The organism is Acinetobacter sp. CS-2 (assembly GCF_016599715.1).
Classification (GTDB): Bacteria; Pseudomonadota; Gammaproteobacteria; order Pseudomonadales; family Moraxellaceae; genus Acinetobacter.
On the sequence record NZ_CP067019.1, the window covers coordinates 2,007,664 to 2,123,006 of the forward strand.

Here is a 115,343-nt window from a genome sequence, read left to right on the forward strand (position 1 = left end):
GCTGTGCATAGGCAATATGCTGATCATTCAGCGCATAAGCATCCAGTCCGGTATACACATCCCCCTTAAAGGCAAATAAAGCCTGACGTGCATTAGAAAAGTTCAGCTCAGGCTGCCAATCATTAAAACGCTCGACATTCAACTTGGCAATTTTTTCACTCACGCTCATTAAATTGGCGATATCTGCTGCAGAAAGCTTACGACTCACATTTACAAGTTCTTGTGAATGTTCTAGCAATCTTGGCAGTGTATGTGCATCGGTTGGAAGTGCAGATTCGTAATCTAAAGTCTTGGCTGGAGAAATTAAGGCAAGCATGAATAACCTGGTCAAAAAACAATTAAACAGACTATAACAGTAGCATTGTCTTATTGCCAATGTGTGTTTTTACTGGGTCTTAACGCTAAAATAGCCCTCTCTTCTGTCATGAGTCGGTTATTACATGTCCGAGCAAATTTTCATTCAAGGTCCTGCAGGTCAACTGGAAGTTTTTGTTGATTATCCACAGGGTGAAGTGAAAGGATTTGCGCTGGTATGTCATCCTCACCCCCTACAAGGCGGCACTCCGCAGCATAAAGTTCCAGTTCTGCTTGCTCAGATGTTTCTTGAACGCAGCTGTATTGTCTATCGTCCAAGTTTCCGAGGCTCTGGCCAGAGTACGGGTTTGTAACTGCTAATTGAAATCTACTTATTTCTATACTATTATATACAACATGAGTAAATATGTAAGCATTAGCGTTGCAGCTAAAACATTAGGTGTTTCCATTCAAACATTAAGGCGTTGGGATGAAGAAGGCACTTTGGTTGCAGATCGAACCCCTAAAAATCATAGACGATATGATCTGAGTAAGATCACGCCTGAGCAAATACACAAGCCCGATAGTCAACTTCAAAGGAAAACCATTGCATACGCAAGGGTATCGAGTCATGACCAAAAAGAAGATTTAATTCGACAGCAACAAGTTCTTGAAATGTACTGTGCAAATCAAGGTTGGACGTTTGAATTAATCTCCGATCTTGGTTCGGGTATGAACTATAGAAAAAAAGGCTTAAATAAGCTGCTAGAAGCAATCATGAATGATGAAATCGGACGTTTGGTTTTAACGCATAAAGATCGCTTATTGCGGTTTGGTGCTGAGTTGGTTTTTGCCTTATGTGAAGCTAAAAGCGTGGAGATCGTCATTCTTAATAAGGGTGAAAATTTGTCTTTTGAGGAAGAACTTGCTCAAGATGTTTTGGAAATCATTACAGTGTTTTCGGCAAGATTATATGGTAGTCGTAGTAAGAAAAACCAAAAGTTAATACAGGCAGTCAAAGACGCACTATGAGCCGATTCATACGAGGGCATGTAATCCAATTACTGCCAAATAATAAGCAAGCAAGTCATTTCGCTCAAGCGAGTGGTGTTGCTCGTTTGTCGTATAATTGGGCTTTAAAAGAATGGCAACGTCAATATAAAGCAGATAAGGAATATAGAGATCAGTGTGACTATTATGGCGTTCAGGTGGATAAAAAACTTCTAAATAAACCATCCGAAGCTAAAATAAGAAAGCACTTAAACTCGTTCAAGCGTGAGAAATACCCTTTCATGCTTAAAGTGACCAAATGTGCGCCACAACTTGCGATTAAGCAATTGGGTAGTTCATTTGATCGTTTTTTTAATGGTCAATCCAAATATCCAAAGCCTAGAAAAAAAGGCGTAGATGATCGCTTCTCATTATCAAATGACCAATTCAGCATTAAAGATAGAAAAATTAGTATCCCAAACTTGGGTTGGGTAAAAATGACTGAGGATTTGCGTTATCAAGGAAAAATATTATCAGCGAAAATATTTAAACAGGGTGGTAAGTGGTTTGCTTCGATTGCTGTTGAATTAAATCAGCCTGAGAAACTTCACCCCAAAACAGGTTTATCTGTTGGTATTGATTTAGGTGTTTCCAGTCTTGCCACTTTATCTAATGGCGAGGTTGTTCCATCAAGTGCGCCACTAAAGAAACAGCTTGCCAAGTTAAGACGACTTGCTAAGTCTTTTAGCCGTAAAAAGAAAGGTAGTCAAAACAGAGAAAAAGCGAAAACCAAGCTCTCTCGTTTGCACTACAAAATATCATGCTTGAGAAAAAACAATCTTCATCAAGTCACATCTGATTTAGTTAAGCGATTCGATCTGATTGCGATTGAGGATTTAAATGTGAAAGGTATGGTACAAAACCGTAAGCTCTCAAGAGCCATATCGGATATGGGCTTTTATGAGTTCAAGCGACAGTTGATTTACAAGGCTAAACAGCATGGCAAATCAATACTTTCTGTTGGACGATTCTTTCCAAGCAGCAAGATGTGTTCGAATTGTGGTGAATTAAACCAAAACCTGACACTTGCAATGCGTGAGTGGCGATGTTCATGTAACACCCTGCATCACAGGGATATTAATGCTGCCATCAATATTCTAAAACATGCAGATAAAGAATTGGTGGCTACATAAGCCACCAATGGCGGTGAGTTACACCGTGACAGCCTATGGAATTGAGGTAATCCCAAGCGCAATAGCAATTGGTTCTTGATGATGAAGTAGGAATTAAACATTAAACCCACGTAAGTAGGTTTAAGTAGGTTTTAAATAACGGTGAGCACGATAAAGGCCATGGCGAAACGGATGATATTCTAGAAATTATTCAACAGATTCGCTGTAAGCATATCAATTTGCCTTTTTATGCAGCAGGCTTTAGTTTTGGTGCCCATGTCATGGCAAAGTGTTTTCATGTATTGCCCGATGAAATTAAACCCAAACAATTGATTTTATGTGGACTACCGACTGCAACAGTTGCAGGTGTACGTCATTATGTTACACCACACATTCAAGGTGATATTCTGTTCCTGCATGGTGAAGCGGACGAAGTGACCTTGTTGTCCGACTTGATTGAATGGGCTAAACCGCAACGCCATTTACTCACCATCTTACCCGGTGCAAATCATTTCTTTACTGGATATTTAAAGCAATTACGCGTTGCTATCTCCCGCTTTCTTGTAGACGAATAAGCAGACAATAGCAGCATAGAGCATCCATTTATATGTAGTTTCTGCATGGCTGCAAATAAAAAGAGGAGGCTAAGCCCTCCTCCTGTTTTACTCATGGGGTCAAAATAAATATTTAACCTTTCCATGTAAAGCCACTAAAAGATTCGTCTTCTTTTAAGGTATTTTCTACCGCTTGGGCCAATTGATTCAATAAACTTTGTTCCGTAATACGATCTAGCCAGTCCTGATCTTCAGCTGGGTAAGAAGTAATCTCGCAGACCAGGTGCCCTTCTGCATCACGACTCTGGCAGGTGACAGATAATGGCAAAGATTGATTGTCTACACTTACCGCAACCTGATCACCACTTTGCGACAAGGTCTGGAAACCGTATTGACCGAGTTCTTTAGACAATAAATCCGCAACATATTCCTGAGTCACATGGCAGTCATTCGATTGCTGTGACACATGATTATGCTTTTCACAGTTTGCAGTAAATTGTAATTTTCTCATCTGTGTATCCAAAGACATTATTGTTGTATGGTTTTAGCATAAGCAATAAAAACAAAACAGCCAAGCAAAAGCTTGGCTGTTGTTTAACAAATACACAAAATTAGACTAATTATTCACTGACTTGAATGGCTAAACCAGCTTGATTGGCCAACTCAGTGAAAGTTGGAAAACTGGTTGCTACAGTTTCGGTGCCAATAATTTTAATTTCGCCGGAAGTACGCAAGCCCGCCATGGAAAAACTCATGGCAATACGGTGGTCATGATGCGATTCAATTTCACCACCTGTGAAAATTGCAGACCAGTCACCAGACTTGCCCTTACCTTCAATGATGATGCCATCATCGGTTGGCGTACAGTCAATGCCCATAGTCTGCAAGCCATCTGCCATCACCTGAATACGGTCAGATTCTTTTACCCGAAGCTCGGCAGCACCAGTCAAAATGGTTTGACCTTCAGCACAAGCCGCCGCAATAAATAAAGCTGGGAATTCATCAATGGCCAACGGCACCTGATCTTCCGGCATATGAATACCTTTTAAGGTGCGCGTGCCGCGAATACGAATGTCTGCAATCGGTTCACCGCCTGCGATACGTTCGTTTTCAACAGTCAAATCTGCACCCATCTGTTTCAGGATTTCAATGACACCGGTACGGGTCGGGTTAATCCCTACCGCTTCCAAAGTGACATCGGAACCTTCGGTAATGGCAGCACCCACCATAAAGAATGCAGCGGATGAAATATCAGATGGAACCTGAATATCAGTACCGACCAATTTACCGCCACCTTGCAGGGAAATACGGTTACCCTCGGTTTTTACTTCATAACCAAAGGCACGCAGCATACGTTCGGAGTGGTCACGGGTCGGTTCCGGTTCAGTCACCGATGTTTCCCCTTCTGCCCAAAGGCCCGCCAGTAAAATCCCTGATTTCACCTGAGCCGAAGCCATTGGTAAGTCGTAATGAATACCTTTAAGTTTTTGATTGCCGGTAATGGAAACGGGCGGCGTACCACGCTCACCTGTAGTCTGAATCTGCGCTCCCATTTCACGTAACGGTTTAGCAATACGTTCCATTGGACGTTTAGACAATGACGCATCACCGGTCATGACTGAATCAAACTTCTGTGCACAGAGCATACCGGAAAGCAGGCGCATGGAAGTACCCGAGTTGCCCATGTATAAGGCACTTGCAGGAGCTTTTAAACCATTCATTCCTACGCCATGAATAGTCACTTCACCATTTTTAGGCCCTTCAATACTCACGCCCATATCACGGAATGCTTGAAGTGTTGCCAATGCATCTTCGCCTTCAAGGAAACCTGTAACATGGGTAGTTCCTTCAGCAATCGCACCAAACATGATAGAGCGATGTGACACAGATTTGTCACCTGGCACGGTAAATTTACCTTTAAATGTCTTATCACCCGGCAAAATGGTAAATTGTTGTGTCACGTTATCGTTCTCCATCAAAGGTTTTTTAGCGAGCATATGATTGAAATGCTGTCGTGCTGCCTGTGCATGCTCTAATAGTCCAATCAATGCTTTGGAATCTTCATTTTCAATCAGTTTTCGAATTTGAGCCAGTTGCTGCTCAAAACCGTCTACAGCATTCAAAATGGCTTTTTTATTGGCAAAAAAGATGTCATGCCACATTTGCGGGTCACTCGCCGCGATTCGGGAAAAATCACGGAAGCCCCCAGCGGCATAACGGAAAATATCCAGATTATCTTCCCGGTTGGCCAGTTGCTCAACCAGGTTAAAGGCCATCAAATGCGGAAGATGACTGGTATGGGCCAGCACTTCATCGTGCTTGTCCACATCCATACAAATCACTTCTGCCTTGGCAGCTTGCCACAGTTGAACCAGTTTATCCACAGCCCAGTCAGCACTGCTTGGTAATGGCGTCAAAATGACTTTATGATTGGCAAACAAATCGACCTTACCTGCATGTACGCCAGTATGTTCCGCACCTGCAATCGGATGACCCGGAACAAAACCTGCCGGCAGGTTTTCACCATATACGGCTTTGGCTGCATCCACTACATTGCCTTTGGTACTGCCCACATCGGTAATGATGGTGTTGTCTGACAGATAAGGCTTGATGGTTTCTAACACCTTTTGCGTTGCCCGCACAGGTAAAGCCAAAACCACCAGATCTGCACCTTGCACCGCATCTACGGGATTGCTATAGCCCTCTTGAATTAGTCCAAGCGCTTTTGCATCATCCAGAGTTTTTTGCGAACGCGTTGAGGCAACAATTTGCTTTGCCAGTTTTTCAGCAATGATGACACGAGCCAGACTTGAGCCAATCAGCCCAAGTCCAATAAAGGCAACTTTTTCAAACAGTGGCTGAGACATGGCTTAGGCTTTTTCCTCTACCGCATCAGGAGCTAAATCGAGTACTTTCGCCAGTGCTGTCAGGAATTTAGCATTTTCCGCTTCCGTACCAATCGATACACGCAGGTGATTTGCAATACCCACAGGACGTACAATCACGCCTTCTTTTAACAAGGCATTGAACGTTTGCGCAGGATCAGCCTGTACATCGACTAAAATAAAGTTGGCACGAGAAGGTACATAGTTCAGACCCAAAGCTTTAAAACCAGCTTCCAGCTGAGCCATACCCGCCTTGTTCACTTCACGAGATTTCTCGATAAATGCTTCATCTTTCAGTGCAGCAACCGCAGCTACCATGGCAAGATGATTGACGTTAAATGGCTGACGAATACGGTTCAGGTAATCTGTTACTTCTGGCGATGCCAAGGCAAAACCAACACGCAGTGCAGCCAGACCATAACACTTAGACAAGGTACGGCTGACAATCAGGTTTGGATACTGCTCAAGGAATTTCAGGCTGTTGAAGTTTTCCGGGAAATATTCCACATAAGCTTCGTCCAGAACAACAATGATATTTTCCGGAACTTTTTGCATGAAAGCTTCAAATTCGGCTTCTTCAAACCAGGTTCCCGTCGGGTTATTGGGATTGGCAATAAAGATCAGTTTGGTATTGTCTTTAATTGCCGCTGCCATAGCATCCAGATCGTGAGCAAAACCTTTGGCCGGCACTTCAATCGCTTCTGCATTAATCGCTTGAGTCACCAAAGCATATACGGCAAAAGCATGCTGGCTATAAATTACCGAGTCTTTCTCTGAAACGAATGCGCGGGCAAACATTTCCAGTAAGTCGTTTGACCCATTACCTAAAGTAATACGGTCAGCAGTTACACCAAATTGTGCCTGAATCTGGTCTTTCAAGATAAAACCGCCACCATCCGGATAGCGACCAATTTCTGCCAGTTCAGCCGCCACAGCCTGTTTGACTTTTTCAGAACAGCCCAACGGATTTTCGTTTGAGGCTAATTTGACAATATCAGTAATCCCTAACTCGCGCTCAAGTTCACTAATAGGTTTACCTGGTTGATAAGGCTTTAACTTTGAGATGCCTTCATTGGCAGGGACAAACGACATGTTACTCTTCCGCTATTTCAAGTGATAAAAGGGATCAGCCTAAAATTAAAAAATCAAGCCGATCACCAGAATGATTTATAAAACTGCGATCGGATATGAACCCAATACGCGAACTTCTTTGACCAAAGGACGAATTTCTTCAATTGCCGCTTTCACATTTTCTTGCTCGATATGGCCTTCCAGGTCAATAAAGAATACATAAGCCCATTTTTCCGGCAATGCAGGACGGGTTTCAATACTGGTTAGACTAATATTGTGTTTGGCAAAGGGTGCCAGAATTTCCAGTAATGCACCGGCACGGTCATGTGCAGAAATCAGCAATGAAGTTTTGTCATTGCCACTTGGCGGCACTTTTTCACGGCCAATTACCAGGAAACGGGTGGTATTTTCCGGATTATCTTCAATATTGCTGTGCAGGATTTCCAGGTCATAAATATTGGCAGCCACTTCTGACGCAATCGCTGCGGAATGCCATTCATTGCGAATACGGCGTGCCGCTTCGGCATTGGAACTTAAGGCAACACGTTCCACGCCTGGATAATGGGCATCTAACCATTTTCGGCATTGTGCCAAGGTCTGCTGATGGGCATAAATCTGTTTAATGCTGTCTTTACGGGTATTGGAGGACACCAGAAACTGGTGATGGATACGCAGTTCCACTTCACCAATCACGTTTAAATGCGAAGATTTAAAACAGTCTAAAGTATGGTTCACCACACCTTCAGATGAGTTTTCGACCGGCACCAAACCATAATGTGCACTGCCTGCTTCGACTTCACGGAACACTTCATCAATGGTAGGCAATGGACGGACAATAGCATCCTGACCAAAATGTTTAAGTACTGCCGAGTGGGTATAAGTGCCCACAGGCCCTAGAAATGCAATACTTTGTGGTGCTTCCAATGCCAGACATGCCGACATGATTTCACGGAATAAACGCGCCATGGTGACATCAGACAATGGGCCTTCATTACGCTGCATAACATTACGTAAAACTTGTGCTTCACGTTCAGGACGGTAAAACAATGGATTCTCTTCAGCAGCAAATTTTGCTTTTGCGACAGCTTCAGCCAGTTTTGCTCTTTTATTGATAAGCTGTTGAATCTGTTGGTCTACAGAATCAATATCCTGACGGATTTGAGCCAGATCAAGAGAAGTCGATGTGTTTTGATCGTCGTTGATCATTGTTATGTTGCCCTTCAAAAACGTTATGCAAACAGTATAACAATAGTTAGCTTTCAAATGTTACGCAATAAGACTTTGATTGATTCAGTCTTAAAAACATACAGTTGATTTAATCAGCAATTTTATTGCTGATGTTTTTGCCCTGAGTATTTTAAATTGCTGAGCTTTTGCCAATTCGCTAAAAAAGACACCACGGCTATACATCTGTAATTCAGCAATCCGGCTCGCAATTTTATGTCATTTCATTGAATAAATTTATTGCTATTTGCAAATAAGCTCATCGTTAAAAACGCTTAATACTGAATTATTTTTAGTCATTTTTCTTGTTTTAAAAGATTCGATTAAGCGATTCTGGTCGAGTATCTTCAAGTTCTGCAAGCAACAGTGATCAGTATTGTAGATAAACACATTCAGGAGCCGCTTCAAACCTGGATAGCCACGATAGCTTTTCATCTTGCAATGAATAACATCACAAAACGCAATCACGCCCATCTGACCGCATACAAAGTCAAAAAATCCACAGCCATTTTGAAATAATTAATAAAATCAATCATCGGAAAAATTTTGCATGCTGACCATTTGACACATGTAGAAACAAAAGTTTTTAGTTTAATTTTTTAATATTTACAAATACTTGAAAATACTCATCTAGGTTAATTACAGATATTCTACAGATGCAAGAGTCCTTTACCAAACTCCATCACAAAAGTTTAATGTTTAATTTATAGTCTGTGAACAAAGCAATTCGGAGAAAAATAATGTCCAAAAGAATCGCCGTGCTAGTGACTCATGATTTTGAAGATGTCGAATATTCAGAACCTGTGCAAGCGTTTCGTGCTGCACGGCATAGTATTTTAAATATTGAAAACAAAGCAGGCAATATTGTCTATGGTCATAAGCGAAAATCAGCCGTCACCATTGACCAAAGTATAGATGATGTGACCGTGCATGATTTTGATGCTTTGCTCATTCCTGGCGGTTATTCTCCAGACCGGCTCCGTGGCGATGACCGCTTCGTGGATTTTGTACGTAAATTTGCCCATGCAGAAAAACCCATTTTGAGCATTTGTTATGGTCCGCAGTTACTGATTACAGCCAAAGTCGTCAAAGGCCGCTTAATGACTACCATTAAAACGGTTGCCAAGGATCTGATTAATGCCGGCGCAGTCTATTATGATGTCGCTGTGGTCAACGATAATAATCTGTATATCTCATCACGCTCTCCTGATGATTTACCTGCGTTTATAGAAGAAAGCTTAATGGTTTTGAATCAATAAAAAGCACCCTGCAAAGTCAGATCTAGTGTCCAGCTTTTAGGGTGCCATTCTATTTATTTAACTATTTTTATTGCAGCATCTTATTCATGAATTAACGCCCCAATAAGCTACGCGCTACAATCTCTTTCATAATTTCATTGGTTCCGCCGTAAATTCGCTGAATACGGGCATCTACAAAGAAACGTGAAATTGGATATTCTGTCATATAGCCATAGCCACCAAACAGCTGTAACAGCTTATCCGCTATTTTCATCTGCATGTCGGTTGCGAAACTTTTTAAAGCTGCTGCCGTTTCCACATCCAGTTTACCCTGCATATATAACTCAACGTTCTGGTTATAAAAAGCAGCAGTCGCCTGTTCCTCAATTTTCGCCTGAGCCAAAACAAAACGGGTATTCTGGAACTGGCTAATTGGCTGACCAAAGGCTTGTCGTTCTTTGACATAAGCAATGGTGACATCAATTGAACCACGAATAGCACCAATGGCTGTTGCAGCAATCGCGGTGCGCTCACGTGGTAATTCCTGCATTAAATAGGCAAAACCTTGTCCTGGCTGACCCAGCAGCTGATCTTTAGGCACCTTGATATTATCGAAGAACAGTTCAGAAGTATCTTGTGAATGCAAACCAATCTTGTTGAGGTTGGTGCCCTTTTTAAAGCCTTCCAGGTGTGTATCTAAAAGCAATAACGACACGCCTTTTGCACGGGCTTGCGGATCAGTTTTTGCTGCCAAAACCACCAGGTCAGCATGTTGACCATTCGAGATAAAAGTTTTGGAACCATTGAGCAGATAGTGATCTCCCTGCAGGATGGCATTGGTGCGCATCGCCTGCAAGTCTGAACCGGCACCAGGCTCCGTCATGCCAATCGCCCCTACCACTTCACCCGTCACCATTTTGGGTAACCAGTACTGCTTTTGTTCTTCTGTCCCAATATGCAAAATATAAGGTGCTGCTATTTCAGAGTGGCAGGAAATACCGGTGGATAGTGCACTAAATCCGGCACGTGCAGATTCTTCTACCAGCATCAGTGAATAATGGGTTGGCACGCCATAACCGCCATATTCTTCAGGAACATCCACGCACAGGAAACCGTTCTCACCCAGCAAGTTCCAGACTGAACGCGGCATAATGCCTTCCTGTTCCCATTGTTCATAATGTGGAGCAATATGCTCATTCATAAAGCGTTTGAAATTGTCGCGGAATAATTCTAAATCAGCATCATAAGCCAACATACGGCATCCTTATATTGAGTTGTTGTAGTTCTGTCCCTTTCTCATGCTATCCACTTTATAGATATCTGTCATGTCGTATAGGCTTTATATTTTATGACCTTAGGGTCAATAAAAAAGGAAGCCGTAACTTCCTTTTTAAATCTGCATCGATTAAGCGTGTGTTTGAGCCGCTTCTTCCTGCATTTTTTGGTCAACCATTTCAGGATTGTTTAATGCCTCATTTAATTTAACTGTATCTAATTGACCGACCCATTTTGCAACGACAATCGTTGCCAATGAGTTACCCACAAGATTCGTCAAGGCACGTGCTTCTGACATGAAACGGTCAATACCCAGAATCAATGCCAGACCTGCGACAGGGATATTTCCTACAGCAGACAATGTTGCCGCCATGACAATAAAACCAGAACCTGTTACACCTGCCGCACCTTTAGAAGATATCAACAACACCGCTAAAAGTGTAATTTCATGTGCTAAATCAAGCTGAGTATTAGTTGCCTGTGCAATGAAGATTGCAGCCATGGTTAAATAGATTGAAGTACCATCTAGGTTAAATGAATAACCGGTAGGAATCACCAGACCCACAACTGACTTTTCACACCCGACAATTTCCAGTTTTTTCAACATGCGTGGAAGTACGGATTCAGAAGATGATGTCCCCAGGACAATCAAGAGTTCTTCACGAATCATACGAATCAATTTCAGGATACTAAAACCACTGAAACGCGCAATACTACCCAATACAATGAAGATAAACAGCAAACAGGTAATATAGAAACAGATGATGAGTTGAGCTAACTGAGCAAGTGAACCAATACCATATTTACCAATCGTAAATGCCATCGCACCGAACGCACCGATCGGTGCAAGTTTCATGATCATGTTTACGATATTGAAGAATACATGCGAAATTTGATCGATGAATTTAAGGACCGGTTTACCTGCATCGCCCAATTTATGTAACGCAAAACCAAACAGCAATGCAAATAAAAGGACTTGAAGAATTTCACCTTCGGCAAAGGCACCCACCACCGTATTCGGGATGATGTTCATAAAGAAATCAACGGTCGATTGTGAAGCACCGGATTCCACATACTTGGCGATACCTGAAGTATCTAAAGATGCAGGATCAATGTTCATCCCTACACCCGGTTTTGCAATATTGATCACCAGCAAACCGATAATTAATGCTAGTGTTGAGACAACCTCAAAATAAAGCAGCGCGATACCACCTGTTTTACCCACAGATTTCATGCTTTCCATACCTGCGATACCGCTAACCACAGTACAGAAAATCACCGGTGCAATAATCATTTTGATGAGCTTAATGAAGGCATCACCTAATGGTTTTAATTGCTCGCCCAAGCCTGGAACACTTTGCTTAACGCCGTCAACGATTACAGATGAACTTGGGTAAAAATGCCCAACAATCACACCTAAAATGATGGCAACAATCACTTGAAAATACAGTGACTTATAAATTGGTTTCTTAGCCATAACATTACTTCTTTAGATATTTCAGACTAGAAATATTCAGTTTTGCCTATTCTTACGAATACACAGCCTTTAATCCTTTTGTATTCATCACAAAAGAACATACAAAAAGTATTGAGTAAGCTCAAATACTGGGATATAAAAAAAATCATAAACTTATCATCATGAATGAATTGAATTTATAAAAAATCCACCTATTCGGTCACACATGCTGATAAGCAAATCTACATAATTTTACCTAATGTTAAATTTTACCTAATTTTTATTTATTGATGCGGTCTATATTGTTAAGTTTGTTTAAAATACCATCGCTACTCATTAGACATTAGTCGAAATAACTAAAGTTACTTTTATTTAAATTAGGCTGAAATATTTACCTTATCTTTATAAACTATTATCCATCCTATTTTCCTTTGCCAAGAAATACTCCTTATGCAAACCAAAAGAAATATCTACAAAGATGCTGAACATCCTTTCGCACAATATGTCCGTATTATAGGCAAAGGAAAAAACGGTGCCCGTTCGCTGACTTTTGACGAAGCCTATCAGGCATTCAGCATGATCCTGAAAAATAAGGTTTTGGATGTTCAACTGGGGGCTTTCCTCATGCTACTGCGTGTTAAAGAAGAGTCTGTCGATGAGCTGGCCGGTTTTGTACAAGCCACCCGTGATCAGCTCAGTTTTAAAGCTTTAGATGTGGATCTGGACTGGTCATCTTATGCTGGCAAACGCAAACATTATCCCTGGTTCTTATTGGCAGCGCTGACCCTGGCACAACACGGCTATAAAGTCGTGATGCATGGCGCATCTGGACATACCATTAATCGCCTTTATACCGAACAGGTTCTGGAATATCTGGGTTATCCAATTTGCCAGAATGACAGCGAGGTGGAACAGCAGTTACAGCAACGCAATTTTGCTTATATGCCCTTAGCAGCGATTTCACCTATTTTGAGCGATCTAATTTCTTTACGTAATGTGATGGGCTTGCGCTCACCTATTCATACTTTAGCCCGTTTAATTAATCCTTTTAATGCCAAAGCTACAGTGCAGGCTATTTTCCATCCGGCTTATCGTACTTCACACCAGCAGGCGGCATTTAAACTGGGCTATCAAAATAGTGCAGTGATTAAAGGCGAAGGTGGTGAATTTGAACGGAATCCGGATGCTAAAACCTTAATCTGTGGGATTAAAAATGGCGAGCTGTACGAACATGAATTACCGAAATTAACTGAAAACCGTAGTCCTGTTGAAGAAGAACTGGATTTAGCAGTTTTTAAAGCGGTTTGGGAAGGCAAGCAAGATCATGAATATGGCGAAATTGCTGTCACTGAAACCATGGCAATTGCTTTATACACGATGGGAGCTTGTGCTTCTTATGAAGAGGCGATATTAAAAGCAAAAGAGCTATGGCTAAATCGTAAGTCTAAAATCTAATTTGATGCAGAGTATTGGATACGTGACAAAGCCATTCGCAACTGTTCGAGGCAGGACTTCATTTGATAAAAATGGTTCTGCGAAACATTCATCCCATGACACTATTAATCGAGTTTTGCGAATGGCAATGCCTTTGGTTACTTTGGGCTTATCCAAAGTAACAGAATGAGCTTCTATAAATTGAGGTTTATCGGGAAGATACAATCGCGCCTTTCAAAAAATTAAAATATAAAAAAGACACCGCAGTGTCTTTTTTATTACAAATAAATATTTAAACAAAACGAATCGGCTTGAATTCTTCGTCTTGCTGCGGGTCATGTGAATCGCAGTGTTCATCTTCTTCTTTGGTACCGCGGTCAATATAGCCACTGCGTTCAGTCTCAGGTAAATTTTTTATTTCCCAAGCATAAACCGATTGCATACAGATTTGACGCTGCTCTTGAGTAAGTGCTACGCCATTCGGCCATTTACCAATTTCCACTGCTGTCTTTAAACGCGCAACAATTTCAGGATCGAGTACGGCCAGCATTTGTTCAATATTCATCATTTAATCCTGCTGTTGTAAAGAGTCAAAATCTTGGTTCCAGCCCAGCTTGGTACGACAAGCAATATAAAAATCATAACCGGGTGGATGAAGTAAATTCAATTTAAATGGATGTTTGCGGATATGCAAACTATCCCCGACACTGAGTGAAACGCTGTGTTGACCATCGGCACTGACCATCGGTAAAACACGGTTTTCACGAATGATAATCTTAATTTCACTATGTCCACCGACCACAATCGGGCGTGAAGACAAAGTATGCGGGTGCATCGGCACCAAAGAGATGGCATCCATACTCGGATGGACAATCGGTCCACCACCAGAAAGTGCATAAGCGGTAGAGCCGGTAGGCGTCGAAACAATCAAACCGTCACTATGCTGACGATAGACATATTGACCGTCAATATTCAGTTCAAAGTCAATCATATGAACCGACTTGCCGGAATGTAAAACCACATCATTCAAGGCAATCGCATCATAAATGCTTTCACCTTTGGAGCGGATTTCCATTTCCAGCAAGAAACGGCGGTCGAGCTGAAATTCGCCTTTAAGCACCTGATCCAGCTTAAAAATAACCTCAGTCGGCTTGATATCGGTTAAAAAGCCCAAACGCCCACGGTTGACCCCAATGACAGGGGTATTATGTCTGACCAGGGCTCGTGCGGCATGCAGCAAAGAACCGTCACCACCGACCACAATGACCAAATCCACCACTTCACCCAGTAAACTGCGGCTTACCGTTTGCGTATTGCTATAAGGGACGAGGGCTGCTGTTTCCGAATCAAAAACAGGATGTAAACCCAAACTTAAAAGATGGTCATGAATAAGACTTAAAGTTTCCACGACGGAGGATTTATCTGGACGTCCTATTAGTCCAATGTTACGAAAAGTTTTATGTGAAATTTGCACCTAGGTCATCGCTCCGCTACGATTCCTGCCTATCATAGCATTAACCCTGTTCATTTTAAAAAGCTTTAAGTTCAGATTGCATTGACCATCCAGTGATTTCAAAAACTAAACCTGATTTTAGCCAGTAATTCAGATCTGTTCGCCTTGCATGAACTTAAAGCCATAATCAACCTGATTTTTTATGCTAAAAGCCACCCGGTTTACAAAATTGCTTTAAGTAGAATAACTCAGAGGTATAGTGCTGTTCACTTGCTTTAATATGAACATATTTATTTGCAAATACGGTTTGAATACTAAAAATAATATCTTTTATAAAATCAAAGACTCATTACAAATATTTTGTGCGGTTTATTGTTATATTTTCTCTTCATTCACAGATTAATTATTGCAAAAAAATGAAAAGCTTCGCATGATTAGCACAATTTATTTGGATCTTATAATCATTGATGAAGTCTGAACGCGGTATCGGTTTAGTGGCCCTTATTTTCTCAATATTAGTCATTGGCATCTTCTTAGCTTTTAGTATCTATTTAATCCGAATGGATAATATTGTACGCAATAAATTTGAAGGTCAACGCTGGGACATTCCGGCAAAAGTTTTTGCCCGTCCTTTGGAAATTTATAGCAATGCGCCGGTCAACCAGACAGACTTCTCTCAGGAACTCAAACTGCTGGGCTATAAAAGTTCTGATAGCTATGCCCAATCCGGCAATTATGTAAGCTCCGGTGATGCAATCTATGTGCATACCCGCGGCTTCGACTTTGGTGACAGCGTTGAACCTGAGCAGGTGTTAAAAGTTACCTTTAATGATAATCAGATTGGTGAAGTCAGTGCAACCAAACCTTCTTCTACCGGCATTGCACGTTTAGAACCCTTACTGATTGGCGGAATTTATCCGCAACATAATGAAGACCGTGTGCTGATTAAGCTTAATAATGTGCCTAAACCGCTCATTGAAGCCCTGATCTCAACAGAAGACCGTAATTTTTATCATCATCATGGCATATCGGTTCGTGGTACAGCGCGTGCTGTAGTCAGCAATCTCACTGGTGGCAAACGTCAGGGCGGTTCTACCCTGACCCAGCAGCTGGTGAAGAATTTCTATTTAAGTCCGGAAAGAACCTTAAAACGTAAAGTCAATGAAGCGCTGATGGCCATGCTGATTGAGCTTCATTATGACAAAGATGAAATTCTGGAAGCGTATTTAAATGAAGTGAATCTGGGGCAAAATGGCAATTATTCAATTAATGGCTATGGTCTGGCTTCACAGTTTTATTTTGGCTTACCGCTACGTGAACTGAATATTGCCCAGCAGGCTTATTTAGTCGGTCTGGTACAAGGACCGTCCCTGTTTAATCCATGGAAAAATCCGGAAGGTGCCAAAAAACGTCGCGATATCGTGTTACACAACATGCTGGTGATGGGGTATCTGACCCAAGAACAGTATGAACGAGAAGTTGCACGACCATTAAATGTCATTGCAAAACCTACTTTGGGACCTGCCCGCTTCCCGGATTTCATGGATATTGTACGTCGACAGCTACGCACCGAATATCAGGAAGGCGACCTGACCAATCAAGGGTTAAAAATCTTTACCACGCTGGACCCGATTGCCCAAACCAAGGTACAGGAAGCATTTAAAGCATCTGTTTCCAATTTGGCCAATGCCAACCCGCAACGTTTAAAAGATTTGCAAGGTGCTGTTTTAATCTCTCATCCTGAAAATGGCGAACTGGTTGCCGCTTTAGGTTCGACTCAGGACTTTACTGGCTTTAACCGTGCGCTGGATGCAAAACGTCAGGTCGGTTCCTTGCTTAAACCGGTCATTTACTTAAGTGCAATCGAGTCTGGACGCTATAATTGGGCCAGTCCCATTGAAGATAGTGCCATCAGCATCTTAAGTGAAGGTAAAAACTGGACGCCTAGGAATTACAGTGGTGGTGCACACGGTGTTATTCCAATGTCGGAAGCCCTGGCAAACTCCTATAACCTCGCGGCAGTACGTTTGGGTCAGGAATTTGGTATTTCCACCTTTAGCAATCATCTGAAAAAATTTGGCGTGACTGCCAATATTCCAAACTATCCGTCGATCTTCCTGGGTGCAATTGATATGTCACCGATGGAAGTGATGAGTATTTACGGCAATTTTGCAACCGGCGGTTTCAAATATCCTATCAAGTCCATTCGCTCAGTGGTCGATTCCAATGGACGCCTGCTCGATCGTTATGGTCTGACGCCACAACAAACCATCGATGCTTCTGCAGCTTATATCTTAAACTATGGCCTACAACAAGTGATGAGCTCAGGTACGGGGCGTGCCGCTTATAGCGCTTTCCCTGCCGACTTGAAACTGGCAGGCAAATCAGGTACCACCAATGATACCCGTGACTCATGGTTTGCAGGCTATTCAGGCAATTATCTCAGCGTAGTCTGGCTGGGTCTGGATAATAACAAGGTGACTGGTCTAACCGGTTCTTCAGGTGCACTTCCGGTCTGGATTAATGTCATGAAACAGTTGCGTCAAAAACCGGTTAACTTGCGTCAAACTGACAGTGTGCAATGGCAATGGATTGATCGTTCGACGGGTCATCTATCCGCACAAGGCTGTGAAGGTGCGATGTACATTCCCTTACTACGCAGTAACATGCCACGTCAGGCCACCGGTTGTGGTATACCGCATTATCAGGTAGAACCTGCTGACACACCTAATACTGAAAACAATCAGACACCCGTAGATCAAAACGATAGTATTGGTAACTATATTCGTGAAAGTGAGACTGAAACCCAGAACGATGGTTCTACCAATCAGGTCATTTCAAGCGGTAGTTATAACAATTAAGGGTGATAATTGAGCATGAACAGGCAATCTAAACGGCATAAACACGGGCTGATTATTCTGAGCTTGATCGCTTTGGCGGGCTGTCAAAACCTGCCTGCTCCCGAGAGCAAACAGCCACCAAAACCTGCCCAGACAGAAAAGCGGGACATTAAAACCCCTGCAGGCGTGGTCATTACCCCTTATGAACGTGAAGAAATTCAACGTAAAAAGATGCAGGTGATTGTTCCTGAACAACAGAGCAAACAGCAGTTTGATGATGGCCGCCAGCTACCTGTATTTCAAAAGCTCATGCAAAAAACTCAACTCGCCTATAAGCAAGGGCAATGGAATGAAGCTGAAGCTGCGGCATTGCAAGCTCAACGCCTTGCGCCGCAATCCGCTGAAACCTTCTTGTATCTGGCCCTGATTGCCAATAAAAAGAATCGGCCAGCAAATGCTCAAGCTTTGGCACAACGCGGGCTTAGTTATGCACAAACCAATGCGATGAAGAAACAGCTTTGGCAGGTCATTTTAAAAGCTGCACAACAGCAAAAAGATCAAAAAACCATTCAACAAGCGCAAAAAGCCCTGCAAGGCTTATAAACTTGAGGAGATATTGAACCGATCGTCTCAATACATCCTCTGTCTTTGTTTTATAAAAATCTCATTCCGGCAATGCCATAGCCACCCTGCTCTTTAGCAATGGCAAGATCACCCGCCTGCATGCCGCCCAAGGCAAAAACCGGTATATCGACCTGTGAAACCCAGCACTTGAACTGTTCCCATCCCAATGCTACAGCTTCTGGATGGGTGGCTGTAGGCAGAACCGGACTCAGCAAGATTGCATCACAACCGATGTTTTGCGCCTGTTGCATTGAAGCCAAATCATGACATGCCGCAATGTAACGTTTACCGATCTGCAAATCACCCGGCTTTAATGCCATCAGTTGTGGCTGTTTTAAATGAATGGCGGAAATGGCTTGCTGTTGAATCAAGTTTAATTGTTCAAAAATATCAACATTGACAATCAGCTGAGATAAATGCTCCACACTGCGCTTAGCCAGTTCCGTGAGCTGCTGCTGAGTTCCCTCGACACGCCAATATAACAACTGATCCTGTTTTAACTGTGCCAAATCATCCAGCTGCGCTGAAATTTTAATCTGATGGGGCCAATACAGGCGCTGAATTATGGCTAAATTGGCTTTAGGGAAATTTAGATTCAACAATTCTTCACGGCTGTACCAGCTCCACGGCTGTTGAATTTCATTCAATAAAGCAGTCGGTACAACGGCATGAAATAAATGCAGCTTGACGATTACATCATCATATTCATGAACAATCACATCAAAGGCATGCCATTCATGCAGACCAATTCCCACTTCTTCATAAATTTCACGGCGGCATGCCGCCAAAGGCGTTTCACCCTCCTCCACTTTTCCTCCCGGAAATTCATGTTTATTGCCCTGATGCTGTTTCGCTTCACGCCAGCCGACCAGCACATTGTTCTGATGGAGTAAAATTGCAATGGCAACATCAATGATGGGTTTAAACATTCCCTGTTCCTCGGCATGAAAATATTACAGAGTGTAAGCAAATTTAAGTTTTTTATAAAATCTTAAATAATTAATTGACAGAATTATTTGATAATGATTATCATTTAAATAATTTAATACCTACCACGGAATCGACGGAATGAACGCACCATTTAGCCTATTTACCCGTAATAACGATACAGCTCACTCACTTCCCATGCTGCACTCGAACAACCTGTTTGCTCTGGGACGAGAAATCAGGATTATGCATGCCGGAGAAGAATACCGTCTACGTTTAACCCGTAACAATCGTCTTATTCTGACCAAATAAAAATAATTCACTCAACAATAATAAACGTGGAAACAAGCAGTATGATCGCAAACATACTGCTTTTTAACGCTGGATATGCACCGGAAATTGCAGCTCAACTTTTAATCCACCATGTACTGATCGAGAAAAATGAATTTCACCGGTATGTAATTCAATAATCTTTTTACAAATCGACAGCCCCAGTCCTGAACCTTGTGTCTTGGTACCCAATGCCCGATAAAAGCGCTCACCCAGTCGTTCTAAAACATCTTCTGTCACAGCTTGTCCATCATCTTCAATCACGATGCTGATGTATGATTGCTTGTGCTGCATCTCAATCCATACATGACCATTTTGCCCAGCATAACGGATGGCATTGTCAAGCAGATTGCGCAGGCAACTGAAAATGAGTTTGTCATTGCCAGTAATCACTAGATTTTCGGCGAATTGTGTCTGGATTTGAATATTTTTCTCGGCTGCAAAGGGCTGTAAGGCTTGCAAGACCTCATTGATCACCCTGTTCATATCCATTTCAGACTTGGGCAGTTGACCCGTATGGGCCGGGTCCAGTCGTGCCAGTAACAGCAAGTTTTCTAACACCTGTGTACCACGGTTGACATCATTTTGAATACTCGCCAAGTCTTGGTCGAGGTCCGGATATTTACGTTTCAGTACCTGCAAACGCATTTGAATAGCCGATAAGGGCGAACGTAATTCATGCGAAGCATCTGCAGTAAAACGCTGTTCTGCCACCAGAGATTGTTCAAGCCGCTGTAATAACTGGTTCAGCTGCCATACCATCGGCTGTAATTCTTTTAATTCAGGTACTTGCTGCTGAATCGGTGCGAGATCATCCGCACTTTTAGCTGAAATTTCTCTGGACAGTTGATGAATGACTTTAAATTGGCGTTTCACGGCAAAGTGTAAAATCAGCCACTGAATGAACCAGAGCACAATTAAAATCAGGCCATAGCCCATGACATTTTGAGCCAAAGCTTTAAAGCGCTCTCCCATCGGCTGCAATAGCAATACCGAAGTATTCAGTTCAGGATTTTGCGAGGTGTAGATACGCCACAACTGCTGATCGTGCCAAATCAAATCATAACCTTCATCGGCATTATTTTTGAACGTTGAAGACAGATGGTCCAAATGGAAATTTTCTGATTCGCTCAGCACCTGTTGCTGATCTTTTAACTGGTATTGAATGTCAAATTCATCACTGAGTTCATCGACCTGTTGTCCTGAACTCGTACTTAGATCTGACATCAACAGCATATCTGCAATTTCATCCATGATCTGGTCTTGTACCTGCATGGTCTGGTACAGCGAAATCCCCACAAAAAGCAGCAAGGCCAAAACCCCAGCCAACATGGAACTGAATAATGAGGTCTTGATTAACCTGGTTTGTAGAGAAATGGCTTTTGACATACTAACCCTGACTCATGCGATAGCCCAAACCACGAAGGGTCTTGATATACTGGCTGCCAATCTTTTTACGCAATTGATAGATAAACACTTCTATGGCATTGCTTTCTATTTCATCGCCCCAGGCATAAAGTGAATCTTCCAGCTGTTCACGGGTAATTACATGCTCCGGCTTTTGCATTAGTTTATGTAAAATCTGAAATTCTTTGGCGGTTAGGTTGATGCTCTTTCCATCCTGAATAAGCGTTTTGGCCTGTGGATCGAGGACTAAATTTGCATAGCGCAGATATTGTTCGGCACTGCTTTGATGCTGGCGTAATTGCGAACGTACACGCGCAGAAAGTTCTTCCAGGCTAAAAGGCTTGACCAGATAATCATTGGCACCCAAATCCAGCCCTTCAACACGGTCATGAATACTATCCCGTGCAGTAATAAAAATCACAGGGGTTTGTTGCTGATGCGCACGTAGAGCTTTAAGAATGTCGTCACCACTGGCTTGGGGTAGCCCACGATCGAGCAGAATACAGTCATACTGATGCTGTTCAATGGCTAAAATGGCATGATCGCCACGTTCCACCCAGTCAATATTGTAGCCATCCATTTCCAACCATGTTTTGATGCTTTCTGCTTGGGAAGCATCATCCTCTGCCACTAAGATTCGCATGTCTTGTTCTCATGTCTGGATATGTTTTTGTTTAAGATAACAGTTTTTTAAACCACATGATTGCAAAAAAACCACATGACATGCATGTGGTTTTGGGGAGAAATCAGGAAGAATCTCTTACATCTTGATCTATCATGGCATCACTTAAAAACGGATGGCATCCACATCAATTTCAATGCGTTTAGCCGGTTTGTAATCGATGTCGACTTCACCGATGATGGTCACTGGCGTTTTGGCATTTACGGATTTACCTTGCCATAACTCATCGTCAATCTCGACGGTCATAGTGCCGGTATTATCACGAAACTGGTATTTTTCATCCCCGACTGCTTTTACCACATAGCCTTTAAGCTGTACCTTGCTGTCATCTTTTAAAGTTAAAGCCTGTTTAACCGTAGTGGCTTTTTGTGGTGCAATTGCAGCTTGATTTACGGTAGTATTTGCCACGGCGAATGTTGTTGCACCGACCAAAGCGGTCATTAAAGCTGCTTTAGAAATCATGTTCATGCTCAAACCCTCATTAAGTTGTTGCTCATTTCGATAGCATGATTAAAACAAATCAAGATGAGGTGAATCTTAAGATAGCTTCATTTTCAAACAGTATTTCAATTCAGTGGAACAACGCGTAACACCTCTTCCAAAGTGGTCATTCCTGCCAGTACTTTACGCGCCCCCGCGATACGTAGCGGCTCAATCCCCTCTTTCTTAGCCTGATCACGGAGCTGGTTTAAAGTCGCATCTGCACCAATCAGCTGTTTGGTCGCAAGGCTTAAAGGCATAAACTCATAAATGCCGACACGTCCTTTATAGCCGGTATGGCGACATTCTTCACAACCCACCGCCTGAAATACGAAGTTTGGCATTTCCAGTGCATAATCAAAGGTTAAATGCTTCCATTCCTGTTCATTAATAAAGGTTTCCTGTTTGCAATGCGGGCAAAGTTTACGTACCAGACGCTGTGCCAGTACACCTAAAATCGTGGCTGAAGTTAAAAAGGGCTGTACCCCTAAATCATGCAGTCGGGTCAGACTGGATGGTGCATCATTGGTATGCAAGGTGGATAACACCAGGTGACCGGTTAATGCGGCCTGAATCGCCATATTGGCGGTATCCTGATCACGAATCTCGCCGACCATAATGATATCCGGGTCTTGACGCATCAGCGCACGCACACCGTCGGCAAAACCTAAATCAATCCCCTGATTCACCTGCATCTGGTTAAAGCTCGGTTCCAGCATCTCGATCGGATCTTCAATGGTACAGACATTGACTTCTTCAGTTGCGAGCTGTTTGAGTGAAGAATACAGCGTGGTGGTTTTGCCTGAACCGGTCGGACCCGTGACTAAAATAATGCCATGACTGTGTGCAGTTAAAGCCTGCCAATCATTCAGTAACCCGCCTTCAAAACCGAGCTGCTGAAAACTGCGTACCAACACTTCCGGGTCAAAAATACGCATCACCATTTTTTCGCCAAAAGCGGTCGGCAAGGTGGATAGACGTAACTCAGTTTCCTGTCCTTTAGGCGTACGGGTTTTTAAACGGCCATCTTGCGGTTTGCGTTTTTCCGCCACATTCATGCGGCCTAAAATTTTAATGCGCGAAATCACGGCGGTCAGGGTATTGGCCGGCATTTTATAAATGGTATGTAATACCCCATCAATACGGAAACGCACCTTGCCGGTATCTTTACGGGGTTCCAGATGAATATCACTGGCACCCTGTTCAAAGGCAAACTGCAACACCCAATCCACCAGCTTGACAATATGTTGGTCATTGGCATCCGGGTTTTGCGTATCGCCCAGTTGCAATAGTGCTTCTACGCCTTTGTTATCACGGTCATAAGCACTGTTTTTTTGCGATGAATTAACCGCCCGGCTCACCTGATAATATTCCACCAGATAGCGCTGCAACTGATCCGGACTGAGCAGTACACGCTGAATTTTTTTCGGGGCAATACTATGTTCAAGATTGGCCACCCACTCCGTTTTAAACGGTTGATCGGTGGCAATCAGGACTTTATCCGGCTGAATTTCAACGGCCAGAATTTTATTACGCACAGCAAATTCTTGCGACATGATATTGGTCAAAGCACCAACATCGGCCTTCAAGGGATCAATAATATAAAAAGGAATATTGGCTTTGTCTGCAATCCACTGGCACAAGCGGTTTAAGGTTAAGGTCGATTGTGGATGCGCCTGATCGACCAGATTAAAATGTGCGATCCACTGCAAGGGATGCCATTTCAGTTGCTCACGTTGACGGTGTGTGGTTTGGATCAGTAGCTTGTTACGTTCGGTAATACGTCCGTCTTTTTGTAGTTGTTCCAGACACCAAGATTTATCCATTTCAAAATTAAACTTCATTATTATATGCCCCAAAACATTCACACACTATAACAAACTAAAGATCATCTCGCTTCAGTCCGTTGTTAGAAAAAGATATCCCCATATCTTTTTCTAAACTGATTTATATAACCGTTTACTGCAAAATAAACTATAGCTGTTTTTCATCAGCATTATGCTTTTACTTTCGGACATTTATAGCCAATAATGCCGAATATGCTGTTTAATTCAGCAGCTGAATATGCATAACCCGATAATTGGATTTTTCCTGTGAATAATATGCTGAATCTGCCCCTTCAAAGTACATCATTTCAAGCCTTGCTGATGATTATGGCAGCAGCATTGGGCTGTGGCTTGCTGATTGGTCTGGAACGTGAACGTAGCAAGCAACGTGAAAATCAGCATAGCTTTGCCGGGGTTCGCTCATTCGCAATCTGTGCTCTACTGGGAGCCTTGTGTTTTGCTTTTGGCGATATCTTTGGCGTGATTGGTGCACTGATTGTTGGTGGTATCGGTATTTTCTCCCTTAAAAATCAGCTGCAAGATCCCGGGGTTACCACCGAACTGGCTTTTGTCATGACTTATTTCATTGGTGCGCTGTGTGTGTGGAATATTACGCTAGCTGCCAGTCTCTCTGTGATACTGACCTTCATTTTAATGATGAAACAGTCCATGCATGGGATTGCTGGAAAATGGATTACCGGGGCAGAACTTAAAGATGGTGTATTTTTACTGGCCCTAATCTTAATCGCTTTACCGCTGACCCCTGATACGCCTTTATGGGGCAACGTGCTTAATCCGCATATTATTTTAAAACTGCTCACCCTGATTCTTGTCGTGCAAGCATTGGCACACATTGCCAAACGTTTACTTTCAAGTAAGAAAGCTCTCATACTTTCTGCAATTGCTTCCGGATTTGTTTCCAGTACAGCAATGATTGCACATTTAGGCATACAAGTACGCAATGAAGAAGCCGATGCCAGATCCAATGCAGGTGCAGCACTGATGTCATGTATATCCACTTTGGTACTTTTATTGATTGTGGTAGGAGGAGTCTCCTTAATCTGGCTAAAGCTGCTGATATTTCCCTCGCTCATTGCCATCAGCATTTTAGCACTGTGTGCTTACTGGCTTTTACGTAAAGCAGGGCCTGTCGAAGAAACAGAACCTGTAGATAGTGCCATGTTCAGTCTAAAAGAAGCAGCCATTATTGCAGGGACATTAACGGTCATTCAGGCGGGTGTACATGGCCTAGAACTCTTACTGGGTGATTCCGGATTAATTGCAGGTACACTACTGGCTTCACTGTTTGAAATTCATGCCGCTGCAGCCGCTGTAGTGATTCAGGGTGAACCGACAAATGCCAGCTTGCTCTATGCAATGATGTTAGGTCTGGGTGCTCATGCCGTTTCTAAATGCATTAATGCAACCATAAGCGGAGGATTAAAATTTGCACTTTATTTTGCACCGGTACAAATTCTGCATATGGCTTTTTTGATCGGTGTACTTTGGTGGCTGGTACAACATTAAGCTGAAAGTTCAACAATTTCTATGACTGTAATGCCATCCAAGTCCACCCTGAAACTGATATCAAAATCGGAAAACTTCATTTTATAAATCCGCTCCGCATCATTTTGATAAGCCGGCCTTGGATCGAGCGATAAAACCTGTTCCAGTTCGTTTACAATTTGCGCTGTCAGTGTCTTTTGCTTGAGCAAAGTCTGCTTTTGCCGTTCGGCATTTTCTGTCCAGATCACAGAATTTCGTTCAGGTTCATCCTGTGCATAACCACTTTGCGCCGTAACGACAGCATCTGAATATTGGATATAAGGTTTAATATCGACAATCGGCGTGCCATCCAGAAGATCGCTCCCTGTCACATACACACGTACAGACTTGCCAACTTTTTTCACTGTCTTCAGCTGGACAACGGATAGACCTATCGGTGATGGACGGTACATACTGCGTGTTGCAAATACCCCGATTTTTGTATTCCCCCCCAGACGCGGCGGACGAACTTGTGGTCTAAACTTTTGACTTTCCTGCTTATTTTTATTTTCATGAAACTGCCACAACAGCCAGAGATGACTAAATTCCTCGATTCCTTCAAAAGCCAGTAAATCATTATAAGGTTCAACCATCTCAATATAGGATTCAACCTGTACCAGATTGGGTTGGCGTGGAATGCCAAATTTTTCTTTATAGGGCGATCTCATATACCCAATTATTGGCATTTTAAGCTCAGTCATAATCACTTTTTCTGATAAGTTCAATTAAATATATTCAGTTTATCGAGAATGTTTTTAGATTAGAATAGTAAGCTGTTCTAATTTGATAACTTATTGAGACCTTTAATGGCTGCTTTCAACGTCGAAAAGATTACTCACGTCCACCACTGGAATGACACTTTATTCTCTTTTAAAACAACTCGTGATACTGCATTACGTTTTAAAAACGGACAATTTGTGATGATCGGTCTTGAAGTGAATGGTAAGCCTTTAATGCGCGCTTATTCAATTGCAAGTGCTAACTACGAAGAAGAACTCGAGTTTTTCTCTATTAAAGTTCCAGATGGTCCTTTAACTTCTATTCTGCAAAAAGTAAAAGTGGGTGACGAAATTCTGGTTTCTAAAAAACCTACAGGTACTTTGGTTCTGGACGATTTGAACCCGGGTAAAAACTTGTACCTTCTTTCTTCTGGTACTGGTCTTGCTCCATTCCTGTCTGTGATTCGTGACCCTGAAACTTACGAACGTTTCGAAAAAATCATCGTGGTTCACGGTACACGTTTTATCTCAGAATTGGCTTACCAAGATTTGATTCTCAACGAAATTCCAAACCATGAATTCTTTGGTGAGTTAGGTGCTAAAGAAAAATTAGTGTATTACCCAACTGTAACTCGTGAAGAGTTCCATACTCAAGGTCGTGTAACCACTGCCATTGAATCTGGTCAATTGTTCGAAAAAATCGGTCTGCCACGTTTCAACCCGGAAACTGACCGTGCCATGCTTTGCGGTAGCCCGGCATTCCTGGACGACGTAGCGGCTCTTCTTGACCAGCATGGTCTAAAAGAATCTCCACGTATGGGCGTTTTAGGCGACTACGTAATTGAACGTGCATTCGTTGAAAAATAAGATTCCTTGAATCTAAAAAACCGAGCTTAGTAGCTCGGTTTTTTAGATTTTTTCCTTTAATTACTCAGATGCATGTACAAAAGGCTTATTCTCTTTGCGCTCTTGTAAAGATTTTTGAATGACTTGATATCCTGCTGTTAAACCTAAACTTGCCATAATTAAAGCGACGACAATATCAGGCCACATGCTCCCTGTACCAAACACACCGACGGCAGCCAAAATCACCGCGACATTACCAATGGCATCATTACGGCTACACAGCCAGACCGACTGCATATTTGAATCACCATCACGAAAGGCATATAAAATCACTGCCGCAGTGACATTGGCAATTAAAGCAAGCAGACCAATTGCCCCCATAGTCATGGCTTCAGGCGGAATACCTTGTAGATAGGCATAAATAGCTTTACCCATAACCACGAAACCAAACAGCGTCATGGTCGCGCCTTTTAACAACGCCACCGTAGCACGCCAGTATAGGCTTGCACCCAATACGGCAAGTGATACCCCATAGTTCACCGCATCCCCAAAGAAATCGAGTGCATCTGCCCACAATGCCGATGAATGGGCATATGCTCCTCCAATCAATTCTACGATAAACATCACAATATTAATAATGAGCGCAATCCACAAAGCAGTCCGAAATTTACTATGTGGCTTTTGCGGTGCAGGTTCATGACTGCAAGTACATGCCATTTTTCACCACCTCTATGACTTTATTTAAAACCTTGTTTGTATTATTGTTATTCAAAACTATGGAGTAACTCCAAGGTCAAGCATGAATACACCTAAATATTATTTAATTAAAGAATTAGCCAATAAAACCCAGCTCAGCACTGACACGATCCGTTTTTATGAGAAGAAAAATCTGCTCCAACCCAGCTTTCGTGGCGACAATAATTATCGCTATTATGATGAAAATACATTCAAACGACTGATGTTTATTAAACGCTGTCGCACGCTCGATATTTCACTCAGCGAGATTGAAGCCTTGCTTGAACTAGAACAGCAGCCCTCGCAAAGCTGCCATGCAGTGAATCAGCTAATTGAACAACATATTGAACAAGTTACTGATAAAATTATAGAATTACAAAAATTTCAACAACAGCTCATCCAGCTACGCGCCTCTTGCAGTAGCACCAAAACCATTGACAGTTGCCAGATTTTAAAACAACTCGAAGCCGAAAATAAGGAAATATCCAACTAATTTACTGGGTTGAATCTAATTTTTAAATCCATACAATTAAGCCATATTTTTAATATGCCTTTAATTTTGTCATGAGCATTACTCACGTTACAGAACTTCTTTCACCTGCCGGCTCACTAAAAAACATGCGCTATGCTTTTGCCTATGGTGCCGATGCGGTATATGCAGGTCAGCCACGTTATAGTTTACGTGTGCGTAACAATGCTTTTGATCATGACAATCTGGCCATTGGCATTGCCGAGGCACACGCTTTAGGTAAAAAGTTTTATGTGGTGGTGAACATTCAACCGCATAACTCCAAGTTAAAAAACTTCATTCGTGACCTGGAACCAGTGGTTGCCATGAATCCGGATGCACTGATTATGTCTGACCCGGGTCTGATTATGATGGTGCGTGAACATTTTCCCGACATGCCTGTACATCTGTCTGTACAAGCCAATGCCGTGAACTGGGCAACAGTCAAATTCTGGAAAAACATGGGTCTGACTCGTGTCATTCTGTCACGTGAACTTTCTATCGAAGAAATTGAAGAAATTAAAAATAATGTCCCAGACATGGAAATTGAAGTTTTCGTGCATGGTGCATTATGTATGGCTTATTCCGGTCGTTGCTTACTTTCTGGCTATATGAATAAACGTGATGCTAATCAAGGCGCCTGCACCAATGCCTGTCGCTGGGACTATAAAATTCACGAAGCAGCTGAAGATGAAACTGGAGATGTGATTCCAGTTCAACAAATTGAAGAATCATCATCATGCTGCAAAAACAAAGATGCCGATGAGCAACACGCCCTAGAACAACACCAATTTGGCGAGCCGGTTTTATTACAACGCAATGAAGAAGACATGTTTGCAGCTGAAGAAGACGAACATGGCACCTACTTCATGAACTCTAAAGATTTGCGTGCGGTACAGCATGTCGACCGTTTAACCAAAATGGGCATTCATTCCTTAAAAATTGAAGGTCGTACCAAATCATATTTCTACTGCGCGCGTACTGCACAGATCTACCGTAAAGCGATTGATGATGCGCTAGAGGGTAAACCGTTTGATCCATCCCTGATGACTCAGCTGGAAGGCCTGGCGAATCGTGGTTATACCGAAGGTTTCCTGCGTCGTCATGTACATACTGAATATCAAAATTATGAAACCGGTTCATCGCGTTTTGACCATCAGCAATTTGTTGGTGAAGTATTAGAGCGTAACGGTGACTATATCAAGATTGAAGTAAAAAACCGTTTTGTGGTGGGTGACTCGCTTGAGCTGATGACCACTTCAGGCAATATCACTTTTACTTTAACAGAAATGAAAGATAAAAAAGGTAACCTGATTGAAGATGCCAAAGGTTCAGGCCATGTCGTGGATATTCCTGTTCCTGCGGATGTAGATATGAACTATGCCCTGTTGATTCGCAACTTACCGAATTCAACAGCAGATATTTCAGCATCTTCTTTGGCTTATCAAGCCATCTAGTTTGAGAGATCAGGATGGCTTTACTGATTACCGATAAATGTATCAACTGCGATATGTGTTTGCCTGAATGTCCGAATGAGGCCATTTATGAGGGTGACAAGGTGTATGAAATTGATGTGAAGCGCTGTACAGAATGTGTCGGCTTTTATGAGCACCAAACCTGTATAGCCGTGTGTCCAATTGAGTGCATTATTCCGCATCCTGAACATGTGGAAACGCAAGAACAGTTGATTCAGAAGTTTAAGAGCTTGAATTTATTCAAATCTTAAAAATATTTGAAAATGGCATATAACTTGCTTAATTAAATTTAAAAAGCTTGGGGAAAGAACAATAAAAAAGCAAAACAAAAAATGCAGAAGAACAGAATAACCATGGAAATGGTCATAATAAAAAAAGGAACCCAGAGTTAGCATGCTGAGTTCCTATAAACAGGGTAAAACAAAAACTTGGGGAACTAAAGCCAAAGTGTCTATGTTTACATAGCCACTTTGGCTTTTTTAATTACTGTCCCGAACGGATAATGTAATCAAAGGCAGATAGCGATGCCTTGGCACCTTCACCTGTAGCAATGATGATTTGCTTGTACGGCACGGTAGTACAGTCACCGGCAGCAAACACACCCTTGACATTGGTTTCATTGCGCTCGTTAATCACGATCTCGCCACGATTGGTCAGTTCAACAGCTGTTTCTTTCAGGAAGTCCGTGTTTGGCAACAAACCGATCTGTACAAAAATTCCCGCCAGTTCAATCGTATGTTCTTCATCCGTTGCACGGTCCTTGTATTTCAGTGCAGTGACCTGTGAACCATCACCGACTACTTCAGTCGACAGCGCATTCTTGATCACGGTGGTATTTGGCAAGCTGTTGAGCTTGTCTTGAAGCACCTGATCGGCACGCAGTTTGGTATCGAACTCCACCAAAGTTACATGCTCGACAATCCCGGCCAGGTCAATCGCAGCTTCCACACCCGAGTTACCGCCACCAATCACCGCAACGCGTTTGCCTTTAAACAGTGGGCCATCACAGTGCGGACAGTATGCTACACCACGGGTTTTGTATTCCTGCTCACCCGGAACGTTCATCTCTCTCCAGCGTGCACCAGTCGATAGAATGATGGTTTTCGATTCTAACTTCGCGCCATTTTCCAAAGTGACTTCAACTAGGCCATTCGCCGTTTCATCTGCACCTTTAATGTTAGCAACACGTTGCAGGTTCATGATGTCCACACCATACTCACGTACATGCGCTTCCATTTCGGCGGCAAATTTCGGACCCTGGGTTTTCTGTACGGAAGTGAAGTTTTCAATGTCCATGGTATCCATGACCTGACCGCCCATGCGCTCCGCCACGATTCCGGTTTTAATGCCTTTACGCGCCGCATAAATCGCTGCGGTGTTGCCGGCAGGGCCGCCACCAATCACCAGTACATCAAACGCGTCTTTGGCATTTAACTTGGCGGCGTCTTTGGCTGCAGAATTGCTGTCCAGTTTGGCAATGATCTCTTCCAGGGTCATACGGCCCTGACCGATGTGGGCGTTGTCCTGGAACACCATTGGTACCGCCATGATCTTGCGCTGTTCCACTTCATCCTGGAAGAAAGCACCGTCAATCATGGTGGCCGTGGTGCCTGGGTTATAGATCGCGATAAGGTTTAGAGCCTGTACCACGTCCGGACAGTTATGGCAGCTGAGCGAGACAAACACTTCAAAATCAGCTGTTAAATTTAAACCCTTGATCTGTGCCAGGACTTCATCTGACACTTTTGGGGCATAACCTGACACTTGTAACAAGGCCAGAATCAGGGTGGTAAATTCATGTCCCATCGGCAAGCCGGCAAAGAAGACACGCGGTTCTTCACCTTGTTTTGCCACCCCAAAGCTTGGGGCACGTTTATTTGTACCGTCGAAGCGTGCAGTGACTAAATCAGATAAGGCTGCAACTTCAGTCACCAGTTCTTTAATCTTGTCAGACTTATCTGAAGCATCCAAAGTCGCGACCAGTTCAATCGGGCCTTCCAGACGTTCCAAGAGTGTTTTAAGTTGTGCTGAAGTATTTTGGTCTAACATGGCTAACGTCTCCAAGGGAGTAAATGCTGATTTAATAAAGCTATAGTAGAATAAATATTTAAATAGGTAAAACAGTTTGTTTTTATGATTATAATCGAAATATTAAATTAAATAAGTTTTACCCTGTTTTGGTCTATCCTGCTCTTCAGCATTGCCTGAATCATCTCACTAAAAGAAGGCATCAAAAATAATAAAAGCCCATTCCAGGGCTTTTGAAATGCATCATTTAAGCTGCATACGCTGCTCAACTCTGAAGATCCGCCTTTTTAAATACTGCGACAGCAGCAGTAGAATTGCACTTAACATTCCGAACAGTATGGAAGCAGCAATAATCAAAATTTGCACCACTGAACTCATCTGCTCTGCCTGAGTCACCTGTCTGGAAACAATTTTTGCCATTGGCGTTAGACTTTGCCCATAAAGCTGATACTGCATGGTCCAGAGCTGTTCAGGCTTAAAACCATATTCAAAAAAATCAGGATCTGTTTTTTCCGCTTTAACCAGAGCTAAAACTTGTGGAATAGCCGCATCCTTATCCACTGGTTGATGTAGTAATGCTGTCTGAGCCAGCAGATAAGCTTTGACTGGCTCATCGACTTCACTACGCTGTAAATATTGTGCCAGCTCGCTTTGCTGAATATTTTTATCATAGTTAATCGCTTCCCTATAAGCATCATTCTCTTTATTATTTAAATCATATTGCCGATAGGTCAGACCTGACCACAGCACAATAAAAGCAATCAACCAGCCGACAAACTTCAAAATAAAAGACTGAAAACGGACATAGAAGAAACGGATTTTTTTCAAAAAATGAATGACAAAAAATGCGCCCATAAAAGAAACGAACAGCTTTAGAATCAGCCAGCCAAACCATGACAACAGGTTACTAAAATAATCCCGATGCTGGCCAAGTTCAGTAAGGTTTGCATCTACACTGAGCGGTATATGCAATTGTTTCAGTTCCGTCGTAATACCGAAAAAACTATAGACAAAATCATGCTGTAGAAAAAAAGCCACCACTGAAGCAAGGAAAATGGTGCTGCTGGTGATCGCCCATAACATCACATTGCGTTGACGCTTCTTTAGCATCACCACACCATTTTCGATCTGTTGCGAATTCACAGCATATTCATCCAAGGGAGGCAAACGCTTTCTCCTAAAGTGCTGGCAATGAACTTAAACGAATAGTTAAGATTTATTCATTCCACTGTTACTCGATTCTATCACCAGATGATTCAGATTTTCCTGCAAGGCACGTAAACACGTTGTCGCTTCAGCACGTTTCTGCATCCCCTCTTTTTGTACCTGAATCACGTCATTCACTGTTTTAATGAGGGTATTCTGCACATGTTCAAGCGTTTCGATATCAATCACTGAACGCTGGTTGGCTTTGGCCGTAGCCACCGAATTTTGATGCAGCAAGTCGGCATTACGGCGTAACAGGTCATTGGTGGCATCATCTATACTATTCGCCAGCTGGACACTGTTTTTCTGTTCATGCAGGGAAATAGCCAAGCTGATCTGGTTTTTCCAGGCCGGTAAAGTAATGTTTTTAATGGCATAAAACTTATCGACCAGCATCAGGTTATTGGACTGGATAATCCGGATCATCGGCAAGGTTTGCATGGCAGACTGCTGCAAAATCTGTAAATCACTGACCCGTTTTTCCAGATTATTGACCAGATGATTCAGGTCATAGATCTTTTGCACCGTAGGCTGATCTTGGGCTTGGGCCGCTAAATGTGCAATTTGCTGTTGAATTTCCTGCTCTTTTAATTTCCCCGCTGCAATATAGATACCCAGCTGTCGGTATTCCTCCTGCACCCCCTGAAACATTTTATCCAAAGTGTCCACTCGGGTTTTCAAGCCCGATTGGGACGTTTCAATTTCCTTGACCAGCACATCAATCTGTTCTTGGGTGCTATTAAAATGCTGATCAAAACTTTGCTTGGCACCTTTCATTTTACTGATCAGGCCACCTAAAAAACCCGTACTTTGTTTCTTGTTCAAAATACTGCTGCTATTCAACTGCTGGGCAACCTGCACCACCTGATTTAACTTTTGACCGGTCGTGTCCAGGTCTTTATTTTGTACCAGATTCAGCAGTTCATCGGTATAACCCGACGTTTTTGTTGCAATATTTTTCCCATATTCCGCAACTGCATTATGGCTCATTTCAGCCAGTTCCTGATGTGCATTCATCACTTCATTAAAATCTGAATCCTGCAAACCAATTTCCTGTAAATTCAGTTGCTGGAACTTTTGCTGAACAAGATCTTGAGTGACTTCAGCGGGTAAATCTTTAGATTCAAAATCGGTCATGCTTCACCTGAATAGTATGTTCAATGTATGGGTTTCTCGAGTGATTTTCTTAAAATATGAATTAATTTCTCTCTGCTATGCTCCAGCTTGTCCAGTTCAATGCCCGAACTGTTCTGGTGACTTTGTTTAACATGATATTGCCAGGCAGGAATCAGTACTTGCTGCGCTTCTTTAAAACGGTCCAGCAAAGTAAAAGAAAGCTGCTGCGATAATTGCATCTGTGTAATTGCAATATCATTACTAGCTTGTAAAGTTTGTAATGAATTGATTTTTTTCGATAACCTTTCAGAAAAGTTATCCAGAGGATGTACATTCTTGACGAAATTTGGATATTCCAGCAAAAACTCTTGCGCTGCCCGAATGTATTTTGCCATTTGCTCACGATGCCCGAGTAACTGCTGAAAACGTGCCTGAGACTTTTGTATTTCAATCTGCAATTTTTGACTTAATTGATTGGCCCGATGAAGCAATTGGTCCAGGTTTTTATAATACTCGACCTGCCCGGAACCATATTCCAGATCAATCCCCAACCACTTTTGCAAGACATTAAACTTGCGGCGGGTCAGATATTTTTTTGAATCGGCCAATGCCTGAATCAGCTGTTCTATGGTGCTACTTAATTGCTGGGTCAGATGTGGATCAACCCCGTTTAATAGCACCGACTGAGCCTGAATGACTGAATCGGCATAATGATTCAGACGATATTGATCCTGCAGCAAAGGGACCAAATCATTCTGCTGAATAGACAGCAGTTCAGCCCGATTCACTTCAATGTCGGCTAAGGCAACAAGCATATCTATCTGAGACATAATATTGGAAACTCAACAAAATCATTTTTATAGTACGACTTCTGTATAAAAGATCATGTAGTGTTTTGCAATTTTTCCGTACCTCCATCAGAGATGTGGCTAAAAGCTAAAATAGGGTTTGGCAATCCGTCGGAAAAACAATCTGCTCTGTACTCATAATAAATTTATTATTCAAATGTTTATAAAATAAAAGACACTTTCAGGTCATTTTTAGCGCGTGTTTTTATCGGATTATCCAAGATTTGATAGTTGAATTCTTTATTCTATGCTTCAGCGAATACAGGAGTATTCAGCGGCAATGAAAATTCAAATAAAAAATCGATTTCATGGATCTGAATCGGAGAATAATGAGATGAAAAACAAAAATCTTTTCCTCAAATGGAGTGTAAATGCGTTATTTGCATCAATCGCATTCACATCCCTGAATAGCCATGCCACGACATCTTCAATGCCTGCCCCGGCGAATAGCCAACAGGTATTTTTTGTGGGCAATAACTGGGATGGAACGGTAACCGTCATTCGTCCATCGGGTAATTTTAGTAAAATCGGTGTAATCAACATGGTTCCTGATCGCAAAGAGCGTTTGACGGAAATCCACCTCAATCCAATTAAACTGATTGCCTATACTTACATTCAGTCCACTGCTGGAGAAGGTCATGATCAGCTGGTGGATGATATGTATTCCACACCAGATGGCAAATCTGTGGTGGCATCACGCCCAAGTTTTGCCGATGTGGTGTCGATTAATATTGCGACGGGTAAAATCAACTGGCGTACTCCTATAGAAGGCTTCCGTGCCGATCATATGGCAGTTTCTCCTGATGGTCAGCGCTTAGCGGTATCGGCATCTTCAGGCAATGTGGTTCAGGTGCTGGATATCAATACCGGTAAAGAATTGGGACGCTTTGCAACTGGCGACAAACCACATGAAAATATTTTCTTTAACGGTGGCACAAAGATTCTAAACTCAGCCATTGGTAATGTGGAAACCTCGATGGATGCTGCATGGCAAGATTTTACCAAGGGTAAACGGTTGCTCACTATTGCTGATGCCAACACGTATAAAGTAATCAAAACGATTGATTTCCGTCCGGCGCTGGATGCAGTTGGCCGTAAAGATTTATCCAATGCTGTGCGTCCAGTCGTGTTTAGCAAGGATGAATCTAAAATTTATGCGCAAGTTTCATTTTTTAATGGCTTGATCGAGTATGACCTGAATCAGGATAAAATCACTCGCATTGGCCAATTACCGGGCAGCTCGACTATTCCCTCTGACCGGACAAAATATGTAAATGACTCGCGTCATCATGGATTATCAATTAGTGCCGATGGTGAGAAATTATGTGTGGCAGGCACTATGGATGACTATGCAACCATTGTCGACCGTTCAACATTGAAAGCTGGCAAGCTGATAGCTGTAGGCAAACCCTACTGGGCGACACAAAGTTCGGACGGAAAAAGTTGTGTGATTTCGGAGAGCACCAATGATGTGGTTACCGTGATTGATTTTGCAACGGGCGAAAAAGTGCTGAGTGTTCCTGTCGGAAACCATCCACAACGGGTTCGAATCAGTTATGCACCTGCGGGCTGGTCAACACCTTAACTGTTTATTTGTTATAAATCGTACAGACCTGATCTTAAGATTAGGTCTGCTTTTAATTTAAATGCAAGAGCAGGATTTCTGGCATGGATCGCAGCATACGACTTAGTCTTATTATCGGCTTTATTGTGACCTTGTTACTCATCATTGTGGTTTATCTATTTAAACCGCTCCCCCAAAATCTCCCCAATACAGCAAAACCGAAAAAAAAACCAATCCCAACTGAAACTACTTTAGAAAAAAAAGCAGTCGTTAGCGCACCAACTCAAGCCAATCCAGTGGCGGTATCCAATCAGGCAGCATTACTTCAACAACGTGACCGGCTATATAAAAATTTTTCAGCAATGAGCGACGCTTTGAGTCATGGACAGCAGCCCGATTTACGTCAGGTGAGCCAAATGTTGGAACAGCAAAAACAGCTGGTCAGAACAGGCACGGTTGCTGCGAATGAAGCTATTTCATATTGCCAGTTTTTAAGGCAGATTTTACCGGAAATGGAACGTCAGATTGACCAAAATATTATAGAGTTAGAACAGCTTAAGCGTAGTGCTATACAAAAAGTACAGTCGTGATGATAAATAACATTAATGAACTTCTTTCATCAGCACCTTTTATTTCTTCCTATGAAGGGAAAAAATAAAGACGATTTATCAGGTATGGAAAAATTTAATATAGTCTGAAACATTAAAATATATTGCCTTATCTATTTCACCCAATATTAATAAATAGTGTGCTCGTCCAATCATTTTTGCAGCTCAGGTGTCAATCCTCTCAATTCTTGACAAAATTTTTCAAAGGCTTTGCTAAATAGATGATCATTTACAACTTTCGCACATTTAGCAAAGGAAAGCCCAAGACCATACAATCCAATTTATTCTAAATTTGAGGGAACTACCAATCCCAATACATCAAGATTTTCACCTTTGATTTTTTGATCTAATACTTTCTCAGCTAAGGTGCTTACAATGCATTTTTCATTCTTATTAAGTTCTAAAAATTGATTATCTAAAGCATGATAAAAAATGAAAACCGCCTTAACCAATCTCTTTCAAACAATCCCGACACACCTTGATTTCTTTGTCATCAACCGTGTAGTCAACTTCAGTAGCACTATGCAGGCCAAATAAACACATTAAGAATTGGAGCATAATTTTTTCCAAAAAAAAAGTCCCATGCGAGGGATGCATAGGACCAAAACCAGAGAAACTACAGCGTTTCAATTTGTTGGCGCATTCTAAATATGTATTTAAAATATATGAATAGCAAAAACTACCAAAATTTATAAAAGATGAAATTTTATAAATAAAAACCAGAGTATTTTTATGCTTTAGTTTTTATACATATTCTAGAAAAAGAAAAGCCCCGACATATTAATGACGAGGCTTATATGTCGTAATACTTTCGACAAAAGATAAAAATCTTCAATAAAAAAGCCTGCTTAACTCTCCAAAATTAAACAGGCTTAATTGCGCCAATACCTTAGAATTGTTGGAGTTATTATTTGTTTTCAGTGAAATATAAGATTAAATTATTTCAGCATTGTGAAAATAAAAAAATATGATTATTAATTTAATTAATCGCATTTTTTTGATCAGTAATTACTTCACTTCTTTCAAGCAATAACGGCATACCTTAATTTCTTTACCATCAATCGTGTATTCAATTTCAGTCGCATCATGAAGACCAAATAAACGCCTTAAGAAACAATGAAGCATTACTTTTCTCCATGCAAAAAAAAAGCCCACACATGGAAAGACGATGTGGGCTTATAAACTAAGGATCTTGAAAGACCATTCAGAAACTACAGCAGTTTCTATTGACTATTTTGTACACTATTCAAGTAACATTCAGTGGCGGAATATACCAAAAATTAAAATATTACTAATTTAATCAAAATTTTAGAAAGACTTGATTAATAATATATTAAATATTAAAAAACCCGCTTAATCTGGGGATGTGATTAAGCAGGTGAAGTCTTTGATAACCATTTTATTATTTTTATTAATGCTGTGCTCTCTTGATGTAGTTAAAAATTATCACTCTAAAGCAAATTACAAAGTATAAAAAATATGCATAAATAGTTTCTGTTCGGTTACTTTAAGTTATTTTTGATTTTTGTTAGACAATAATAATTATTAAAATCTAATCTGGGTGCCCTGATATTGCTTACACAAAAAACATTTCTCAGGGCATTAAAAACGCTCACATTGCTGTGAGCGGTTATGGTACTTCTCGTCTTTCCGAGTGTCAGTCGTTTTTCCCAGCTAGGCGATATATAACTTCGTCTAACCTGATAAAAAATTACCCGGTATTTGCTATTTAATCAATCAGTTTATTTCGTAATTTTTTGATAAATATCACGTTTATTTCACAGCTGATCTGATTTTGAATTGATCACCACAGAAGTTCTATGCTTTGGTCCATAACGACTCACAATTAGACAAACCTAACATGCATAGTCTGCTTTACTTGCTTTCGTTCTAAGTTTTTGTTTGGGTTGTCACCCCCATGCGAGATTTTTACTCTAAAGCATGTTCTGCTAAGCGACACCAAAGCAGGTTTAAGCCACTATGGCTATGAGGTGACGTGAACCGCACTTTCTTAGCTTAGGTATTTTCATGACGTAAATTCCAAAAATCTTGACGTAAATTTAACTGCAATATCGGTAAAAAGTAGTGATTATAAAAAAGATAGTGCAGATAACGGTGAACATTCCTCAAGACAATAAAAAAGGGTTTTAAGCTACTGATTTCGCTTAAAACCCTTATAACATAACGTTTAGAATATTGGTAGGTATAAGCAGACTCGAACTGCTGACCTCTACGATGTCAACGTAGCGCTCTAACCAACTGAGCTATACACCTAAGTATTGTGAATCATATTCACTTTTATTTTTTAAGACAAGTGCTTTCTATTATTTTTTAAAGTATTTGCACATGTTTTAAGCATTTTTCTAAATTGCTTTATTTGCTGGTGATTTTGCATTAAAGAATAGTGCTGTTGCTGATAATGCTGTGCTGTTTGAATAAATATCTGTTGCTGGTCCTGTTCTGCCCGTTCAGCCAAACGAAGCATCCAGCTATAAAAAGTTTCTGCAGGCTGCTTGCGCAAGCTGAGTTCCAATTGTTTGGAAAATTGTTGAATGGCACGCTCATAATCTGAAACCGACCGACTGTTTCGATAAAAAATCCAGATAAAATAAACCGCCACCACCAGCAGAATACTCAATAACATGATGATACTGCTGGCATAAGCATTTTTAATACCCAGCTTGGACAACCAGCCTTGCTGCTTTTCGGCATCATAGCCCACCACCTTGCTTTGCCATTGATAACTCGCATAGTCACTCCAGATTCTCAGGTTTTTCATCACTGCAAACTGGCGATATCTCCATTTCTGTTCTTTATTGCCCAAAATACTGCGATCACTTTCAATATAATTTTGCATTCCCCCATCTATGCGTTGTGGCGCGATAATCGCTGTAGGATCGATTCTTTGCCATTTTCCATGCAACAAGACTTCGGTCCATGCATGTGCATCGAGCTGTCGCACCTCCCAGCTGGCTCGATCAGGGGCAAGTTGTCCACCCTGATAACCCACCACTACACGTGCAGGTATGCCGACATAACGCATAAGCAAAGCAAAACTTGAGGCATAATGCTCACAAAAACCACGACGTGATTGAAACAGAAATTCATCTATCCGGTTTTCTCCCAGCAAGCCGGGATTCAAGGTGTAGGCAAAATCATTATTTTTATACCACTGCAAAATATTGCTGACATAGCGTTCAGGTTGCTGTCCACTCCGCTTGAACATCTCGAATGCAAACTGGCGTGATTGCTCATCCAAGCGCTCTGGAATTTTGGTATTGATCTGTTGCAAAAATCCTGTTTTATATAAAGTCTGTTCTTGCGACTGAGCATTGCCCAGCCATCGCAATGCAATCGGCTGATTCTGCAAAATTTGTCGTACCGGCGTAATACGGCCATCCTGTTTTAACTGATAGTTCTGTTGTAATGGTCGCGATTGTTCGAGTCCCATCACCCACATCACATGAGGATCAGCAGCTAAATACTGATAATTAAAACTGTATTTTCCGTTCTTTAGATTTTGAATTGCGACCGGTTTTTCATTGACAAAACTGCTAGTCCAGGTTTTACCGTCATACTGGTCTAAAACCATCGCTCGCCAATATAAATCATTGCGGTCTGGCAATTGGTTCATATCGCCAATAATTCGAAATGCCAGACTGCTTGACTGCGACAACTCGGCAATATCCCCTGGTGACATGCTGTCACTCATCCCAGTGACACTTTTTTGTACCGGGATCGGAATCGCCCAAAGCGGCGGCAAGCGGGGGAAAAACACAAACAGTAAGATAAAAAAAGGCAACGCCAGAATCATGAATTTACCCACATGTTTGGCATCAGTTTGCAATGCGCCAGATGAATTTTGCAATTGTCTAAATTCATGGGTTTGTAAACGGTACAGGCCAATCAGGCAGCTGAGTAAACAGAGCAGCACCATCAGTGCCATCCAGATGGACTGGCTAAATAAAAATGAACTGGCACTAACAAACATGGCAAAATTAAACAGGATAATGACATCACGTTTATTCTTGCTTTCTAAAGCCTTAGCAAATAAGAAAGTCGATAAAACGGCAACTCCAGCTTCTATACCAATAAAAGTTTGATAGTTAAAATAAATTACAGCCAAAGCTATGAAAGTCAGGACAAAAGTCCATATTCTGGATAAAGCCCTGGATTGATCTTTTAAGCTATAAAATAAAAAAAGAATCATCAGGGCAAAAATAAGGCTTAATAGCAGCGGATTAAACCCAACCTGTGCCAGAAGTATCAATGACAGGGTCATCAGTATCGAGGTTCTGATCTGTGTATCAATCATCATTTAAGCCTGTGCCAAAAGTTTTTTAGCCTGTAATAACTGGCTATTACCCAAACCTGCAGCCAGTTCAGCTTGCGGCAAAAAAACTGCATATGCACACTGCATTTGCTCACATTGTTCAATTAAGCCCATCATGAGGCTCAGTTTTTCTTCATGCTGAGTACTCGGCATATTCTGATAATGAATTTCAATATTCGGCTGCTCATTGTGCTGTTCAAATACCTTGATATATAAACCTTGGCCACGCGCTGCCTGCTTCCATGACACTGCTTGCAAGCTATCTCCCGCCTTGAAATTATGCAGTTCACGAAATTCATCCATATCCGGCTCAAAACTGTGTTGATGCTGCTTGTTTTCTGCAGGATAAAAAGCAGCTTTGGGTGCCACCCATGAATATTCTTTCAAGTAAAAATAGGTCCAGGCACGCACCAGCCCAAAAGGATAAACTGAATAGACCTGAAGGGTTGGATAATCAAACCTCCCTCTTTTTTCAGCAAAAAATGACAAGGTCATGTTTTGCTTCAATTCTGAAATAAAGATTTTTTCCAAATGCTGGCTGGTTTTAACCCACAAATAACGCGGCTGCTTTTGCGCTTGCTGAAAATGGAGTTGCAAATCCAGTTGATGGCCCACCTGCCCAACTTCATTGACTGAAACCTCAACCTTGAGCCCATGCAACTGCTTAAAGGTTAAATAAAAGCTGATACATAAAATGGCACTGACAAGAAAGCAAAAACCCAGAATCAGGTTGTTGGCATAATTTACCCCGGCAATAAAGGTCAGCAAAATCAACACTAGATACAGGTATCCCTGCTGATAGATAAAAATCAGAATGTCTTTTTGCGAGAGCTGTTTGATTTTTTTAAACTGGAAGCGTTTCGCTAACCATTTGTGCCACGGCTGGGTCAAAAGTGTAGTCAAGTCAATCACCCTTTAGCTGATCTGGACTTGCTGCATCAGTTGCAAGGTTTCTGCTTCACTTAAGCCTATACGATGCGACACCACAGCGGCAAATACTGCCTGTACATCATCTAGAGTCACATAACTACGCTGTTCAATAAAGGCGTGCGCCTGAGCTGCTTTTTTCAAGGCTAATAATCCGCGGGTCGATAAACCATGCGGGCTTTTACGGGTCTCAGCAGCCAGATCCAGCAGATAATCCAGCACTCCGTCGGCAATATAAAGCTGTGTCACCAATTGTTGAATGGCTAGAATTTCATTTTCATTAAAGACATGTTGCAAGGTTGAAATCAAGGCATAGCGGGAATCTTGCTGTAATAGCAGTTTTTCTGCAGAACGTGATGGATAGCCCAGTGACAAGCGCATTAAAAAACGGTCGAGCTGCGATTCAGGCAAACTATAAGTTCCACTCTGAAACAACGGATTTTGCGTAGCGATGACCCAAAAAGGTCGCGGTAAGTCATAACGCACTCCATCTACCGTCACCTGGCCTTCTTCCATCGCTTCCAGCAAAGCACTTTACGTTTTGGGACTACAGCGGTTAATTTCATCAGCCAGCAAGATTTGAGTAAAAATAGGTCCCTGCTTGAATTCAAACTGATGCTCTTTCTGGTTAAACATGTTCACCCCAATCACATCACTGGCAAGCATGTCATTGGTAAACTGAATACGCTGAAACTTCAATCCGGCAATATGCGACAAGGCACTGGACAAGGTAGTTTTACCCAGACCCGGCAAATCTTCAAACAGCACATGTCCACCGGATAGCAAACAACATAAAGCCAGTTTGGTTTGCTGTTCTTTATCCAAAATAATGCGATTGATTTGAGTCAAGAATGCCTGAACTTTTGCCGCATAAGATTCCACCTGAAAATTCAGCTCTTGTTGCGCTAGCGTGAGTTCCTGTTTTTGAACTTTATTCATACCCCAAATCACACTCTTTCCCCAATAAAAAACGGTGCATGATTAACATACACCGTTTTCCGGTTTTTCCAAATAAATCAGAAGATTTCAGACAAAGATATCTTCAGGCTAGCAGGGACATTTTTTCATTCCACCGCCTGCGCTTGGATAACGTGCATCCACGCAGTGACGGTAAAATGTTTTGGCATCCATGGGGGTTAAATCAGCATGATGTTTTGCCATATGCGCCAAATAGGTCTGATAATCTGGCACACCTACCATTAAGCGAAAGCTTTGCTGCAGGCGTTGCCAAATGAGCTGAATGGTTTTAATGCCATTTAGCATCAAAAACTGTTTCGGTTGAGCCAATACCGTAAACTTGATGATTTTACCCAGTGCCAGTTTTTGGCGAATTTGATCTTTTAGACTCATTTCACCTCTCCTGCCACTTCATTGGAGCTAATCTCATCACTGTAAATGGCTTCAGATTCATGCACAGTCGGATTTGGATTTGCCAATGCGCGGCGAATGACACCAATCGCAGCAAACAGCATCACCACCGCCACAATCATGAAGAAACCGCACAGTACTGCATTAATCTGATTAGAGAACACAATCGTTTGCATTTCAGCAATGTCTTTGGCTGGCTTTAAGATTTCTCCACGAGCAATGGCATCAGAGAAACGGTTGGCCTGTGCCAGAAAACCAATTTTCGGATTTTCATGGAAGATTTTTTGCCAGCCAGCAGTCATACAGGTAATGAACAGGAAAATGGTGGGAACAATCGTGATCCAAACATATTTTTCTTTCTTCATTTTAAACAGAATGACTGTGCCTAAAATCAGTGCCATAGCTGCCAGCATTTGGTTACCAATACCGAATAGTGGCCATAAGCTGTTAATTCCACCGAGCGGATCAATCACACCCTGATAAACGAAGAAACCCCAGCCTGCAACAGCGACTGCGGTACCCAACAAGTTACCAAAGAAATTGTGCGATTGTTTCACCGCAGGAATTACAATACCGACAGTATCCTGAACCATAAAACGGCAAGCACGTGTACCGGCATCTACCGCTGTTAAAATAAACAATGCTTCAAACAGAATGGCAAAGTGATACCAGAACGCCATCATGGAACGGTTATTGAAAATTTCCGTAATAATGTGCGCCATACCAATGGCAAATGTTGGAGCACCACCAGTACGTGAAAGAATCGAACTTTCACCCACTTCCTGAGCAAGCAGGGTCAAGGCTTCAGGTGTCACCACAAAGCCTAAAGTACGTACCGCTTCTGCCGCACTTTCCACCGTTGTACCGAGGACCGCAGCAGGTGCGTTAATTGCGAAATATACGCCAGGCTCAAGAATGGTCGCGCAAATCATTGCCATAACCGCAACGAAAGATTCCATCAACATGCCACCATAACCGATCACGCGAATATCCACTTCGTTATTAACCAGTTTAGGTGTCGTACCTGAAGAAACCAGGGCATGGAAACCGGAAATGGCACCACAGGCGATGGTAATGAACAGGAACGGGAACATCGAACCGGCAAAGACAGGACCTGTACCATCCACGAAATGCGTTACCGCCGGCATTTTCATTTCAGGCAATGCCACCATAATGCCCACGGCCAGACCGGCAATCACGCCAATCTTCAAGAAGGTAGACAAGTAATCACGTGGAGCTAGCAACAGCCAGACCGGTAATGCAGAAGCAATGAAACCATAAGTGATCAGACACCAGGTCAACTGCGTACCTGAAAGGGTAAAGATGGGCCCCCAGTACGGATCAGCTGCCACATTACCGCCATAGACAATCGCCAGCATCATCAGCACAAAACCGATGATTGAAACCTCGGCAATTTTTCCCGGACGGATATAACGCATATATACGCCCATAAACAAGGCGATTGGAATAGTGGCTGAAATGGTGAATACACCCCATGGACTGTTGGTTAGGGCTTTCACCACCACCAAGGCAAGCACAGCAAGAATAATGATCATGACGCCTAATGCACCTAGCATCACAATGATACCGGCAAAAGAACCAAGCTCCTGCTTTGCCATTTCACCCAGTGATCGTCCATCACGGCGGGTCGAAATAAACAGGACTAAAAAATCCTGCACAGCGCCTGCAAGTACAACACCGACCAGCAACCAGATGGTTCCTGGCAGGTAGCCCATTTGTGCCGCAAGAATTGGCCCGACTAAAGGCCCGGCACCGGCAATGGCTGCAAAGTGGTGTCCAAACAGGACATATTTATTGGTAGGCACATAATCCAGACCATCTGCCAGACGGTGAGCGGGGGTTAAACGTCTGGCATTGAGTTCAAAAACTTTATTGGCAATAAATAAGCTATAGAAGCGATAAGCGATGCTATAGACACAGATGGCAGCTAAAACCAGCCAAACTGCATTGACATGCTCACCTCTGCTGATTGCAAGTATCCCAAAGGACACCGCACCTAGAACTGCCACCAGAAGCCACACTATTTTGGAAGTTATTGATAACTTCGGTTGAATCGTTTCCATGTAAAGCCCTCATATCTAATGCATAAATCAGCATTCATTTTTTATTGTTCGGTATACTGCTGTTTTTTCCCTTGCGACTGTACTCCTCATATTTTGCTTTTCATCTAATACTTTGGCATAAAAAAAGGGATGATTTTGATCATCCCTTTCGATAATAGTCTATTTTAAAACCATTATGCACGTTCTAAATAGTCACCCGTACGAGTGTCTACACGAACGCTTTCTTCTTGCTGTACGAATAATGGTACACGAACAACAGCGCCAGTTTCGAGTTTAGCTGGCTTGCCACCGCCGCCAGAAGTATCACCACGTACGCCTGGATCAGTTTCCACGATTTTCAATACGACGAAGTTTGGTGCACTTACTGTCAATGGAACGCCATTGAATAACATAATTGTACAAAGTTCGTTAGAATCGTCTTTTAACCATTTTGCAGCATCACCCATTGCAGTTTTGTCTGCAGTAATCTGTTCAAAAGTTTCAGGATCCATGAAGTTCCACATTTCACCATCATTGTACAAGTAGTTCATTTCTACTTCCACGATGTCCGCTGCTTCTAAAGAGTCACCCGATTTAAAAGTTTTTTCTAAAACTTTACCTGTTTTAAGGTTACGAAGTTTTACACGGTTGAATGCTTGACCTTTACCAGGTTTTACATATTCATTTTCCATGATTGAACATGGGTTGCCGTCAAGCATTACTTTAAGGCCTTGCTTAAAGTCATTTGTAGAATAATTGGCCATGAAAGGCTCGCTCCAAACTTACTAACTTAAATCTATTAATGCTAGACTAGCATTATTTTTAACATCTGGCATGATAAACTATTTGTATCAAGAGCAAAACTGGCAATCTCAACTGAGTGACCTGATTACGGATCCTTTAGAGTTGCTTGAAACACTTCAGCTCTCGCCTGATCAATTATTATCAGGGGCAATCCTGGCTTCTGAAAAGTTTAAGTTGCGTGTTCCCCGTGCGTTCGTCGGAAAAATGAGCATTGGCGACCCGCTTGACCCTCTGCTGTTACAAGTATTACCCCATCATCTGGAACTTGAAGATCATCCTGGTTTTGTAACCGATCCTTTAGGTGAGGAACAGGCCAATCAACAGCCAGGCGTATTACATAAATATAAATCGCGTTTTTTACTCACCTTAACCGGGGCTTGTGCAGTTCATTGTCGTTACTGTTTCCGCCGCCATTTTCCTTATCAAGAAAACCTGCCAAAAAACGAAGATTGGCCAAATATTAAACAATACATTCAAAATCAACCAGATATAAATGAAGTTATTTTGAGCGGTGGCGACCCGCTTACCCTATCAAATCGAAAACTTGCCCTGTGGATTGAACGTCTTGAGTCCATGCCGCAAATTAAATTTTTGAGAATTCATTCACGGGTTCCGATCGTAATCCCCAACCGTGTCGATGAAGAGCTGATTTCCTTATTAAAAAACAGTAGGCTGCGCATTATTCTAGTGGTACACTCAAATCATGCCGATGAGCTGGACGAGTTTACCTGTTCCAAACTTTCAGCGTTGGTTCAACATCAAATTACCGTGCTGAATCAGGCAGTTTTATTAAAAGGGGTTAATAATTCTGCGCAGCCGTTAGTGGACTTAAGTTATCGTCTGTTTGAAGCGGGCGTGATGCCATACTATTTACATGTATTAGACAAAGTAAAAGGTGCCCATCATTTTGACTTAAGTCCTGAAGAAATTAATCTGATATATAAAGAGGTTTTAGAGAACCTGCCGGGATATTTGGTTCCTAAACTCGTTAGGGAAATAGCGGGCGAAAAAAATAAAACACCGCTTTTTGGGGTTTCAACTTTTTGAGTTAATAATAACGATGCTTATGAGTAATTCAGATATCTTCCAAACACCAACAGAGTTAAAGTTGGAAAAATTAAGCTTCTGCCCAACCAATGCAAAAGGCTTACAAGACTGGGTATGCAATTTATCCATTCTTCAATTGGGGAATTCGTCCAAAGAACTTTTCAATGCCTTGCTGGAAATATCAGAACTTAAATGTCCGGAAATGTTGCGTTTTGACTTGATTCAAATCCTGCATCCTACCCTGGATAATGTTTTAGGCAGCCTGGAAAAGCATTTTTTCAATCAGGGGCTGATGAGCAATGACCGCAGCGACCAGATCATTGAGCTAGCGATACTGCTACGTAGTCATTTTGCCAAAATTTATATCGATATTTCAAAACGCTGCAACACCCAGCTCAGTATGCAAAAGTTTTCTCTATTTGCATTCAATCAAAAGAAGAGTTTGCAAACGGCCAGAATTGTGTCTACTTATTATGCTTTGCAGCAATTGTCTTTATTGCTTTATCAACAACATTTGCTCTATAGCACGCCTTTATTTGGACAATGGTTAATTGCACATCAGCTGATTGAATGTGCAATTAAAAATAATTTTTATCAAACCAATATCAATCAGATTTTAGACACGCAGCATCCTTTACAAACCGTTGCTCAGGCTTATTCACAACTGGTATTGCTGGAAATTCTGAATACCCATCAAATTCGGCCTTCTGAAATGCAAGGCTTATATTTATGCAGTTTTGACTGGGCCAAACTGGTTCATGTCTTACCCAAAGAAACCTCGCTTTCTCGCTATATTGTCGATATCAATAAAGACTATCCACCTGTTTTTAATATCAATCAGGCCAGTCTTTACAAACCGACTATCTATATTTCAACACAAAATTTATTAGATCATCTGTCTGAAACCCAAACCAAAAAGTCTGGTTACTTATCACGTAATGAAAAGCTATTTTTAACCCCGGCCCTGCACTTTCATATTCACAATCTGCTTACCAGCAATACAGAACGCCGTCATGAACGTTATGAATATTCTGCACAATTACAAATCTGTTTTAGTCTTTCGGTGGCACACTTTTACCTCTCTAAGGGCAAAAACTTTCATGAAACTCTGGAATTAGATACCAATTATCAATTCCATAATGAAAGCAGCTTTATTAATTCGATGAATTCGAATATCCCAGCTGAAATGACTACAGCAAAAACTTTGGATCGTGAAGCCAAACAGATTTATTCCGCAGAAGTTCTGGACATCAGTGTCAATGGTTACAGAATTAAATGGAATGGCTCTGCACCTTCGAATTTGAAAACTGGCGAATTTATTTTAATTCAGGAAAATACTCATAGTCCTTGGCGTGGCGGTGTGATCCGCTGGATCAAGCAGTCAACAGCCAAAAGCCTGGAACTGGGACTAGAAGTCTTGGCACAAGATTTATTCCCTTGTGCTGTCATGATCAAAACAGATCGTCATAGCAATAATTACCAACCTGCCCTAATCGTTCAGTCTAGCCAAGTTGATGAGGTATCCACCAGCCTGATCGTGTCTGGTTCACATATGTTTAGGGAAAAACAAACTATTCATTTACGCCTGGGACGAGAAGAAATAAAAATTTATCTCACCAAAGCACAAATCATTACACAAAGTTTTATCCGTTTTGAGTTCGAATTACTGAATGAGCAACAAGAAAACCTGATCAACAACTTTATTAATAAGCAAACGAATGAAGTCAAGAATCACGATTTATGGGAAGCATTAAAGTGAGAAATCCATTATTGTCTAAAAAGTTAAAACGTACTGAAACACGTTTACTCATTATCGATGATAATCAAATACGTTTTAACCAAATTCGTGACCTTTTAACATCCAGTGAACATTTAGTACATGCAACCTTGCTGGATGATTTACAAAACTTTGAAAAGCAATTACATCACACTTGGGATCTGGTTATTTTTGGTCGTGCTTATGACTTAAAATATGAACAGGCGTTAAGCTTAATCCGCCTATCCAAGCAACCAAACCTTCCAATGATCCTGCTCAAACCTGATGATTATCAGGCCGATCAATACGCAGGTTATATTCGTAAAGGGATTTATGACATTCTTAATCTGGATTATCCAGATCGTTTTTATATTGGTCTTTTACGTGCCCTTTCACTCAGTCGTTTGCTGCTGACACAACAACATTTAATGGAAGAGCTAGAAACAGCTCAAACCCAGGCCCAGTCTTTAGTTCAAGAGAGCAACAAAGCGATTGCACTGATTCAGGAAGGTATTCATGTCCAGGCAAACCCTGAATATTTAGCACTTTTTGGACTTAACAATGAAGATGATATTGTTGGACTTCCCTTACTCGACCTACTTCAGCCTAAAGATTTAAATGATTTTAAGTTACGTTTTAAAAAAATTTCACAAGGTCAGTTTGATTTAGGGCGTTTTGAAATCAACAGCTTAAATCATCACATATCTGTTCCAAACCCGCTTAAAGTTGAGTTTTTACCTTCTACGAATGAAGAAGATGCCGTACAAATTACGATTGATATTGAATCTTCACCATCAGTTCAGCCTACATCTACAACAGCCGATGCTCCAAAGTCCAATACCTATCAGCTGATTAATCGTACCATCACTCAACAACCTTCAGATATTAATGCCCTCGTGGTATTTTCCCTGGCTTCTTGTCCTGATAATATTTTTAAAGAGGAGTGGGATACACTCAAAAATTATTCCACTAATATCAAGGATTTTTTAAAAGAGCAAACTCATGCTCCATTATTTCAAACAAGTTTTGGTATTTATGTGGGCTTGTTCCAAGCCGAATCTAAAGCCAAATTAGAGTCCAAACTTATCGGTTTAAGTTCATTAACTAAACCGCAATTATTGTCCATTGATCACACATCCTATCCGCTGAATCTCAGAATTGGCTATACACTGCTCGATACTGAAATACGTGATGAAAAACATTTTGAACAATTTATTGCTACAGCTTACAAGACTGCTTTACCGAAAAATCAGCCGACTCCTGCACTTGAATTAGAAACACCGTTAAACATTCCAAGCATTGAGCTACAGCAACCCGAAATTAAGGCAGTACCTAGTTCACCTGAAGCAGCCCTACTCAGAGCCTTGCAACAAAGCTTAGATCGCGGTGAAATTCACCTTAAATATCAACAGCTCTACGATAAGCAAGACACTAATTTATATACTTATGAAGTCACTAGCGGCTTTATTTATGAAAATGCCTGGAAAGATCTGGTTAGCTTAAGAGAACTTGCAGACGATCCTGAGTTATCCATTAAACTGGATCGCTGGATATTAGTGGAATCATGTAAACAACTGCATAATTTCATTACTCAATATCCTGAAGCAAAATTGATTGTGAATTTGAATAAAGCGGTACTATTACACGACCGAAGCTTCCCTGAATTCATTTCCAAACTCATTACCATTGTCCGCAGTAAATTGAAGCATCCATTAGTTTTACAATTTTCAGAAGAAGATATTAGTCAAAATATCTCAGATGCTCAAAAGTATATTGCCCAGTTACGTCAATTTGGCGCTGAAGTTTCCCTCAGAGACTTTGGTAATAGCATTTATAGCGAGTCGATGTTACGTCAACTTGATGTAAATTGTTTAACTTTACATCAGAATTTGACCAAAATGCTGCAGACAGAAAAATCGACGCAAGAATTACAGGAAAAGCTGAGTGCCTTCCAGGAAATTAAAGCTAGCGAAATCATGCTGCGCGATCTCAATGACATGACTCTGTTTGCAAACGCATGGAACGTGGATGCTCGTTTTATTCAGGGCGATTATTTCCAGAAAAAACTGGATCATTTGATTGATGTACAAGACCAATAGGTCTTGTACAAGGTCTGTAATTGAGTCATTGATGAAATAGCGGACCTAAAAAACGGGCAAGAAGCCCGTTTTTTTCATTTTGGGTATTAACGTTTGATAGAACGTGACATACCTGCAAAACGTTGTTTGAATTTGTCGATACGGCCGCCAGTGTCCACATTCTTTTGTTTACCAGTATAGAATGGGTGGCATGCTGAACATACGTCTAGGTAAATTGTTTCTTTACCAAGCGCTGAACGAGTTTCGATTACGTTACCACATGAACAAGTAGCAACTAATTTTTCATATTTTGGGTGAATATCGGCGCGCATCGTCGATTACTCCTAAGTTAAGAAAGGCTTATGCTGTCATCGCAATTGATCACTCTCATGATTCATGAGGAATAAGCTTGATCCAGGAAAAAGCCAGACCAACACCACAACAGACCATTCTTTTGGCCCACCGAGACGGATACCGTCAGAGCTAAGCACAACAAGTGGGCGTAATTATACGGGAAAAAATAACAGATAGCGAATTATTCTTTACACTCTTCTATCGCGTTAAACTCATCTACCGGATGTTTTGACCAGTAGTTGGCAATCACCCCACAGACCATCAACTGAATTTGATGAAAAATCATAATCGGTAACACAATCATACCCAACGGCTGCCCAATAAACAGGATTTGCGCCATAGGCACCCCGCTGGCCAATGTTTTTTTGGAACTACAGAAAAACATCGCAATCTGATCTTCCCGGTTGAAACCCAACCATTTCGGAATGTATAAAGCCAATAGCATAATGATGGTCAAGAATACTGAACAGGCTATGGTCAAAATCAGCAACGTCTTCCAGCTCACTTCTTGCCACAAACCGGCAACCACCGCCCCACTAAATGCCCCATACACCACCATGAGAATAGTACCCTGATCGAATGCTTTGACAATACCGGGTAATTTCAACATATACGGATAAACATAAGGACGTAATATCTGCCCCAATATAAATGGGACCAGTAACAATAAGGTAATTTGAAGAATTGAAGATGTAGGATCAAAGCCATGTTGCGATTGGCCTAAAATAAAGAAACTGACCAATACAGGAGTAATAAACATCCCGACAATATTGGAAAATGAAGCACTGCACACTGCACTGGCGACATTACCTTTTGCCACCGAAGTAAATGCAATGGAAGATTGTACGGTGGATGGCAAGAAGCACATAAACAGGAAGCCCCAGTACAATTCTTTTCCCAGCATTGGTAGAAGAATCGGTTTGGCCAATAGACCTAAAAGCGGAAATAAGGCAAAAGTGAAAGCAAAGACCACCACATGAAATTTCCAGTGCAGCATGCCTTGTACTACTGCTTCTCTGGACAGTTTAGCGCCATGCAAAAAAAATAGAATTGCAATCGCTATGGTCGTAATGACTCCAAAAACCTGTGCAGTGCCACCTGATACGGGAGCTATACTGGCCAAAATTACCATCACTACCAGCAAAATGGTAAAGCGGTCCAATGCCAACAATTTTAACATTATTACGTCCTGTAAATGACAGCCAATAAAAAACCCAATAAGTGATTTTACCTTGCGGTAAAGTTTCATCTTACTGGGCTGAATAAATAAAGCCAGTGTTTCAACTCAATGTTGAATATTTAGTTTATCTATATCACTTTATGATGAGACTTCTTTCATCAATTCCTTTTATTTATCCTTATGGGAGAAAAAATAAAAAGAGTGTCAATAATGAGCAAAGAAGTCTATTAGTTATTTCTAGCATTGACATCTTGCTGAATCAGCTCGATTTTATAGCCGTCTGGATCTTCAACAAAAGCGATCACGGTAACACCACCCTTCATTGGACCAGCTTCACGCACCACCTTACCACCACGTGCCTTGATCTCTTCACAGGCTTTATAGGCATCATCGACCGCAATCGCAATATGGCCATAGCCATTGCCCAGCTCATAACTTTCTGTGTCCCAGTTATGCGTCAATTCCAGTACGGTATGGTTTTCTTCATCACCATAGCCGACAAAAGCCAGAGTGAATCGACCTTCTTCATAATCACGTTTACGAAGCAAAGTCATACCGAGTACTTCAGTATAAAACTTTAAAGATTGTTCCAGATTGCCTACACGTAACATGGTATGCAGCATGCGCATCATTCATTTTCCTATGTTTCAATTTTTACAGACACTATAGGGAGTTGCTGTGGAAAATTCAATTTCGCAATCTGGTAGTAGATATCATTTATTATTCCACGTCCCCATTATTATTACATTTTTAAATCAATATTCTGCTTAACAGCACAGCGCACGATAATGATGGAGTCTTTGCTTAGGCTATTTAAAAAATAAGACTGAACCTTTACTGCAATTTTTAGCCAAAGAAAAAACCCATTTCATCTTCAAGACAAAATGGGTTTTTCATTCATTTTTTTAAAATTTGAGCTTAATTGGACTGTTGCTGATGTTCACGCAACAGCTTCGCCACCCAGACCACCAAGATTAAAATTGGAATGCCAATCAGCGTGGTCATAAGGAAGAAATTCGGATAACCGATATTGGTCACAATGGTTCCTGAGTAGCCGCCTAAAATCTTCGGCGTTAAAGTCATCAGCGAACTGAAAATGGCATATTGTACTGCCGTGAAAGATACACTGGTTAAACTGGACAGGAATGCGATGAATGCTGCACCTGCCAAACCAGATGCCAGGTTATCGACAATAATGGCAAAATATAACCACAGTGAACTATAAGGTTTAATGACCTTGCCGCTAATTTCAACATCGTCAGCCGATTGAACATTGATTGCAGCTAAAGGCTGTACATCAATATCCAGATCTTTGGCTGTAGTTAAGTTCATATCGATAGTATAGCGATGCTGTGCGCTTAAAATGGCTTTGTCATTATCGATCACTTCAGCCACAAGCTGTTTTGATGCTGAATTTACCAGGCTTTCTGCTGGAATAGCGGTGCTAAATACACCTGTTTTGTCCAGATTGGCATCAAATTTTTGACCGTCCAAACTCAGGACAATTTTTTGTGTTTCATTCAAGGGCTGCCCAACATACTGGCCCCGTACCACCAGACTGTTCTGTTGTTCATTTGAAGCAATAACATTATCGCTGGTCACCGGCAGAATTTGCATCATGCCTGATTGAGCACCTTGCTGTTGCGCATTCTGTTTTAAATAGGGAACTGTGCTCACTACTGAGGGTTGTGTATCATCTTGATATTGCACTTGAACCTGTACTGCATTGGCTTGTGCCAAAACCTGACTCGGCACTTTCAGTTTCCAGTAACCCACTTCATCCGATTGAACCTGATACTTGTGCTGACCTACCGTGACTTGAACATCATGGGTTGGCTGACCAGATTTGACCAAACCAATAAAAATCAGGTTAGTTGAACTGGCCAGCACCGCACCGACAAACATCAGTTTCATAATGTTCATACGCTGTGCCAGCAAGCCACCCAAGAAACCACCGACCAGACTGAAAATCACCCCATAAATTTTTACTGCTTCCGCAATCTGCTCTTTACTGAAGTTTAAATCCTGATAGAACACATTGGAGATGACCCCGGCAATAATGTCTGAGATGCGATAGAAACCGATGAGCAATAACAGAACCAAAGCCAGTTTTAAGCCATAGCGTCTAAAAAAATCGGCAATCGGACTGATCCAGGTTTCCATAGCCATTTGCTTGTTGACCGCACCCATTTTGACCAATAATGAGCCCAGCAATACGGCTACCGCAGCAGATCCAACAAAGCGCAAGGTTTCAAAGCAAAACAGCAATAATGAATCGGTAATTGCAAATTGTGCCTTAACAGATTCGGTTAGAGTTCCGGAAAAAATATAGCTCAATACAAAGCCAATCACGGCAACAAAAAACACGGCCACCAGACGATAGTAATCACTACGCTTATAATTTTTATAAGTACGATCAACCTTCGGTTCACGAATCACTAAAGTGGTGATAATTCCGACCAGCATGACTGCTGCCATAACCAAATAAGTGATTTTCCAGGCGCTATAAATATAGTTTCCCTTAGCCGTTCCAAGTGAGGCCGCAAGGAACAAGGCACCTGCACCGGCCACAATCATCCCGATGCGATAACCTGCATTATAAGTCGAGGCAAGCACTGTCTGCATTTCAGTTTCTGCAAGCTCAATACGATAGGCATCAATCACAATATCCTGAGTTGCTGCAGAGAAACCGAGTAATACGGCTCCTGCTGCCATCTGATACAAATAGCCCTGACCAAGTGCTGGATTAGAAAAAGCCATCATACAAATGGCACTGATAATTAAAACTTGTGCAATCAGCAACCAGGCCCGACGACGCCCCAGCTTTTGAGTCAAAAATGGCACCGGCAACTCGTCAATCAAAGGCGCCCAGACAAACTTGAATGAATAGCCCAGGGCTGCCCAGCTAAAAAAGGTTACTGCACTTTTTTCAATACCGGCTTCACCTAGCCATAAAGACAGACTGGAAAAGATCAAAAGAATGGGAATACCGGCTGAAAAGCCTAAAAACAGCATGATCAATGCACGACGATCGAGAAAAGCAGTAAAGGCAGATTTCCACCCTGTAGATTGTGTTGTCATTACGTTGTTTTTTTCTGCAAAACTGAATGCTGCTATTCAAACGCTTAATAAGTTCAGTTTCAACAATAATTGTGAAATCATTATTTTATTTTGTCGATAAAAACGACCTGCGCGCTTGAATTTTTCAACTAAACCTGTATACCTTTAAATCTCTATTGCAATATTTTAGTTTTGGATTTAAACAGTGCCCCAAAAACTCGATCAAATGAATTCTTCATTATCTGCAACAACTACAGTGACTCAACCAGACCCTCTACAAAGCAGTTTAATTTCAGCATTCGATCAACCGGAAATTCAAAACACCCTGACCAAAACAAAGCTTCAACCCAAGCAACTGACGCATATTCCCAATCTTGAAAAAATTCCTGCGTCAACACGAAGAATCAAACCGCTCAATAACTTTCTTGGGCAAGATCGCGCACGTGCCTCTGTTGAAGCAGGCATCGCTTTGCCTTACTCGGGCTATAATATTTTTGCGGTAGGCACAGCAGGCTTAGGTAAACGCACCATGATCAAGCGTTTACTGCAACAGCATGCCAAGACCATGCAAACCCCGAATGACTGGGTCTATGTCAACAATTTCAAGTTTCCCCGTCAGCCGATTGCACTTGAACTTCCGCCTGGACAAGGTCCTAAATTCCAGGCCTTGCTGCATCAAACCTGGCAAACCATCTTAAAACAGCTGGAACGGCGCTTTACTGCGGAAACCTATCACAACCGTATTGAAATGATTCGCGAGCAAACTGGCGATGAACAGCAATCAGCCTTGGTCGAACTGACCAAAGAAGGTGCAAACTTTGACTTAAAACTGATTTCGCAAGATGATGAACACTGTTTCGTGCCGGTTCATCTTAAAAACAATGAATATCAGGAAATGTCTAAAGAAGACATTAATGCCTTGGATAGCAAACAGCGCGCAGAAATTGCTGCAAACATTCGCTACATGAATAAAAAACTGGAGCGGTTGGGCCTACATTTAGGTGATCTGGAAGATGATGCACGAGATCAGGTCCAGCATCTCAACCGTGACATTGCTAAACAGGTGGTGATGCCGCGTATTGATCTGATTCAGAACAAATATCCCGATGTCGATGGCCTGACAGAATATCTGCAATATTATGCGGAAGATATTATCAATAATGTAGAAATTATTCTCGAGCAAGAAGAGGATGATTTTGCTCCGGGCATCTTCAGTCGCGTGCCTTCACGTTATCAGGCCAACATCATTGTTTCCTACAAACCCAATAGCGGTGCGCCGGTGATTTTTGAAGACTTCCCGACCCACTACAACTTGTTAGGACACGTGGAACAGCTTACTCAAAATGGGACCATCACCACCGATTTCACCCTGATTCGTCCGGGTTCACTACATCGGGCGAATGGTGGTTTTCTGATGCTCGAAGCTGAACAACTGCTGGAACAGCCTTATGCTTGGCAAGGTTTAAAACGTGCCCTGAAATCTGGAAAATTAAAGCTGTCCTCGCTGGAACATATGCTGACCTTAACCGGCAGCATCTCCATCGAACCACAAGCGATTCCATTAAATATTAAAGTGATTTTACTTGCAGAACCTGAAATTTATTATGAAATTTTAGAACTGGAACCTGAACTCGGCAGCGTGTTTAAAATTCGTGCCGACTTCACCGACACATTACAACGTAATGACATTAACGAACAAGCCTATATGCAACTGATTGCAGACTATGTTCAGGCAGACAAGCTATTACCTTTCGACCGTTCTGCGCTAGCTGCACTACTCACCGACTCAAGCCGTCAGGCAGAAGATCAAAGTTCCTTGTCATTACATGCCTTAACTTTGGGAGATCTGATCCGGGAAGCGCATCATCATGCAGCACAAGCCGGTGATAAAACCGTTTCGGAAAAACATATCAATACCGCACTAGATCATCGCAAGTATCGCTTGGGTTATTTACGTGAATTGTACTGGCAAGATTTAACGCGTGGCACGCAGTTAATCGAAACCAAAGGCCACCGTTTGGGTCAAATTAATGCCCTATCGGTGATTCAGTATGCCGATGTCGAATTTGGCTTACCTTCACGTTTGACTGCATCGGTCTATCAAGGTGGCGGTGACATTCTGGATATCGAGCGTAGTGTCGAATTGGGGGGCTCACTGCATGCCAAAGGCATATTGCTGATGTCTAGTTTTCTGAAAGCGCATTTTGGTCGTGAACAGATGCTGCATTTTTCGGCTGCCCTCGCCTTTGAACAAAGTTATGGTCAAATCGACGGTGACAGCGCAACCGTAGCTGAGCTTTCTGCCCTTATTTCTGCCATTAGCCAGTTACCGATTGACCAGTCCTGGGCCATTACCGGCTCCATGAACCAGTTGGGTCAGGTTCAGCCAATTGGCGGTGTCAATGCCAAAATTGAAGGTTTCTATGATGCCTGCAAGCTGCAAGGCTTAACAGGCAAACAGGGAGTGATTATTCCACATCAAAATATGGAACACCTGATGTTACGTCATGATGTGATTGAAGCTGTAGCCAAAGGTCAGTTCCATATTCACGCCATTGAAACCATTGACCAGGCTCTAGAAATTTTAATGGCACGTCCTGTCGGCACACTGAACAAAAAAGGCCGTTACAGTAAAGGTTCCATTTATGCAGCAGTCATGGCGCAATTAGAATATTGGCAGGCGCTTGAAGATGGTGCTGAACTGGAAGAAGAACCGAAGAAAAAGAAAAAAAAGAAAAAAGACAAGAAAAAAACCAAAGGTGAAGCATCTGCCAATGAAGCTGTAACCACTGCAGCAGTTGAGCCGAAAGCCAATGAGCAAGACCCACTCGCAGAAAAAGTATGATTTTTTCTGAGATATAAAAAAGCGCCTTCAAGGCGCTTTTTTTAATTCAACTTCACATCACTGAATTAAGCTTCAGGTGCCGGGCTGTACTGTTCGACCAAAGGTTTTAACTCACCTTTTTGGAACATATCTAGCATGATATCGCTACCACCGATCAATTCACCATTGATCCACAATTGTGGGAACGTAGGCCAGTTAGCAATTTTCGGTAAAGTTGCACGGATATCCGGGTTTTCCAAAATGTTGACATAAGCAAATGGACGACCAATTTGACTGAGTGCTTCTACTGCACGTGCAGAGAAACCACATTGTGGAAATTGTGGTGTACCTTTCATGTAAAGTAATACTGCATGTTTAGCAATTTGGTCACGAATTAACGCTTCAGTATCGCGTACTTGTTCAGTCATTGATAAATCCTCAACTAATCTGCCTCGCATTATACCCAAAACTGGAGGAAACAGTATGTCTAAAGCAATAATTCCATTTTTATTTACATTTGGGCTTTTAATCTGTCCTGGATTTTGCTTATATAAACTTTTATTTTTCCCTCCTAACAGATAAGAGTTAGTCATGAATAACATTACCCTTGCTCCTGTGCAAACTGATCAACCATCTCATTTGATGCCGGTATTTGGCCGTCAGCCGATCAGCTTTGTCCGAGGACGAGGTTCTTATCTTTATACTGAAGACGGTACTGAATATTTAGATGCATTGACCGGTATTGCAGTATGTGGCTTGGGTCACTCACACCCTGCGGTAACTGAAGCAATTGCTGAACAGGCAGCTACCCTGATTCATACCAGCAACATTTTTGAAGTACCTTGGCAAACCGCTGCTGCACAGAAACTGGCTGAAGTTTCAGGTATGGAAGAAATTTTCTTCTCGAATAGTGGTGCAGAATCAAATGAAGGTGCAATTAAAATTGCGCGTAAATTTGGTCATATGCAAGGGGTAGCAACACCTAAAATCATTGTTGCAGATCATTCTTTCCACGGTCGTACTCTGGCGACCCTTTCAGCGACGGGTAACAAAAAGGTTCAGGAAGGTTTTGCACCTTTGGTTGAAGGTTTTATCCGTGTGCCATTTGGTGATATCGAAGCAATTGAAGAAGCGGCCATCCATCACCCAGACATCGTGGCAATTCTGGTTGAACCGATTCAAGGTGAAGGTGGTGTAAATACTGCACCTCAAGGTTTTAGCTATCTGGAAGAAATTCGTCAAATTTGTAATCAGCATAACTGGTTGATGATGCTGGACGAAGTTCAAACGGGTAATGGCCGTACCGGTAAATACTTTGCTTATCAGCACACCAATATTGTTCCAGATGTACTCACCACTGCCAAAGGGCTAGGCAATGGTTTCCCAATTGGTGCGGTGATGACTCAAGGCCGTGGCGTTGGTGTTTTAACTGCCGGCAACCATGGTTCAACTTATAGTGGTACTGCCTTGGGTTCACGTGTGGTTTATACGGTTATTGATACCATTCAAAAAGAACATCTGGTTGAAAATGCCGAAAAAATGGGAAGTTATATCGTTGAGCAGTTAACCCAGCAACTGGCTGATCAAAATATTAGCGTTCGTGGTTTCGGTCTGATGATTGGTATTGAGTTACCAAAAGCCTGTGGCGAATTGGTCAATGTGGCACGTGATGAATATCATTTAATTATCAATGTGACTGCAGGTTCTGTAATCCGTTTATTACCGCCACTCAACATTAGCCAACAACAGGCTGATCAGTTGATTGAACGTCTGGTTAAAATGATCAAGGCTTATTTAGCTTAAGCCTTCAACCCAGTCTAAAAAAGCCGCTAATCGCGGCTTTTTTATGCTTCATTTTTATGAAACTGCCTGGTAAATTCTTCCGCCGGGTAACTGGCTAAAGTATTGTTTTAATGCATCCAGACAACGATGAACCTTCATGGGTTGCTGATCTTTTTTTGCCGTGATGGCATATAAAGTGAAATTTTCCAGTTTCCACTCTGGTAAAACCTCCACCAGAGCACCATTCATTAAATCCTTTTGTACATCCAGATATAAAATTCGTGCAATACCATGCCCTTGCAAACATAATGATTTTGCAACCAGGACATTATTGGTACTTAAGCGTGATTTCATTTCCAGATTCACTGTTTTATCTGACGCCGCATGTTGAAATGAAAAATGTTGATAATTTTTCATAATATTGATTGGAATCAGGTCATGATGGTTTAAATCTTCAGGCCGCGATACAGGCGCCGACTGATTCAAATAACTTGGAGAAGCCACCAACACCTGCTCTACCAGAGCCAGAGGCATCACATTCAAATGATGATCTTCTATTTTTGGGCTCATGCGTAAAGCGATATCGATACGCCCTTCAAGTATATCAATATATTGATTATCGGCTTCTAAATGGACTGCTAAACCACGATGTGCCTGCATCCAGTGAGACAATGCAGGAATCACATGATTGGCACCAAGTTCCGGGGTTGTAGCAATGCGTAAATCCCCCACCAAGTCATCGCGTAACTCGTTGATACGGATTTTCCCACGCTCTGCAGCGGCAAGCATTTCTTGACAGCTGTGGAAAAAAGCCTGTCCAGCTTCAGTCAAATTCAATTTTCTTGTAGATCGATGTAGAAGTGTCACTTCCATTTCATTTTCTAAAGAACGAATTTGCTGACTCACGGCGCTGGTCGTGATTCCTAACTCACGTGCAGCACCGCTAAACGAGTTTTTTTCAACAACACAAGCAAACACACCCATTGCTCGAAGTTGATCTAACATAAATTTCCCTCTGAACTTATAATTACTTTATCTTTCCGATAAAAGCAACTCATTGTATTATACGGCGAAATTTATGTTTTGTATTTGTAAAATTTAATTTATTGGTAAAACGATGGTCGGATTGATAGGTTTACCATTTAAACGCACCTGAAACTCCAGCATAGTACGATTTGTACCCGTTGAACCCATTTCAGCAATTTTCTGCCCTGCTGTCACATTCTGGCCACTGCTCACATTCATTTTGCTGTTGTGGGCATAAGCGGTAATGTAGCCATCGATATGCTTGATCAGAACTAAATTGCCATATTCTTTCAAACCATCAGCCGCATAGACTACTTGACCATCAGCCGCAGCAAAAACCGCATCTCCAGTATTACCACCATAACGAATACCCTTTACATTTGCAGCCACATTAAAGTTTGCAATGACTGCGCCATTACTTGGTTTTACCCAGCGCAAAGCAGAGACTTTCGAAGATGCTACGGGGGCAGTCGCCGTGGTTGCAGGAACTGTAGTTTTAGCCGGTGTAGTCGGAAGTTGAACGGTTTGACGCTGAATCGGTGCGGCTTGGGTCACCGCTTGTGTAGTGGTAGTGCGACGTGAGCCTGAATCTTTTAAACGTAAAGATTGACCGACATAAATGCGATAGGGTGGCGCTATATCGTTCATATCGGCAACACTGGTATAAGACAGACCATAACGTGCAGCAATTCCGCTTAATGTATCTCCAGATCGAACCGTATAGTAATCCGGTGCAGCCGCATAACGTGTTGCATTATGAACTTGTGGTTTTGAAGCACAGCCACTCAAAATGGCTGTGGCAATAACAGCTGTAGACAAGACCATGGTTTTCAACAAACCCACAGGCGCAGCAAATAAGCGATATGGTGACACCAAGTGCATTAATCTTCCTCTCTACACATTAAGTCTATTTATTGGTTTGCACTAAGATTAGCAAAAAAGCATCTGAAAAATAGGGGCAATTCTGCTTTTTCACAAAGTTATAACACTACTGGGCATTATTTGGAAAACTCTGCATGTAATGTGTGCAAAATCTCATAATTTGTCGCATCCATTTGAATCGGCGTAATGCTGACATAGCCATTTGCCACCGCAAAAAAATCCGATTCTATTTCAGTTAAACCTTTTTTAGGTTCAGCGACAGCCTCACCTGACAAACCAATCCAATAAACCTGACGTCCACGTGGGTCTACATGACTGCTAATCGGTTTAGATTGACTGCGACGTCCCTGATAAGTAATTTTTGAACCTCTCAATTCAGATATATCTGGAATATTCACGTTAAAAATATGACGTGGCGGGGTGAGTAGACCAAGGGAATTTCACCCTTAGCCCCTCGCAGAACCGGACATGAACCTCTCAGCTCATCCGGCTCCCATTATCCAACCGATGGTAAACATCCCATTTTCCAGTGCACAAAGGCATTTGGAAAATCACGCGCAAGTCGCCCTAAGGCATATCTAGCCCGTCTTTTATGACGGGCCAAGTTTTTATACTTACGCCTCATCCAGCGTATAAGATAAGCATTCATGTGTTGCCAGATCGCTGACATTGCTGAACCATGGAATCGACCATAGTATTGCTGCCAACCTTGAAGAATTGGATTGAATATTGCAGATAAATCACTTAATTCGCGATTACACATCAGATGTAGATGCCATTTCCGAATAGTCTGTCGCATTGCTTTAAGTGCATCACGACTGACTGCAGGAGAGAAATTTACATAAACTCTTTTATACTTGTCCACAGCCTTACGGGGCCTAAACGTGTACCCGAGAAAAGTAAATTGAACATCGGGATATGCTTTACGACGATTAATATCTTGGCAATAAACAATCTTTGTCTTGTCTGGATGCAATTCGAGACCACATTCACGAAATCGTGCATCGATCTTTTGTAAAACAAGTTTGGCTTGAGATAAACTCCGACAATGAATTACGCCATCATCTGCATAACGGCAGAACCGTACACTTTGAAGATGTTTCGTAATCCACATATCAAAAGCATAATGCATAAATAAATTCGCCAATAAAGGACTCACAACACCACCTTGTGGTGTGCCGCGATTCCTTTCTAAAAGATGGCCATTTATGTGTTGCATTGGTGCTTTTAACCAACGTTGCACATATAAAAGAATCCATGGAATTTCACAGTGTTTCTTGAGTGCACGCATGAGTAAATCATGGTCGATGTTATCAAAGAGACCTTTGATATCAAATTCCACAACCCAGTCATAATCCCAACTTCGTCTCCTCACTATCGCAATTGCATCATGGGCAGAACGCCCCGGACGATATCCATATGAGTTTGGATGAAATAATGGATCAATTTTCGGCTCTAATAAGAGCTTAACTGCTGTTTGCGCGACTCGATCTGCAACTGTTGGAATACCTAGTATACGCACGCCACCTGACTTCTTTGGAATCGGAACAGCCTTAACTGGCGGTGGAAAATAACTGCCAGAACAAAGTCGATTCCATAGTTTGTATAGGTTGTTCTTTAAATGCTTTTCGAATTGCTCAATAGATTCATGATCAACGCCTGGAGCGCCACCATTCTCTTTGACTTTTTTAAATGCCTCCCAGATTAACGCTTTAGGAATGTTAAATGGTTTGGTCATAAAGTTTTGCTCCTCCTGCTTGCACAGTTGACAAATCCGTAGACCTGGATAATGCAACCCCTTCGCTCCATTACCATTACAGTAACTTCAACACTACTACGAGTTGCTCCGCCCCTTGGTGACGCATTGCTATTATCAGCCTTGCCTTTTGAGCTTGTGCCTTTCGCTTGACATCGCCACCGAAGGTTCCCGCAGTTCAACGTAAGAGCCTGAATTAGGATCGCGCTGCCTCTACGCCGGACACCGAATGGCCCGTAAGCAGGTAACGGCCAAACTAATCGCGGGGTAACTTCCATCCCCGGTTTTGATGTCATTTGAGTACTTTCGACACTTGAACGGCAGTTCACTGTTGTTCGCCTTCCTAATTCTTACCTGACATCTCTACGATGCCTTTTCCATAACGCTCACGACCGGGACTTTTGATCCAAGCCGCTTATGGTGGTTTGCTACCTGCTCCTGCAAGCCGATAGCGAGGGGCCATACCCTCATCTCTTACGCCGCTTGCTGCGGCACACTAAAGTCGGCAACCCCTGGGCAATAAAATCATGTACCCATTTTGCTGCTACGGCATAATCGTTCGGATTGTCATAAGAACGGACATTGGGACCGGCCATGGAGACGGCAATAGCCGGTTGTTTCATTAGGCGGCCTTCGAAGGCGGCTCCGACAGTACCAGAATAAAGCACATCATCGCCCAGATTTGCCCCACTGTTAATTCCGCTGACCACCAGATCAAATTCAAAATCAAATAAGCCGTTCATGGACAGATATACACAATCTGCAGGTGTTCCATTGACTGCCCAGACATCTGCTGAAATTTGAACAGGTCGTAAAGGACGATCTAAGGTAAGTGCACTGGAAAAACCACTGCGTTCACTTTCAGGAGCAACGATGACTACACGACCAAGGGGAGCCAAAGCTTGAGCCAAGGCCTGAATACCGGGAGCAAAAACGCCATCATCATTGGCAATTAATATATTCACTTAAACATCTCTTAACGGTTAAAAATGACTAATCAGAACATTTGATTGAATTGTATAGAAAATTATATATATTTGACGCTCAACATCCATTCAAAAAGTGTGATTTAAAAATGACTAAAAGCATATCATTTCGTGGCTTATTGGGGTTAGGCATTGCGGCATTATTATCTTCTACAGTGTTCGCCAATGATGGTTTATCTCTGGAAGAAGCCAATACAATTGTGAAAGAAGACCTTGCTTCAACTCAGGTGATGGCTGAAGTATGTCCTGCTATTATTGGTAAAAATGCAAAATTTGATCAAAACATTCAGCTGTTGATTAAAGCTTATCTGCAAGACTATTCAGATCAGTCGATGACTTTTGATAAAATTCAAGCAGATTCAGAGTATAAATCTGTCCTAGAGGAAGCTCGCCAAGCGGCAAAAGAAACCAGTAAAGATGAACAAAAATCGGTTTGCGAAGATGTGGTAAATTATCAGGTTTGATCATTCGGTCTTGTTTTATATAAGTTATCTAAAATATTAAACATCTTATTATGACCACAGGCATAAAGCAGATTCCTCTTTATGCCTTTTTTAATCCTTGGCTGTTTTCATATTTTCTTGATGAACGTCATCATTTTCAACAGCTTTAATACATTTGTGTACTTACAATTACCCAAAATACCGTTAATCTTATTTTTATTATTGTGATGTTTTTAAATCATTCAGGTCTGTTTAATGAAATTATCTATGCTTAAACCGCTTTCTTTGGGACTGTTAACCACTGCTGCCATGACCCTGTCTATGATTCATGCAGCCACACCAGATGAAAATATTGAAGTAACGCCACTACAAAAAGTCACCCAGCAAGAGCTGGCAGCCATTTATGTACTTTCAGAAGTATGTCCAGATTTAGTGAATGATCGCGCTCAATTTGAACAAGGTTATGCCAAGCTGGCACAAGAATATTTACCTGCCGACAATAATGCGGTTTCGAGCCTGGCTAAACTCAGCCAAGAGAAAAAATTTGAACCTGTTTTAGCTGAAGCACGTAACGATGCAAAAAAAGCTGGAGATGCAAAAAATCAGGAAATTTGCCAAGAACTCACCACATACAGCAAATAACACAAATTGGTTACAATACTTTTGAAAATAAGCTGATTTCCCCCATAGAAGTCAGCTTTGCTTTGTCCTAAAATGCAAAGCTCTTTGTGCTTATTATTAAGATATTGGAACCACCCAGAATGACCCACAAAAGCGCCCTTGCTGCATTATTACTATTGCCGAGCTTCACATACGCAGCAACTGTCTTATCTGCACCGCCAGAACTCAATAATAAATCTTATGTTTTAATGGATTATGAGACAGGGCAAATCCTCGCATCAAAAAATGAAAATGAAAAATTAGCACCTGCTTCAATGACCAAGATGATGACCAGCTATATCATCGAACAAAAGTTATTGAGCGGTGAACTCACTGAAAATGAAAAAGTTCGTATGAACGAATCTGCGTGGTGTCGTGGTAGCAGCACGGAATCATGTATGTATGTCCCGCTTAACGGGACTGCAACAGCACTGGAAATGCTGCGTGGGATTATCATTCAGTCTGGTAACGATGCCTCTAAAGCTATGGCAGAACATATTGCCGGCAATGAAGGTACCTTTGCGCACATGATGAACCAGGAAGCAAAACGTATTGGCATGACCAATACCAGCTTCATCAATGCAACGGGTATGCCTGCAGAAGGTCACTACTCGACTGCCAAAGATATGGCAACACTTGCGCAACATATCATTCATGACAGTTCAAAATATTATCCAATCTACTCTGAAAAAGAATTTAGCTTTAACGGCATTAAACAAGGTAACCGTAATGCCTTGCTTTATACTGACCCAAGTGTAGACGGTTTAAAAACCGGTCATACTGAAGAAGCTGGCTATTGCTTAACCACTTCCGCTAAACGTGGCCCAATGCGTTTAATTTCCGTGATTTTTGGCGCACCAAGCATGAACGAACGTGCCTCACAAACACGTGAAATTTTGGCTTGGGGTTATGCAAACTTTGAAACTGTTAAGGTTCAACCTGCCAATCAGGTTTTAGCCAAGTCAAAAGTTTGGTATGGCAAAAGCAATGATGTTCAAATTGGTCTGGCAGAAAACTTTAACGTGACCATGCCTAAAGGCGAAGCCAATGCCATTAAAACTCAATTGGTCGTACAACCTAAACTGACTGCACCGTTGAAAAAAGGTCAAGTGGTAGGTAAATATGTAGCTACTTTAAACGGTAAAGTGATTGCAGAAAAACCGCTTGTTGCTCTTCAGGCAGTTGAAGAAGCTGGTTTCTTTGCAAAAATGATTGATCACATCAAACAATTCTTCGCAAACTTGTTCTAAGCACAGCTTTAGACTTAAGTTAAAGCATCCATACTTCGGTCTGGGTGCTTTTTTATTTTATAATGCTTGAAAACCACAGATTGAAATTTTCACATGGCTAAAAACATTCGTCCCTATTTAGATACCACACCGCAGATTGATGATTCATGCTATGTTGATGACATGTCTGTCGTCATTGGCGATGTGGTACTTGCTGAAAATGTTTCGGTGTGGCCGTTTGCCGTGATTCGTGGCGATGTCAACCATATCCGTATTGGTAAAAATTCCAATGTGCAGGATCATGCCATGCTGCATGTCAGCCATAAAAAAGCCGATAAACCTGAAGGTTCACCTTTAATTATTGGCGAAGATGTGACCATTGGTCATCATGTGACTTTACATGGCTGTACCATTGGCAATCGGGTATTAGTGGGGATCAACACCATCGTTTTAGATGATGTGGTGATTGAAGATGACGTGATGATTGGTGCAGGCTCTTTGGTTCCACCACGCAAACGTCTGGAAAGTGGTTATTTATATGTCGGCAGTCCGGTACAGAAAGTTCGTCCGCTTACAGAGAAAGAAAAAGAATTTTTGCCTTATTCGGCAAGACATTATGTGAAGGTGGCGAATAATTATTTAGATGAAACACATTAATTATTAAGCTATAGAAGCCGATAGAATTAATGAGCATTAGAAATAAGGTATCTCTAAATGAATATTTATTAGTCTTGAATGCAAAAAAATTAAAGACATGATAAACAATAGGTTACATTGTATGCCATTTAATATTTAAACAGGTGCAAAATAACTATGAGAGTTGATTAATTTTAGGAAAAATATGAAGCATTTTCTCTATGTCGGGTTACTGTTAATTACTGGCTGTGCAAGTACAGGAGTCATCCCTATTGGTACAGATTCTTATTTTATTGGCAAAAAAGATGGTACACCTGGGCTAGGAGTATCTTTAGAAAACAAAGCTTCTGTATATAGAGAAGCTAATGACTTTTGTAAAAAAAACAATCAAACGATGATAATTCTGGACGAAAAAACTATACCCGCTATTCCTGCAAGACTAGGTTCTACTGAATTAAAGTTTAGATGCCAAAAAAACTAGGTTTAATACCTAATAAAATTTAAATTTAAATTTAAATTTAATGAAATATTAAAGATAAAATTAATTTTACGATAGATATTGGTATTTTTTTCACCTGAATATTGACTATCTGCCTACAACTTTTCAAATACTAATATCTCTACTTTTTCAACTGAATCTGAATACTTGTGGTTACCGAATTACTGCATGATCGAATAACGCTGAGATTCGGTATAGCTTAAATGAAAATACACATTTTAATGACTTGAGTAATGAAATAGTCGAAAATTTAGATGGTAATATTTATCTTTTTTTTAAAAAAACCAATTCTAAACAAAAACTTATTTATTTTCTTGATAATAACAAAATAATTTTAGGCATTCCTTTTGCTAAATTAATTACTTATGCAGAATATGGATAACTGGACAAAGCTCGAAATGAATATCTGGCTTTAATTCAAAATAAATCACGCAATTTATTCTTACTTAAGAAAGTACAAGAACTAGCAGCTAAATTTAAAATCAATTAACCAACTGAAGTTTCAATTCAGATCAGCATAGCCACCACGCGCTAAATTTTGTAGAATACCCCTTTTATCCCATGGTGCTTTTCTATGACCGCTTGGACTGCCCACGTTACCGTCGCTACTGTTATTGAAAAAAATGGAAAATTCCTGTTTGTTGAAGAACATACTCAAGGTGTAACGCATACCGTATTTAACCAGCCTGCAGGTCATGTCGAATGTGGCGAAACGCTCATACAAGCAGCCATTCGTGAAACCATGGAAGAAACCGGGCATGATGTAGAAATTACAGACCTGCTTGGCATATATACCTATACTCCGCCAATGTTCCCTGACCGTACCTATTTCCGTTTTTGCTTTTTAGCCACAGATCTGCATCATCATACAGATGCAAAACTGGATACTGGAATCGTGGGTGCCGTCTGGATGACATTGGACGAACTGGAAGAATCTGCACGCGCACGTAGTCCCTTGGTGATTAAAGCCGTCAAAGATGCCTTATCCGGTCAAAAATATCCTTTATCGCTCGTTTATGAGCACCAAAATTCTCCCCTATTTACAACTTTGGATGCCTAATCCTATGCAACAACGTGTCATCGTCGGTATGTCTGGTGGTGTAGATTCATCTGTGTCTGCAGCACTTCTTCTTCAACAAGGTTATCAGGTTGAAGGTCTTTTCATGAAAAACTGGGAAGAAGATGACGGCACGGAATACTGTACGGCGATGGAAGACCTTGCCGATGCGCAAGCAGTGTGTGACAAAATTGGCATCAAACTGCATACCGCCAATTTTGCCATGGAATATTGGGATCGTGTGTTTGAGCACTTCCTGGCAGAATATGCGGCTGGTCGCACCCCAAACCCGGATATTTTATGTAATAAAGAAATCAAATTTCGTGCCTTTTTAGATCACGCCGTGAACTTGGGTGCAGACTTTATTGCCACAGGTCATTACTGCCGTCGTGGTGAAACCATGACCAACTCGCGTGGTGAAGAATATGCACCTTTATTACGCGGATTTGACCAAAACAAAGACCAGACTTATTTCCTGCATGCCGTACATGGCCGTGAAATTAACAAGACTTTGTTCCCTGTCGGTGAAATTGAAAAGCCACAAGTGCGTAAAATTGCTGAAGAACTGGGTCTGGCAACCGCCAAGAAAAAAGACTCCACCGGAATCTGCTTTATTGGTGAACGCCGTTTTAATGACTTTTTAAAACAATATCTTCCAGCCCAACCCGGAAAAATTTTACTGGATACCGGCAAAGAGGTTGGTGAACATCACGGCTTAATGTACTATACGCTCGGTCAACGTGGCGGTATCGGCTTAGGTGGTCTGAAAGGCGAAGCCGAAGGCGCCTGGTTTGTGCTTTATAAAGATATTGAAAACAATCGCCTTGTTATTGGTCAGGGTCATGAGCATCCACTAATGCAAAGTACTATACTTTGGAGTGAAGCGATTGACTGGGTCGCGGGTGAGCAGGATATTCCAGTAACAGGTTTCCGCTGTACGGCTAAAACCCGTTATCGCCAGCCGGATCAGGCTTGTGTCATTTATCAAGATGCCGATATGCCAAATGGCGTACGTGTTGAATTTGACGAACCGCAACGTGCGGTGACTCCAGGACAAAGTGTAGTGTTCTACGCAGATGAAGTTTGTTTAGGTGGCGGTGTGATTCATCATACCAATGCACCAAAACCTGATTTTATTTAAAAAGGAAGCGATAGGCATGGCTGAGTTACCCTTTCAACAGCCTCGGACTTTGAATGTACGTCAGAACCGTGCTTTGGCGTTGGCAGCTGTGTTCCAGTCGACACAGCTGACCCATATGACAGCCATGTCAGGACAACACAGTATTGGTGAAAATGGCAGCTTCTATTTAGAACAACTGATTAAAGCCAGCCTGAATATCCGTCCTACTTCCAATGAATCCTGTCAAACCCTAGACTTCTTTAATCAACTGGCCGATATTTCCCTTGGCTTAAAAACATTAGAAAGCAGCATTACCCAACCTTTTAATCCTTCTCCTAAATCACGTTTACCGAAATTTTCCAACGCCAAATTACCAATGAGTTATGCCATGGCGTTGTTACAGTTAGAGAAAAAAGTCTATAGCAATCCCAAGTTTGTTGAAATTATCGAACAATCACAACAAAAAATTCTAAAACAGCTGTCTTTTTTCGATAATAACTATTTACATCCCAGCATTATTGCCAACCTTGCCCAAACCTATATAGACACTGCGGGACAAATTAATCCCCGCATTATGGTCAAGGGTAATGCCGAAGCATTTAAAGATAGTGCCCATACCAACCGAATTCGCGCTTCCCTGTTTACTGGCCTGCAACTGGCGCACTTATGGCGTCAGTTAGGTGGCAGCTCATGGGGCATGATTTTTAGCAAGCGCAAGCTGCTCCAGGATATTCAAGATCTTGCCCGTTTACAGTATCAGGTGGTTTAACCTGATCATGAACGAATTTTTATTATTCGCTTTACGTTTAATTCCAAAGTTTAAGGAATCGCTATGAACGCTTTAACCGCACTTTCTCCATTAGATGGACGCTACGCTAGCAAATGTGATGCTTTGCGCCCTTTCCTCTCTGAGTTTGGTTTAATCCACGCTCGTGTGACTGTTGAAGTACGCTGGTTACAAGCGCTTGCAAACCGTCCTGAAATCACTGAAGTTCCTGCTTTCAGTGCAGAAACCAATGCTGCGCTTGATGCAATTGTTGCCAACTTCTCTGAAGAAAATGCCAACCGCATTAAAGAAATTGAACGTACCACAAACCATGACGTTAAAGCAGTTGAGTATTTCCTGAAAGAACAGATTGCTGATATCGAAGAATTGAAAAATGCCGGTGAATTCATTCACTTTGCCTGTACTTCTGAAGATATCAACAACTTGTCTCATGCGTTAATGCTTAAAAATGGTCGTGAAGTTTTAGTTGCTGCAATGCAACAAATTATCGATTCAATCGTTGCTTTGGCTGAAACTCATGCTGAACAACCAATGTTGTCTCGTACCCATGGTCAAACTGCAAGCCCGACCACTTTGGGTAAAGAAATGGCGAACGTGGCTTACCGTTTGGCACGTCAAATCAAGCAATTCAAACAAGTTGAATTATTGGGCAAAATCAATGGTGCTGTAGGTAACTACAACGCGCACTACTCTGCTTACCCTGAAATCAACTGGCCTGCTCATTCACAAGCATTTGTTGAATCTTTAGGTTTACAGTTTAACCCGTACACTACTCAAATCGAACCACATGACTACATGGCGGAACTTTTTGATGCGTTACGTCGTTTCAACACGATTTTGATCGACTTTAACCGTGACATATGGGGTTATATCTCGCTTGGTTTCTTCAAACAACGTTTGAAAGAAGGCGAAGTGGGTTCTTCAACCATGCCGCACAAAGTCAACCCGATCGACTTCGAAAACTCTGAAGGTAACCTGGGTATTGCCAATGCAGTTCTTGCACACTTGGGCGAAAAACTTCCAATCTCTCGCTGGCAACGTGACTTAACTGACTCTACTGTGCTTCGTAACATGGGGGTTGGTTTTGCGCAAAGCTTGATCGCATTCGAAGCTTGCTCTAAAGGTATTGGCAAACTTGAATTGAATGCACAGCGTATTCTGAAAGATCTTGACCATGCTCAAGAAGTGCTTGCTGAACCAATTCAAACGGTAATGCGTCGTTATGCAGTTGAAAAACCATACGAGAAATTAAAAGCCCTGACTCGTGGTCAGGCCATGACTCGCGACATGATGGTGAACTTCGTAAATGGTAACGAGCTGGAAGCCGTTCCTGCTGCTGACCGTGCCCGTCTGGCTGAAATGACTCCTGCAACTTATACAGGTAATGCTTCAACTCAAGCGAAACAGATTAAGGATTTAATTTCTAAAATTTAATTCGAAATAAATCTAAAAAGCGAAGCTTCGGCTTCGCTTTTTTATTAGAATAGAATCTGTTGATAATTCATCTATGTTTGTAACCACATAAGCCATTGATGAAATTTCAGCACTTCCTATAAAACTTTGCCAATACAAGAAATAATGATTGAACATCAATTGAATATCAAACACTGGGTTGCTCTTGCAGTACTCACTATTGCGGTAATCATCGCCAGTATCCATCCTTTAGAATTTGAAGCATATCTACTGCATCAAGCCGGTACCGTGTTTATGCTGGTGCTGCTATTGTTTACCCAAAAAAAAATTGGCATGAGTTTTTATAGTTTTGTGCTCTATCTCATTTTTTTACTGATCCATATTATCGGTGCACATTACCTCTATTCCTATGTTCCCTATAACGAATGGCTAATTCAGCTGTTCAATTTTGACCTTAATCAATCGATGGGCTGGTCACGCAATATGTATGACCGTCTGGTGCATCTTGCCTGTGGTGTACTGCTCTACCCAGTGTTACTACGGCTGTTTCATGTATGGCTGCCTGAGGCCAAACCCTTCACGCTATTTTTATTAGTCGTGCAATTTATCATGGCCACCAGCTTAATTTATGAATGGCTTGAATGGCTGATTGCCATTGGTTTATCACCGGAGGAAGCAGAAAATTATAATGGGCAACAGGGAGATATGTGGGATGCACATAAAGATATGCTGCTTGCAACAGTCGGCGCTGCAGGCTATGGCCTTCTTGATTTATGTTATAAAAGCTTAGCTAAAATACCGCAACCAGAAAGTGACCACACGTCCAAGGATAGCATTCAGGCAAACAGGGAACCATGAGTCAGCTTCAGCCTCCCCCAGCTCTACTTTGTCAGCCATTTTTCAAGCAGAATACTATTTACTCCCAATATACTGAAACCGGATCAGTAAATCCGTTGCAGAAGTGGTTCTACGCTAAAGCATAAAAAACCTGTGCTCATTTATTTTAATTTCCTCATAAGGGGGGATCAAATTGAATCGGATATTAAGCTACAGTCAGTCAAAAAAATTGCGCTCATCAGAGCGCAATTTTAAAATCAGCAAACAGCTTTCAATTAAAGTTTAGGGTCACGCATTTGTAGCAAATTTGCATTGGCTTTACTCAATGATTCCATCACTTTATTCATCACTACAGGGACTAGACCGTCAGCTATTTGCGCCGCTTGTAGACCCAGCTTTTCACCCAGTGTCGGTTTACGTCGAGTTTCAATCACAAAGACTTCATGTTGTGGCAATAAAGCAAGTAAATATTCATCTGAAGTTTGCAGCTTATCTACCAGATTCAATTCAAGCGCATCTTTTCCATACCAGTGCTCACCAGTTGCCACTTTTTCAACATTCAACTGCGGACGATACTTTTCAACAAAGTGCTTAAACAGCTCATGCGTCTGCTGTAACTCTTGTTCAAATTTGGCTTTACCTTCAGCGGTATTTTCACCAAACATGGTTACGGTACGTTTAAACTGACCTGCGGTATAAAGTTCAAAGTCGATGTGCTTTTCTTTCAGCAGACGGTTAAAGTTTGGTACCTGTGCAACCACACCAATGGAACCGACCACGGCAAATGGTGCAGATACAATTTCATTGGCAATACAGGCCATCATATAGCCACCACTGGCTGCGACTTTATCGACACAGATCGTCAGGTTAAAACCGGCATCGCGCAAACGCACCAGCTGGGCAGCTGCCAGACCATAGCCGTGCACCATACCGCCCGGGCTTTCCAGACGTACCACAACACGGTCACGCCCTGCTTTTGCAGTGGCTAAAATCAGGGTAATTTCTTCACGCAAGTTTTCTACGGCAGAGGCTGCTGTGTCACCTTTGAAGTCAAGCACATAAATTTTTTGATTATTCTTTTTACGTAAACGCACTTCTTTTGAAAGCTGTTGGGCAAGATGCAGTTGTTCCAATTTAGATGCAGTCGCTTGTGCAATTTTTTTTCGTTGTTCATTTACACGTGCGTTTAAATGGTTGATACGGATTTCAGCGGGTAATTTGGGGTTGTGAAATAACATAAAAAATCTATTCTCAGTTTAATTCGGTTTATATCTTTAGATTAGGTCAATTTCAGCATTTTTCAATAGTATTATTACGATTGCGTTTAGCTTGTTCACATCGAATCAACCCCCTATATTGTGTCATAATAGCTTTCACCGCGAATAAACGAACATACAGCCAAAACCATCCCGAATATAACACCCCTATAATGACCGCATTAATTGGCCACCACGTCTGAATAAAGAAATTACCACGTCTTGAATTTTCAAATGGTGTGATTAATGAATACATTAAAACAAACAATATAATCAAAAAAATGAGAAAGAAATACTCCCCAAAGCGTGTATGCAACAAGGGGAATTTACCTTCCTGTTGTGCTTTTTGATAACGATATAGTTTAACTTCAGCATTTGCTCTAATGTAGGTACGCCACTTTTGGCCAAACTCAGTATTATATTTTTGTCTTTTCAATAGAAAATAAAGGACAAAACCCATCGAACTCGACACAATCACAAAAATATCATAAAGCCATCGATGGTAATTTGTCATGCCGCGGCTTTGCGACGTTAGAAACAAGCCGTCATAATCAGGGATCAAAACTGCAATGACTATACTCAGCCCAACCATGAAAACAGCAAAATATTGATCTATATACACTGTGCCAAATAAGATTTGAAACACCTCTTTTAAGGCACGACGTGTGATTTTAGCGTGCTCTCGCTCTTCAAGTGTAGGCTGCATTCTTCTTTTATGGTTGGATTCTTAATCTGTTAATTATAACGAAAAAAGAGCCTTACGGCTCTTTTTAGATATGGTGTTCAGATTAACCGAAGCGACCGGTAATATACGCTTCAGTCAATTGGTGATCTGGCTGAGTAAAGACTTTTTCAGTCGAATTGACTTCAATCAAGTCACCCAAATGGAAATAGGCAGTACGGTCAGATACACGTGCAGCCTGTTGCATCGAGTGCGTTACAATCGCAATGGTATATTGGGTTGAAAGTTCTGAAATCAGTTCTTCAATTTTAGCCGTTGCAATCGGGTCCAGCGCTGAACATGGCTCATCCATCAGAATCACTTCCGGACTAACCGCAATAGTACGCGCAATACATAAACGCTGCTGCTGACCACCTGAAAGACCTGTACCCGGCTGGTTTAAACGGTCTTTGACTTCATTCCACAGCCCCGCTTTATGCAGGCTATTTTCCACAATTTCTTCCAGGTCGTATTTATCACGCGCCAAACCATGCAGTTTAGGACCATACGCCACGTTATCAAAAATTGATTTCGGGAATGGGTTCGGTTTCTGGAACACCATACCAACTTGTGCACGCAGTAAAACTACGTCCAGATTCGGGTCGTAGATATCCTGATTATCAAGCATCACCTTACCGGTCACGCGACAGGTATCAATGGTGTCGTTCATACGGTTTAAGGTACGCAGGAAAGTTGATTTACCACATCCCGATGGACCAATAAAGGCAATCACTTCATTTTCATAGATATTGATGTCAATACCTTTAATGGCTTCTGCTTCGCCATAGTAAACATGGACATCTGAAGTACTTATTTTAACATTCGATGTTTCATTTTCTTTTTTCGTTGAAGTATGAGTATCGAATTGAGAAACAAATGAAGTACCAGGATGTTTTTGATCGACTTCGGGAGCGATAAACTGTTTCTGTTCTGGATTCACGGATTCATCCTGTTCTAAGGAATTTGCTTGTGTCATAGCTGTTACAGTATTCATATATTGTCCTCACTTACCAGCGCACTTCAAGTTTCTTACGTAACCAGATGGCAAGGCTGTTCAAACCAACCATCAGCGCCAGTAAGACAATAATTGCGGCAGCAGTACGTCCTTCAAAGAAGTTACGTAATTCGTTACCCTGCCATAAGAAAATTTGTACCGGTAATGCAGTAGATTGATCGAGTGGTGTCGCTGGCACGCTTGCTACAAAAGCACTCATCCCAATCAGAAGTAAGGGTGCGGTTTCACCGAGGGCTTGTGCTACCCCAATAATGGCGCCGGTTAAAATACCAGGAAGCGCCAAAGGCAGCACGTGATGAAATACCGTTTGTACACGGGAAGCACCCAGGCCCAATGCCGCCTGACGAATGGATGGTGGTACTGCTTTCAGTGATGCACGTGTGGTAATAATCACGGTTGGCAAGGTCATCAGACTCAGTACCAGACCACCGACCAATGGTGCAGAAAGGGGTAAATGCATCCAGCCAATAAAAATGGCAGCGCCGAGCAAACCAAAGACTATCGAAGGAACCGCTGCCAAGTTATTGATATTCACTTCAACAACATCTGTAATCCAATTTTTAGGCGCAAATTCTTCAAGATAAATAGCTGATGCCACACCAATCGGAATCGAGATAAAAATCACGATCAGCATCATGAACACTGAGCCCATGAATGCACCTGCAAGACCAGAAGTTGCAGGTGAACTGCGTGAGTCCGGATTGGTAAAGATATTGGTATTAAAGCTATTCTCAATCACACCTTTGGCTTTTAAATCATCGGCAAGCTGGCGAATTTCAGGACTAAGCTGTTGCTGGTCATCAGGTAAACTGCGATCAATATTACCTGCTAACCATACATCGACATTGGCATCGGCCAGAATCTTGATCTCTTCTTTTTTGCCAATTAGCGTTGGATCAGCCATTACCATATCACGCAAGCGATAGGCCTCTGAACTGGTATACAAAGCGGATAAATCATCACGTTTTGAGGCAATTGAAGGATCTTTTGCAATCATGCCATTAACAATCAAGGCATCCCAATCCACCATGCCCATTTCGGTTTGCCAGGCAATGGTACGCTCCGCAAACTGGGCTGGAGATTCGCCATCCTTCTGCGTAGGTTTTGCACCCACCTGAATGATGGCAGGATCGAAATAGACCGGTACAGAGAGACTGCTTTGCCAGAATGCAGGTAAGCCTTTCGCTAAAATACTTCCGAATAAAAGCACCACAAAGAACAAACCTGTCACAACTGCAGAAAAGCCTAAAATACGGAATGTCTTTTCTTTACGATGACGTTTGGCTAAAGAACTGGCAATTCTCTGTTTACGTTTTTCGCGTAATTCAGCTGCAGCTTGTGGGTCAAAGCTTTGCCCCATAGAAGATGTATTTGATGTACTCATTCGTATTGCTCGCGATATTTACGCACGATATACAGTGCAACAATGTTTAAACCTAACGTAATGACAAACAGCGTTAGACCTAATGCAAATGCCACCAAAGCTTGCGGGCTGGCAAAGTCGGTATCGCCGGTTAACTGGTTCACAATGGTAATAGTAACTGTAGATACGGCTTCTAGCGGATTGACATGCAATAATGGACTATTCCCTGCTGCCAGAACCACAATCATGGTTTCACCAATCGCACGTGATGCGGCAAGTAGGAATGCGCCAATAATCCCCGGCAGTGCAGCAGGCAGAACCACCTGACGAATGGTTTCAGACTTGGTTGCACCCAGCCCTAAAGAACCATCGCGTAGTGCACGTGGCACCTGGGTAATAATGTCATCCGACAGTGAAGATACAAACGGAATAATCATGATGCCCATGACAAAACCGGCAGTTAAGGCACTGGTTGCATTAATGTGTAGTCCAATGCTTTCGCCAAGCAACTTGAAGAATGGGCCAATCACCATCAATGCAAACACGCCATAAACAATGGTTGGAATACCGGCTAAAACTTCAATGGCAGGTTTTGCCCAGGCACGAAAACTTGAAGGTGCATATTCAGCCAGATAGATAGCAATCATCAGTCCAACAGGAACCGCAACCAATAAGGCGATCCCGCTCACCATCAGGGTTCCCCAGATTAATGGCAACAGGCCATAACTGCCTTCTGCATTTCCAGAAGTACTAAATCCAGGGTTCCATTCCGTACCAAAAAAGAAATCGATCGGACTTACAAAATGGAAAAAGCGCATGGCTTCGCTAAACATCGAAAGTACAATTCCGATGGTGGTTAAGATGGCCACACCGGAACATAGAGCCAAGCCCCAATTAATGATTTTTTCAACCTGGTTACGGGCACGATATTGCTGGACAATGCGCTTTTTAGCCATCACCAGACCCGCCAAAGCGGCACAAATCACTAAAGCCAATTTAGCAAAAGAACTAATGGTTTCAATTTTTGCGAGTTGCTGTGCGGCTGCAATTTCATAGGCTGCGGCTTGATCACTCACACCAAAACCCGAAGCAATCGCTTTAACACGATCAATGAGCACTTCTATGCCGGCACGATCCAATGTCGCTGCAACATTTGCAGGGACATTATTTAACACCACATGGCGCAGAATGTTCGGTTCGACAATATTCCAAACCAGTAAAATTAAAAAAGCAGGGATACCACACCATAAAGCCACCAGTGCCCCGTAATAGCCAGGACGCGAGTGCAACTTTGCAGTGTTATTTCCCTTACCTGCTAGGTTACGGCTTTTTGATAACCCGATTTGATAGGCGATGGCAATTAATGCCAACAACACGCCCATAAGTAGCAGATTCATGTATTCTCCAGCATTTTTCAATTTTCATGCTTTGAAAAACTTGTCTATACAAAAAAGCCGAAGGTAGAAATTATTCTACCGTCAGCTCATTTATCCTAATTACTTAACCGCTTTACCGGCTTTCAAATTTGCAAGAACTTTGGCACGTTCTTTGTCTGACATAGAAATCAGACCAGCTTTTTCCAGTTTAGAGCCTTTACCTGAAACTTTCTTATTCAGGAAGTACTCAGAATACTGTTGTAAGCCTTTGATTGATTTAAGGTGCTCACCTTTTACGTAGAAGTACAATGGACGTGATACCGGGTAAGAACCATTTAGAATAGTTTTCTCTGATGGGGTCACATTGTTCACTGTAGCTACACGTAATTTGTCACGGTTTTGGTCATAGAAACCTAAACCAAACACACCTACTGCACTTGGAGAAGTTTTTAAACGTGCAAGTGTTTCAGTATAATCGCCAGAAATTTCAATGACTTTTCCGTCTTTACGGAAATTTGAACATGCTTTCTTCTGAGCATCTTTGTCTAAGTTTTTGAAGTATGCGTAAGATTCACAACCTGCTTCAACCATTTTTTCCTGGAACACTTCACGTGTACCATGGTTAGAAGCTGGAATTACCAATGTAATTGGTTCATTTGGAAGTGCTTTGTCAATTTGATTCCAGCGTGTATACGGGTTTGGAACCAATTTGCCTTGTGAAGGCAACTGTGCAGCCAGTGCAGCAAATACATGTTGTGGACGTAATTTATAAGCTGCTTTCTTTGAGTTAGATGCGAATACAATACCGTCATAACCTACTTTAACTTCGATTACTTGGTTTACGCCAGCTTTTTTACATGCAGCCAATTCAGTATCTTTGATTTTACGAGATGCATTGGCGATGTCGATGGTATTGTCACCTACACCCTGACAGAATTGTTTTAAACCGCCAGATGTACCACCAGAACCAACAACCGGTGCTTTAAATTGCGGGAAAGTATTACCAAATTCTTCTGCTACAATACTTGCATATGGCAAAACAGTTGAAGAACCAGCAATCTGGATGGTGTCACGAGCTGCATTTGCGGTTGTTGCTACAGCTGCCCCTGAAAGTGCTAAAGCAAGTGCGATGTGGTTTAAGCGCATTCTTTTCTCTCTTCAATAGATGCAATTTTGAAGTACGCTACTTTTTATAAAGTTTTGTACTTATTTCGATGATTGCATTTTGATTTTAGAATATGACAATCAAGTTACAGCTTTGTGACGCTTTTATGATAATTCATTTCTTTTGTAGGATTTTTAAAAATATCTTTTAAATTCAATAACTAAAAACCAATCAAAAATATTATTCAAACATTGTTTTTGAGTACGAATTTGTAATATTTCTTAAATCTGTCATTTTCTCATGCCTTCTGTTTCTACTTGCAGGGTGTTTATTCTATGTACAGACCATAAAAATGTTCTGTTTCTGGATTTCTTTTCTATCTGTATCAGGCTTTCACTTTCCCCTCTCAAAGTTACACTACTCTAATTTTTACCACCACTTGTCCAAATCTCTGAAATTCATACAACATGATTTTGTCATATAGTCAAAAATAAATAATGACAGTGATATGACCATACACAGTAAAACAATTAAAAATTTTAATCATGATTGATCCGCTCACATGGTCTTTAAAGAACATGACTGCAACTTGCTTGCAGAATACTGGTCTGTAAAAGGTTTTTGTCTGTAATTTACAGCTTGAATTTAAAGCAAAACTTTTCAACCACATCTCTTCCAATCAGATCAATATTGATACCTCATAAATCAAATGAGGTTGTACAATCTTAAACACAAAAAAAAGGAGACCGTATGGTCTCCTCCTTTCACACAGACAATCAATTAATCAATTGCCGGTGTATATGTACCGTCCGCGATTGGACCTTTGATACGATCAGCCTCTGCAAGCACAAGGCCAAGCAGGTTCTTCACGTTATCTAAAGTCGCAACTGGACTAAGTGTAGTCATCTTCAAGGATTGAACATCACCCACTTTAGTCACACCAATATTCGCTTCACCACGGGCAAACAGTTCATCCGCAACGTTCTGGTTCAATGTATCTAACAATTCAGCAGGATAGCCTGCTGGCACTACACGGAACAATACAGAAGCAAATTGCGGTTCAACCAGAAGCTCTAGACCATCAGTCGCTTTAATATAATCAGCAACATCACGGGTCAGTTTCACGCCATGATCGATCATAGAACCATAAAGCTCTTCACCCAATGCTTCAACCGTCATCCACAATTTCAACGCATCAAAGCGACGAGTCGTTTGCAATGACTTGGACACCAGGTTCGGCACGCCATGTTCTTCATCATAAGCAGAGTTCAAGTACTCAGCCTCATAATGCATGAAACGGTAGTTGGCTTCGTCTTTTAACAAGAACGCGCCACACGAAATGGTCTGGAAATAATGCTTATGGAAATCGAGTGTCACGGAATCAGACAACTCAATACCATCGAGCATAGAACGATAGTCATTAGACAGAATCAGTGCACCACCCCAAGCTGCATCAATGTGCATCCACGCGCCATATTTGTTAGTGATTTCACGAATCTGTTTTAATGGATCAATCGCACCGGCATCAGTCGTACCTGCAGTTGCAACTACGCAAGCCACAATCTTGCCTTCAGCCTGAAGATGCGCCATGGTTTTTTCCAGTGCATCTACATCCATCTGTGCATTTTCATTTACAGGAACAGTGACTACAGACTGGAAGCCCATGCCCATCATCGCCATATTCTTTTGCACAGAGAAGTGTGCATTTTCAGAACAGATGACCTTGACATTACGCATCGCATCAGCAGGAATACCATCGCGCTGAACTGACCACGGATTGCCGTTTTCGTCTTTCCAGTTTTTCGCGATGCAGGCATCACGCGCAAGCAGTACACCCATCAGGTTCGACTGGGTACCGCCAGAGGTGAATACACCTGCCTGACCTGAACCATAGCCGACTTTTTGACGCAGCCAGTCAATCAACTGCACTTCCATCAATGAACCGGCCGGGCTTTGATCCCATGAGTCCATAGACTGGTTGGTTGCATTAATCAATACTTCTGCAATCTGGCTTGCCACCATGGTCGGGCAATGCAAATGTGCTAACGAGTGCGGATGATGAACTTTCAGGCTTTTATTTAAGAAAAGCTCAACCATACGTTCAAGAGATTTGTGTAGCCCCATGCCTTCTTTTGAAGGATGAAATGCAATCGCACTGCGTAGCTCTTTAATGCTGCCGCCAGTGTACATTTTGTCGTTTTGCAACCATGCAGAAACGGCTTTTACCGCTTCGTCCATTGCTGACTGATAGTCAGCAATAGAACCTGCATCATTGCAGAATAACGCTTTACGGTGTTCTGCAAAATCTACCATGCCTTATGCACCTCGAACAGCAACAAGCGCTTCAGCAATTGCTTTCTTAAAGCGGGCAATCACTTCAACACATTCCTCTTGGGTGATGATAAGCGGGCAAAGTAAACGAATCACAGTACCGTTACGACCACCTTTTTCTAACAACAGTTTGTTATCGAAACATGCAGCCTGGATTGCAGCAGCCAATTGAGAATCACCAGGGAATGAACCCATATGATCTGCTTTTTGGCGTTCGTCAACGATTTCAATACCGATCATCAAACCACGGCCACGTACGTTACCGAGACATGGGAATTCCACTGCTAATTTTTTCAATTCAGCTTGTAAGAAATCGCCACGTTCTTGCGCATTTTGTGCAAGATTTTGTTCTTTGATGGTTTTGATAGTCGCAAGACCTGTACCCATCGCCAACTGGTTACCACGGAAAGTACCGGTGTGACCTGCTGGCTGCCAAGCATCAAACTTGCGTTTAATACCCAGTACTGCAAGTGGCAAGCTACCACCTACAGCTTTAGACATCACCACTACGTCAGGTTCAATACCCGCATGTTCAAAGGCAAACATTTTGCCTGAACGTCCAAAGCCTGCTTGAACTTCATCAAGAATCAACACGATATTGTGTTTTTCAGTCACTTCACGGATTTTCTTCAACCATTTAACCGGTGCAGTCACCACACCGCCTTCACCTTGAATCGCTTCAAGAATCACAGCTGCTGGCTTGGTTACACCGCTTTCTACATCTTCAATGAAGTTTTCGAAATAATAAGTCAAGGCATCAACACCCGCTTCACCGCCAATGCCTAATGGGCAACGGTATTCATGCGGATATGGCATAAACTGTACGCCTGGCATCAAGCCATTGACTGCATTCTTCGCAGACAGGTTACCTGTCATTGCCAAAGAACCGTGTGTCATACCGTGATAGCCACCTGAGAAGCTGATCACTGAGCTACGACCGGTATAAGTTTTTGCTAATTTAATTGCTGCTTCTGTACCGTCTGCACCAGACGGACCACAGAACTGTAGGCAATACTCTTCCTTCCCACCAGGGAGTTGTTCGAGTAATGCTTCAGTAAATGCATCTTTTAAAGGTGTCGTTAAATCTAAAGTATGTAATGGAAGACCGCTTGCAAGCGTATCTTGGATACTTTGAATTACCGCAGGATGATTATGGCCTAAAGCCAATGTTCCTGCCCCAGCTAAACAATCGAGGTACTCTGTACCTTCAACATCAGTAACCCAACAACCTAAGGCTTTTGCTATCGCTAACGGCAATTTACGTGGATAGCTACGAACATTGGATTCCATCTGGCTTTGGCGAGTCAAATAGTATTCGTTAGTAGACTTAGTGGCAGGATTTACAGAAGAAACGCTCATATCGAATTACCATCTCTGATATGGGTTGAAAGAAATAAGTCGGGTGACTTGTGGTCCTTTGACTCGGTGCTTTATAGAATCTAGTTTGACGACTTGATTTATACATCATAACTAAACGGCGGATGATACAGAATTTTTCAATAAAATAAACAAGTTTTATGACTTTATCTGCCCAAAACCGATCAAAAAAATATATCAAGCCAATTCTTAGATTGAATTATCATCTTACAGTGTGACAGACTAAAGAAAACCTTATTTTTATACTTTTTTTATGCAACAGATTAAATGAACGTAACCGTTCAAGTTAAATCAAGTTAAGTAATTAATTTTTAAATATTTTATTTGCAAGCCATTTTTTATAAGATTGATCAAACCATTTACAATCTTGACACAAAGTCTACAAAAAATCCTCATGAAGTAGCGATACCATGTTTATTAAAGGCTGAACTTTTCTTTACAAAAAATAGGTAAAAATAATGCGATATTTAACTCTCTCTTCTCTGGTACTTACTAGCCTACTTTCAACAGCTACCTTTGCGCAGCCAACAGAGCAGCTGAATTATAATTTAGTCAATGTCCAGGCTGAAGCCACTCGCCAGATTTCCAATGATGAAATGTATGCGGTTTTATATATTGAAAGAAGCAAGAAGCAGCCAGCTGAACTTTCAGCCCTCATTACACAACTCATGAACCAGGCCATAGCAGCGTCGAAAAAATACCCGCAAGTGAAAGTTGAAACGGGTACACAGAGCACTTATCCGGTGTATGACAATGACAGCCAGAAATTGAAAGAATGGCGTGGCCGAGCTGAAATTCGCCTAAAAAGTACCGATTTTAAAGCCGTCAGCCAGTTAATCAGCGAATTACAACAAAACTTCCAAACCCAGTCGATCAACTTTACCGTTTCCGATGCACAACGTAAAAAAGTGGAAAATGAATTGATGGTGGAAGCATCGAAAAACTTTCAGCAACGCGCACAAATGTTGACTTCGGCATGGAATAAATCAGGCTATCAATTGGTTAACCTCAACCTGAATACCAATAACTATTACCCTCAACCGGTAATGATGCGTGCCAATATGGCGAAATTTGCAGGTGCTGAGGCCGCTGATGCACAAAATGTTGAGGCCGGTGAATCAAAAATTACCGTTAATGCCAATGGTTCAATTCAGTTTAAATAATTAAATAGACTTCTTTCATAAATCACTTTTCAATTACCACAAGTCGTTCTTAAAGCCAAAATCAAAAATAGGCTTTAGCAAATATTGGAGTCATGAGTGTGGCATGGATGCCACACGTTTCCCATCACGACAAGGATGTCGTGTATGGGAAACAAAAGGTTTTTGTCTACTTTTGACCTTTCAAAAGTAGAGCTAATGCCTACGCAAAGGTATAAATATTTAGACAATTAAATGAGGCAATGCTGATTTTAAAAATCAAATATTGAATATTTTTGGCTTATGCAAGTTCTCTAATGAGGATTTAAATAAAAACCGTGTAAATACACGGTTTTTTAATGAACTAAAGAGGCGATTTACAACAATATAATGACAATTTTTTTAAGAGTTTCAGTCTATTTTCTTGTAAAATATATAACATTCCTCTGCTTTCATCCCTTCCGACTCTTGCATGTCCATCAAAGTTTAAATCTTGATTTGCTTAGCATTCTTAACGTGCCTGAACACGTGTCTCCTGTGATGATACATATTGAAAAGCTAATTTCATACATTCAGGAAAAGCTTTCAATTTTGGATGATGTGAATATTGCATACAGAAGTGTTCGCCAAATTAGTGGATTTTTATTATATTCATTAAGCAGATCATTTTGTTTGATCTCAAACACATAGCATCAGCATCATAAAATAAACAGGCTATTTCAATATGGCCAGTATATTGGGGTTAAACGTGAATCAAGCGATCCTAGATGACAAATTCTTATCGAATCATCTTTTATATAAGCTATTAGAACAGGCCACTGACGAAGAAAAATTACAACTCACCCGAATTGTCATGAACGATCGTGATAAAGCTCCTTATTCTTATACTCACCCCCTGCATGTCGATAAACTTTTTGATGAAATCACCTGCTCGGGTGGTAACTCCTTTGCAAATGTCTGTCGAGGTCAAGGCAATAGTTATCTTGATATGCTGGATGATGTCGCCAAGACCATTTTAAAGAAAAAGCCTTTTACCCGTTATGAGCAAATAGAGCACTACGATAAATCAGAGTGCTATGATGACCATATTCAAGAATTCGCACTTCAGATTTATTTAAAAAAAATAATATCAAGTTTAGCAATGACATAGAAGGATTCCGAGAAAAAATCCAGACCAAAACAGAGCTTAGAAAAACCCCTGAAAAATATCAAACCTATTTACCTCAGGTAAAACGCACATTAGAAATCTTCCTAAACAAACATGCTAGAACCATTGAAGAGCAGATTGTGTATAAGCTACTTGATATCAGCTATAGCAAGATGAGCGATATAGAAAAACAGCAGTTTGATCAGGCTGTTCAGAACATTGCCCTAGAAAAAGGTTTAACAAATAAAAAATTAGCGCGTGGTGTTGCAGGTCTCATTGTTTTGGGTGAAATAGGCGGATTTACTACCTATATGCTGATGAGCATTTTTCTCTCCAAGATTGGTTTAGGTGTGTTCGGATTTGGAGTCTTTACCGGTGCATCGACCTTATTAGGTATTGTGCTTGGCCCAGTCGGGTGGGCAGCGATTGCAACATGGGTGTTATGGGGGTTTACTTCACCCAATAAAACAAAAATATCCAAAATTGTCGCGACGATTGCCCTGATTCGTTTACGTTTACATGATGAAGAAACAGAACGGCGAGCTGCCAAAAAAGCACAAGCAGCTTTGGCTAAAATAGGGACAGCTAAATTATGGGCAGCCTTGAGTAACGAATCTAAATCATCTAACCTATTGGCATCTAAGCTAGACATAGCAACAGCAGTACCTAAACGTTCAAGTATAATGAACAAAAGTGCTCTTACATTTTTACGTCCACAAAATCCGCAACAAGCGTATTTAGATATTCATCGCAAGAAAAAAAGAATCGCTATTGAAATCGCTACTTCTAATTCATAAAAAATCCCGCTTTAAAGCGGGATTTTTTTGAATCTATAAAACTTAGTAAATCGCCATATGATTGCGATGGATCATCTCTAGCGAACGTGCTTCACCTAACACCTGATGCACTTTATCAGAGGCCAAGCCTTTGACAATTTCCGCAGAACGCGAACTGAAGTTGACGCGACCAACAGCAATGCGATGACCCTCTTGGTCTACACACTCCACCACATCACCACGCTCAAAGTGACCTTCCACCGCTTTTACCCCTACAGGTAACAAGCTGCGGTGATTGTCTTTAATCGCTTTTACTGCACCATCATCAAGAACCAAACGACCAGCCGTTTGTAGATGTGCCGCCAACCATTGCTGATGTGCGGTAATACGGTCATTATCCGTGATAAACAAGGTTCCTAACAACTCACCCGACATTAAACGCGCCAAGACATTGTCACTTTCACCGCTGGCAATCAGGGTTGGACAACCTGATTTTGCCGCCAGACGCGCAGCACGGACTTTGGTCAGCATACCGCCACGACCAAATTTACCGCCACCACCGGCCATATCAAACAGGCTTTCATCCAAAGCACGCACGGTATGGAACAGTTTGGCATTCGGATTAGAACGTGGGTCGGAGTCAAACATGCCTTGCTGATCGGTCAGGATAATCAGCAAATCTGCATGCACCTGACCTGCCACCATAGCGGCCAAGGTATCATTATCACCAAAGCGGATTTCATCAGTCGATACCGTGTCATTTTCATTGATCACCGGAATCACACGCCAGTCAATCAGGTTCTGTAAGGCATCACATGAATTGAGATAGCGACGGCGGTCTGCCAGGTCATCGTGAGTCAATAAAACCTGCGCCGTTTGAATGGAATGATTTTCCAGAACACTCGACCAGGTTTGAATCAGCCCCATTTGACCTATGGCAGCACAAGCCTGAAGACTGGGTAGATCGGTGGGTCGATTCTCAAGTTTCATTCGCACCATACCTTCAGCCACAGCACCGGAAGACACCAGAATAATCTCATGTCCTGCATTGTGCAGATCTGCAATCTGTTTCGCCCAATGCGAAATTGCATCCAGATCTAACCCTGTTCCGTTTGCTGTGAGTAAAGATGATCCGATTTTAACAACGATTCGTTTACAAGCCTTGAGCTGACGTTGCCCATCTACCACTTCTATCATCTTGTCCTCAGTTACTCTTATTGCAGAGCTTAACGTACGTAGTACACTTCCATTTCACCATCATCACCGTCTTCATCATCATCGTCATCACCTAAAATACCGGCAAGACGCTGTTGACGACGCATCTCACGATACGCTTCTTTCGCTGCGATGGTTTGTTCACGTGTTTCAGCTTCAAGCTGGTCACGGAACGCTTTTAATTGTGCTGCGTATTCTGGATCTTCAGCTTCGAGTTCACGTTGTTTCTCGATTTCATCCATGAGGTAATACACAACTTCTTTAGTCCCTTCAGACATGAGGCCTGAAGTTTTGAATACCGGACCTGCCCATTGCATTTCCTCAAGAAGATGCTTACACCATTCTTCACGCGTATCTTCGTCAAGTTGGTCAACCTTGTTCAGCACCAGTACCACTGGTAATTTAGCAAGTGTTGGAGAGAATTTTTTTAACTCATTCAAAATTGCTTTGGCATTGTGTGCCGGATCTGAGCCGTCAATCGGTTGTACATCAACAATGTGCAACAAAATACGGGTACGGGCCAAATGCTTAAGGAAACGAATACCCAGACCCGCACCTTCAGATGCACCTTCAATCAGTCCGGGAATATCGGCCATCACAAATGAACGGTGACGGTCAGCATCAACCACGCCCAGATTCGGCACCATGGTGGTAAATGGATAGTCTGCAACTTTTGGTTTTGCAGCAGAAACCGCACGAATAAAGGTCGATTTACCTGCGTTAGGCATCCCAAGCAAGCCAACATCCGCCAATACTTTAAGTTCTAGACGCACTTCACGGAATTCACCTTTGGCGCCGTGAGTACATTTACGTGGTGAACGGTTGGTAGAAGATTTGAAGTGAGTATTCCCTAAACCACCTTCACCGCCTGCTGCAACCAATACACGCTGACCATCAGCGACCAGGTCACCGATGATATCGCCAGATTCTGTATCTACAATGGTAGTTCCAACCGGAACCAGTAATACGGTGTCTTCACCGCCGCGGCCTGCACAGTTTGCACCGCGACCATTTTTTGCACGTTCTGCACGAAATTTACGTGTATAACGATAATCTACTAGGGTGCTGGTGTCATCGTCGGCCTGAATATAAATACTACCGCCACGGCCACCGTCACCACCATCTGGACCACCAAATGGTACGAACTTTTCACGGCGAAAACTGGCTACGCCATTGCCACCGTCGCCAGCCTCTACGGTAATGACTGCTTCATCAACAAAGCGCATGCTGCCAATCCTCTAAAAACTTTAAAACCCCATATTCTGCCATATTTTAAAGAATTTCTCGAATATATTTATTCAGCACTCCATGAAGATGACTGAATTTAGTTTTATTTTATAAACATCAATCAAAAAGCTGATGTTGTCCGATCTTTTTGCCAAGCAATTATTTTCCAACCGTTGATATAAATTAATGATCACATGATTGATTTTACTTATTTCAGAATCTGAACAACTCTCCTTATAGTGCATGCAGCGTTGTTTGAGTCCTGATCATGTCTTTGCCAAAACCTGAAACTGTCAGCCCTTTGTCATCACAATTTGTATTGCTTATGGCAATCGCCTGCGGTTTATGTGCAGGTTCGGCTTATTTTAATCAGCCGCTGATTTATTCGATTGAAAAGAGTTTGAGAATTAACACCAGTCAGGCTGGCTTAACCGTCGTGCTTGCCCAAATTGGTTATGTACTTGGCTTAATGCTGTTGGTGCCTTTAGGCGACTTCCTGAATAAACGTAAACTTGTGGTCAGTTTGATGGTATTTGCTGCCATCTCGCAAATTCTGCTGTCATTGAGCACCACCCTTAGCACCTTATATCTTTTCACCCTGTGTGCTACCTTTGGGGCAATTTCCGCTCAGGTTTTGATTCCTTTTGCCTCAACAATTAGTCCACCCGAATCCAGTGCTGCAACGGTTGGAAAACTCATGAGCGGTTTGGTGATGGGGATTATCCTGTCACGGACCTTTGCTGGTTTTGTCTCAACATACTGGTCCTGGGAAGCTGTGTATTTATCCAGTGGCGTGATCACCCTGCTGTTTGCTGTTGTGATGTGGAAAAAATTACCGAATACTCAACCTCAAACTGGCTTAACCATCAGCAGTATTTACCGTTCATTGTTTACACTTGCCCGAAACAATCCACATTTAATCCGTCGTGCCTGTGCCGGTGCTTTGGGCTTTGGTATCTTGTCGATGGTCTTTACCTCGATGACCTTTGTCCTAGGCAATGCGCCTTACTACTTTAGTGATTTTGAAATTGGCCTGTTTGGCTTGCTCGGTGTTATCGGGATTTATTCATCGAGCTGGTCGGGCAAAACTGTGGGGCAAGGCAAGGAAAATCTGGTCGCAAAACTGTGTATTTTTCTGATGCTGTTTTCATGTATTCCCCTGTTCTTTGCCCAGCAGAATATTTGGGTTTACGCAATTGGGGTTTTGATGAGTTATTTTGGTCTCACCGCCTTTCATGTCCTAAACCAAAATCTGGTTTACCGGATTGACCTAAAAGCACGCTCACGAATTAATGCAGTCTATATGACCATCTATTTTTCGGGTGCAGCTTTGGGTTCGCTGGGTGCAGTATATGCATGGGAACACTTTGGGTGGATTGGCTGTGTTGCACTCGGTCTGGTCTTCTCGATTGGAATTTTGCTGATTGACCGTTTTGATTTTAGCCAAATGAAAAAGGTTTAAATTCAGCACAAGGAATAGACCACAAGGTTTATTCCTTTAAAACTTTATAAGACTTAATCCCTAAAATGGATAAACATTTATCCTGTGAATCTCTTCCTGATAAGCCTTTGAATCAATATAGAAAAATTTCTACAGACCATAACCAAAGTCCGATACCTTACCAGTAAAGTCACCACCAGATTTCCGGCCTTTCCAGCTAATGACTACCCACAAAGACAATTTAATTCTTATTTAGCAATACGGTCTTTATTTTCCAAAATCTCAGGCAAACTCCGCTCTACCCAGTCAATCAAGTAATTCATTTTTTCTGCGGCTTGCGAGCCTAAAATGGTCAGCTGATATTCCACTTTGGGTGGCACCACCGGATAGACGGTACGTAAAATAAAACCATCCTGTTCCAGCATTTTTAGCGTTTGTGACAGCATTTTTTCACTCACCCCTTCAATGCGCTGTTTCAGCTCACTAAAACGATGCACCCCCTCACTTAAACAACGTAGAACCAATACCGACCATTTGTTCGCGAGATGTTCCAATATTTCCCGTGATGGACATTCATTCGATAACACCTGCCCCAACAAAGGACTGATCGCATATTTACTCATTCAAGCTCTCTCCATCTGTATATTTTTATCTTTTACTTACTATTTTTAATGTACTTACCATTTGTAAGCTATCAGATTAGAATTTCGGCTACAAGTATCATTTTTTAATTAAATTCAGTAAAAATTTCTGCTTATAGCATGAGCTTAAAATAACGGCATAAAAAAGGAGCCTCTATAGAGACTCCCTTTTACTACTTTAACAAATTATGCATTTGTTTCAGCAGGAATTTTTGGGTAGCTTACGCCGCCCATCTGTTCTGCGATACGTAATACCTGGCAGCTATAACCCACTTCGTTATCGTACCAAACATAGCAAGTTAAACGGTTGCCTGAAGTGATTGTTGCTTGCGCATCAAATACACCTGCAGTACGTGAACCGATAAAGTCAGAAGATACCACTTCAGTTGAGTTGGTATAACCGATTTGACCTTGAAGGTTTGAGTTGATTGAGATTTGACGAATGTATTCGTTCACTTCTTCACGATCTACTTCTTTCTCAAGGGTCAAGTTAAGAATAGCCAATGAAACATTTGGTGTAGGAACGCGTACAGAGTTACCAGTCAACTTGCCTTTAAGCGCAGGTAATGCTTTAGCAACCGCTTTAGCAGCACCTGTTTCCGTAATAACCATGTTCAATGTTGCAGCACGGCCACGACGGTCAGCTTTATGGTAATTGTCGATCAGGTTCTGGTCGTTAGTGAACGAGTGAACTGTTTCAACGTGACCATTCAGCACTTTGTATTTGTCTTCTAACACTTTAAGTGTTGGCGTGATGGCGTTAGTGGTACAGCTTGCAGCAGAGATAATGGTATCTTCATCAAGAATGTCGGCTTGGTTCACACCGTATACAACGTTCTTCATGTCACCTTTACCTGGTGCAGTCAAGATTACGCGTGCAGCGCCTGGGCATTGAAGATGTTGAGCAAGACCTTCAGCATCACGCCATTTACCAGTGTTATCAATCACCAGTGCATTGTTAATACCGTAAGCAGTGTAGTCCACTTCAGATGGGCTAGATGCATAGATCACTTTGATGAAGTTACCGTTTGCAATAATGGCTTCGTTTTCTTCATCAACTGAAATTGTGCCTTGGAACGGACCATGGATAGAGTCGCGACGCAGCAATGAAGCACGTTTTTCCAAATCACCATCAGATGATTTACGCACCACGATTGCTTTAAGATTTAAACCACGACCCAAACCTGATTGGCCAATGATTAAACGCGCAAGAATACGACCGATACGACCAAAACCGTAAAGAACAACATCTTTGCCTTCTACAACCTTCGCATTACCTGCTAAAGATTTCACTGCTTCAGCAACAAAAGCGTCTACATCACCGCCTTTTTCCTTGAATTCAACAGCAAGTTTACCTAGATCAATTTCTGCTGAACCAATATTTTCAATTTTAGCTAAAGCTTCTAAAATCGGGAAAGTGTGAACCACAGAAAGCTCAACATCCATAACACGTGTACGGCGATGCGCTTTTAAAATCTGGATTACTGAACGGTTAACTAAAGAACGACCGTATACAGAAGTCACGATATTTTTTTCACGATATAGTTGACCAATCAGGGCAATCATACGTTCCGCGATTTCTTCACGGTTTTTCCAGCGACCTTGGTGCTCTGCATGTAGGGCGATGATAGTGTCTTTGCTCACAGCTACGTCCTCTAATTAATTGTATATCTAGGCATAAATTTCAAACCCGACAATTGTAAAGGAATTATCAGCAACTTTGAATCAAAAGCTGAATGTTCAACGTGCTTTTTACGATATATTCACTATAAATTTATAAAATAGTTGTAATTATTTTCATGATTTTACTGTTAAAAGATCAGAAAACGATTTAAAAAGTAAAAGTATACTTTTTTGTTAAATGTTGCTTAATCACACAACCTGAGTTTTTACCCAGTTTACCGAATGCAGTCTATTTCAAACGATCCTGATAGTTTTCCACATTTTGATTCAATGCACGCTGTTTATGCTTTTGTTTGATGATATGAATTGTGCCTTCAATGACCAGCAATAAAACGGCAATCCAGATGGGAATATATGTCAGCCACTCTCCTGCCTCAACCCGTTCCCCCAACACAATAGAAGCAAAGGCCAAAAGCACGGGCTCGAGATAACTCAGCAATCCAAAAATCACAAAGGGCAAATAACGGCTGGCCAGCATATAACTGCCCAGTCCCAACGCACTTAAAAAACCCAGGCCAATCACGGCAATAATTAAATGTGGAAAATGAGCCATTAAACTCAGACTATCGCTATGCATAAAGCCCAAGTAAAAAGCCACTGGCAAAATGAGGCATAAATCCCACCAGAAACCGCCCAAATGATCCGTTTTAAAGACCCGGCGTAAAAAGAAATATAAGGGATAAGCCAAAGCAACATAAACCGTTTCCCAGGCGATACTGCCGATGCGCCAGATTTCGTGTCCTACTCCTAAAATGGCCAACATCACGGCAGCCAACTGCCATTTCGACAGTTTTTCCTTATAAAGCACACAACCCACCAGCACCATCACCAAAGGCAACAGGAAATACCCCAGTGAAACTTGCAGACCACGGCCATTAATGGGGCCCCAGAGAAACAGCCACAGTTGTGTGGTACAAAGCAGGGAACTAAAAATCAGCCAGATCAGGAACACAGGCTGTTTAACCATACGCTTAAAAATCTGGGAAATATGCTGCAAATCACACGACCACCACATAAACAGGGTTAGGAACGGTAGCGTGGCCAGCATGCGCCAGGCAAAAGTCTGTTCGCTGTCCAAAGGTTTTAAAAATTGCGTATAAAAATACAACACCCCAAAAGTAACGGATGCCAATACTGACAAAGCCAAGCCTTTATACATCTTTTACCTCAAGGGGATTCTTCATTTCATGACTTTACGAAACCATCCAAAATACTGGATCATTCAACTTTAAAACCGGAGCTATCTTAACAAATAAAAAACCATGCCTAAGCATGGTTTTGAACTTTTGTTAAAGTATGCAGTATGTTACCTGATCGTCTGCTTGGTATGAATCACATCACCCACGTCATAGCCCAACGACTTGGCATATTCCAAATATTCATTGACGACTGCCTGATCAGGTTGTGGAGTACGGGACAATACCCACATGTATTTGCGGCGTGGTTCCCCCACTAATACCGTCTGATAATTTTCATCAAGTTTAAGCACCCAATAATCACCTCGACCAAAGGGTAACCAGCGAATCGCTTCAGGCAAGAAACTGACTTTTAACTTGGTATTAAAAGGTGCATTTTCAATAAATGCCTCTCCAATCGACTGGGCGAGGTTACCCTCTTTGGTATAGCAGCGGTTATCTACAACCACATTGCCGTTCTCGTTCAGGGTATAGGTCGCGGTGACATCACGATCACACTTGTTTTGAAAATACAGCGGCTTGCGAGCCACTTCATACCAGACACCCAGATATTTATCCAGCTCAACCTTTTCCACCGTTTGTAGTGGCTTGGTTTGCGCATATGCCATTGTCGCCATACCCAAACCCAGCAATACAGCTCCACCGACAGCAATTTTAGCCAGTTTATAGCCCGCTTTTGGAAGATTATCGCCTGTCATAAAAGTACCTTTCAGTCAAAATTTTAAATTCTTTAAGTGCTTACACATTTAAAAATAACGACTCCAACCCAAGCATACTGTAGCGTTATGTAAGGTCTGTTGACATTTCATATATGGATTGCCAACAGACCTTAATTATTTTGCAATAAAAATCAAAAAGTTAGCTAAACATCTGTGCCTTCAGGCGAACTATTTCATCACGCAGTCGCGCTGCCTGTTCAAACTGCAATTCTTTCGAAGCTTTGAGCATCTCTTTTTCCAGTTTGGACAAATGTTTTGCCAGCAATTTAGGGTCTGCCAAAATGTGACGCTCATCCGCACTTAAGGCACGCGCCTGATCCGAAATTTTCTCGTCAATTTGGTCATCAGTCAGTACTTCACCGGTATCAATATCCTGACTATTCTGACGCTTGGTGCTGCGCGGTGTAATGCCATGCAGCTCATTAAACTCGATCTGTTTGGCTCGGCGGCGCTCAGTTTCATCCATGGCTTTTTGCATGGAGTCGGTAATGCGATCTGCATACAGAATGGCTTTACCGTTCACGTTACGTGCAGCACGACCAATGGTTTGAATCAGTGAGCGCTCCGAACGCAGGAAACCTTCTTTATCGGCGTCCAGAATGGCCACAAGGGACACTTCCGGCATATCCAGACCTTCCCGCAGCAGGTTAATGCCGACCAGCACATCATGTACACCGCTACGCAGCTCATGGATAATCTTGGTACGCTCCACGGTATCAATATCGGAATGCAGATAAGCCACTTTGACCCCGTATTCTTTTAAATACGAGGTTAAATCTTCTGCCATCCGTTTGGTCAAGGTTGTCACCAGAACACGTTCATCCAGTTCCTTACGGATATTGATTTCCGATAGCACATCATCGACCTGAGTCAGCACGGGGCGAATTTCAATTTCAGGATCGACCAGTCCGGTTGGGCGAACCACCTGCTCGGCAATCTGCTGCGCTTTTTCCAGCTCATATTTGGCCGGCGTTGCACTGACATAAATTGTGGATGGAATAATACGTTCCCATTCTTCAAACTGCATCGGACGGTTATCTAACGCACTCGGCAAACGGAAACCATAATTGACCAGATTTTCCTTACGTGAGCGGTCGCCTTTATACATGGCACCAATTTGTGGCACCGTGACATGCGATTCATCAATAATCAGCAAGGCATCATCGGGAATATAGTCAAATAAGGTCGGTGGTGCCTCGCCTGCCGGACGGCCGGACAAATGACGTGAATAGTTTTCGATGCCGTTGGTATAACCCAACTGCTGCATCATTTCCAAGTCATAGCGGGTACGCTGTTCAATACGCTGTGCTTCCAGTAATTTGTCATTAGCCCTAAAGAAACCTAAACGCTCCTGAAGTTCCTCACGAATGGTGCCAATAGCACGCTGTAAATTATCCTTCGGAGTAACATAATGACTTTTAGGGTAAATGGTTACGCGTGGAACTTTACGCACCATTTTTCCGGTTAAGGGATCAAACCAGCGAATCGAATCAACTTCATCATCAAACAGTTCAATACGGATGGCATCCTGATCTGATTCAGCCGGGAAAATATCAATAATTTCACCACGGATACGGTAAGTACCACGCAAGAATTCCAGTTCGTTACGGCTATATTGCATTTCTACCAGACGGCGAATAATGTCATCACGGCTGATCCGGTCGCCCTGCACAATATGCAGCAACATGCTCATATAGGCATTCGGATCACCCAGACCATAAATAGCAGACACCGACGCGACAATGATGGCATCACGGCGTTCGAGTAATGACCGGGTCGCTGAAAGGCGCATCTGGTCTATATGATCATTAATCGCCGAGTCTTTTTCAATAAAGGTATCGGAAGATGGCACATACGCTTCAGGCTGATAATAGTCGTAATAGCTGACAAAATATTCAACCGCATTATTGGGGAAAAATGACTTGAACTCGCCATACAGCTGTGCAGCCAAGGTTTTATTATGTGCCATGACGATGGTGGGACGCTGTAACTGGGAAATCACATTGGCCATGGTATAGGTTTTACCTGAACCGGTTACCCCCAACAACAACTGGTCGTGATAGCCTTTTTGAATACCTTTGACTAATTTTTCAATGGCTTGTGGCTGATCCCCCGCAGGCTGATAGCTGGTCACTAATTCAAAAGGTTGATGACTATCCGACATATTATTCAGCTTCTATACACTAATGCAGTTTGAATGATATGAGGGTTAAAGCTCAACATTCAATATCAATCTCCTGATATTTAGCGAGGGACTCATATAAAGAAAATTGCAACATTTTTGTCTTGACCGCATGTGCATTCAATAGCAACATGAGACAAAGCCTCATGATCACAATAAAGCCTATGACTTACCATTACCATGACGAAAGTATTGTCAAAAATCTACCGGAAGATACCGTTTTTGTCTTTGGCAGCAACATGGCAGGAAACCATGCAGGTGGGGCTGCGCGTACTGCCCTGCAATACTTTGGCGCAATGCAAGGCGTAGGACGTGGCTGGTCAGGTCAAAGTTATGCCATTCCCACCATGAACGAGCATTTGCAACAGATGCCCTTGTCGCAAATTCAGCACTATATTGATGATTTCAAGATTTATACCAAAAACCATCCGAAAATGACCTATTTCATTACCTCGGTGGGTTGTGGCATTGCTGGCTATAAAACCGAAGAAATTGCCCCAATGTTTAAGGGTATTTCACATAATGTGATTTTTCCCATTTCATTCCGTCCTTTTGTAGAAAGAGCCTTACCCAAGCTGACCCGTCATTTTCTCAGAACGGTATTTACCGATGAGGTTATTTTCTCCTCCCCAGATGAAGATATTACTGCCTCTTTAGATTTATCAGAAAATGAAAAAAGTGCCGCCCGAATTATTCTTAATACCCAAATGTACCCAACCGACAGTAATGGCCGGGACCGAAATTTTGAAATTTCAGACATTTTGCATGTGTTAAACGGCAAGATTTTTGACTGGCAAGACCATTCAGAAGGTTCGATGATGTTTGGCGGAGTCATTCTGGGTTTGCTTGAACTCTACAATATCAACGAAAAAGACTTTATGGATGTCTGGCAAGGTGAACGTGAAATTTCTGCGCCTAAGCCAGAAAACAAGGCCCGTAGAGCCAGTCGCTAAGCTTTAATCCTATTTCATAAAACCGATCTTGAAAGCCAGTTCCAGAATTGGCTTTTTTTATCTACCTAATTTTTTTTATTTTGAGATACCCTACTCATTAAAAATACATATTATTTTACTTATCATATTATTTTAAAATCATTTTTTACATCATATACTTGATACTTAAATTCTAAAAAATAATGAGCGCCTTAAATGGACATGCTGAACTCCCCTTTTTTTGAACTCTCTCCCGTTGCCATGTGGCTGGAAGACTATAGTGAAATCAAAAAACAATTTGATCTTTGGCGTGATCAGGGCGTGCAAGATCTGTTCAGTTTCCTGCAAGAAGATGAATCACGTATTCTTGCATGCGCAAAAAAAATTAAATTATTAAAGGTCAATTCTAAAACCCTTGAACTTTATCAGGCCAATGATTTTGAACATCTATCGCAAAACCTGCAATTAGTCTTTAAAGAAGATATGGCAAAAACCCATATCCACGAACTGGTTGCGTTGTGGAATGGTGAAACCCGTTTTTCCAATTCTGCGGTAAACTACACCTTGACTGGAAAGCGCCTGGATATCCAGCTCAAAGGCATTGTACTGCCGCAACATGAACGGGATTTATCCCTGGTATTAATTACCACCGAAGACATCACTTCTTATACTGAAGCCTGCCGTAAGGAAGAACGAAGCCGCCATCTGGCAGAGGCACGCTTTACTTATTCTCCAACCTCTCTTTGGATAGAAGATTTCAGCCGTATTAAAATTAAACTGGATCAATTACGTAAATTAGGCATTGAAGATTTTGCCACCTTTCTGGATGTGCATAGCGAGTTTGTCATTGAATGCATCAAGGAAATTAAAGTCATTGATGTCAATCAAGCCACCCTCGATTTGTTTGGTGCAGCCAGTAAAGAGATTTTATTAAAAAATCTTCATAAAGTTTTTGCTGAGGAAATGGTTCGAACATTCCGGGAACAATTGATTGAACTGTGGAACGGTCATCTGCATCATCAACGTGAAGTAGTCAATTACGCAATTGATGGCAGCATTCGCCATGTACTGCTGCAATTTACCGTATTTCCGGATTATCTGGATGACTGGAGCATTGTACAGGTTGCCCTGACTGATATTACTGCGCGCAAAAAAGCTGAACATTATCTTGAATATTTAGGCAAACACGACGTACTCACCCAACTGTACAATCGTTCTTTTTATGTGGCAGAACTGAACCGGCTTGAACGCAATTTATTACATCCAATCTCGTGTATTTTTATAGATTTAAATGGACTGAAAATACTGAATGATAGCGAGGGACATGATGCAGGTGACGGTGTCTTACGGCGTATAGGCAACATCCTGAACCAGTTGATTCAGCATACGCCCTATTCTGCCTCACGTATTGGCGGAGATGAGTTTGTAGTCCTTTTACCGGGTGCAGATGAGGCTGCCTTACAAAACTGCCTGCAAAGTCTGCAGGAACTTTTGTCGGTGGACAATCAATTTTATGCCAATCAGCCGATCAGCCTGTCTATAGGTCATGCGACAAATTTGCCGCATGAACGGATTGAAGATATGCTGAAGCGTGCTGACCTGGAGATGTATCACCAGAAAAAGAATTACTATCAGAACCATGATAGACGAAACCAACTTTATGACTCGAATTAAATATCCAAAACCCCAGTTTAACGGCAATAAAAAAGCCATGGTCAGACCATAGCTTTTTTATTTTTATATGAAGAACTTAACGCTTGCCCATGGAACGGCGTGTACCACGTGGTGGCATCCAGGTACGATCAGCATAGCGCTGCGGTTTAGGGCGTAAATCTTCCAAGACTTCATCGGAAGAATTCTCATCTGCCTTTTTCATCGGGAAAGGTAAATTAACCAAGGTTTTTTTCTTGGGCGTATTTTGGGTGCTCATATGATTCACTCAAGGATTTCTGCAGCATATTGTACGGAAAAATGCTTCTCAGTGCGAGACAGGATTTTAGCTCATGGTGCAATCACTTGAGTCAATTGCTTTAGTTATGCCAGCGATGATCTGTTTTTAACTACATCGTCATCAGCATTGACCACATCAGCCCCTATATCAACGCTATTAATGCATTAAAAATATATAAATATCATCTCAATTCCTGCCTGTTATTAACCTACAAAAACTTTATCCATTAGCAAAAACAGCAGCTTACATAAAATTATTTTTCTTCATGTTCCTGAAACAAAACAGTTAATTTTTTACATGAATACTACTCGATTAATATTTTTGAGTAACAAAATGATTTTTCTCTAAATATAGAATAAGAAATGTGAACAAAAAAAAATGAATAATCGCAAAATGGACATGGAGTCCCTGAATGAAAAAAACGTTATTTTGTATGATGTCGTCTCTTGCTGCCCTACCCACTGTAAGCTATGCCGATTCACATTATTTCAGCTTAAAAGATGGCGATGGTTTTAAACGCTTTTCTGTTTCTGTCGGTGCCCTACATGTCATGCCGCAGGGTAAAGCCCAGCCCTTTCAGGTGAATACAGCTGTTAAAAATGGTGAAGTTGCCAAGAATGGCGATATTCAGGTCGATACTGTATTAAACAACCTAGATCCGGAGGTCAATCAGACTGCACTTGCCACCGTTTTAAGAGGTTTGGGCTTTTTTACCGGAGGTCAGCTTGGAAGCGAACTCAGTGGCAGCTCACAAATTTATGGGCTGGAACAATGGGATAACCCAGGTACAGGCCTAGAGGCCGATGATGTCACAACACTGGGGATCATGACCAATTACTTCTTTACAGATAACCTTTCCTTTGAAATCAAAGCCGGTATTCCGCCCAAAGTTGACTTACAGGGTAAAGGAAAGATTTATGCACCCTTCTCGGCTGTAGCAACACCGCAAATTGGTAACTTGCCCTTAGAATTCCTCAATATTGATTTGCAAAACAATATCTTTATTACCGATTTAGAAGCTCATGGACCTGCTGCCTCGGCTCGTGCCTGGACACCGGCCTTTGAGTTCCAGTATCACTTTGGTAAAACCGGAGTCAATAAATTCCGCCCTTATGTTGGTTTAGGTTTGATGTATGCTTATTTCAATGAACTGGAAATCAATCCGCGTACAGAACAGGACTTGATTGCAGCTGGTCATATGATTGCCAACATCAAACAAGGCAATACCGGAGCTTCACTGGAAGCTAAACCGAGTAAAGCCAATCCTCAAGTCAACCTTGAAGCAACGGATGTTATTGCCCCAATTGCAACTGTCGGTTTCACCTATGATTTTAATGAGCGCTGGTTTGCGGTGGGTTCAGTGTCTTATGCACATCTGAAAAATGAAACCACGATTACAGTAGCTGATGAACAATTAGGTACATTAATTACCTCCAAAGCAGATATTGAAGTCAACCCGATACTTGCTTATGCGGGGATCGGTATGCGTTTCTAAGTTTTTAATAATCCAAAGACGACTTTAAGTCGTCTTTTTAATCTTTATAAAACTTTCTATAACTTAATTTTATCTTTTGTTGAAATTTAATTTAATCGCCTCGTCCTTTATAATCGAATAACATAGCCACAACACAACTCCGCATGGATGAAATATGTCAGACACCCGTTTTTCCAAACCTCTGATTTACATGTTAATTGGAAGTGCCGTTATTCTGGCTTTATCCTTGGGTGTCCGTCATGCATTTGGTTTATATCTTGTTCCCATGAGCCATGAGTTTGGCTGGGGACATAATGTCTTTAGTCTTGCCATTGCCATGCAAAACCTGATTTGGGGTGCAGTACAACCCATTACCGGAGTTTTTGCCGATAAATATGGCAGTAAAATTGTAGTTGCTATTGGTGGTGCACTTTATACCCTTGGCCTGTTGCTGATGGCCGTCAGCTCCAGCGGCTGGCTGCTGAATTTAAGCGTCGGTTTAATTTTAGGTCTGGCACTTTCTGCGACCTCTTTTCCCATATTGCTTTCTGCGGTGGGGCGTGCCGCACATCCTGAAAAACGCAGTCTGGCGATGGGTATTGCCAGTGCAGCAGGCTCTTTTGGCCAATTTATCATGCTGCCATCGACCCTGCTGCTTTTACAAAGTGTCGGTTGGTCAGCAGCATTGATGGTCAGCGCCATTTTAATTGCTTTCATTATTCCATTGGCGTGGACTTTAAAAGCGCCTGCTTATACGCCTCCGAATGTTTCGGCTGCCATCCCAACACCGGCATTAAGTGTCAAAGAAATTCTGAGGATTGCCAAAAATCACAAACCGTTCTGGTTCCTGTCTTTAGGCTTTTTTGTCTGCGGTTTTCAGGTGGTCTTTATTGGTATTCATTTACCTGGTTACCTGATTGATCATGGTTTTGATGCCACCACAGGCACAGTATTTCTGGCTCTGGTCGGTTTATTTAATATTGTTGGTACGTATACTGCAGGCTGGCTGGGTGGAAAATACTCCAAACCTCACTTGCTGATGGGTTTATATGGCCTGCGTGGTATTGCCATTATTGGCTTTTTATTGCTGCCTTTGAGTATCTGGACAATTTACAGCTTTGGCATCATTATGGGCTTATTGTGGTTGTCTACGGTTCCCCTCACCAATGGTATTGTGGCGAACATGTTTGGCATAAAATATCTATCCATGCTCAGTGGTATCGTGTTCTTTACCCATCAGGTCGGCTCGTTCTTTGGCGGATGGCTGGGGGGTGTCAATCATGACATGACTGGCGACTACAATATGATCTGGATGTTTTCTATCCTGTTAAGTGTATTTGGGGTTCTGGTTCATTTCTTTGTCAATGAGGAGCATGTGGTTCATGACTGATTCTATGCTTGGACTCAAAATCTCGATTGCTGTAGCGATTGGTCTGTTATTGACTATCGCCATTGTGCTTTGGGTCAAAACACCGCAACTGTTTGAGTATTTCAATCAGGCCTTTTGCGCGCATTAATGCTGAAATATCAGCAGTGAAAACAGCAAAAAAACCGCTTTCTTTTGCTGTTTATATTAAAAGTTTAACAATCATCAATTTAAGTATTTTTCACTAGGATTTCATAAGCTTATAAAATATTTTGATTTTATCTTTTGTTCTGGATTGCTTAGATTTTACTTCAACGTAAAAAACATCAGAGCAAAACAATGACGGCACTCACCCAACTTTCTCAGGCAATACATGATGCACCGCGCTGGCATCAGCTAGAACAATTTCAAAACCCGCAAAATATTACTATTGTGCCCTTAGAGGGTGAAGCTTTAGGGGCTGTGGTTTTTGGCCTGGATGCACGTAAAGCCCAAGCAGGTGAAACCATTTACCGTCTAAAACAAGCATTGGCCGAACATCTGATTTTAATTTTCAAAAACCAGCGCTTGGACGATTTACAGTATTTAGCCTTTGCCAGCTATTTTGGTTCCATTTTCCGCCCAAGTGCAGATAATCCGGTACTTGCCACCCAAACAGATACCGGTACACCACCCGATGTCGTGCCCGTTTCCAATGCTGTGGGACAGGGAAACTACACCGGCCATGGTGAACTTTCGCCCCATGCCGATCACCAATGGACGCCACAACCGTCTTTTGGTTCATTACTTTATGCCATTGAATTACCAAAAGACGGTGGGCAAACATCCTGGTTTAACACCATCCAGGCTTATAATGCTTTAGATGAAGCAACCAAACAGCATATCGATCAATTACAACTGATTACCTATAACCCCTTTGTTCGTCGACAACACCTGAAAGACAATGACAATAATGGTTATGGCAGCAGTCCTCTATATCGCTTTAAAGATCAGCCGATTATTGGTCATGCCTATCCTCATCCACTGGTACGTACCCATCCTGAGAGTGGTCGTAAAGCGCTCTGGTTAAATACCCATTCCGAGGTGGAACTGGTCAATTATGATGATCAGGCTGGCAGTGAATTGATTGCTTCATTGCGCGAACATCTGTTAAAACCTGAATTCCGCTATGAACATCAATGGCAACAGGGCGATATCGTATTTTGGGATAATCAGGTTACCCTACATTCACGCAAATCATTCCCTAGTGAGCAGCGCCGTTTGCTAAAACGTATCAGTCTGGCAGGTGGTCGGCCTTATGACCTCATCTACATTTACGAATAGGCAAAATCGTAAATAAAATAAAAAATGCGTCATGATGCTGCAATTTTTTATTATCCCCCTTACCTTAGGATAGGCTCCCTCTGCTTATCAGTAACTAGCGTGCGATACATCACATCGGGGATCATTTTCAATGATGGTCATCTTGTTTAAATATTTACGAGTTAAATTAAAGAATAAAAGCCCATCAAAAGTAATTACTTGGGATGGGCTTTTTCATATTTGCAATATGTATTGCAGGAAAACCATACAACAAGGTCAATCCGACCTGTTAATCTTGCTCGGGCTAAAACTCAAATATTTTTGGATCGTTTCATCATGTCATCCCCTGTTCCCACGCTGTCAAATTTCAGCTTGTTTAAAATATTCCTCAGATTAGGCTATACGGCATTTGGCGGTCCAGCAGCCCATCTGGTGTTTTTTTATCGGCGTTTTGTGCAACAGCTTGGTTATCTGGATGAGCATCAATATGCCCATCTGCTGGCCTTGGTACAAATTTTACCTGGCCCGACCAGTAGCCAGATGGGGATTGCGATTGGTTTTCAGCTAAAAGGTTATCGGGGTGCGCTACTGGCATGGCTGGGCTTTACTTTACCTTCGGCACTGCTCATGACCCTTGCGGCAATGCTGGGTATTCAATTTTCTGGTTATTTTTCTGTCGAATTTTTCCATGTGATTCAACTCATTGTATTTAGCGTGGTGGCATGGGCATTCTGGCAAATGTTACGTAGCTTTTGTAAAGAGCAATGGCAGTATGTATTAATGCTACTGTCGGGCTTATTTGTCTATCTAGTTCCCATCAGTATCAATCAGGTTTTGGTGATTCTTTTTGGTGCTTTAGCAGGACTGATTTATCTGCATTATTTTCCGCAAAAAAATACCCCTAAACCCGTTACGGGCATCTCAATCACAGCTAAAAAACCTTTCGCTTATCTCTGGCTGATTTTATTCGCCTTACCTTTTGTACTGGTTCCAGCACTACAATATTTCTTTCCCAGTATTTGGCTAGACAGTTTTACCAGTTTATACCGCGCGGCTTCTCTAGTCTTTGGTGGCGGTCATATTATTTTGCCATTTTTACAGCAGGACTTTGTTGCATCCGGCTTGGTCTCCCAGCAACATTTTGACCTGGGCTATGCCATTGCCCAGCTGATGCCAGGCCCATTATTCAGTTTTGCCAGCTATCTGGGTGCTTTATTACCCTTAAGTTCATCGGCAGTACTGAATGCCGCCTTTGCAACTGCAGTGATTTTCTTGCCTTCTTTTTTCCTCATTTTCGGCGCTTTACCTTACTGGTCGCGTTTAATGCAATTTCCAGGTTTATTTCAAGCTTTGGCAGGCGTTAATGCTGCTGTGGTGGGCCTGTTATTATGCCTGGTGGTGCAGATGGGTGAAAAATATGTACTGTCTGGCTTAGATATTGTTTTTATTATCGCTGTCATTGCATTGCTTAGGAGCAAAATTCCAGTCTGGCTGACCTTAATCAGCAGTTTCTTTAGTTATTATGGACTCTTGTGGCTATTGGATCATCATGGCTTTTTCTCATAGCCTATAGAATCCAGTGATCCACTCTCTATTTACCCAGATTTTTTATCATGCAGCATTCGCTTACTTAAAGTGGACACTGTTTACTTTTAATCACTCAATCTCTCTATTTTCTTAGTCTATTTGTAATTAGCTTATTCAGATATCAATTTAAATTATTAATCAGGAAAACAGAATGAATACTGTCAGCTTTTCGGATTGTGCCCAAATGTGTATGACCTGTTCTTTGACCTGTACCACCTGTGCAGCTGCTTGTCTGGATGAAAATGAGATAGAGATAATGCGTGAATGCATTAAACGCTGTCTGGACTGTGCAGATATGTGCAATTTATGCGCCCGCTCTGAACAAAGAACCTCTGCCTTTATGCAGGAAATCTGTCAGCTCTGTGCTCAAATGTGCGATTACTGCGCCAAAGAATGCAGTAAACATGAAGCTGAACATTGCCAGCGATGTGCCGAAACCTGCCAGCAATGTGCCACAGAATGCCGTAAAATGGCAGCCTAAATCCAAGCAAGTGATAAGCAAAAATAGGAACACTTGATCTGCGGGTTTGCGCTAAGCGCTATTCTCACTCTCATGCCCTTATTAGATATTTTATCCTACAAAATAAACAAAAACCCGCAAGCCTTCACTTACGGGTTTCGCATCTAAAATTCAGAAAATCTTAGAATAAACGGTTCATACCATTCAAGGTTGCTACACGGTACGCTTCCGCCATGGTCGGATAGTTAAAGGTAGTTTCAACAAAATACTTGATGGTATTGTTCGGGCTATTCATCACAGCCTGACCAATATGGATAATCTCGGCAGCGTTATTACCAAAGCAATGCACCCCTAACACTTCTAAGGTGTCACGGTGGAATAGAATTTTCAATTCACCTACGGTGTCACCGGTAATCTGTGCACGTGCCAGATGACGGAAAGATGCCTGGCCAACTTCGTAAGGAATTTTTTCTTCGGTCAATTGCTGTTCAGTCTTACCAATCGAAGAAATTTCCGGAATGGTATAAATACCTGTTGGAATATCCGTTACGGGTTTAACGTTCTCTTCACCGCTCATGTTTGAACCAGCGCAACGCCCCTGGTCATAAGCAGCAGAAGCCAGTGATGGCCAACCAATCACGTCACCGGCAGCATAGATATTTTCCACTTCAGTCTGGTACTGATCATTTACTGTAAGCTGACCACGACTGTTTGGGGTAATGCCTACATTTTCCAAACCTAAACCGTCAGTATTCCCCGAACGGCCGTTACACCACAAAATGGCATCGGCTTTAATTTTCTTGCCGCTTTGCAAATGCAACACCACATGATCATCAAATGTCTCAAGATGATCAATTTGTTCATTATGACGAATCAATACACCCTGTTCACGTAAACGGTAAGATAAGGCATCAGAAATTTCATCGTCCAGATAACTGAGCAATTTAGGCTGGGTATTAATCAAATCAACTTTATGGTCCAGACCAATGAAAATGGATGCATATTCACAACCAATAACGCCGGCACCATAAATAATAATTTTTTGAATTGAATAATCCAGATCCAGAATTTTGTCTGAATCAAATACACGTGGATGATTGAAATCAAGCGCCGCCGGACGGTATGGACGTGAACCTGTCGCAATAACTAATTGCTGGAAAACAATCGTTTCTGTTATGCCTTCAGGGCTAAAGATCAATACAGTATTTTTATCCTGGATATAGGCACGACCATGATAAATATCAATCTTGTTACGGTCATAAAAACGGGAGTGTGTTTCAACCTGTTGCTGAATCACTTTATGGGCATTACGCAGCACCTGTTTCATGGTGAACTGCTTCCATTCGCCCACTTTCTGGAACATCGGGTCACGCTGGTAACGCAAAATGCTCGATACTGTTTGACGTAATGCTTTACTTGGAATGGTACCTACGTGTGTACAGTTACCACCTAATTGTTCACGCATATCAACAATTGCAACACGCTTGCCTGATTTAGCAAGTTTCATTGCCGCGCCTTCACCCGCAGGGCCTGAGCCGAGAACTACCGCATCGTATTTAACGAAAGTTCCACTAACGACCTCTTTTTTACGTGGCATTCAACGCTCCTATCTTCAATATTGGTCTATCTTGGCTATATTATGACGTAAATACTCGCAATTTTCTGTATTTACCTCACATATATTAAGTGATGACTACATTTATTAAATGAATATCCTTTTTACCCCATTTAGATTCAAGTCCGTTATAATGAGAGACCTAATATATCTAGTATCTCCCCCGTCAAAAAACAGTGGAAAAGTTGAATATGTCTGAAAACCGTAAACCTGAACAGGGTGTCAAACTTCGTGGCGCAGAGAAAGTCGCTCGTATTCCTGTAAAAGTTGTACCTACGGTTGAAACGCCACGCAAGCCGGACTGGATCCGGGTAAAAATGGCGGCTCCTGAAGAAGTTCAACGTATTAAAACCACGCTGCGTGAGCAAAAATTACATACGGTGTGTGAAGAAGCCGCTTGCCCGAACCTGCCAGAATGTTTTGGTGGCGGTACCGCAACCTTTATGATTATGGGTGATATCTGTACCCGTCGCTGTCCTTTCTGCGACGTGGCACATGGTCGTCCAAATGCCCTTGATCCGGATGAGCCACGTCATATGGCCGAAACCATTGCCAACCTGGGTTTAAAATATGCGGTTATTACTTCGGTTGACCGTGATGACCTTCGCGATGGCGGTGCACAGCATTTCGTAGACTGCATTAAAGAAGCCCGCAGCTTAAGCCCGAATACCTTATTAGAAATTCTAGTACCGGATTTCCGTGGTCGTATGGACATCGCGCTTCGCATCATGACCGAGTGCCCACCGGACGTATTTAACCACAACATTGAAACCGTGCCGCGCCTATATAAAGCGATGCGTCCAGGTTCAGATTATCAGCATTCTTTAAACTTACTGAAAATGTTTAAGGAATACTGCCCGGACGTTCCAACCAAATGTGGCTTGATGGTTGGTATTGGTGAAACTGAAGAAGAAGTGATTGCATTGCTGGATGACTTAAAAGCACACGATGTCGATTACGTGACTATTGGTCAGTATTTACAGCCTTCTAAAGAGCATGCACCGATTGACCGTTTCGTGACTCCAGAAGAATTTGAACGCTATACCGCACACGGTCAGAAACTTGGATTCAAGAATATCTGGGCAGCGCCGATGGTTCGTTCAAGTTACTTTGCCGACCGTCAGTATTATGGTGAACCGGTTCCTTCGGTACGTCGCAAAACTGATCCTGCGAAAAAAATTGCAGTTCAGACCATTGAAGCTTGATTGAGCTCAGCCTGAAACCAGACTGATCAATAAATGCCAATCTAAAATATTTAGATTGGCATTTTTATTTTCAGTTTTAAAATGATCAGCCATAAAAAATCCCCTATTTAAATAGGGGATTTTTTTAATGAAATAAATAAGAGCCTATCCAGTATTAATTTCATTCTTTTTTAGCACTTAAAAAAAGAATTTGTTAAAATTATTCAATGAGAAAACCATATCCCAGCGACATTAGTCGAGAAGCCTTTAAAGAAATTGAACCGTTACTATTGAGCGGAAGAAAACAAACACGTCCAAGAGTCGTTGATGTCTATGAAATATTTTGCGCCTTACTCTATATTTTAAAAAGTGGATGCCAATGGAGTATGCTTCCTCGAGACTTCCCAGCTAAAAGCACTGTGCATTATTACTTCTCGATTTGGAATAAAAAACCATCAGAAACTGAACCTAGCATACTTGAGCAAGCTTTAAAAAAATGTGGTTGGCGAGGCCCGTATCAGCAATGGACGGAAAGAACAAACGAGCTTTATCATCATTGATTCACAAAGTGTAAAAAACACAGATACTGCACGTGATAAAGGCTATGACGCTGGTAAAAAAGTTTCAGGCATTAAAAGACATATTATTGTTGATACTCAAGGTCTCCCGCATGGAATATTGGTTACGACAGCAGATAAAACGGATCGCCAAGGTGCATTAGATGCCATAACTATACATAGAGATACCTTACAAAATGTAGAGGTTGTACTTGTTGATGGTGGTTATACAGGCGAACCCTTTTATTTGGCTGTTAAGAATTTAATCAGAGCCCGAGTTGAAGTTGCTAAACGAAGTGAATTACATAAATTTGCAGTCATTCCACAACGCTGGGTTGTGGAAAGATCATTTGCTTGGTTAGAAAAATGCAGAAGGCTCTGGAAAAACTGTGAAAAGCACCTAAATACGAGCCTTCAGTTCATTAATTTAGCCTTTTTAAGGCTACTTTTGCATAGAAAATATTCTGGATAGGTTCTAAGAAGCTTAAGCAGCCTGATTTGGGACACCACTATGGAAACGGAAAGTATCATCTTCCGAGAGGATTAAATTCTTTTCTACTTCACGGATATGCTCGATGCGCCCCTGAATGTCTTCTTCCGGGTCTTTCATTTTAGATGTTTTGGCAACATCTAAGGCCAATGCCAGATAATCTTCATAATGGCGTGATTCAGATTTAAGCAGGTAGCGATAATAGCGTCCTAACTCTTCATCAACCAGTGGCGCAAGTGCATAAAAACGCTCACAGGAACGTGCTTCCACAAAGGCACCAATAATCAGCACGTCAATCAATGCTTCCGGCTCGTAGGTACGAATTTCCTTGCGCAATATGCCTGCATAACGCCCTGCACTCACGGCTTTCCATTCCTGTCCGCGTTTGGACATAAATTCCAGCACCTGCTCATAATGCAGCATTTCTTCGCGTACCAGTTGTGCCAGCTTGACCTGCAAATCGGTAAAAAAGCTGTAGCGGAACATCAGGTTCATGGCTGTACCAGCAGCTTTTTTTTCACAATTGGCATGATCCTGCATGAGTAACTCCAGGTTATTCACGGCTTCATCTAGCCACGTTTTTGGCGTTTCACATCCCAGGAAGCCAATCACAGGTTTCATGAGATCATCATAATGGGTTGTCGACATAACTTTTAAACTTAAATCTTAACGTGCTGCTTTAATCACAGCTTTCATTTGTTGAACAGCTTGGGCCAAACCGACAAACACTGCATCGGCAATAATGGAATGACCAATATTGAGCTCATGAATGTGTGGAATTGCAGCAATTGGGGTGACATTTTCCAGGTTCAGCCCATGCCCGGCGTTCACAATTAAACCTTTAGATGCAGCATATTCCGCACCTTTAACAATACGCTCAAGTTCATGCTGCTGTGCTTCTGCAGTTTCAGCATCGGCATAAGCACCTGTGTGTAACTCAATGGTTGGCGCACCGCAAGCCACAGCTGCATCAATTTGGGCAAAGTCAGCATCAATAAATAAAGACACTTCACAACCAATAGAAGACAAGGCCTGAGTCGCGGCTTTAACATCTTCAAAATGACCCACCACATCCAGACCGCCTTCAGTGGTCACTTCCTGACGCTTTTCTGGAACGAAGCACACATGATGCGGCTTAATTTCCTTGGCGAATTCCACCATTTCAGCCGTCACAGCCATTTCCAGATTCATATGCGTTTTCAGCACAGGACGCATACGACGTACATCATCATCCTGAATATGGCGACGGTCTTCACGTAAATGCAGGGTGATACCCTCTGCACCGGCCTGTTCGCAAATTAAAGCAGCATTTACCGGATCTGGATAAGCGGTTCCGCGCGCCTGTCGCAAAGTCGCCACATGGTCAATATTTACACCAAGTAATGCAGCCATAACAATTACCTAACTATGTTTAAAATTAAGATTGAGATTGAGTGTTTTGAATCCACAATTGACGGCTTTTCAGCGGTCGGTCGCCCAAAAGCGCGGTGATGATCTGCCGATACAGCTTAGTCAACAATTGTAACTGTTCAGGATTAAAATCCCTACCCTTTTCATAATCATGCATCGAAAGAATCTGCTGTCCAGATAAAGTCGAACGTGACTGTTGTACTGTAGGAATAAAACCATCATTGAGCTGAAACAGATAAGATTGTGATTCCTGAATTTTATGTTGCTGTGCATCCACTGTAAAATCAAGTGCATAGCCCAGTTCTTCTAAAAGTGCATGCTCGAACTGACGTAAGATTTGTCTTAAAAAAAGATCAGGATGCTCCTGCTGTGCCAATTGTTGCAATTGCTGCAAGGTCTGATGATATTGCACAAAGGTTTGTGGCATTTCCACTTCAACCGGGCACAAGCGCAGGATAATTTCATTCAGATAAAAACCGGAAAAGAAGGCATCGCCAAAAAAGAAAATCGGCTGATTGACAATTTCCAGTTTGGTAAAATTTTTCAGCTCAGATTTACCCGAAGCTTGCAGACAAATCGGTTGGTATTGCGGCGGTGGCGTTTGTCTTAAAATTCCATCCACACGACCATGCTCCTGAGTAAACAGATGCACAATATGGCTGCGCTCACGGTATTTACGATGATGGATTAAATAACCATGCAAGGTTTCATTGCGCATACAGGCTTAAGTCTAATCCTTTTTCTTTTCAGAATCAGATTCTTCATCATCCCCATCTGGAATGACGGCACCCACCACAGCTGCCGTACCTTTAACCACGCCTTTAGTGGTTTTATAGGCCACTTTGACCGGAACTGTAACAATCTTGTAAATACAGCCTTGCAGGAACAATACACATGCCACAACAGTCAGCACTTTCATCATTACAGCTCCTTTCAAAGTAAAACCTAGATTTTAGATATCACTATAACCCAAGCTTTTTAATGCACGCTCATCATCAGACCAGCCACCTTTAACTTTCACCCAAAGGGTCAGCATGATTTTCTGTTCGAACATTTTTTCCATATCGGCACGCGCATCCATACCAATTTTTTTCAGCTTAGAACCTTTTTCACCAATTACGATGGCCTTTTGACCAGGACGATCAACAAAAATGGTGGCATCAATATAGGTACACGCCGCTTTTGGACGACCTGTTTTCGCATTAATGGTCGCTTCTTCAGTCTTGAAAGATTCAATTTGCACGGTCAAATCATACGGCAGTTCTTCACCCAATTGACGCATGATTTTTTCACGAATCACTTCCGAAGCAAGGAAGCGTTCTGAACGGTCGGTGATTTGATCCAGTGAATAGAGTGGCGGCTGGAATGGCAAATACTGTTCGATGGTATTACGCAAATGTTCCAGATTGGCACCACGTAAAGCGGATACAGGTACGATTTCGGCAAAGTTCATCAGCTTGGCACGTTCCTGGATCAAGGGTAAGGCTTGATTCTTGTTTTCAAAAGTATCCAGCTTATTGATGACCAGGATCACCGGCATTTCTGCATTTTTCAGTTTTTCCAGCACCAGTTCATCATTTTGCGTCCATTTTTGCGCATCAACCACAAACAGCACCAGATTGACATCACGCAGTGCAGAGTGAGCCGCACGGTTCATCATTTTGTTGATGGCACGGACTTCTTTTTTATGCATCCCCGGCGTATCCACAAAGACTGCCTGAGATTTTTCACGAGTATCAATCCCCACAATCTTGTGGCGCGTAGTTTGTGGTTTACGTGAAGTGATTGAAAGCTTTTGACCCAGCAAATGGTTCATCAAGGTAGATTTACCCACATTCGGGCGTCCTACAATCGCAACAAAGCCACTTTTAAAGTCCGAAGGAATCGTCGTTCCTTGCGAACTGAAGAATTGATTAATTAAATCGTTACCGCCGTCTTGCGGTTCGTGATCAGCATCGATGTGATCGGAATGAGTAGTCATTAAGACTTTTGCTCCAATTGTTTTAAGATATCTGCCGCAACTGCCTGTTCAGCAAAGCGACGACTTGAACCCTCACCACACAATACAGGCAAGCCTTCAATCGTACATTCCACCTTGAAATGCTGATTCGGAGCATCGCCTTGAATATCTACAACGTCATAAACAGGGAGAGGTTTTTTACGTGCCTGTAAATATTCCTGTAAGCGTGATTTAGGATCTTTCAGCTGGTCTGTAGGTTCGATATGGTCTAAATATGGCGTGTACCATTTTAGCACGATGTCTTGCAAGACATTTAAATCGTGACAATCAACATAAATTGCACCAATAATCGCTTCCACAGTATCAGCAAGAATAGATTCGCGATGATGTCCACCCGATTTCAACTCACCCGTGCTGAGAATTAAACACGAACCGAGTTTCAAATCGTTTGCAATTTTGCCTAATGCTTCCTGACGAACCAGTGTGGCACGCATACGCGTTAAACGCCCTTCATTTTCATGCGGATAGGCTTGATACAAATAATGGGCAATGATCATCCCCAACAATGAATCGCCTAAAAACTCCAGACGTTCATAGTTAGTTTTATGACTAACCGATCGGTGGGTCAGTGCAAGCTGCAATAATTCAGGTTGTTTAAACTGATAACCGATACGGTTGACTAAGCGCATATCACTTAGTTTGGACTGACCTTTGATCAAAACTTTTCTCGAACTTTAACACTAAATCTATATTGAGTAAGAACGGCTTTCTTATCTCATACTCTTTTTTCACTTGCAGTCCATCAATATTGGTCACCTGAGCAATTTCATCAAATTTAAGATCACGAACATTGTTCATCTCTAAACGTTGACTCATCT

101 protein-coding genes, 1 tRNA gene and 5 pseudogenes (2 of these 107 only partly in view) are annotated in these 115,343 nt (G+C 41.9%); 45 read left to right on the forward strand and 62 right to left on the reverse strand.

The window, feature by feature from the left end; genetic code table 11:
• Positions 1–316, reverse strand: partial view of a peroxide stress protein YaaA gene (gene yaaA, locus JFY49_RS09965; RefSeq protein WP_200222708.1) — the 5' portion only. 467 nt of this gene lie to the left of the window's left edge; the window shows 316 of its 783 coding nt (coding positions 1–316); it begins with the start codon at positions 314–316; its stop codon lies beyond the left edge, outside the window.
• Between the two features lie 124 nt (positions 317–440).
• On the opposite strand from yaaA, the pseudogene JFY49_RS09970 reads away from it, so the two are divergent.
• The 4 genes and pseudogenes from JFY49_RS09970 to JFY49_RS09985 form a co-directional block, all read left to right on the forward strand.
• Positions 441–665 (forward strand): annotated as a pseudogene (locus tag JFY49_RS09970) (hydrolase); the annotation flags it as partial.
• A 46-nt stretch (positions 666–711) separates the two neighbouring features.
• Positions 712–1,326, forward strand: coding sequence for an IS607 family transposase (locus JFY49_RS09975; RefSeq protein WP_005402019.1), 615 nt, complete (start codon positions 712–714; stop codon positions 1,324–1,326).
• On the forward strand, positions 1,323–2,477 hold the full coding sequence (locus JFY49_RS09980) for an RNA-guided endonuclease InsQ/TnpB family protein (RefSeq protein WP_005402020.1): 1,155 nt from the start codon (positions 1,323–1,325) through the stop codon (positions 2,475–2,477). Before JFY49_RS09975 ends, JFY49_RS09980 begins: the two co-directional genes overlap by 4 nt.
• Positions 2,478–2,611: 134 nt before the next feature.
• Positions 2,612–3,031 (forward strand): annotated as a pseudogene (locus tag JFY49_RS09985) (alpha/beta hydrolase); the annotation flags it as partial.
• Between the two features lie 112 nt (positions 3,032–3,143).
• Here the strand turns inward: JFY49_RS09985 and JFY49_RS09990 are convergent.
• From JFY49_RS09990 to pheA, 4 genes are all read right to left on the reverse strand, one after another.
• Positions 3,144–3,521 (reverse strand): hypothetical protein, encoded by a 378-nt coding sequence (locus JFY49_RS09990; RefSeq protein WP_200222709.1) that lies wholly within the window; start codon positions 3,519–3,521, stop codon positions 3,144–3,146.
• Between the two features lie 109 nt (positions 3,522–3,630).
• Positions 3,631–5,877: a bifunctional prephenate dehydrogenase/3-phosphoshikimate 1-carboxyvinyltransferase gene (locus JFY49_RS09995; protein WP_180041842.1), complete on the reverse strand. Its 2,247-nt coding sequence runs from the start codon at positions 5,875–5,877 to the stop codon at positions 3,631–3,633.
• A gap of 3 nt (positions 5,878–5,880) precedes the next feature.
• Positions 5,881–6,987, reverse strand: coding sequence for a histidinol-phosphate transaminase (gene hisC / locus JFY49_RS10000; protein WP_200222710.1), 1,107 nt, complete (start codon positions 6,985–6,987; stop codon positions 5,881–5,883).
• A gap of 75 nt (positions 6,988–7,062) precedes the next feature.
• Entirely contained in the window at positions 7,063–8,172 is a 1,110-nt protein-coding gene (gene pheA / locus JFY49_RS10005; RefSeq protein WP_086195615.1) for a prephenate dehydratase, read from the reverse strand.
• Between the two features lie 758 nt (positions 8,173–8,930).
• Between pheA and JFY49_RS10010 the strand changes: the two genes are divergently transcribed.
• Complete coding sequence (locus tag JFY49_RS10010) at positions 8,931–9,449, forward strand: type 1 glutamine amidotransferase domain-containing protein (protein WP_166166733.1); 519 nt, start codon at positions 8,931–8,933, stop codon at positions 9,447–9,449.
• Positions 9,450–9,540: 91 nt separating this feature from the next.
• On the opposite strand, the gene JFY49_RS10015 is transcribed toward JFY49_RS10010, so the two are convergent.
• The gene (locus JFY49_RS10015; protein WP_180081370.1) at positions 9,541–10,683 is read right to left on the reverse strand and encodes an acyl-CoA dehydrogenase family protein; all 1,143 of its coding nucleotides are present in this window, start codon (positions 10,681–10,683) and stop codon (positions 9,541–9,543) included.
• Between the two features lie 150 nt (positions 10,684–10,833).
• A complete protein-coding gene (locus tag JFY49_RS10020) occupies positions 10,834–12,180 on the reverse strand; it encodes a dicarboxylate/amino acid:cation symporter (protein WP_180081368.1) in 1,347 nt (448 codons plus the stop codon).
• Positions 12,181–12,609: 429 nt separating this feature from the next.
• Between JFY49_RS10020 and JFY49_RS10025 the strand changes: the two genes are divergently transcribed.
• The gene (locus tag JFY49_RS10025; protein WP_200222711.1) at positions 12,610–13,614 is read left to right on the forward strand and encodes a glycosyl transferase family protein; all 1,005 of its coding nucleotides are present in this window, start codon (positions 12,610–12,612) and stop codon (positions 13,612–13,614) included.
• A gap of 271 nt (positions 13,615–13,885) precedes the next feature.
• Here the strand turns inward: JFY49_RS10025 and JFY49_RS10030 are convergent, their stop codons facing one another.
• Together JFY49_RS10030 and JFY49_RS10035 are read right to left on the reverse strand one after the other, a co-directional pair.
• A complete protein-coding gene (locus tag JFY49_RS10030; RefSeq protein ID WP_200222712.1) occupies positions 13,886–14,158 on the reverse strand; it encodes a YeaC family protein in 273 nt (90 codons plus the stop codon).
• A gap of 3 nt (positions 14,159–14,161) precedes the next feature.
• Positions 14,162–15,067, reverse strand: coding sequence for an NAD(+) kinase (locus JFY49_RS10035; RefSeq protein ID WP_180041853.1), 906 nt, complete (start codon positions 15,065–15,067; stop codon positions 14,162–14,164).
• 446 nt (positions 15,068–15,513) lie between these two features.
• Here JFY49_RS10035 and mrcB point away from each other — a divergent pair, with 446 nt between their 5' ends.
• On the forward strand, positions 15,514–17,907 hold the full coding sequence (mrcB, locus tag JFY49_RS10040) for a penicillin-binding protein 1B (protein WP_180081377.1): 2,394 nt from the start codon (positions 15,514–15,516) through the stop codon (positions 17,905–17,907).
• A 15-nt stretch (positions 17,908–17,922) separates the two neighbouring features.
• Positions 17,923–18,489, forward strand: coding sequence for a tetratricopeptide repeat protein (locus tag JFY49_RS10045; RefSeq protein ID WP_180176495.1), 567 nt, complete (start codon positions 17,923–17,925; stop codon positions 18,487–18,489).
• A 50-nt stretch (positions 18,490–18,539) separates the two neighbouring features.
• Here the strand turns inward: JFY49_RS10045 and JFY49_RS10050 are convergent, their stop codons facing one another.
• Positions 18,540–19,439, reverse strand: a complete 900-nt coding sequence (locus tag JFY49_RS10050) for a thiamine phosphate synthase (protein WP_180081362.1) — start codon at positions 19,437–19,439, stop codon at positions 18,540–18,542.
• A 139-nt stretch (positions 19,440–19,578) separates the two neighbouring features.
• On the opposite strand from JFY49_RS10050, the gene hemP reads away from it, so the two are divergent.
• Positions 19,579–19,749, forward strand: a complete 171-nt coding sequence (gene hemP, locus JFY49_RS10055; protein ID WP_180043905.1) for a hemin uptake protein HemP — start codon at positions 19,579–19,581, stop codon at positions 19,747–19,749.
• 63 nt (positions 19,750–19,812) lie between these two features.
• Here hemP and JFY49_RS10060 read toward each other — a convergent pair whose 3' ends face one another.
• The 4 genes from JFY49_RS10060 to JFY49_RS10075 form a co-directional block, all read right to left on the reverse strand.
• A complete protein-coding gene (locus tag JFY49_RS10060; protein WP_180043903.1) occupies positions 19,813–21,156 on the reverse strand; it encodes a sensor histidine kinase in 1,344 nt (447 codons plus the stop codon).
• 1 nt (position 21,157) lies between these two features.
• Positions 21,158–21,817: a response regulator transcription factor gene (locus JFY49_RS10065; RefSeq protein WP_180043901.1), complete on the reverse strand. Its 660-nt coding sequence runs from the start codon at positions 21,815–21,817 to the stop codon at positions 21,158–21,160.
• Between the two features lie 144 nt (positions 21,818–21,961).
• Complete coding sequence (locus tag JFY49_RS10070; protein ID WP_180043899.1) at positions 21,962–22,324, reverse strand: NirD/YgiW/YdeI family stress tolerance protein; 363 nt, start codon at positions 22,322–22,324, stop codon at positions 21,962–21,964.
• Positions 22,325–22,422: 98 nt separating this feature from the next.
• On the reverse strand, positions 22,423–24,180 hold the full coding sequence (locus JFY49_RS10075) for a GspE/PulE family protein (protein WP_200222713.1): 1,758 nt from the start codon (positions 24,178–24,180) through the stop codon (positions 22,423–22,425).
• Between the two features lie 258 nt (positions 24,181–24,438).
• Here JFY49_RS10075 and JFY49_RS10080 point away from each other — a divergent pair, with 258 nt between their 5' ends.
• Entirely contained in the window at positions 24,439–25,689 is a 1,251-nt protein-coding gene (locus JFY49_RS10080; RefSeq protein ID WP_200224854.1) for an MgtC/SapB family protein, read from the forward strand.
• On the opposite strand, the gene tsaA is transcribed toward JFY49_RS10080, so the two are convergent.
• A complete protein-coding gene (gene tsaA / locus JFY49_RS10085; RefSeq protein ID WP_180043895.1) occupies positions 25,686–26,408 on the reverse strand; it encodes a tRNA (N6-threonylcarbamoyladenosine(37)-N6)-methyltransferase TrmO in 723 nt (240 codons plus the stop codon). The two genes, JFY49_RS10080 and tsaA, sit on opposite strands and share 4 nt — an antisense overlap.
• A gap of 105 nt (positions 26,409–26,513) precedes the next feature.
• On the opposite strand from tsaA, the gene JFY49_RS10090 reads away from it, so the two are divergent.
• The gene (locus JFY49_RS10090) at positions 26,514–27,293 is read left to right on the forward strand and encodes a ferredoxin--NADP reductase (RefSeq protein ID WP_005236496.1); all 780 of its coding nucleotides are present in this window, start codon (positions 26,514–26,516) and stop codon (positions 27,291–27,293) included.
• 60 nt (positions 27,294–27,353) lie between these two features.
• On the opposite strand, the gene JFY49_RS10095 is transcribed toward JFY49_RS10090, so the two are convergent.
• Entirely contained in the window at positions 27,354–27,989 is a 636-nt protein-coding gene (locus JFY49_RS10095; protein WP_200222714.1) for a cation transporter, read from the reverse strand.
• Between the two features lie 82 nt (positions 27,990–28,071).
• Between JFY49_RS10095 and JFY49_RS10100 the strand changes: the two genes are divergently transcribed.
• The 3 genes from JFY49_RS10100 (at position 28,072) to JFY49_RS10110 (ending at position 30,241) form a co-directional block, all read left to right on the forward strand.
• Positions 28,072–28,500, forward strand: coding sequence for a Cd(II)/Pb(II)-responsive transcriptional regulator (locus JFY49_RS10100; protein WP_180043891.1), 429 nt, complete (start codon positions 28,072–28,074; stop codon positions 28,498–28,500).
• 71 nt (positions 28,501–28,571) lie between these two features.
• Entirely contained in the window at positions 28,572–29,972 is a 1,401-nt protein-coding gene (gene yegQ, locus JFY49_RS10105) for a tRNA 5-hydroxyuridine modification protein YegQ (RefSeq protein WP_180043889.1), read from the forward strand.
• Between the two features lie 14 nt (positions 29,973–29,986).
• Complete coding sequence (locus JFY49_RS10110; RefSeq protein ID WP_092818526.1) at positions 29,987–30,241, forward strand: YfhL family 4Fe-4S dicluster ferredoxin; 255 nt, start codon at positions 29,987–29,989, stop codon at positions 30,239–30,241.
• 232 nt (positions 30,242–30,473) lie between these two features.
• On the opposite strand, the gene ahpF is transcribed toward JFY49_RS10110, so the two are convergent.
• The 4 genes from ahpF to JFY49_RS10130 form a co-directional block, all read right to left on the reverse strand.
• On the reverse strand, positions 30,474–32,039 hold the full coding sequence (gene ahpF, locus JFY49_RS10115; RefSeq protein WP_200222715.1) for an alkyl hydroperoxide reductase subunit F: 1,566 nt from the start codon (positions 32,037–32,039) through the stop codon (positions 30,474–30,476).
• Positions 32,040–32,261: 222 nt separating this feature from the next.
• Positions 32,262–33,185 carry a hypothetical protein gene (locus JFY49_RS10120; RefSeq protein ID WP_200222716.1) on the reverse strand — a complete coding sequence of 308 codons (924 nt, stop codon included), beginning with the start codon at positions 33,183–33,185 and terminating at the stop codon, positions 32,262–32,264.
• 42 nt (positions 33,186–33,227) lie between these two features.
• Positions 33,228–34,361 (reverse strand): toxic anion resistance protein, encoded by a 1,134-nt coding sequence (locus tag JFY49_RS10125; protein WP_200222718.1) that lies wholly within the window; start codon positions 34,359–34,361, stop codon positions 33,228–33,230.
• Positions 34,362–34,381: 20 nt separating this feature from the next.
• Positions 34,382–35,170: a tellurium resistance protein gene (locus JFY49_RS10130; RefSeq protein ID WP_180176814.1), complete on the reverse strand. Its 789-nt coding sequence runs from the start codon at positions 35,168–35,170 to the stop codon at positions 34,382–34,384.
• Between the two features lie 352 nt (positions 35,171–35,522).
• Here JFY49_RS10130 and JFY49_RS10135 point away from each other — a divergent pair, with 352 nt between their 5' ends.
• Together JFY49_RS10135 and JFY49_RS10140 are read left to right on the forward strand one after the other, a co-directional pair.
• Positions 35,523–36,773: a YncE family protein gene (locus tag JFY49_RS10135; protein ID WP_200222720.1), complete on the forward strand. Its 1,251-nt coding sequence runs from the start codon at positions 35,523–35,525 to the stop codon at positions 36,771–36,773.
• An 83-nt stretch (positions 36,774–36,856) separates the two neighbouring features.
• On the forward strand, positions 36,857–37,342 hold the full coding sequence (locus JFY49_RS10140) for a hypothetical protein (protein WP_200222722.1): 486 nt from the start codon (positions 36,857–36,859) through the stop codon (positions 37,340–37,342).
• Between the two features lie 299 nt (positions 37,343–37,641).
• On the opposite strand, the gene JFY49_RS17545 is transcribed toward JFY49_RS10140, so the two are convergent.
• The 8 genes and pseudogenes from JFY49_RS17545 to efp all read right to left on the reverse strand — a co-directional run bounded on the left by JFY49_RS17545 (position 37,642) and on the right by efp (position 46,815).
• Positions 37,642–37,812: a hypothetical protein gene (locus tag JFY49_RS17545; protein ID WP_227609434.1), complete on the reverse strand. Its 171-nt coding sequence runs from the start codon at positions 37,810–37,812 to the stop codon at positions 37,642–37,644.
• A 1,745-nt stretch (positions 37,813–39,557) separates the two neighbouring features.
• Positions 39,558–39,634: transfer RNA gene (locus tag JFY49_RS10145), tRNA-Val, on the reverse strand.
• Positions 39,635–39,665: 31 nt separating this feature from the next.
• Positions 39,666–41,675, reverse strand: coding sequence for a transglutaminaseTgpA domain-containing protein (locus JFY49_RS10150; protein WP_200224855.1), 2,010 nt, complete (start codon positions 41,673–41,675; stop codon positions 39,666–39,668).
• A 3-nt stretch (positions 41,676–41,678) separates the two neighbouring features.
• Positions 41,679–42,584: a DUF58 domain-containing protein gene (locus JFY49_RS10155; protein WP_200224856.1), complete on the reverse strand. Its 906-nt coding sequence runs from the start codon at positions 42,582–42,584 to the stop codon at positions 41,679–41,681.
• A gap of 24 nt (positions 42,585–42,608) precedes the next feature.
• Positions 42,609–43,571, reverse strand: a pseudogene (locus JFY49_RS10160) (AAA family ATPase).
• Between the two features lie 96 nt (positions 43,572–43,667).
• A complete protein-coding gene (locus JFY49_RS10165; RefSeq protein WP_166166948.1) occupies positions 43,668–43,970 on the reverse strand; it encodes a YbdD/YjiX family protein in 303 nt (100 codons plus the stop codon).
• Positions 43,967–46,072, reverse strand: coding sequence for a carbon starvation CstA family protein (locus JFY49_RS10170; protein ID WP_086195644.1), 2,106 nt, complete (start codon positions 46,070–46,072; stop codon positions 43,967–43,969). Before JFY49_RS10170 ends, JFY49_RS10165 begins: the two co-directional genes overlap by 4 nt.
• Positions 46,073–46,245: 173 nt before the next feature.
• Entirely contained in the window at positions 46,246–46,815 is a 570-nt protein-coding gene (efp, locus tag JFY49_RS10175) for an elongation factor P (RefSeq protein ID WP_086195645.1), read from the reverse strand.
• Positions 46,816–46,885: 70 nt separating this feature from the next.
• Between efp and epmB the strand changes: the two genes are divergently transcribed.
• Genes epmB through JFY49_RS10190 form a run of 3 tightly spaced genes read left to right on the forward strand, consistent with a single transcriptional unit; the run spans position 46,886 to position 51,757 of the window.
• Entirely contained in the window at positions 46,886–47,902 is a 1,017-nt protein-coding gene (gene epmB, locus JFY49_RS10180) for an EF-P beta-lysylation protein EpmB (protein ID WP_200222724.1), read from the forward strand.
• 13 nt (positions 47,903–47,915) lie between these two features.
• Positions 47,916–49,661: a GTPase gene (locus JFY49_RS10185; RefSeq protein ID WP_200222726.1), complete on the forward strand. Its 1,746-nt coding sequence runs from the start codon at positions 47,916–47,918 to the stop codon at positions 49,659–49,661.
• Positions 49,643–51,757, forward strand: coding sequence for an EAL domain-containing protein (locus JFY49_RS10190; protein ID WP_200222728.1), 2,115 nt, complete (start codon positions 49,643–49,645; stop codon positions 51,755–51,757). Before JFY49_RS10185 ends, JFY49_RS10190 begins: the two co-directional genes overlap by 19 nt.
• Before the next feature lie 86 nt (positions 51,758–51,843).
• Here the strand turns inward: JFY49_RS10190 and rpmE are convergent, their stop codons facing one another.
• The 4 genes from rpmE to JFY49_RS10210 form a co-directional block, all read right to left on the reverse strand.
• Positions 51,844–52,068, reverse strand: coding sequence for a 50S ribosomal protein L31 (gene rpmE / locus JFY49_RS10195; protein ID WP_001200845.1), 225 nt, complete (start codon positions 52,066–52,068; stop codon positions 51,844–51,846).
• 203 nt (positions 52,069–52,271) lie between these two features.
• The gene (locus JFY49_RS10200; RefSeq protein WP_166166960.1) at positions 52,272–53,270 is read right to left on the reverse strand and encodes a bile acid:sodium symporter family protein; all 999 of its coding nucleotides are present in this window, start codon (positions 53,268–53,270) and stop codon (positions 52,272–52,274) included.
• Between the two features lie 227 nt (positions 53,271–53,497).
• Entirely contained in the window at positions 53,498–53,899 is a 402-nt protein-coding gene (gene gloA, locus JFY49_RS10205; RefSeq protein WP_166166964.1) for a lactoylglutathione lyase, read from the reverse strand.
• A gap of 289 nt (positions 53,900–54,188) precedes the next feature.
• Positions 54,189–56,351, reverse strand: a complete 2,163-nt coding sequence (locus JFY49_RS10210) for an AmpG family muropeptide MFS transporter (protein ID WP_200222729.1) — start codon at positions 56,349–56,351, stop codon at positions 54,189–54,191.
• Between the two features lie 184 nt (positions 56,352–56,535).
• Here JFY49_RS10210 and JFY49_RS10215 point away from each other — a divergent pair, with 184 nt between their 5' ends.
• The gene (locus tag JFY49_RS10215; protein WP_227609436.1) at positions 56,536–59,175 is read left to right on the forward strand and encodes a Lon protease family protein; all 2,640 of its coding nucleotides are present in this window, start codon (positions 56,536–56,538) and stop codon (positions 59,173–59,175) included.
• 65 nt (positions 59,176–59,240) lie between these two features.
• On the opposite strand, the gene grxD is transcribed toward JFY49_RS10215, so the two are convergent.
• Positions 59,241–59,582, reverse strand: a complete 342-nt coding sequence (grxD, locus tag JFY49_RS10220) for a Grx4 family monothiol glutaredoxin (protein ID WP_086175639.1) — start codon at positions 59,580–59,582, stop codon at positions 59,241–59,243.
• A 163-nt stretch (positions 59,583–59,745) separates the two neighbouring features.
• Between grxD and JFY49_RS10225 the strand changes: the two genes are divergently transcribed.
• Complete coding sequence (locus JFY49_RS10225; protein ID WP_200222731.1) at positions 59,746–60,957, forward strand: aspartate aminotransferase family protein; 1,212 nt, start codon at positions 59,746–59,748, stop codon at positions 60,955–60,957.
• 54 nt (positions 60,958–61,011) lie between these two features.
• Here JFY49_RS10225 and JFY49_RS10230 read toward each other — a convergent pair whose 3' ends face one another.
• The 5 genes and pseudogenes from JFY49_RS10230 to surE form a co-directional block, all read right to left on the reverse strand.
• Positions 61,012–61,941, reverse strand: coding sequence for a LysR family transcriptional regulator (locus JFY49_RS10230; RefSeq protein ID WP_166166970.1), 930 nt, complete (start codon positions 61,939–61,941; stop codon positions 61,012–61,014).
• A gap of 93 nt (positions 61,942–62,034) precedes the next feature.
• Entirely contained in the window at positions 62,035–62,844 is an 810-nt protein-coding gene (locus tag JFY49_RS10235; protein ID WP_166166973.1) for a peptidoglycan DD-metalloendopeptidase family protein, read from the reverse strand.
• Between the two features lie 116 nt (positions 62,845–62,960).
• Positions 62,961–63,263 (reverse strand): annotated as a pseudogene (locus JFY49_RS10240) (5'/3'-nucleotidase SurE); the annotation flags it as partial.
• A gap of 77 nt (positions 63,264–63,340) precedes the next feature.
• A complete protein-coding gene (ltrA, locus tag JFY49_RS10245; protein WP_004826931.1) occupies positions 63,341–64,582 on the reverse strand; it encodes a group II intron reverse transcriptase/maturase in 1,242 nt (413 codons plus the stop codon).
• A 515-nt stretch (positions 64,583–65,097) separates the two neighbouring features.
• A pseudogene (gene surE / locus JFY49_RS10250) lies at positions 65,098–65,565 on the reverse strand (5'/3'-nucleotidase SurE); the annotation flags it as partial.
• A 110-nt stretch (positions 65,566–65,675) separates the two neighbouring features.
• On the opposite strand from surE, the gene JFY49_RS10255 reads away from it, so the two are divergent.
• The 10 genes from JFY49_RS10255 to JFY49_RS10300 all read left to right on the forward strand — a co-directional run bounded on the left by JFY49_RS10255 (position 65,676) and on the right by JFY49_RS10300 (position 74,288).
• Positions 65,676–66,050 carry an MCR_0457 family protein gene (locus tag JFY49_RS10255; RefSeq protein WP_180174796.1) on the forward strand — a complete coding sequence of 125 codons (375 nt, stop codon included), beginning with the start codon at positions 65,676–65,678 and terminating at the stop codon, positions 66,048–66,050.
• Between the two features lie 246 nt (positions 66,051–66,296).
• Positions 66,297–66,671, forward strand: coding sequence for an MCR_0457 family protein (locus tag JFY49_RS10260; RefSeq protein ID WP_373423515.1), 375 nt, complete (start codon positions 66,297–66,299; stop codon positions 66,669–66,671).
• Positions 66,672–66,790: 119 nt separating this feature from the next.
• Complete coding sequence (dacC, locus tag JFY49_RS10265) at positions 66,791–67,939, forward strand: D-alanyl-D-alanine carboxypeptidase PBP5/6 (RefSeq protein WP_086195658.1); 1,149 nt, start codon at positions 66,791–66,793, stop codon at positions 67,937–67,939.
• Between the two features lie 93 nt (positions 67,940–68,032).
• Positions 68,033–68,575: a gamma carbonic anhydrase family protein gene (locus JFY49_RS10270; RefSeq protein WP_200222733.1), complete on the forward strand. Its 543-nt coding sequence runs from the start codon at positions 68,033–68,035 to the stop codon at positions 68,573–68,575.
• Between the two features lie 184 nt (positions 68,576–68,759).
• Positions 68,760–69,035, forward strand: coding sequence for a hypothetical protein (locus JFY49_RS10275; protein WP_180176619.1), 276 nt, complete (start codon positions 68,760–68,762; stop codon positions 69,033–69,035).
• A 592-nt stretch (positions 69,036–69,627) separates the two neighbouring features.
• Positions 69,628–70,113, forward strand: a complete 486-nt coding sequence (locus tag JFY49_RS10280; protein WP_180176819.1) for an NUDIX hydrolase — start codon at positions 69,628–69,630, stop codon at positions 70,111–70,113.
• Between the two features lie 4 nt (positions 70,114–70,117).
• Entirely contained in the window at positions 70,118–71,251 is a 1,134-nt protein-coding gene (gene mnmA / locus JFY49_RS10285) for a tRNA 2-thiouridine(34) synthase MnmA (protein WP_200224858.1), read from the forward strand.
• Positions 71,252–71,267: 16 nt separating this feature from the next.
• Entirely contained in the window at positions 71,268–71,999 is a 732-nt protein-coding gene (hflD, locus tag JFY49_RS10290) for a high frequency lysogenization protein HflD (protein ID WP_086195683.1), read from the forward strand.
• A 63-nt stretch (positions 72,000–72,062) separates the two neighbouring features.
• Positions 72,063–73,451 (forward strand): adenylosuccinate lyase, encoded by a 1,389-nt coding sequence (gene purB, locus JFY49_RS10295; RefSeq protein WP_200222735.1) that lies wholly within the window; start codon positions 72,063–72,065, stop codon positions 73,449–73,451.
• Positions 73,452–73,595: 144 nt separating this feature from the next.
• Positions 73,596–74,288: a DUF2238 domain-containing protein gene (locus JFY49_RS10300; protein WP_166167003.1), complete on the forward strand. Its 693-nt coding sequence runs from the start codon at positions 73,596–73,598 to the stop codon at positions 74,286–74,288.
• Positions 74,289–74,542: 254 nt separating this feature from the next.
• On the opposite strand, the gene sohB is transcribed toward JFY49_RS10300, so the two are convergent.
• The 8 genes from sohB to JFY49_RS10340 all read right to left on the reverse strand — a co-directional run bounded on the left by sohB (position 74,543) and on the right by JFY49_RS10340 (position 84,793).
• A complete protein-coding gene (gene sohB / locus JFY49_RS10305) occupies positions 74,543–75,505 on the reverse strand; it encodes a protease SohB (RefSeq protein WP_180176822.1) in 963 nt (320 codons plus the stop codon).
• Positions 75,506–75,557: 52 nt separating this feature from the next.
• Entirely contained in the window at positions 75,558–76,229 is a 672-nt protein-coding gene (locus JFY49_RS10310) for a hypothetical protein (RefSeq protein WP_200222743.1), read from the reverse strand.
• Between the two features lie 82 nt (positions 76,230–76,311).
• On the reverse strand, positions 76,312–77,238 hold the full coding sequence (pstB, locus tag JFY49_RS10315; protein ID WP_086196108.1) for a phosphate ABC transporter ATP-binding protein PstB: 927 nt from the start codon (positions 77,236–77,238) through the stop codon (positions 76,312–76,314).
• 13 nt (positions 77,239–77,251) lie between these two features.
• On the reverse strand, positions 77,252–78,643 hold the full coding sequence (pstA, locus tag JFY49_RS10320; RefSeq protein WP_086196109.1) for a phosphate ABC transporter permease PstA: 1,392 nt from the start codon (positions 78,641–78,643) through the stop codon (positions 77,252–77,254).
• Positions 78,640–80,019 (reverse strand): phosphate ABC transporter permease subunit PstC, encoded by a 1,380-nt coding sequence (gene pstC / locus JFY49_RS10325; protein ID WP_200222745.1) that lies wholly within the window; start codon positions 80,017–80,019, stop codon positions 78,640–78,642. Before pstC ends, pstA begins: the two co-directional genes overlap by 4 nt.
• Before the next feature lie 99 nt (positions 80,020–80,118).
• Positions 80,119–81,144 carry a substrate-binding domain-containing protein gene (locus JFY49_RS10330; protein WP_166167009.1) on the reverse strand — a complete coding sequence of 342 codons (1,026 nt, stop codon included), beginning with the start codon at positions 81,142–81,144 and terminating at the stop codon, positions 80,119–80,121.
• A 739-nt stretch (positions 81,145–81,883) separates the two neighbouring features.
• Positions 81,884–83,416 carry a pyridoxal phosphate-dependent decarboxylase family protein gene (locus tag JFY49_RS10335; RefSeq protein ID WP_180082494.1) on the reverse strand — a complete coding sequence of 511 codons (1,533 nt, stop codon included), beginning with the start codon at positions 83,414–83,416 and terminating at the stop codon, positions 81,884–81,886.
• Between the two features lie 3 nt (positions 83,417–83,419).
• Positions 83,420–84,793: a diaminobutyrate--2-oxoglutarate transaminase gene (locus JFY49_RS10340; RefSeq protein ID WP_180044296.1), complete on the reverse strand. Its 1,374-nt coding sequence runs from the start codon at positions 84,791–84,793 to the stop codon at positions 83,420–83,422.
• 476 nt (positions 84,794–85,269) lie between these two features.
• Here JFY49_RS10340 and JFY49_RS10345 point away from each other — a divergent pair, with 476 nt between their 5' ends.
• The 3 genes from JFY49_RS10345 to JFY49_RS10355 all read left to right on the forward strand — a co-directional run bounded on the left by JFY49_RS10345 (position 85,270) and on the right by JFY49_RS10355 (position 87,894).
• A complete protein-coding gene (locus tag JFY49_RS10345) occupies positions 85,270–85,974 on the forward strand; it encodes an SIMPL domain-containing protein (protein ID WP_166167018.1) in 705 nt (234 codons plus the stop codon).
• 724 nt (positions 85,975–86,698) lie between these two features.
• Positions 86,699–87,100, forward strand: coding sequence for a hypothetical protein (locus JFY49_RS10350; RefSeq protein ID WP_180044298.1), 402 nt, complete (start codon positions 86,699–86,701; stop codon positions 87,098–87,100).
• A 137-nt stretch (positions 87,101–87,237) separates the two neighbouring features.
• The gene (locus JFY49_RS10355) at positions 87,238–87,894 is read left to right on the forward strand and encodes a hypothetical protein (RefSeq protein ID WP_200222747.1); all 657 of its coding nucleotides are present in this window, start codon (positions 87,238–87,240) and stop codon (positions 87,892–87,894) included.
• Between the two features lie 42 nt (positions 87,895–87,936).
• On the opposite strand, the gene proB is transcribed toward JFY49_RS10355, so the two are convergent.
• Complete coding sequence (gene proB / locus JFY49_RS10360; RefSeq protein WP_086196117.1) at positions 87,937–89,070, reverse strand: glutamate 5-kinase; 1,134 nt, start codon at positions 89,068–89,070, stop codon at positions 87,937–87,939.
• Positions 89,071–89,099: 29 nt separating this feature from the next.
• A complete protein-coding gene (cgtA, locus tag JFY49_RS10365; protein WP_180044301.1) occupies positions 89,100–90,314 on the reverse strand; it encodes an Obg family GTPase CgtA in 1,215 nt (404 codons plus the stop codon).
• Between the two features lie 269 nt (positions 90,315–90,583).
• On the opposite strand from cgtA, the gene JFY49_RS10370 reads away from it, so the two are divergent.
• Complete coding sequence (locus tag JFY49_RS10370) at positions 90,584–91,777, forward strand: MFS transporter (protein WP_200222754.1); 1,194 nt, start codon at positions 90,584–90,586, stop codon at positions 91,775–91,777.
• A 227-nt stretch (positions 91,778–92,004) separates the two neighbouring features.
• On the opposite strand, the gene JFY49_RS10375 is transcribed toward JFY49_RS10370, so the two are convergent.
• The 5 genes from JFY49_RS10375 to uvrB form a co-directional block, all read right to left on the reverse strand.
• Positions 92,005–92,379, reverse strand: a complete 375-nt coding sequence (locus tag JFY49_RS10375; RefSeq protein WP_200222755.1) for a winged helix-turn-helix transcriptional regulator — start codon at positions 92,377–92,379, stop codon at positions 92,005–92,007.
• Positions 92,380–92,583: 204 nt separating this feature from the next.
• Positions 92,584–94,041 (reverse strand): glyceraldehyde-3-phosphate dehydrogenase, encoded by a 1,458-nt coding sequence (locus JFY49_RS10380; protein WP_180044578.1) that lies wholly within the window; start codon positions 94,039–94,041, stop codon positions 92,584–92,586.
• A 268-nt stretch (positions 94,042–94,309) separates the two neighbouring features.
• A complete protein-coding gene (gene rarD / locus JFY49_RS10385) occupies positions 94,310–95,239 on the reverse strand; it encodes an EamA family transporter RarD (RefSeq protein ID WP_200222756.1) in 930 nt (309 codons plus the stop codon).
• 147 nt (positions 95,240–95,386) lie between these two features.
• Positions 95,387–95,974 carry a lipocalin family protein gene (locus tag JFY49_RS10390; RefSeq protein ID WP_200222757.1) on the reverse strand — a complete coding sequence of 196 codons (588 nt, stop codon included), beginning with the start codon at positions 95,972–95,974 and terminating at the stop codon, positions 95,387–95,389.
• 160 nt (positions 95,975–96,134) lie between these two features.
• Positions 96,135–98,159, reverse strand: a complete 2,025-nt coding sequence (uvrB, locus tag JFY49_RS10395) for an excinuclease ABC subunit UvrB (RefSeq protein WP_200222758.1) — start codon at positions 98,157–98,159, stop codon at positions 96,135–96,137.
• Between the two features lie 182 nt (positions 98,160–98,341).
• Between uvrB and JFY49_RS10400 the strand changes: the two genes are divergently transcribed.
• Both JFY49_RS10400 and JFY49_RS10405 read left to right on the forward strand, forming a co-directional pair.
• On the forward strand, positions 98,342–99,130 hold the full coding sequence (locus JFY49_RS10400; RefSeq protein WP_200224859.1) for a hypothetical protein: 789 nt from the start codon (positions 98,342–98,344) through the stop codon (positions 99,128–99,130).
• 195 nt (positions 99,131–99,325) lie between these two features.
• Positions 99,326–100,783 (forward strand): sensor domain-containing diguanylate cyclase, encoded by a 1,458-nt coding sequence (locus JFY49_RS10405; protein WP_200222759.1) that lies wholly within the window; start codon positions 99,326–99,328, stop codon positions 100,781–100,783.
• A gap of 76 nt (positions 100,784–100,859) precedes the next feature.
• On the opposite strand, the gene JFY49_RS10410 is transcribed toward JFY49_RS10405, so the two are convergent.
• Positions 100,860–101,039, reverse strand: coding sequence for a hypothetical protein (locus JFY49_RS10410; RefSeq protein ID WP_166167129.1), 180 nt, complete (start codon positions 101,037–101,039; stop codon positions 100,860–100,862).
• A gap of 433 nt (positions 101,040–101,472) precedes the next feature.
• Between JFY49_RS10410 and JFY49_RS10415 the strand changes: the two genes are divergently transcribed.
• The 6 genes from JFY49_RS10415 (at position 101,473) to JFY49_RS10435 (ending at position 107,270) form a co-directional block, all read left to right on the forward strand.
• Positions 101,473–102,555 carry an OmpW/AlkL family protein gene (locus JFY49_RS10415; protein WP_200222761.1) on the forward strand — a complete coding sequence of 361 codons (1,083 nt, stop codon included), beginning with the start codon at positions 101,473–101,475 and terminating at the stop codon, positions 102,553–102,555.
• A gap of 154 nt (positions 102,556–102,709) precedes the next feature.
• The gene (locus JFY49_RS10420) at positions 102,710–103,924 is read left to right on the forward strand and encodes an MFS transporter (RefSeq protein ID WP_200222763.1); all 1,215 of its coding nucleotides are present in this window, start codon (positions 102,710–102,712) and stop codon (positions 103,922–103,924) included.
• Complete coding sequence (locus JFY49_RS17655) at positions 103,917–104,051, forward strand: hypothetical protein (RefSeq protein WP_257224410.1); 135 nt, start codon at positions 103,917–103,919, stop codon at positions 104,049–104,051. Before JFY49_RS10420 ends, JFY49_RS17655 begins: the two co-directional genes overlap by 8 nt.
• 188 nt (positions 104,052–104,239) lie before the next feature.
• Positions 104,240–105,223 (forward strand): TauD/TfdA dioxygenase family protein, encoded by a 984-nt coding sequence (locus JFY49_RS10425; protein ID WP_200222765.1) that lies wholly within the window; start codon positions 104,240–104,242, stop codon positions 105,221–105,223.
• A 315-nt stretch (positions 105,224–105,538) separates the two neighbouring features.
• Positions 105,539–106,768 (forward strand): chromate efflux transporter, encoded by a 1,230-nt coding sequence (gene chrA / locus JFY49_RS10430; protein WP_180176238.1) that lies wholly within the window; start codon positions 105,539–105,541, stop codon positions 106,766–106,768.
• Between the two features lie 172 nt (positions 106,769–106,940).
• Positions 106,941–107,270 carry a four-helix bundle copper-binding protein gene (locus JFY49_RS10435; RefSeq protein WP_180042282.1) on the forward strand — a complete coding sequence of 110 codons (330 nt, stop codon included), beginning with the start codon at positions 106,941–106,943 and terminating at the stop codon, positions 107,268–107,270.
• Positions 107,271–107,430: 160 nt separating this feature from the next.
• Here the strand turns inward: JFY49_RS10435 and sthA are convergent, their stop codons facing one another.
• Complete coding sequence (sthA, locus tag JFY49_RS10440) at positions 107,431–108,846, reverse strand: Si-specific NAD(P)(+) transhydrogenase (RefSeq protein WP_086196133.1); 1,416 nt, start codon at positions 108,844–108,846, stop codon at positions 107,431–107,433.
• 209 nt (positions 108,847–109,055) lie between these two features.
• On the opposite strand from sthA, the gene lipA reads away from it, so the two are divergent.
• Both lipA and JFY49_RS10450 read left to right on the forward strand, forming a co-directional pair.
• Positions 109,056–110,069: a lipoyl synthase gene (lipA, locus tag JFY49_RS10445; RefSeq protein WP_166167147.1), complete on the forward strand. Its 1,014-nt coding sequence runs from the start codon at positions 109,056–109,058 to the stop codon at positions 110,067–110,069.
• Between the two features lie 206 nt (positions 110,070–110,275).
• A protein-coding gene (locus JFY49_RS10450) for an IS5-like element ISAba37 family transposase (protein WP_180082508.1) occupies positions 110,276–111,077 on the forward strand; the annotation gives its coding sequence in 2 pieces (ribosomal slippage) (positions 110,276–110,539 and positions 110,541–111,077; 801 coding nt in all).
• Positions 111,078–111,089: 12 nt separating this feature from the next.
• On the opposite strand, the gene JFY49_RS10455 is transcribed toward JFY49_RS10450, so the two are convergent.
• The 7 genes in view from JFY49_RS10455 to JFY49_RS10485 are tightly spaced (at most 30 nt apart) and all read right to left on the reverse strand, a layout consistent with a single transcriptional unit that may run on beyond the window.
• Positions 111,090–111,743 (reverse strand): tRNA-(ms[2]io[6]A)-hydroxylase, encoded by a 654-nt coding sequence (locus JFY49_RS10455; protein WP_200222767.1) that lies wholly within the window; start codon positions 111,741–111,743, stop codon positions 111,090–111,092.
• A gap of 18 nt (positions 111,744–111,761) precedes the next feature.
• Positions 111,762–112,487, reverse strand: coding sequence for a pyridoxine 5'-phosphate synthase (gene pdxJ, locus JFY49_RS10460; protein WP_166167153.1), 726 nt, complete (start codon positions 112,485–112,487; stop codon positions 111,762–111,764).
• Between the two features lie 25 nt (positions 112,488–112,512).
• Positions 112,513–113,223 (reverse strand): DNA repair protein RecO, encoded by a 711-nt coding sequence (recO, locus tag JFY49_RS10465; protein ID WP_166167156.1) that lies wholly within the window; start codon positions 113,221–113,223, stop codon positions 112,513–112,515.
• 12 nt (positions 113,224–113,235) lie between these two features.
• Entirely contained in the window at positions 113,236–113,427 is a 192-nt protein-coding gene (locus JFY49_RS10470; RefSeq protein ID WP_166167159.1) for an NF038104 family lipoprotein, read from the reverse strand.
• 30 nt (positions 113,428–113,457) lie between these two features.
• On the reverse strand, positions 113,458–114,486 hold the full coding sequence (gene era, locus JFY49_RS10475) for a GTPase Era (protein ID WP_200222769.1): 1,029 nt from the start codon (positions 114,484–114,486) through the stop codon (positions 113,458–113,460).
• A complete protein-coding gene (rnc, locus tag JFY49_RS10480) occupies positions 114,486–115,184 on the reverse strand; it encodes a ribonuclease III (RefSeq protein ID WP_086196140.1) in 699 nt (232 codons plus the stop codon). Before rnc ends, era begins: the two co-directional genes overlap by 1 nt.
• On the reverse strand, positions 115,156–115,343 hold the 3' portion of the coding sequence (locus tag JFY49_RS10485; RefSeq protein WP_200222771.1) for a DUF4845 domain-containing protein. The gene runs 187 nt beyond the window's last position; 188 of the gene's 375 nt are visible here — the last part of the coding sequence; its start codon lies off the right edge, out of view — the gene reads right to left on this strand; it ends in the stop codon at positions 115,156–115,158. Before JFY49_RS10485 ends, rnc begins: the two co-directional genes overlap by 29 nt.

What these genes read in the sequence shown, in the direction of transcription:
- JFY49_RS10020 (WP_180081368.1), bottom strand. Translation starts at nt 12,180, where the DNA reads ATGGCTAAGAAACCAATTTATAAGTCACTGTATTTTCAAGTGATTGTT.
- JFY49_RS10190 (WP_200222728.1), top strand. Translation starts at nt 49,643, where the DNA reads ATGGGAAGCATTAAAGTGAGAAATCCATTATTGTCTAAAAAGTTAAAA.
- JFY49_RS10050 (WP_180081362.1), bottom strand. Translation starts at nt 19,439, where the DNA reads ATGTTTAAACCCATCATTGATGTTGCCATTGCAATTTTACTCCATCAG.
- lipA (WP_166167147.1), top strand. Translation starts at nt 109,056, where the DNA reads ATGTCTGAAAACCGTAAACCTGAACAGGGTGTCAAACTTCGTGGCGCA.
- recO (WP_166167156.1), bottom strand. Translation starts at nt 113,223, where the DNA reads ATGCGCAATGAAACCTTGCATGGTTATTTAATCCATCATCGTAAATAC.
- JFY49_RS10225 (WP_200222731.1), top strand. Translation starts at nt 59,746, where the DNA reads ATGAATAACATTACCCTTGCTCCTGTGCAAACTGATCAACCATCTCAT.
- ltrA (WP_004826931.1), bottom strand. Translation starts at nt 64,582, where the DNA reads ATGACCAAACCATTTAACATTCCTAAAGCGTTAATCTGGGAGGCATTT.
- JFY49_RS10110 (WP_092818526.1), top strand. Translation starts at nt 29,987, where the DNA reads ATGGCTTTACTGATTACCGATAAATGTATCAACTGCGATATGTGTTTG.
- JFY49_RS17655 (WP_257224410.1), top strand. Translation starts at nt 103,917, where the DNA reads ATGACTGATTCTATGCTTGGACTCAAAATCTCGATTGCTGTAGCGATT.
- tsaA (WP_180043895.1), bottom strand. Translation starts at nt 26,408, where the DNA reads ATGACTGAGCTTAAAATGCCAATAATTGGGTATATGAGATCGCCCTAT.
- gloA (WP_166166964.1), bottom strand. Translation starts at nt 53,899, where the DNA reads ATGCGCATGCTGCATACCATGTTACGTGTAGGCAATCTGGAACAATCT.
- JFY49_RS10230 (WP_166166970.1), bottom strand. Translation starts at nt 61,941, where the DNA reads ATGTTAGATCAACTTCGAGCAATGGGTGTGTTTGCTTGTGTTGTTGAA.
- JFY49_RS10390 (WP_200222757.1), bottom strand. Translation starts at nt 95,974, where the DNA reads ATGACAGGCGATAATCTTCCAAAAGCGGGCTATAAACTGGCTAAAATT.
- JFY49_RS10345 (WP_166167018.1), top strand. Translation starts at nt 85,270, where the DNA reads ATGCGATATTTAACTCTCTCTTCTCTGGTACTTACTAGCCTACTTTCA.
- JFY49_RS10200 (WP_166166960.1), bottom strand. Translation starts at nt 53,270, where the DNA reads ATGTTAAAATTGTTGGCATTGGACCGCTTTACCATTTTGCTGGTAGTG.
- JFY49_RS10165 (WP_166166948.1), bottom strand. Translation starts at nt 43,970, where the DNA reads ATGAGTCTAAAAGATCAAATTCGCCAAAAACTGGCACTGGGTAAAATC.
- JFY49_RS10060 (WP_180043903.1), bottom strand. Translation starts at nt 21,156, where the DNA reads ATGTCAAAAGCCATTTCTCTACAAACCAGGTTAATCAAGACCTCATTA.
- JFY49_RS10415 (WP_200222761.1), top strand. Translation starts at nt 101,473, where the DNA reads ATGAAAAAAACGTTATTTTGTATGATGTCGTCTCTTGCTGCCCTACCC.
- rpmE (WP_001200845.1), bottom strand. Translation starts at nt 52,068, where the DNA reads ATGCGCGCCGATATTCACCCAAAATATGAAAAATTAGTTGCTACTTGT.
- JFY49_RS09980 (WP_005402020.1), top strand. Translation starts at nt 1,323, where the DNA reads ATGAGCCGATTCATACGAGGGCATGTAATCCAATTACTGCCAAATAAT.
- JFY49_RS10130 (WP_180176814.1), bottom strand. Translation starts at nt 35,170, where the DNA reads ATGTCTCAGATAGATATGCTTGTTGCCTTAGCCGACATTGAAGTGAAT.
- dacC (WP_086195658.1), top strand. Translation starts at nt 66,791, where the DNA reads ATGACCCACAAAAGCGCCCTTGCTGCATTATTACTATTGCCGAGCTTC.
- grxD (WP_086175639.1), bottom strand. Translation starts at nt 59,582, where the DNA reads ATGACTGAACAAGTACGCGATACTGAAGCGTTAATTCGTGACCAAATT.
- JFY49_RS10010 (WP_166166733.1), top strand. Translation starts at nt 8,931, where the DNA reads ATGTCCAAAAGAATCGCCGTGCTAGTGACTCATGATTTTGAAGATGTC.
- epmB (WP_200222724.1), top strand. Translation starts at nt 46,886, where the DNA reads ATGATAAACTATTTGTATCAAGAGCAAAACTGGCAATCTCAACTGAGT.
- JFY49_RS10125 (WP_200222718.1), bottom strand. Translation starts at nt 34,361, where the DNA reads ATGACCGATTTTGAATCTAAAGATTTACCCGCTGAAGTCACTCAAGAT.
- rarD (WP_200222756.1), bottom strand. Translation starts at nt 95,239, where the DNA reads ATGTATAAAGGCTTGGCTTTGTCAGTATTGGCATCCGTTACTTTTGGG.
- JFY49_RS10335 (WP_180082494.1), bottom strand. Translation starts at nt 83,416, where the DNA reads ATGGTAGATTTTGCAGAACACCGTAAAGCGTTATTCTGCAATGATGCA.
- JFY49_RS10470 (WP_166167159.1), bottom strand. Translation starts at nt 113,427, where the DNA reads ATGATGAAAGTGCTGACTGTTGTGGCATGTGTATTGTTCCTGCAAGGC.
- JFY49_RS10300 (WP_166167003.1), top strand. Translation starts at nt 73,596, where the DNA reads ATGATTGAACATCAATTGAATATCAAACACTGGGTTGCTCTTGCAGTA.
- JFY49_RS10410 (WP_166167129.1), bottom strand. Translation starts at nt 101,039, where the DNA reads ATGAGCACCCAAAATACGCCCAAGAAAAAAACCTTGGTTAATTTACCT.
- JFY49_RS10420 (WP_200222763.1), top strand. Translation starts at nt 102,710, where the DNA reads ATGTCAGACACCCGTTTTTCCAAACCTCTGATTTACATGTTAATTGGA.
- JFY49_RS10260 (WP_373423515.1), top strand. Translation starts at nt 66,297, where the DNA reads ATGCTTAAACCGCTTTCTTTGGGACTGTTAACCACTGCTGCCATGACC.
- pstC (WP_200222745.1), bottom strand. Translation starts at nt 80,019, where the DNA reads ATGAATCTGCTACTTATGGGCGTGTTGTTGGCATTAATTGCCATCGCC.
- JFY49_RS09975 (WP_005402019.1), top strand. Translation starts at nt 712, where the DNA reads ATGAGTAAATATGTAAGCATTAGCGTTGCAGCTAAAACATTAGGTGTT.
- hemP (WP_180043905.1), top strand. Translation starts at nt 19,579, where the DNA reads ATGAACGCACCATTTAGCCTATTTACCCGTAATAACGATACAGCTCAC.
- JFY49_RS10455 (WP_200222767.1), bottom strand. Translation starts at nt 111,743, where the DNA reads ATGTCGACAACCCATTATGATGATCTCATGAAACCTGTGATTGGCTTC.
- JFY49_RS10025 (WP_200222711.1), top strand. Translation starts at nt 12,610, where the DNA reads ATGCAAACCAAAAGAAATATCTACAAAGATGCTGAACATCCTTTCGCA.
- JFY49_RS10090 (WP_005236496.1), top strand. Translation starts at nt 26,514, where the DNA reads ATGGCTGCTTTCAACGTCGAAAAGATTACTCACGTCCACCACTGGAAT.
- JFY49_RS10185 (WP_200222726.1), top strand. Translation starts at nt 47,916, where the DNA reads ATGCTTATGAGTAATTCAGATATCTTCCAAACACCAACAGAGTTAAAG.
- mnmA (WP_200224858.1), top strand. Translation starts at nt 70,118, where the DNA reads ATGCAACAACGTGTCATCGTCGGTATGTCTGGTGGTGTAGATTCATCT.
- JFY49_RS10070 (WP_180043899.1), bottom strand. Translation starts at nt 22,324, where the DNA reads ATGAACATGATTTCTAAAGCAGCTTTAATGACCGCTTTGGTCGGTGCA.
- chrA (WP_180176238.1), top strand. Translation starts at nt 105,539, where the DNA reads ATGTCATCCCCTGTTCCCACGCTGTCAAATTTCAGCTTGTTTAAAATA.
- uvrB (WP_200222758.1), bottom strand. Translation starts at nt 98,159, where the DNA reads ATGTCGGATAGTCATCAACCTTTTGAATTAGTGACCAGCTATCAGCCT.
- JFY49_RS10280 (WP_180176819.1), top strand. Translation starts at nt 69,628, where the DNA reads ATGACCGCTTGGACTGCCCACGTTACCGTCGCTACTGTTATTGAAAAA.
- JFY49_RS10045 (WP_180176495.1), top strand. Translation starts at nt 17,923, where the DNA reads ATGAACAGGCAATCTAAACGGCATAAACACGGGCTGATTATTCTGAGC.
- sohB (WP_180176822.1), bottom strand. Translation starts at nt 75,505, where the DNA reads ATGTTATTTCACAACCCCAAATTACCCGCTGAAATCCGTATCAACCAT.
- JFY49_RS10065 (WP_180043901.1), bottom strand. Translation starts at nt 21,817, where the DNA reads ATGCGAATCTTAGTGGCAGAGGATGATGCTTCCCAAGCAGAAAGCATC.
- JFY49_RS10170 (WP_086195644.1), bottom strand. Translation starts at nt 46,072, where the DNA reads ATGGAAACGATTCAACCGAAGTTATCAATAACTTCCAAAATAGTGTGG.
- pheA (WP_086195615.1), bottom strand. Translation starts at nt 8,172, where the DNA reads ATGATCAACGACGATCAAAACACATCGACTTCTCTTGATCTGGCTCAA.
- hflD (WP_086195683.1), top strand. Translation starts at nt 71,268, where the DNA reads ATGGCTGAGTTACCCTTTCAACAGCCTCGGACTTTGAATGTACGTCAG.
- purB (WP_200222735.1), top strand. Translation starts at nt 72,063, where the DNA reads ATGAACGCTTTAACCGCACTTTCTCCATTAGATGGACGCTACGCTAGC.
- JFY49_RS10210 (WP_200222729.1), bottom strand. Translation starts at nt 56,351, where the DNA reads ATGACAACACAATCTACAGGGTGGAAATCTGCCTTTACTGCTTTTCTC.
- JFY49_RS10075 (WP_200222713.1), bottom strand. Translation starts at nt 24,180, where the DNA reads ATGAAGTTTAATTTTGAAATGGATAAATCTTGGTGTCTGGAACAACTA.
- JFY49_RS09995 (WP_180041842.1), bottom strand. Translation starts at nt 5,877, where the DNA reads ATGTCTCAGCCACTGTTTGAAAAAGTTGCCTTTATTGGACTTGGGCTG.
- era (WP_200222769.1), bottom strand. Translation starts at nt 114,486, where the DNA reads ATGACTACTCATTCCGATCACATCGATGCTGATCACGAACCGCAAGAC.
- hisC (WP_200222710.1), bottom strand. Translation starts at nt 6,987, where the DNA reads ATGTCGTTTGTCCCTGCCAATGAAGGCATCTCAAAGTTAAAGCCTTAT.
- JFY49_RS10425 (WP_200222765.1), top strand. Translation starts at nt 104,240, where the DNA reads ATGACGGCACTCACCCAACTTTCTCAGGCAATACATGATGCACCGCGC.
- pstB (WP_086196108.1), bottom strand. Translation starts at nt 77,238, where the DNA reads ATGAATACTGTAACAGCTATGACACAAGCAAATTCCTTAGAACAGGAT.
- JFY49_RS09990 (WP_200222709.1), bottom strand. Translation starts at nt 3,521, where the DNA reads ATGAGAAAATTACAATTTACTGCAAACTGTGAAAAGCATAATCATGTG.
- JFY49_RS10095 (WP_200222714.1), bottom strand. Translation starts at nt 27,989, where the DNA reads ATGGCATGTACTTGCAGTCATGAACCTGCACCGCAAAAGCCACATAGT.
- cgtA (WP_180044301.1), bottom strand. Translation starts at nt 90,314, where the DNA reads ATGCGCTTTGTTGATGAAGCAGTCATTACCGTAGAGGCTGGCGACGGT.
- JFY49_RS10330 (WP_166167009.1), bottom strand. Translation starts at nt 81,144, where the DNA reads ATGCGCTTAAACCACATCGCACTTGCTTTAGCACTTTCAGGGGCAGCT.
- JFY49_RS10235 (WP_166166973.1), bottom strand. Translation starts at nt 62,844, where the DNA reads ATGCACTTGGTGTCACCATATCGCTTATTTGCTGCGCCTGTGGGTTTG.
- JFY49_RS10150 (WP_200224855.1), bottom strand. Translation starts at nt 41,675, where the DNA reads ATGATTGATACACAGATCAGAACCTCGATACTGATGACCCTGTCATTG.
- pdxJ (WP_166167153.1), bottom strand. Translation starts at nt 112,487, where the DNA reads ATGGCTGCATTACTTGGTGTAAATATTGACCATGTGGCGACTTTGCGA.
- proB (WP_086196117.1), bottom strand. Translation starts at nt 89,070, where the DNA reads ATGATAGAAGTGGTAGATGGGCAACGTCAGCTCAAGGCTTGTAAACGA.
- JFY49_RS10275 (WP_180176619.1), top strand. Translation starts at nt 68,760, where the DNA reads ATGAAGCATTTTCTCTATGTCGGGTTACTGTTAATTACTGGCTGTGCA.
- JFY49_RS10015 (WP_180081370.1), bottom strand. Translation starts at nt 10,683, where the DNA reads ATGTTGGCTTATGATGCTGATTTAGAATTATTCCGCGACAATTTCAAA.
- JFY49_RS10405 (WP_200222759.1), top strand. Translation starts at nt 99,326, where the DNA reads ATGGACATGCTGAACTCCCCTTTTTTTGAACTCTCTCCCGTTGCCATG.
- JFY49_RS10310 (WP_200222743.1), bottom strand. Translation starts at nt 76,229, where the DNA reads ATGCAGCCTACACTTGAAGAGCGAGAGCACGCTAAAATCACACGTCGT.
- pstA (WP_086196109.1), bottom strand. Translation starts at nt 78,643, where the DNA reads ATGAGTACATCAAATACATCTTCTATGGGGCAAAGCTTTGACCCACAA.
- JFY49_RS10135 (WP_200222720.1), top strand. Translation starts at nt 35,523, where the DNA reads ATGAAAAACAAAAATCTTTTCCTCAAATGGAGTGTAAATGCGTTATTT.
- JFY49_RS10435 (WP_180042282.1), top strand. Translation starts at nt 106,941, where the DNA reads ATGAATACTGTCAGCTTTTCGGATTGTGCCCAAATGTGTATGACCTGT.
- JFY49_RS10080 (WP_200224854.1), top strand. Translation starts at nt 24,439, where the DNA reads ATGCTGAATCTGCCCCTTCAAAGTACATCATTTCAAGCCTTGCTGATG.
- ahpF (WP_200222715.1), bottom strand. Translation starts at nt 32,039, where the DNA reads ATGTTAGACCAAAATACTTCAGCACAACTTAAAACACTCTTGGAACGT.
- yegQ (WP_180043889.1), top strand. Translation starts at nt 28,572, where the DNA reads ATGAGCATTACTCACGTTACAGAACTTCTTTCACCTGCCGGCTCACTA.
- JFY49_RS10400 (WP_200224859.1), top strand. Translation starts at nt 98,342, where the DNA reads ATGACTTACCATTACCATGACGAAAGTATTGTCAAAAATCTACCGGAA.
- JFY49_RS10140 (WP_200222722.1), top strand. Translation starts at nt 36,857, where the DNA reads ATGGATCGCAGCATACGACTTAGTCTTATTATCGGCTTTATTGTGACC.
- JFY49_RS10375 (WP_200222755.1), bottom strand. Translation starts at nt 92,379, where the DNA reads ATGAGTAAATATGCGATCAGTCCTTTGTTGGGGCAGGTGTTATCGAAT.
- efp (WP_086195645.1), bottom strand. Translation starts at nt 46,815, where the DNA reads ATGGCCAATTATTCTACAAATGACTTTAAGCAAGGCCTTAAAGTAATG.
- JFY49_RS10270 (WP_200222733.1), top strand. Translation starts at nt 68,033, where the DNA reads ATGGCTAAAAACATTCGTCCCTATTTAGATACCACACCGCAGATTGAT.
- sthA (WP_086196133.1), bottom strand. Translation starts at nt 108,846, where the DNA reads ATGCCACGTAAAAAAGAGGTCGTTAGTGGAACTTTCGTTAAATACGAT.
- JFY49_RS10100 (WP_180043891.1), top strand. Translation starts at nt 28,072, where the DNA reads ATGAATACACCTAAATATTATTTAATTAAAGAATTAGCCAATAAAACC.
- JFY49_RS10255 (WP_180174796.1), top strand. Translation starts at nt 65,676, where the DNA reads ATGACTAAAAGCATATCATTTCGTGGCTTATTGGGGTTAGGCATTGCG.
- mrcB (WP_180081377.1), top strand. Translation starts at nt 15,514, where the DNA reads ATGAAGTCTGAACGCGGTATCGGTTTAGTGGCCCTTATTTTCTCAATA.
- JFY49_RS10370 (WP_200222754.1), top strand. Translation starts at nt 90,584, where the DNA reads ATGTCTTTGCCAAAACCTGAAACTGTCAGCCCTTTGTCATCACAATTT.
- JFY49_RS10340 (WP_180044296.1), bottom strand. Translation starts at nt 84,793, where the DNA reads ATGAGCGTTTCTTCTGTAAATCCTGCCACTAAGTCTACTAACGAATAC.
- JFY49_RS10030 (WP_200222712.1), bottom strand. Translation starts at nt 14,158, where the DNA reads ATGAATATTGAACAAATGCTGGCCGTACTCGATCCTGAAATTGTTGCG.